Genomic DNA, 115,343 nt, shown 5'->3' with positions numbered 1-115,343 from the left:
GAGGCCGTACAGGTCGTCGGCTACGCCGGAGAAGGCCTCCACCCGGGTCCCGTTCAGCCGGAAGACGTGGTCGGTACCGACGAAGCGAATACCGAGGAGTGTGTGGTCCGCATCCTGCACACTCCACGCGGTGCCCCTTTGCGTCGAGCCTGTGCGGGCGACCTCCACACAGCGGCGGTGCTGAAGACTCATCCATCAGGGCACCATCGGATGATCGCGGTGCTCGATGTCACCGACTCCACCAATCCCGGCCGCACCGATCCCGTCAGGTCGCGGCACTTCGGGACGTGACTAGGCCGTGTTTCAGGTAGCGGGTGAGTCTTGGGCGGATAGCTCTACGGCCAGTTCCATACAGCGCAGGCGGGCTGGGGAGAAGTCGTAGGGCATCTTGCCGATGGCTTCGAACGCGCTCATGGAGTTCGCCTCCCGCCTGCCAGCGCCGAGGTCGGCCTCGTCCTCGCCGTCATCGGCGGTAGCAGGGTGCAGAGCGTCCCAGGCGTCGAAGAGGGCATCGTCGTCCTTGTCCAAGCCGGACTCCTCGATGACGGCATGCAGGGCGCTTTTCGAAGGCGTGCCGCTCGACGGCCACGTGAGCCACCCGTGGATCATCGACGGCGACGCTGTCATCGAGTGCCTCCTCGACGTCGTCGATGCGGTCGGAATCCTCCCGCAGAGTGGGGTGCGTGGCCAGGACGATGAAGCGGGTGGCCTGGACGGCCGCGCCGAGCGGGCCGAAGATCCGCTCCGTGACCAGCAGAGTGTCCAGGTCCGCCTGACGCAGGGAGCTTTCGGGCAGGCTCTTGAGGCGTTCGGTGACGAAGTCGGTGAGCAGGCCCATCCGGCTGCCTTCGGTGCGCATCCGCTGCACGGCGGTTCGTTGCCGCCGCAGTTCCGCCTCCTGCTCGGCGAGGGTTTCCTCCAACCGCTCCAGGATGCCCGCGATACCGTCTCTGCCGTCCGCACCGGCGGAAGCCATGCCGGTGGTGAAGGCATCACGGATGTCGTCCAGGCGATCCCGGCGTCGGCCATCTTGCGAATCCACAGCAGGCGGATCATGTCCTCGTACCCGTAGCGGCGGCGATCATTACCGCCCCGCTCAGGCTCGGGGAGCAGGCCGATCTCGTGGTAATGGCGAATCGCCCGTGGCGTGGTGCCGGCAAAGGCAGATCCCGCCACGGAACTCCGGTCCGAACTCGCCACCGCACCCCGTCTACCAGCCGCCGACAGCCAGGCCACTCGCGACTTACACCCACCGCAGGCAGCAACGGCTCCAGCACCGACCACTGCGCATCAGAGAGATCGCCTCGCCCCACATCTTGATCAGCATCGTTCAGGGCGCGCACAGGAATCCGAACCTGGAACACGGACTAGCGGCCGGCTCCGAAGGTCGCGTGCACGGTCGCGCCGATCTGCTGCTGGCTCGGGTCGGCGTCGGTGCCGAAGAGTCGCTCATCGACCTTACTGACGCTCCTCATCGCCGCATCCATGATGCGGCGCCCTTCTTCGGTGAGCTCGATCGCGGAGGCGGCACCCGCCCGAGCGGTGTTGTCGCGTACGAGGCCGGCGGCCGCGAGTGATTTCACTGCCGCATGGACGCTCTGGACGGTGATCCCAGACATGCGGGCCAAATCGCTGAAGGAGACTCCCGGCACGCCGGTGATATGCCCGAGCAGCCCGAAGCGGCTCACCGTCAATCCGAGGTCCGCAAGAGCCTCGGCCAGCTCGATCTCGATGCGGCGGGCCAAACTGAGCAGCACAATCGACGGACTGATCGTCGGCGCGTCCATGCACTCATCTTCGTCTGCCACCCCGCCATTTTCCCCACGGGGAGCCCCGGTCGCACCCGCTGGGTCAGTCCATGGTCGTCCCGTAAGGTGGCTCTGCTAGCCTTCAGGCTGGCTGAAGGTTGGGTGTGGGCGATGAGAGTCTGTTGCCCCTGTGTCGCCCGGTGCGCTGCCGTCGTCGACATCCGGCCCACCGCCCACGCCTCGCGGGCCGACGGGCCCGTCGGATCCCCTGACTGCTCCCATTCTGACGCTGCGAACGGATCGGAACCCTGTGACCGTGTTGGACATCATCCACTTGTGCCTCCTGGCCACTCACCTACTCGGCATGGCCGCGATCGTAGGCACGTTCTTCGTGCAGATGCGTGCGCAGGCGAACTTCGCCACCGGCGTCATGCTCGGCGGAGCTGCCGTCCAGATGGCCAGCGGTCTCGCCCTGGTCGGCGTGCTTCAGGTATCAGATGGCGGGGTCAATCACGTCAAGATCGCTGCGAAGCTCCTCATCGCGCTGGCGGTACTCATCGCCGCCGTTCTCGCCAACCGCGCACAGCGCCGCGAAGGCAAGGTCAAGCCGCTGTTCCATACCGCAGGCGGACTGGCGATTGTGAACGTGTTGGTCGCCGTTCTATGGCAGTAGGGACCGTTCCCACTCGGTCGAGGATCCAGCTGAGGCGTCGCTCTCGACATCGCGGCCGGTTCTGATGGGCACTCGATGACTCGCAGACACGCGGGCCGGTCCATCGGTCTTCCCGCCCACCTCGCCGCCTATGACGTCGATCCTGAGACCGCAGGCGATCGTGATCAGGAGGGGAGCCGGTGAGCGCTGGCTGTCACGATACCGGGTGATCCACTGCCTACGACGACGCGATCCGGAACCCGACTCCCATGCCGGACGGGACGATCCGTGGTTTGGTGACCGGCAGGGGAGGAGGCGGTGCGCGTCCCGGTTTCCTCGATCGCCGGAGGCAGCGACCAGAGCCGGTCCAGCCCGTCTACTGCGGTCAGGCCGGTCCGGCGAGCCCGATCGCGAGGCCGGTGAGCAGGGCGGCGCCTGCCAGCTGTGACTTCTTCATGGTTCGCCAGTTCCCTTAGTCGTGGTCGAGAGCATCGGGATGCAGCCAGCCTGCCAACTCCTCCAGCCCGTCGAGGGTGTGAGTGATGCCGGTGGCCAACGCCGATGCGGCGGGCAGGATCAACACGCGGTCCTCCGTCATCGCGGGAAGGTCGGCGACGGCAGGGTTCTCGAGTACGGCGTCGAAGGAGTCACGGCCGCTGCCCTTGACGTCGACGAGCAGGATGGCGTCGGGTTCCGCGGAGACGATCAGCTCCGGGTCGGCGGGTCCGGTGGCGCGTACTCCGGCGGCCTCGGCGGCCGATTCGCCGCCGCCGAGCTCGATGAGGGCGGAGGTGAAGGCGTCGGGGCCGATGACGAACGGGGTGCCTGCCTGATTGCTCAGCGCCAGCACCGAGGGTCGATCCAGGTCGGCGACCGCATCGGCGACGGCGTCGCGTCTGAGGTTCATCTCCTCGACGAGGCTCTCGGCCTGTTCCTCGGCATCGAGTGCTTCTCCGAGCAGCATCAGATTGGCGGCGATGTCGTCGAGGTCGTCCCAGTGCTCCATCGCCAACACCGGGATGCCGGTGCCCCCGAGCACGGACGCTGCGTCCTGCTCGCCCTCATGGCGAGGGGTGAGCAGGATGAGGTCGGGTTCGTATGAGAGCACCTGGTCCGGATCGGGGTCGTTGCCTGGTGCCAGCTGTTCGGGCACGGATGCGGCGTCCTCGACGTGATTGCCGAGGCTCGGCGAGCTGAGGTTCCTGGGTACGGCGACGAGTCGCTCCGGGCCGATCAGCTCCAAGGCAGCTTCGGCCACGTCCGGGGACAACGCGGCGATGCGCTGGGGTTCGGCCTCGATGGTCACGGGTTCGGCGCCCCCTTGGTCGATCACTTTCGGATAGCCCGACTGAACGGCGGTGGGATCTGTTTCCGGCGCCTCGGCCGGGGTCGTGCCGCAGCCTGCGGCCAGCAGTACCGCCACCAGCACCGCTCCTGCCAGGGAAGATACTCGTCTGGGGACGCTCATGCGTCGTCTCCTGATCTCGTGTCGATGATGTCCAGTGGGATCACCCGCAGGCAGCGGGTGTCGGGATCTCGTCGGATGACGCTGCGCACCTGGTACGCGAGTGCGATGTTCTGCTCGGTCAGCACGTGCTCCGGTGTGCCGTCGGCGAGCACGCGGCCCTCGTGGAGCAGGGCCACTCGGTCGCAGAAGCGAGCTGCCTGGTCCAGGTCGTGCAGGACGACGACCAGCGCGGTCCCCTCGGTGGAGAGGTTTCGTAACAGCTGGAGAACGTGGAGCTGATGGCGCAGATCCAGCGCGGCGACCGGCTCGTCGAGCAACAGCACCTCGGGTTGTTGAGTCAGTGCCTTGGCGATGTGGACGAGCTGTCGTTCGCCGCCGGAGAGGGTGGTGACCTCCTGGTCCGCCCACCGCTCGGCTCCTGCCGTGCGCAGTGCCTGGTCGGCGATGCCTTCGTCTTCGGCCCGCAACGGGGCGAACCGGCCCAGATGCGGATGTCGTCCCATCAGGACCACCTGCCTGGCGGTGAAATCAAAGTCGAGTCTGGTGTCCTGCGGCACGTGGGCGAGGCTTCTGGCCACGGTGCGGGGCCGTAGCGTCCGCAGCGGTTTCTCGCCTAACCGCACCGTGCCGCTGTCAGGTCGTCGTAGCCCCGCCAGCGCGGACAACAGGGTGCTCTTGCCCGCACCATTGGGGCCCACCAGGGCCAGCACCTCACCGGGGCGGACTGCCAGCTCGACGTCGGTGAGCACGGGTCGCCCGTCGATCACTACGCCGACGCCCTCGGCGACGAGTCGGGGCGGCCCGTCGGTCCGGATTCGATCCAGGTCGGTCACGGCGTGGCCTTCCGCTTGCGTCGCAGCACCAGCAGCAGGAACACCGGGGCGCCGATCAGTGCGGTCACCGTGCCGGTCTGGAGGATCACCGGGCTGAACAGCATCCGCGCGCCGAGGTCGGCCAGTACCAGGAAGGAGCCGCCGAGCAGTGCCGAGGCGGGCAGCAGCAGCCGGTGATCCGGGCCGATCGCCAGGCGGACGAGATGCGGCACGACCAGGCCGACGAAGCCGATGGCGCCCGCCACGGCCACGGAGGCTCCGGTGATCACCGCCGCGAGTGTCAGCAGGACACGCCGGGTTCGGACGACGTCCACACCGGCGGCCTGGGCCGCTCCCTCGCCGAGCAGGAGCATGTTGAGGTCACGGGTGAAGACGAGGGATGCCGCCACCCCGAGGGCCACCGGCAGCACCGCCATCCCGACGTGCTCCCAGGTGCGAGCCACCAGGTCACCGTTGAGCCAGAACACGATGCCGCGTACGTCCCGGTCGTCGGGTACGTTCGCGATCACCGCGCTGATCACTGCTCCGAGCAGCGCATTGAGCGCGATCCCGATCAGCAGCAGCGTCGCCGCAGACCGATCCCGGCGCACCGCGGCGACCATATGTACCAAGATCAGCGCGGCCAGGGCACCCGTGAAGGCAGCGGCGGGCAGGACCCAGCGACCTGCGGCCGTGGCCCCGCCCGCCAGGACCAGCACCGATCCGGCAGCGGCGCCACTGGAGACTCCCGTCACCCCCGGATCGGCGAGTGGATTGCGAAACAGGGCCTGCATGATCGTGCCCGCCACCGCCAGCGCCATCCCGACGAGCAGCGCGACCAGGACTCGCGGCAACCGGATCGTCTCGACGACGAGCTCATGTCGGCTTCCTCCGGACGACTCGGGACTGACCTGGTCGAGCAGGATGACGATGGTGTCGAGGAAGGGGATCCGGACCGGCCCGACTGACACGGCCACGATCACGACGAGGATCAACAGCATCGCGAGCGAGCCGAGGACGAGGACGGCGCGTGACGCGCGCCTGCGCGGCGGCACGAGAGAATCGGGGATCGAGGCGTTCACCAGCGGGCTCACCTAGCGGGACGAGACTCCCGCACTGATTGAAGTGAAAATCGTTGTCAATTGATTCGACAGTGAAGCCTGCCGCGACAGGGACAGTCAACTGTTCGTGAGCTGCGCCGCATTTCGGTCCTGCCTGCCCCGGATGTCGTGTGCGCGCGGTGATCATTCGGGCTCGCTGTGCAGGCCGGCTGCCTGGTCGCAGCCCTTCGGCCGTCGCGGAACACGGACTCATCGACGGGCGGAGCGTCGCAGCTTTGTTCGTCGTCACCACCGCCGGACCGACTGCCGGAACCCGTGCTGGGCATGGTGATCGTCGCGATGACGACGAGATGCGAGGCGGATCCGACAGCACCGTCGACGTGCTGATCAGGCGGCCTTGCCTGCCGTCCGCGGTGGACGCTGCCGCCATGTCACGACCACGCCCGCGAACATGCCGTTCGCTTGCCGGAGTCCGGATCGGCCACCAGGACCCCCACGTTGCCGAATCCCTTGACAATGCGACAACAAAAGGCAGAATCAGGCAACAACAAACAGGAAGCGGAGCTAACCGGGCATGTACGGAGCGGAACGTCAGCAGTTGTTGATGCAGCGGGCCCGGCGGGACGGGCGTATCGACGTGATGGCCGCGTCCGACGAACTGGCCGTGGCACCGGAGACGATCCGCCGCGACCTCGGTGCGCTGGAACGACAAGGGCTGGTTCGGCGCGTCTACGGCGGCGCGATTCCCGTCGAGCGATTGGACTTCGAGCCGGGTGTCTCTCAGCGCGATGCCACCAATGCTGCGGAGAAGGAACGCATTGCCCGCACCGCCGTCGCCCTGCTTCCGCAGCGCGGCACGCTGTTGTTCGACGCCGGAACCACCACGACCAGGCTGGCCGGTCTACTGCCCTCGGACCGAGAGCTGACCGTGGTGACCAACGCGCTGCCGGTGGCCAATCAGCTCGCCCCCCGATCGCACTGCACGCTGTTCATGCTCGGCGGGCGGATCCGGGGCACCACACTCGCAGCGGTGGAATCGTGGGCGCTGGACGTCCTGGCCGGTCTCACCATCGACGTCGGTTTCTTCGGTGCCAACGGTTTCTCGCCGCAGCGCGGCTGCACCACCCCCGACCCGGTGGAAGCCGCGGTGAAGGCGGCGATGATCCGGGCCTGCCGCAGGCGGATCCTGCTGGCCGACAGCAGCAAATACGGCGACGACCAGTTCAGCCGGTTCGCCGAGATCTCCGACATCGACGTCGTGGTCACCGACACCAGGCTCGACGAGGTGGCGGTCGCGGCACTGAACGAGGCCGAGAGCGAGGTGATCCTCGCGTGATCGTCACTGTGACGCCCAATCCGAGCCTGGACAGGACGATCCTGGTAGACGAGTTGGTGCGCGGGGCGGTGCACCGGGCCCGGCGGGTGCGACTGGATCCGGGTGGCAAGGGGGTCAATGTCGCCCGCGCCCTCGCCGCAGCCGGCCGGTCCACTCTGGCGCTGCTGCCCTCCGGCGGCGCGGAGGGCGTCCGGCTGGCCGAACTGCTCGCCCCCGAGGCGGTTCCGGTGGTCGAGGTGCCGATCCGCTCTGCCACCCGCAGCAACCTCGCCGTGGTGGATGCCGACGGCACCACCAGCAAGTTCAACGAACCCGGCCCGGAGCTGACCGAGGCCGAGATCGCCGCCCTGGAGACGAAGGCCGCCGAACTCGGGGCGCGCGCGGACTGGCTCGTTGCCTGCGGCAGCCTGCCGCCGGGCTGCCCCGCCGATCTGCACGCCCGACTCGTGCACGCCGCGCGTCGCTCGGGCGCCCGAGTGGCGGTCGACGCCTCCGGACCTCCGCTGGCAGCGGCCTGCGCGGCCGATCCGGACCTGGTCACCCCCAACCTGGCCGAGTGCGCCGAACTCGCCGGACGTCCGCTCCACCACCTCGGCGACGTCCTCGACACCGCCCGGCGACTGCGCGCATCGGGAGTGGGCACGGTGCTGGTCAGCCTCGGCGAACACGGCGCGGTACTGGTGGAGGACACCGGAAGCTGGCACGCCAGCAGCACCGCCTCCGTGGTGCGCAGCACAGTCGGCGCCGGTGATGCAACCCTGGCCGGCTTCCTGCTCGCAGGTGCGGCAGGACCCTCGGCGCTGCGCACCGCCGTCGCCTACGGCACGGCGGCGGTCGAACAGGCGGGCACCCGGATGCCCGCCCCGAAGGATCTGCGCACGGGCGACGTGCGCGTGTCGGAAGCAGATGCATCTCTGAGCCTCGACGGAGCGGCCTTATGACAGACGCACTGATCACCTCGGATCTGGTCGACCTGGAACTGGTCGACACCGAACGACGCGCCGTGGTGCGCTCGCTGGCGAGCAGGCTCGTCGCCGCAGGCAGGGTCACCGACATCGACAGGTTCCTGGCCGACGTCGAGGCGCGCGAACAGCAGATGCCCACCGGCCTGGAGGGCGGCATCGGCATCCCGCACTGCCGTTCGACGGCGGTGACCGCCCCGACGCTGGCGTTCGGCCGCAGCACCGCCGGGGTCGACTTCGGTGCCGAGGACGGCCCCGCACGGCTCGTCTTCCTGATCGCCGCGCCCGACGGTGCCGACGCCGACCACCTGAAAGTGCTCGCCGCACTGGCCCGCAGGCTGATGCGTGCGGAGTTCACCCAGACCCTCTTGACCGCCGTCGATCCCGAGGCGGTCGCGTCCTACGTGCGCGGGGAGGTCACGCCATGAGATTCGTCGCCGTCACCGCGTGCCCGACGGGCATCGCGCACACCTACATGGCCGCCGAGGCACTGGAACAGGCCGCCCAGGCCGCCGGACACCAGATCCAGGTCGAGACCCAGGGCTCCGCAGGATCCACCCCGCTGTCCATAGCGGACATCCGGGCCGCCGACGCGGTGATCTTCGCCGTCGACGTCGGCGTCCAAGACCGGGAGCGCTTCGCAGGCAAGCCCTTCGTCGAGGCGACGGTGAAACAGGCCGTCAGCGGTTCGGCAGGCTTGATCGACCGGGCGAAGACCGCGGCCGAGCAGCAGACCAGCACCGAGCCTGCGGAACCGGACCCCGTGCCACGACCCCCCGCCGAGCCCGCCGGGACGGGTTTCGGAACCCGGCTACGGCAGTGGCTGATGACCGGCGTCAGCTACGTGATCCCGTTCGTAGCCGCAGGCGGCCTGCTGATCGCGCTGAGCTTCGCGCTCGGCGGCTACGACATCACCGAGGCGCCCCCGGTCACCGAGCGGTTCGACGCAGGCAGCCTGGCAGGCTGGGCCGCGCTGGCGAACCAGATCGGCAGCATCTCCTTCGACTTCCTGGTCCCCGTCCTCGCAGGCTTCATCGCCTTCGCCATGGCCGACCGACCGGCGATCGCCCCCGGATTCGTCGGCGGAGCGATCGCGGTGGTGGTCGGGGCGGGTTTCCTCGGCGGCCTGGTCGCAGGCTTTCTCGCGGGCGCCGTCGTCGGTGCGCTCCGCCGAATCAAGGTGCCCCACGCCCTCGCGGGCGTGATGCCGGTGCTGGTACTGCCGCTGCTGGGCTCGGCGGTGGTCGGCACCCTGATGTTCGTGGTGCTCGGCGGGCCGATCGCCTCGGTCACCGTCGGCCTGACCGACTGGCTCAACAGCCTGGCCGGGGTGAACGCGGCCTTACTCGGCCTGGTCGTCGGAACGATGATCGCCTTCGACGCGGGCGGGCCGGTGAACAAGGCCGCCTACACCTTCGCCGTCGGCGGACTCAGCACCGGCAGCGAGACCGCCCTGGAGTTGATGGCGGCGGTGATGGCGGCAGGCATGGTGCCGCCGCTGGCGCTGGCGCTGGCCGTCACCGTGCGAGCCAAGCTGTTCAGCCCGTCCGAACAGGAGAGCGCCCGACCCGCCTGGCTGCTCGGAGCGTCCTTCATCACCGAGGGCGTGATCCCCTTCGCGGCGGCGGACCCACTGCGGGTGCTGCCCTCGATCATGCTCGGCTCCGCCACCACCGGAGCCCTGTCGATGGCCTTCGGTTCGACGCTGCGGGCTCCGCACGGCGGCCTGTTCGTACTCCCGCTGGTCGGCGGGCCGCTGCTCTATCTGCTGGCGATCGTCATCGGGATGGTGGTGTCGGCCGGGGCGGTGATCCTGGCGAAGCAGATTGGGCGGGCGCCTTCGGGTGCGGGTGTCGGGACTTCGGCTGTGGCGGGGTGAGGTCTGCGGCTCGTGTTGCGGCGAGGCGGTGGCTCCCGTCGTGACGAGAGCCGCCGCCTCGCCGTGACACGAGCCGCGACTCCTGGCGTGACCAGGCCCGCAGCTTTCGCAGTGGCGAACCGAGAATGGAGAAGACGATGCACCGTCAACGTGTCCGGGTGGCAGCTGCCGCCGGTCTGCACGCCAGACCTGCCGCACTACTGGCCAAGACTGCTGCCGCACAAGGAGTCCCGACCTCCATCGCGAAGGTGGTCGACGGCGTGGCGGGGGAGCCGGTCGATGCCGCAAGCATCATCGGGCTGATGACCCTGGGCGCGCACCAGGGAGACGAGGTCGAGATCGCGGCGATCGAGCAGACAGCGGTCGATGCGCTGGTGTCTCTGGTGGGTCGCGATCTCGACGGGGAAGCGGTGGCCGGGTGAGCGGACGGGTGTACTCGGTGGTCGCTGCGGGTAGATTTCTGGCGAGGAAACCCGCTCGGTTAGTGGACTTCTGGTAGATCTTGTGCGAGACCGTGTGGTTGGATTCAGGTCCTGAGAACAGCGCTAGGACTCCGGCGTCGATGGCTGGGCCAGGGTTAGTGTGATGATGAGGTAATGATCAGCCCTGCCGATATCGACGTAGCTGACCTACTGCGCAGGTGGCGTGGTTCTGCGGAAGGCTGCGCGGACCAACTGCCAACAGAGGCGTCTGGGCTGCCCGGGCCGCTGGCGGAATGGTACACCCTGACGTCTCTTTTTCCGGAAGTACGTTCGGCCGGGGTCAGGATTTACGAGCCGACGATCTGTTCGAGGACAACGTGGCCAGACTGTCGCCGATGGCCGATCGCCGCGTTCGGCTTCTCGACGCCGACGAGTCACGGAACTTCAGTGAAGAATTAGTCAGCATCGAGACGGCGTGATCGCAGGGCGCTGCGGAGCGGCCGCGACCGTGGCGGGCTGGTCTCGCCCAGGGCGGAGTGGAGACCTACTCGATCGACTGCGGGCACGAGGAGATGACGAACGTGGAACTAGTTCTGAGCATCGGAAGGATCGTCTCGGGCGTGTTCACACGGTACGGTTCAGAGCGGTAATCAGCGCTGGAGTCTTCTGTTGTGAAAGTCTGGCCGGAGGAATTATCGACGTGCCCAGGAAGGAGTCCGACGACGCCAAGGTGAGACTGGGCAGTCGCTTCCACCGGCTCTTCGGTGCCACGCTCGTGTCGGCCATCGGCACCGGCATGCACGCCGCCGTGTTGCCCCTGCTGGCCCTGCAGATCAGCAGCAGCCCGATGGCGTTGAGCCTCGTCGTCGTGGCCGCCGAGATTCCCTGGGTGCTGGTCTCGCTGCACGCCGGTGTCGTGGTGGACCGGCTGGACCGCAGGCGGGTGATGGTGTGGGCGGATCTGGGCCGGTTCGCCGTCCTGGTCGCTCTCGCGGTGCTCATCCTGACTGCGCAGGTGAACCTGGTGTGGCTGGTGCTCGCGGCGTTCCTGCTGGGCATCGGCCAGGTCTTCTTCGACGTCGCCGCCCAGTCGGCCATTCCCGATTTCGTGTCGCGGGACCCGCGGAACCTGGCAACGGCGAACGGGCGGATTGCCGCGGCGGAGAGCAACGGTGAGGACTTCGTGGGCCCCCCGCTCGGCGCCGCCCTGTTCGGTGTGTGGAACTTCCTGCCGTTCGCGGGCAACGCTCTCTCGTTCGCCGCCAGCGGCCTCGTGATCCTCTCGATCAGGACGGATGGCACGCCGAAGGCGACGTCCGACGCTCCGCGCAAGAGCGTGCGGAGCGAAATCGTCGAGGGCATTCGGTGGCTGTTCGGGAACCGGATCCTGCGGGCACTGGCCACGGTGTCCTGCCTTGGCAACGTCGTCGCCACCGCTCAGTTCGCGATGCTCGCGCTGCTGGCCAAGGAGGTCCTCGAACTTCCGGATTTCGGGTTCGGTCTGTTACTGATGGCCACTGCGGTGGGCGCAACGGTCGGGGGACTGGCGGCCGCGGCCGCCAGGAAGCGGTTCGGCTCCGGCACGGTGCTGCTCACCGGAAAAACCGGAGTCGGCGCGGCCGTTCTGGTTCTGGGACTCGTCGACAATGCGTGGGTTGCGGCCGCGATGATGATGGTGACCGGTGCGTTGATGACTGCAGAGAAAGTCGTCGTGAGCACATTGCGCCAGCAGATCGTGCCTCCTGAACTCTTGGGGAAGGTGCTCTCGTCGAGCAGACTGGTGGTAATGACCGGCGGGCCGGTCGGTGCGCTACTCGGCGGCGTTCTCGCCAGCGTGTTCACCGTCCAGGTCTCGTATGCCGCCGGTGGGGTCTTTCTCATCCTGGTGGCGCTGGTCTTCTCTCCCGTGCTGAACAATCGCGCCCTGGTAAGCGCTCCGGACGAGGCGGCCGAGTGAGCGCGAGAATACGCGGCCGCGCGGACGATGCCGCTCCGCACCACGGCTCGAGATATGTCGTCATCAAACGAGGGACGAGGTGCTCTGATCAGCTGCGGAATCAAGCCGTCGCACGACGGTGCGGTCGCGGTCATCGAGGACGGCTGCCTCCGATTCCGGGTCGAACCGCCGGGTAACAGAGCTTCGCGCGGGCACGGGACGGCTAGGGTGGCGAAGAATGTCTCCGCAGTTGGCCTACGGGTTTCCCGAGTTCAACTCGTTCACCGAAGCCGGTGAGACGACCGGTAGACAAGTTCATCGACTAGGACCCGGCGGTGGGGTGACTTCCCGGTGGAAGCTGGCGCGTGGACCGAGGCGACCCAATGGGCCGTTCCGCTGCGCGGCCGGGTGGTCCTCAATCTTCTGCGGGCGGTGAGTCACGGCGTGAATCTCGGCGAGCGGAGCGGGTCCATCGTTGCGCGTGTGTTGCGATGTATTCTCGGAACTCCTCGGGTCCTACGATGGTGAACTCGATGTCGGTGAGGATCAGGACGAGGGCGAGCCATTCGTAAGAGTCGACATGGGCGGTGTAACGGCAGCGGCCGTTTGCGAGAGGTTCGAGCACACCGTCGATGCGATGCAGGCGCACGGATGCGTCCTGAGCACTCGTCTGGAGAGTAAGCGTGATGGTGTGCATCGGAGTTCTACGGAAGTGCTCGTGGGTGTATCCGAGGAGGTCGTCGGAGGGCACCGGCCTCGGGATGAATCCGGTGCCGGGGACCGGGCTGTCGGTCATCCGGTCCAGCCGAAACGTGCGCCAGTCGGCACGCCCCCGATCCCAGGCGAACAGATACCATCGTTGCTGCATCCGGAGGAGTCGAGTCGGTTCGACCTGACGCTCGGCGCTGCCTTTTCTACTCTCGTATGTGAAGGTGAGCCTGCGGTGTCCGGAGATCGCTTCCGCGATCGTCGTCAGCAGCGTGGATGCTGGCAGTGGATGCGCGGCGGCAGCGAACTCCACGGCGACCAGCAGTTCGTCGGTGGTGCGCCGCAACTTGGGCGGCAGGATGCGGCGGAGCTTCTCCTCGGCTCGCTGTGCGGCTTCGGCGGCGAAGCCGATCCCGACGTCCCCGGCCACTGCCAGCTTCAACCCCAGGACCGTTGCGATCGCTTCGTCGTCTTCGAGCATGAGGGGTGGCAGTGCCCGGCCGGCGACGAGCCGGTAATTGCCACCGGGACCGCGCGTGCTCGTCACGGGATAGCCCAGCTCCCGCAGGTACTCGATGTCGCGGCGCAGGGTGCGGGGCGTGCACTCGAGTGCAGCCGCAAGGTCGGTGGCAGTCCAGCGTCGGCCGCTCTGCAACAGCGAGAGCAGTCGGAGCATCCGCTCTCGGGGCGAGCCCATCGCACTACCTCTCGTGTGCCGCGAGTTGTGGTCATTATATGACCGCATCTGATCGTAGCGTGAGCAGGTGGCCGAAGGCATGGGCAAGGTTGAGGACAGAGCTGAGTGGATCACCGTCGAGGGCGCGCGAACGAACAACCTGCGTGAAGTCTCGGTGCGCGTGCCGAAGCATCGAATCACTGTGTTCACCGGGGTCTCGGGGTCGGGGAAGTCGTCGCTGGCGTTCGGCACGATCGCCGCCGAGGCGCAGCGTCTGGTCGCCGACTCGTACCCGTTGTTCGTGCGAAATCGCCTACCGCAGCGTGGACATGCCGATGCCGATCGACTTGACGGGCTGATGCACACCACGGTGGTGGATCAACGCCGGTTCACTGGCAACGCCCGTTCCACGGTCGGCACGGCGAGTGACGTTGCTCCGCTGCTGCGCATGCTGTTCTCCCGGATCGGCATCCCGAACGCGGGGTACTCGCCCGCGTACTCGTTCAACGACCCGAGCGGGATGTGTCCGCGCTGCGAAGGCCTCGGCACGGTCGACGATATCGACCTCGACGCACTACTCGACAGGTCGCGGAGTCTGAATGAGGGAGCGATCCGCTTTCCGACCTTCGCGCCTGGAACCTACCGGTGGAAGCGTATGGTTCATTCCGCGCTCGTCGACCCCGACCAGGCACTCTCGGAAATCTCCGCAGACGATCTGCACCTCCTGCTGTACGCCGAGAATCTGCCGCTGACCGATCCTGGTCCCGAGTACCCCAAGTCGGGCCTGTTCGACGGAGTGATTCCCAGGCTGCGCAACGCCTACCTCCGCAAGACCCCGTCTCGTCTCACCGACGACGAACAAGAAGGGCTTGCGCGGGTGGTCATGCGCGCAACCTGCCCCGAGTGCGGTGGAGCACGCCTGAACGCCGCCGCCCGAGCAAGTCTGATCGAAGATCGCTCCATCGCGGACTGGTCGGACCTGCCTGTCAGTGAGCTTCGCCAGGTGGTCGCGGCCCTCCGCGACGTGCGTGTCGAGCCTGTCCTCGTCGCGATCCGCGAACGCCTGGAGGCGTTGGATGCGGTAGGCCTCGGATATCTCAGCCTCGGTCGCTTGTCGACGACGCTCTCTGGCGGCGAGGCACAACGGATAAAGATCGTCCGCCATCTCGGGAGCGCGCTCAGCGACGTCTGCTTCGTCTTCGACGAGCCCAGCGTCGGCCTGCACCCGCACGACGTGCACCGGCTCCTGACGCTGCTCGTGCAGTTGCGGGACGCACACAACACCGTCCTCGTCGTCGAGCATCACCCGGACGTGATCGCTGCCGCCGATCACGTCATCGACCTGGGACCCGGCGCTGGAACCGCCGGAGGCTGTGTGCAGTTCGAGGGTGCACCCAGCATGCTCGGCGCGACGGACACCGCAACGGGTCGGATACTGCGCGGCCGGGTCCGCATCAATCGCCGCCCTCGTGAAGCCTCGCAGACGGTCACCGTGGCGAATGCCACGGGACACAACCTGCGGGATGTCACCGTGGACGTGCCGCTGGGGGTTCTCACCGCCGTGTCCGGGGTCGCCGGTTCAGGGAAGAGCACCCTGGCCGCTGCCGAGTTGCCGCGTCAGCATCCCGAGTTCACCGTCATAGGCCAAGAACCGCTGCGCGGCGGCATCAGATCTACTCCGGCGACGGTGCTCGGCGTCGCCGAACCGCTCCGACAGGCGTTCGCCGCCGCGAACGGGACGTCACCCTCGTGGTTCAGCGCGAACGCGCGTGGGGCCTGCCCGGCGTGCAAGGGAAAAGGCGTCGTCGTCACCGACCTGGCCTTCCTCGACGATGTCCGCAGCACCTGCGAGGCATGCAACGGCACCCGCTTCAACCCGACCGCCCTCGCCGCAACGCTGGACGGACACACGATCGCCGATGTCCTCACCATGAAGGCCGCCCAGGCCGCCGAACTACTCGCGGCCGAGGTCGACGTCGTCCCGCGGCTGCGCTGGCTCGAGGAGGTCGGCCTCGGCTACCTCGCGATCGGGCAGGGGGCCGACACCCTCTCCGGAGGCGAACGCCAACGCCTTCTCCTCGCCAGGCACCTCGCCGACACGACCGATCCTGCTCGGCTTCGCATCGTGCTCGACGAACCCACCGCAGGCCTCCACGGCTCCGACACCGACAGGCTGCTGGCCCTGCTCGACCGCCTCATCGATGGCGGGGCGACCGTCGTCGTGATCGAACACAACCAGCGTGTCATCGCCCACGCAGACCACGTCATCGACATCGGCCCAGGTGCAGGCGACCAAGGCGGCACCATCGTCTACCAAGGAACACCCGCAGGACTGCTCACACACCGACCGTCGCTGACCGGGGAACACCTGCAACGAGTCAGCGGCGAATGCCCCGGCGGGCGCAGCTGACCGGCGCGATCACTGCGGACCGCGTGCCTTGGACACGTCGTCGTCGTGGGACGAGGCGGTGGTGCACTCCTCTTCCCCCGCCGTACCACGTCGAAGCTCGGCAGGACGAGTCGTCTCCGGCAGCGGACGGGCTTCACGTTCCTGCCGCGGTCGGCGATCACCTTCCTGCTGATCTCGCTGCCAGTAGCAGGACGCCTGCCACGCGGCTCCGTTTCGCCACGGTGGGGTGACCTCGAGCCAGGGCTTCTCGGCAGCAGACGTCTGGTCAGCCCCCAGCCCTCGTCGACTCCGGGTGGCCTGCGTCACTCCAGCCGGGCGCGCTCGATCTTGGCGGCGGTCCAGCGGTCGATGACCGGCGGAAGCTCAGCCATGAGGTAGCCGTAGAAGTCGCGCATCTCGACGAGTCGACGGCCTGCCACACTGTCTTCACCGGCCGTGTCGATGCCTTCCTGCGCTGCGTCCTGCATGACCTTGAGCGTCGTGTTCTTGCTGGACATCAGAGTCGTCCATGCATCGCCGCGGAACCGGAAGTGCTCTCGACGGCTGCCGGGGGCCGGAACCCGCTCGATGAGTCCGACGGTGGCGAGGTTCTTGACGGCGGTGGACACCGTGCCCGGACTGATCTTGAGTCGCTCGGCCAGCTCGCCTGCGGTGACCGTCTCCTGCTCGGCGAACAGCAACGCGCTCATGACCCGTGCCGTCATCCGCTGCATGCCCCCCTCGGTGAGCGTCAACGCGAGCCGCTCGGCGGCGTCCATCAGATCGGTCATCACTCTTCCCTTCTGCGTCCGGCACATCCTATCTGTTCGGAATCTTCGAAAAAGTGCGAAGATTGGGTAGTGTCTCCGTATGACTGTGATCGAGGTGGACGGACTCACCTTCAGCTACCCCGGCGCCGCCGAACCAGCGGTGCGGGGCATGGACTTCGCCGTCGACGGCGGTGAGATCTTCGGGTTCCTCGGGCCCAGCGGCGCGGGAAAGTCGACGACCCAGAAGATCCTGATCGGCCTGTTGACCGGACACGGCGGCTCGGTCTCGGTGTGGGGCCGAGAACCCGCTGCCTGGGGACAGGACTACTACCAGCGCGTCGGCGTCTCCTTCGAACTGCCCAACCACTACCAGAAGCTCACCGCGCGGGAGAACCTGACCTTCTTCGCCTCGCTCTACGGCAGAGCCACTCGTGATCCGATGGAACTGCTCGACGCGGTGGGTCTGGCGGCAGAGGCGGACGCCAGGGTCTCGACGTTCTCCAAGGGCATGCAGATGCGCCTCGTGCTCGTGCGGGCCCTCCTGCACGATGCCGACCTGCTGTTCCTTGACGAACCGACGTCGGGACTCGACCCGGTCAACGCGCGCAGGGTCCGGGACATCGTCCTCGGCGAGAAGGCTCGCGGAAAGACGATCTTTCTGACCACGCACGACATGACGACCGCTGACCAGCTCTGCGACCGGGTCGCCTTCGTCGTGGACGGCAAGATCGTGGCTCTCGACTCGCCCAAGGAACTCAAGGTCCAGCGCAGCGTGCGCCAGGTGAGGGTGGAGTATCGCGACGAGGCGCAGATCCTGATCGGTCGGGACTTCCCCCTCGACTCGCTGGCCGATGATCACGAGTTCCACAGCCTGCTCCGTACCGAGCGGATCGAGACCATCCACAGCGGCGAAGCCACTCTCGACGACGTCTTCGTCGAGACCACCGGTCGGAGCCTGAAGTGAGCCGCCTGGGGACGGCACTGCGCCTGGAGATCACCCTCCAGCGCCGTTACAGGTTCCTGCACGCCGCCGTGTTCTCCGGCGTGCTCTGGCTGGCACTCCTACTGCCGATGCCCGCAGACCTGCGGTCGGCGGCGGAGCCGTACGTGATCTTCGGCGACCTGCTGATCGTCGGATTCTTCTTCGTCGCCGGGGCCGTCTTCTTCGAGAAGGGGGAGCGGACGCTGGATGCCGTGGTGACCACGCCGCTGCGGTTTCACGAGTACCTCGCGTCCAAGGTGATCCTGCTGACCGGACTCTCCGTCCTGTTAGCCGTGTTCCTCGCGACGGTGACCCATGGCGTGGGATATCACCTGCCCCTGCTGACCCTCGGTGCGGCTCTGGGCACCGTGCTGATGCTGCTGCTCGGCTTCATCACCGTCCTGCCGTTCCAGTCGGTCAGCGACTGGTTCATGCCCGCAGTCGTCCCGATCGCGGTCTTCAACCTGCCGGTCCTCGGCTACTCCGGTCTCTGGGAGACGCCGTGGCTTCACCTGGTGCCGACGTACGGCCCGCTGCTCTTCCTCGGGGCAGCCTTCGATCAGACGGCACTGACCGGCTGGCAGATCGGCTACGGCGTGGCTTACCCACTGATCTTCGCCACCGGCATGTGGCTGTTGGCTCGACGCCTGTTCGACAGGTACCTCGTCGCCAAGACAGGAGGCGCGTGACATGACACGGGCATTCGCGGCCTTCGGCCGAAACGACTTCCGCAGTTCGCGGCGCGACGCACTGCTGATCGGAATGGTGTTCGCACCGTTGGTGTGGATCGCCACCGTCCGTTTCGGCACTCCGCCGGTGACCCGGATGCTGGCGGAGAACAACCAGTTCGACCTGACGCCGTACTACCCGCTGATCCTCGTCGGCTTCCTGCTGCTCACGAGCCCGATCGTGGTCGGCGGCGTCACGGCGCTGCTGGTGCTCGACGAGCGGGACGCGGGCACGCTCACCGCGATACGGGTCGCACCCGTCTCCATGGGTGACTACATCGCCTACCGATCGGTGACCGCCGTCGGGATCACCCTGGTCTACGTGCTCGGCACGGTGTCGGCCAGCGGCATCTTCTCGTTCTCGCTGCTGCCGACCCTCATCCCGATCGGTGTGCTCACCGGTCTGTCGGCACTGGTGATCGCCCTCGCGATCCTGTCGACGGCCAGGAACAAGGTCGAAGGACTCGCCGCCATGCGGGCACTGGGCATCGTGGTCGCCGGGCTCCCGCTGCTGCCGCCCTTCCTCGACTCCTCCTGGAGCATTCTGTTCGGGGTGGTGCCCACCTACTGGCCTGCTCAGGCGTTCCTCGCCGCAGGGGACGGTGCGTCCTGGTGGCCTTATCTCGCAGGCGGCGTCCTCTACCACGCCGTGGTGCTCTGGCCCTTGTATCGACGGTTCACCCGCACAGCCTGGTGAGCCGGGCCCTGACGAGTCGGGTCCAGCGGCGGGCGTCGGGTCACGCCAGTCGGGCTTCAAGGAGGTGAAGGGAACGGGATGCTCGGGCGGCGACGTGGTCGCTGTGCGTGATCAGGACGACGGCCAACCCGAGACGGGCGCGGAGATCATCGAGGACGTCCAGTACCCGCGTCTCGGTCTCCTCGTCGAGCGAGGCGGTCACCTCGTCGCAGATCAGTACATCGGGCCTGCATACGAGCGCCCTGATCAGGTTGACGCGTTGGCGCTGACCTCCGCTGAGCTGCCGGGGCGTGCGTTCGACGATGTCGGGTGCCAGACCTACGGCAGCCAGCAGCGCTGATTCCTCCGTTGGGGACAGTCCGTTACGGAGGGCGGCGGCCCGCGCCCGTTCCAGCGTTCGGGAGACTCGTTCCCACGGCGCCAGCGCCGCCTGGGAATCCTGTTCGACGTAGGACACCGCGATCCGAGCGAGATTTCGGCGGGATCCGACGGGCCAGGGGACGGGCTGCCCGTGGAGAGTCAGTGCACCGGAGCGAGGGAGTTGAACACCTGCCAAGCACCGCGCGAGGCTGCTCTTTCCCGCTCCCGACTCGCCCCGAACGGCGATGCACTCGCCGGGGCCCACGGCGAGGGAGCCGTCGACGAGGACGTCACGAGGGCCGTAGGAGATGGTCACGCCGGTCGCGGCGAGGACGGGAGCGGCATCGCGACGTCCTGGAGCGCGCGCCGGGTACGTTCGGTGTCGCCGTGGTGCCGAGACGATGCGACCGTCGGCGACGTGGTGAATCCGATGCGCGAGTCCGGCCAGGAAGTCCTGGTCGTGGCTGACGACGCCGATCGACATCGGGTCGACCGCCTGGCTGATCACAGTTGCGAGTTCGCGCGCAGCCGCCGCGCTGACGTTGCTGGTGGGCTCGTCGAGCAGGAGAAGACTCGGCCGAGGGAGCAGCGCAGCGGCCAGCGCGACCCGTTGCGCCTGCCCGCCGGAGAGCTCGGCCGGATAGGCGCGGAGCAGCCGTGGCGGCAGCCGCACCGAGTCGAGGATTCGGGCGATCTCCTCGGCGCGGTGCGTCCGGGACAGTGTCCGGTTGCTGCGGCGCAGCATCTGGTCTAGGTGCCAGTGCACTCGGTGAGCCGGGTTGAGCGAGCCTGCCGCATCCTGTGGGAGGTAGGTGACATCGGCGCCGCGCAGCCGCCGTCGACCTTCGGGACTGAACGGATCCTCTCCGCATACCTCGACGACGCCTGCGGTCTGCCGCAGTCCGGGCCCGAGTCGGCCGATCATGGTGTGCAGCAGCGTCGTCTTCCCCGCTCCTGACGCCCCGCCCAAGCCGACGATCTCCGCACGATCGATCGTCAGGGACACGGAGTCGACGATGGGGCGTTCACCCGCATGGACGCTGAGTCCGTCGAGCGTCACGATGTTCATGCGACCGCCGCTTCACTGATGTCGGCGCCCGTACGGGCGGAGAGGCGATCGGTGAGGAGAGTGAAGCCGAGTGCCAGCGCGATGATCAGAGCGGCGGGCACGAGGACGGGCAGCGGATTGACCCCCACGCCCACGGCGTTCTCTCGAACCATGCGGCCCCAGTTCGCTGCGGGTGCGCCCGCGGTGAGCCCGAGGAAACCTGCCGTCGCCGCAAGCTGGACGGCCGCGACGAATCGAACTCCGGCATCGGCCCATACGGCCTCGGTGATTCCCGGCAGGACGTCGTAGCGGAGGCGTCGGAAGACGCTGTCACCTCTTGCCCAGGCGGTCCTGGCGAAAGCGGTGCCGCAGACCTGACGAGTCGCCTCGCGGATGACGCGGACGGAGAAGGGCGTGGTGACGGTCGCGATCGCGGCCACCACCAGAAGATCGTTGCCGGGAGCACCTGAAGCGAGCAGCACGAGGATGAACAGGGGCGGTAGCGCGGAGAGCCCGTCGAGAATCCGCAGGGGCACGGCTCCCCAACGCCGGGTGGTCATTCCCGTCGCCGCGCCGAGCAGGATGCCGACGAAGCTCACGGCGACGGTGGCGGTGAGCGCCTGAATGATCACTGTCTGTCCGCCCGCCGCCACCCGAGCGAGCGTGTCGCGGCCGAGGAAGTCGGTCCCCAACGGGTGGGCGACCGATGCCGAAGCGAACGGGGACTCCTGTACGGCGGTAGTGGAGCCGAACGGAAGGAACGGTCCGACGAGACCGAACAACAGCACCGCGAACAGCAAGACAGCGATGCCACGGCGGATGATCTTCATCGGGTCGCACCTCGGGAGGCCCGCCCGCCGAGCAGGCGAGCGGCCAGATCGCCCAGCAGCAGGATCATCAGCGTGCAGGTACTCAGCGCCAGACTCAGCCCCGCGACGACGGGCACGTCGCGGGTGCCCACCGCCTGCGTGAGTTCGAATCCGATGCCGGGGTAGTTGAACAGTGTCTCGACGACTATCCCGCCGCCGAGCAGCCCGGCCGCCATGATCGCGAGTGCCTGCACTCCGGGGCCGAGTGCATTGGGCAGGACATGAGCGAGTGCCAGGTGTAGGCCGCGTGCGCCGTTAAGCCGGGCATTCTCGATGTAGGGACTGCGTACGACGCTGATCACGCTGGATCGGACGAGCCGTGTGGTGCCGCCGAGACCGCCGAGCACCAACGCCGCAGTGGGCAGGACGAGCAGTTCGGCGTGTTGCCAGGCGGAGTCGCCGAGCGGGACGAGCGACACGGCGGGGAACAGACCCAGCATCGTGGCGAACACGGTGAGGAGCAGGGTGGCGAGCAGGAAGTCGGGCGTGGCGATCAAACCCATCGTGGCCGAGCTGAGAACGCGATCAAGCGGGCCGCCCGCCCGCATACCGGAGAGGAGTCCGATCGTCACCGACACGGCGGCGATCACCACTATGGCGATGACCACGAGCACGAGCGTGTTCAGCAGTCTCGGGACGAGGATCTCGTCCACCGGTCTGCCGGAGACCATGGAGACGCCGAGATCACCGCGCAGGGCGCCGCCGACCCAGTCCAGGTAACGCTCAGGAGCCGGCCGGTCGAGGCCGAGCGCCTCGCGCACGGCAGCACGCTCGGCCTCGGTCGCGTCGCTTCCCGACAGCACGCCGACGGCGTCGCCGGGAAGGACCTCGGTCGCCCAGAACACGACGACCGAGAGGATTCCCAGCGTGACGACCGCGATGCAGAGCCGGGAGCCGATGAATCCCGGCATACCTCGGGCGTGACTCATTCTGCCAGGCGGGCATTCGTCAAGTCGGGGAACTGTTGATCTCGGACCCCGCTCACCGCGTCCACGGCGGCGTCGATACCGGGGACGAAGACCGGCCCGATCTGGTTCCCGTTCTCCCACAGCAGCTGTTGTGCCTGATGCGACGCGTCCAGTCGCTCGTCCTCCGTCAGGCCGCCGCGCGCGGTGACCACCAGGGCGTCGGCCTCGGGGAGCACCCCGGGGGTGTGGTTCGGCTCGAACAGCGCAGGCGGGTTGTACCCGGCGGCGAAGGGAAGGGCGGTGTAGGCCTCGTAATCGGCGAAGAGCTGTCCTGCTGGAAGCTCGGCGAGGGTGGCGTCGACCCCGATCGCCTGGAGATTCTCGACGATCAGCGTCGCGGTCTCGACCATTCCGGGCAGCTCGGGGCCGACGGTCAATTCGACGCTCATACCACTCTGGCCTGCCTGTTCCAGCAGGTCCCGTGCCGTGTCCGGATCGTAGGCACGCTGTTCGAGCGCCGAGTGGTAGGTCGGGAAGCCGAGCGCCGGAATGTCATTACCGAGGTACGCCCGACCGTAGTAGACGTTGTCGATGATCGACTGTCGGTCGACGGCGAGCTTGAACGCCTGCCGCACCCGGACGTCGGCGAACGGCTCGAAGCTCGGGTTCATTACGAACCGCAGGCAGGAGGCGTAGGGCAGCTCGCCGTTCGTCACGACGACGCCGTCGGCGCCATCGAGGTTCTGCGCGAGCGCGGGAGTGATGCCGCTGATGAAGTCGGCCTGTCCCCCGGTGAGCGCGGCGACCCTGGCGTTGTCGTCGGCGATGGACAGCAGTTGGATCTCGTCCAGCGTCGGTTCGTCGCCGATGGCCGCGCCGAAGTAGTCGGGATTGCGGGTCAGCAGAGTCTCCTGCCCTGCCTGGAATGCCGAGATGACGAACGGGCCGCAGGAGACAGTGGTGTTCGTGAACTCCGTCGTGCCCGCCTTGATCGCCAACATGCTCTGGCACAGCAGTAGACGACCATCCGCGATGGGGCGCAGCGTGGGCAGCGTCAGGGTGTGCTCGTCATCGATCACGGCGTTGTCGAGGTCGAAGTCACGGCCGACGATCTGGGTGAACGGCAGCCCTTGGAGCAGCGCGGGAGCCCGGAGTGAATAGAGGATGTCCTCGGCGGTCAGCGGCGAGCCGTCGGTGAAGGCGATGCCCGGGCGCACGTGCAGCGTGTAGGTCGTCAGATCATCGCTGACGTCGATGGACTCGAGCGCGCCGTACCGCACACCGTCGGGCTGGCTGACGTCGATCATGCCGAGCGCGGCGTGGACGAGCCGGGCACGGACGAAATCCAGCGCGGTGGGCCCGACCAGGTAGTTCAGCGTCTCGCCCGCGCCGCCGCCTGCGAACGCGGCGCGTAAGCGACCGATGTTCTGCGCGGGGGTGGCGGCAGTGCCGCACCCAGTGAGACCTGCGGCGACGACGGCGGCCGTGAAGGCGCCCAAACCGAGGAAGCGACGACGATCGAGTTCAACCACGAGAGGTGCCCTTACCTGTTCGGCGCGCGGCACGACGGGCTCGGGAAGAGCCCGACCGCGCGTACTATACGCCGTAGACTAGGTGTAGGCGAAAATGATTGTCAATTGAGGGGTGAGCCACATGCCTGCTGTCGGCCTGGACCGCGAGTCAGTCGTCGGGGCGGCGCTCGACATCGCGGCCGAGGGTGGCTTCGCCGCGATGTCCATGCGCGTGCTGGCGGAGCGACTCTCGGTGACGCCCATGGCGATCTACCGCTATGTCGAGAACCGAGAAAGCCTCAACCGGATCGTGGCCGACGAGGCAGGGAAGCTCATCCGGCCACGCCTCGATCCCGCTGCGCCCTGGCATCGCAACGCGCGTGAATGGGCTCGCGCGCAGCGGAGCGGACTACGCCGATTTCCCGGTCTGGCCGCCTGGTTGACGGCGAACGGGCCTGCCGGTGAGCAGGCCTACCGGCTGCTCGACGACCTGGCGAGAAGCATGCTGAAGGCCGGATTCGACGACGAGGCGACGGCCCGTGCCTGCGCCATGATCATGAGCTGGGTCTTCTCCCGCGTCAGCGTCGAAGACGCGGCAGACGCCCGCGCGCGGCAGGCCGTCCCGAGCAGAGCACGGGCGTTCGTGTCCGGACTGTCCTCCCTCGACACCGCGCGGTATCCGGCGGCCTCGCGGATCGGCAGCCGCTTCTTCACCCTCAGCATGGACACCATCTTCGAAAGCGGCCTGGACGCCGTGCTTGCAGGCTGTCTGCGCCGCGCGGAGGAGGCAGCCGAGACACCGGAGAACGGATCAGCACCGGCTGAACACAGGTGACCTTCCACGCTCCAGCTTTCACGACTGCTCTGGCGGAGGCCGTGAGCGACGTGGTGTGCTTCAGCGGGGAGCGTTGATCTCAAAGGAGAGATGATGCCGACCAGACCCGATCCCAGGAGACGAACCGACGAGCAACTCGCTCACCAGAGCTCGTCCGACGGTGAGCAACGCAGGCGTTCCGATCGCACGTCATCCGGGTTCACTGCCGATCTACGGGGTTCGATGCTCGATCTCGGCATCGCCCTGCTCATCACCGCATCGGTGTTCGTGTTCCTCTACCTCCGAGTACGCGCAGGTCAGTCGGACACCGTGTCCGTGATCTCCTACATGGCCGATGCCGACCGGTACTGGGTCTACTTCCTGAGCCAGGCCTTCGGCTGGTCCGCGTTGCTCTGGGCGTATCTCGCGGTCGTCCTCGGACTCTTGATATCGGGCTCCAAGCCCGGTTGGCTGCGGTGGCAGCCCGCCAAGCTCGAACGTCTCCATCGCACCACCAGCCTCAGCGTGCTCAGTCTGATGGCCGCTCATGCGCTGCTGTACGCCGCTCAGGTCGTCCGCGACAATGCGCCCGACGCATGGGGAGACCGGGTCTGGGCCGCCTTCGTCCGCGCCTTCGTGCCGGGCGGACACGACGGCAGCACCGGCTGGATCGCGATGCCGATCGGACAGGCGGCGTTCTACCTCGCGATCCCGCTCGGTCTGGCGTACTACTTCCGCAGGCGGATCGGGGCCAAGGCCTGGCGGATTCTGCATCGGTTCATCATCGTCGTCTACGCACTCAGCGTATGGCACACGCTGCTCTACAGCACCAACGTCTGGTACGAGGGCTGGCCGCGCACGGTGCTGTGGTTACTTCAGGTGCCGATCGCCGTGCTTCTTCTCTGGCGGCTGCTCGAGCCCGCGCGCCGCGGGGAGCGGCTCGACATGTCGGCGAGGAAGACAGGCCTGCTGCCCGCTTGGCTCCGGTTGGCAGGGCGGATCTCGGTGGCCGCTATCGCCGTTCTGCTGATCGTGGTGGCCGCGACCGGCCTGGACGGCGGTCGACTACGGCCGGAGCACGGGGGAGAGGTGCACGATCACAGCGATCCGCACGAACACGAACACGAGGACGAGGGATGAGGGGCGCTCGACGGATCAGCTGATGTGACGGTTTCCGCGCTGCGGGGATGACGGTGCCACCTGCCCCGTCATTCCCGTTCCACACTGACAGGCCGTCACAGTTCGGACAGCCGGCCGGCTCCCGACGGGCATCGCTGCGATGCACAGATCGGGCTCAACAGTGCTTCGCATCGACAAGCCCCTGTTCTGCTCAGAATCGGACTTCGGCCGGGCGCGGGTCGGGGTGCTGGGACGTTCGCTCCCGGCGACGGTCTTTTCTGGGCTTCGACACTGGTCGCTCGGTGGTCCGAACAAGGGTCGAATCGTGGGTGCGTCGAGGCGGTGGCTCGAGTAGGTCCTCGCGATCGAGGGCGGGCAGGGAGACGGTGGGGCGGCGCTCCCCGCAGGTTCTCCTGGGATGGCTGCGGCATCGTGTCGTAGGCCGCCCCGCCGTCGTCGGTGACTGATGCCGTTCGCCCAGGTGCGTGCGCCCGTTCGTCACGTTGGTTCGGCGGGGCGTGGAGATCCCTCGTTCAGGCCTGTCGGGCTCGGTCGATCGCGTACATCGCGAGATCGGAGGGTCCGACCGGCATCGTTCGCAAGCCTCGTGCGGTCGTCTCCGAGCGGAGGGTCGCCTCGTTCAGCACCCACCAGTCGTAGTCGACCTGATGCTCGGCCTGGAGCACTTCATCGTGATAGACGCGGTAAGTCATCCGCCAGGTGACACTGTCCGGCCCCGCGACCTCTGCTCGACCTCGACCTTCGTAACGACGTCGGCCGATGTGGACCGAGCTGGGCGCGGTCTCCGGCACGGGCTCGGGTGTGGACGGCGGTTGGAGATTCAGCACCATGCGACCGCCGGGAGCGAGCCGTTCGGCCAGGAGGTCCCACAGTCTGCCTCGGTCGGTCGGTGTGAAGTGGCCGATCACGTTGATCGCGACTACTGCCGAGAGGGAGTCCGGCAGCGCCGCCGCCAGCGGCGTGTGATCGATCACGGTCACCTTGTCTCGCAGTCTCGGCGAGGCTGCGACGGTGGCCAACAGGATGCTGCGCAGAGTGCGTGCAGGCTCCGATGCCCAGATCTCCGCGTCGGACAGGACCGCGTCGATCATGGGGAGGGCGCGCCCGCTGCCTGAGCCGATGTCGAGCACCGGCCCGGCGGTGTCGTCGACCCCGACCAGCGCGTCCTGGAGAGCAGGCGCAAGTGCATGCCAGTGTGGGGCGATCAGGAGATCGAGGAACTCGCCGGAGATCTCGTACTCGTCGCCTGCAGGTCGCTGCTCATTCTGCATGGACGTCCGTCCCTTCCCTGCTGTCGAGGTGCGGCGGCTGCATATGATGTGAAAATGATTATCATAGCCGTGCCAATGCCAGGTGGGCGGATGCTCGCGACGGCGACTGTTCGGCCGATCCCGTCTGCGGGGCGGGCCGCCTGACCCGCGATCCTCTTCGCCTTGGCTCGGTAGCAGCAAGCAGGTCACTGCCGAAGGTGGCCCGCTCACCAGAGCGTTCAGTGCCCCGCGATCACACGGTGCGCCCACCGGTGGGCAGGGTCGCCTGCCGTCCTGATCCGGCGACGGGGCCGTCATGTCTGGACGCCGAGGCGGCGTGCGGCGACCCGCCTTCGGCGCAGTGCGGCGATCCGCTCGCGATGGAGAAGGCCCCGGTGTGCACCTGCCTGTCAGATGGAGGTCCGCCCCTCGGGCCGGGTGACGGCCAGCATTCCGTCGATCAGCTCGGTGATCGCGACAGGGACGTCGTAGGAGGCCGACAGTCGATCCCATTCCGGCAGCATTGCCCGCAAGGTCGGAACGTCGACGAGGTCTGTCTCGCCGACGGAGGCACGCCAGTCGTCGGGCAGCTCGGGGTCGGTCTTTCGGCGGCGGGCATGGAACCGATGGGTCAGCTCGCCGATGATGTAGTGCCAGATCGAGCGGAACATGTGCAGGGCGCGCTCCGGCGTGGCGCCCCAGTCGCGGGCACTCGCGAGGAATTCATCCGAGATCCAGAGCGCCGGGACGCCGACGCCCTCGCCATGGGACAGGACCTCCATCACCCAGGGGACCTCGGCGAGGGCGCCGTGCAGATGGCAGGCGACGGCGACCATGCGATCACGGGGGTCTGCAGGCAGCTTCGGGCGGGGAATCTCGCCTGCCTGCACGCTGAGCACCGCCGTGAGCAGCTCGCTTCTGCTGCTGACGTGATGGTAGAGCGCCATCGGGGCGCGGCCGACCTCGCGGGCGAGCCGTCGCATGGTGAGTGCGTCCAGGCCTTCGGCCTCCAACACCGAGCGGGCGGCGGTCACGATCGTCGCGCGGTTGATCCGGGCGGGCCTGCCCACTCGGCGCGCCTGCCTCGGCGGTTCTGTCATGTCGCCATTGTCTTGGCGCGCCTGACCCCGGCCCCGTGCGCCCTCCTGAAGGGCTGACGTTATATTTACGTACATGTACGGAAACATAGTCGAGGAGCCATGGGTTCGGATTCGAGGCTGGTGAACCGGATGCTCGTGGTGGTGTTCACCGCGCAGTTCCTGGTCGCGCTGGACATCTCACTGGTCAACATCGCCCTGCCGTCCATCCAGGAAGGCTTGGGTTTCACGGAGTCGAATCTTCACTGGGTCGTGAACGCCTACCTGCTGACGTTCTCGGGATTTCTCCTGTTAGGAGGCCGACTCGGCGACGTGTTCGGGCGGCGGCGTGTGCTTCTCGGCGCCGTGGTCCTGTTCGGTGCGGCCAGTCTGTGGGCAGGCCTGGCGACACATGCCTGGGAACTGGGCGCGGCCCGTGCCATCCAAGGGCTCGCCGCAGCGGCCATCTCCCCGGTGGCGCTCGCGCTGATCACGGTGAATCTCTCCGGTGGTCCCGTGCGCGCTCGTGCGCTCGCACTCTGGGGGGCAGGTGGTGCCTTAGGCGGGGCGGCAGGCGTTCTGCTCAGCGGGCTGCTCACCGAGTTCATGGGCTGGCGATGGGTGATGCTGATCAACCTGCCGATCGTGGCGGTCCTGCTGTTCGCCGTACTGAGCGGCGTTCGAGAGAGCCGCGCCGAGCATCGGCCGAGGCTCGACGTGACGGGTGCCGTGCTCGTCACCACAGGGATGTCACTGCTCATCCTCGGGGTGCTGCGTGGCGAGGGCGGCGGCTGGACCGCACCGGACACGGCACTGCTCTTCGTCTTCGCAGTGGCGATCCTCGCCGTCTTCGTACTGGTCGAGCACAGGGCACCGGAGCCCCTGATGCCGTTGACCCTCTTCACGAGACGCGCAGTACTGGGAGCCAATCTGTTCGGCTTCCTGCTCTCCGCCGGACAGCTCGCAGGCTTCTTCTTCGTCTCGCTCTATCTGCAACGGGTTCTCGACTATTCGCCTGCGCTCGCAGGAGCGGCGTTTCTGCCCTTCTGCGCGGGCACGGTCGTCGGCCTGCGTATCGCCATGCGGAACCTGGAGCGACTCGGCCCTCGAACGTTGCTCCTCATCGGCGGTCTGACCGGCGCGGCCGGACTGGCCTGGTTCGCGGGCTTGAGCCCGGAGGCAGAGTTCTTCACCCAGCTGCTGGGACCGTCGATGGTCTGCAGTGTGGGGATCGGCGTCTCCTTCGTGGCCATGGGTGCCGCCGCCACGTCCGGCGTGCCCGCGCGAGATGCGGGGACCGCATCGGCAGTACTGAACAGCTCCCGGCAGCTGGGCGGCTCGGTGGGCCTGGCGGTGCTCGTCACCGCCGCCGCTCACGTCACGTCCTCCCACGATGGCGACATGGTGGCGGCGTTGGCGGCCGGGTACTCGACGGCATTGGCGCTGGCGGCGGTGGCGCTGGCAGCGGGGGCACTCCTCGCCGTGATCGTCCTTCCCCGTTCCTCTTCCGAACCGAGCGACGTCCAACGGGGCGATGAAGACGGCACCGACACGCCCGACGCAGGCATGGCGGACGACCGAGGCTCGCAGGCCGACACCCGGCCTGTGAAGACCCGGGCCGAATCGTGCTGAGCACGGGCCGGTTGTGCGTGGCCGACCTGACGACCGCCATCCTCAGTGGACGGTGGCGGAGCGCGAACGGCGACACGATCGACGAAATGATCAGGAAATGCCTCCTTCCCTCGGTCGAAGGGATGCGGATGTCAGCGGCCGAGCTGATCACGGACGTGACGCGCGGCGGGTGGGGCGATGACAGGACGCTCTTCCTCCGCAGACACGGGCCGGGCACTGGAAGAACGCAGATGATCGCCGCGCCGGGGCGCCTCGGCTGCCCGTGTCGCCGGGGCTGTCGTCCGATCTCCGGACCGCCGACCGGACCAGCGTCCGAGCCCGGGAGAGCGGCTGCGTGGACGAGAACCCCCTGCCAAGACCGACACCAGGAGCCGGAGACAAGCCGATGACGCTGTTGAGAACGATCCGCGGCGCATTGGCGACCGCGATGATGCTTCAGGCACTGGCCGCGGTGCTTGCGGTGATTCCGCTCATCATGGTGTCCGAGATCGGCAGGGCACTGCTCGGACAGCGTTCGGACACGGACGTATGGCCCTTGGCGGTCATCGGGGTCGCCGCGACCGGCACAGCCCTGGTACTCGCCTCCGCCGCCAACCTCGTGAGTCACCTCGCGGACAATCGACTGCAGCACACACTCCGCACCGGGATGGCCGAGCGGTTGAGTCGGGTTCCGCTCGGTCGCCTCGCGGCCCGAGGATCCTCCCGGCTCGGCAAGGTTCTGCACGATGACGTGCACAGCCTGCATCACCTGGTCGCGCACGCGCTGCTCGACGTCGTATCCGTGGTGGTCACCCCACTGACGGCTATGGCGTATCTCCTGTTGATCGACTGGCGCATGGCACTGATCAGCATGATCCCGTTGGTGCTTGGCATCGTCCTCTTCGCACGAGCGATGGGCGGCTCCGCAGACCAGTTCGCCGAGTACGGCCGCGCGCAGCAGGAGATCAACTCTGGCGTGTCGGAGTTCGTCGACGGCATCGCAGTGGTGAAGACCTTCGGCGAGCACCGTCGTGCACATCGACGCTTCCTCGCTGCGGCCGACGCCTTCCACGACTTCTTCAGCACCTGGGCAGGCCGCACCACGACGATCACGACCGCGTCGCAGCTGGTCGTCTCCGCTCCGGCGGTGCTCATCCTGGTGATGTCCACGGGAACCGTGATGGTCATCGCAGGCTGGATGCCCGCCGCAGCCATCGTGTCCTTCGCCCTGTTGGCGCCGCCCCTCGCGGCGCCCATGGCGACGATCGGAACGCGCCTGCAGAACCTGCGGGGCGGGATGGCGGCGGCACAGGCGGTGAACGAGGTACTGACGGAGCCCCTGCTCTCGCAGCCCGCGCAGCCTCGGCAACCCGAAGGAATCGGGGTGCGAATCGAGGATGTCGGCTTCTCTTATGACGCGGACTCCGACGAGGTGCTGCGCGGAGTGAACCTTGAACTGCGCCCCGGCACCGTCACCGCGCTCGTCGGCCCGTCGGGGGCAGGCAAGTCGACGCTGGCCATGCTGGTGGCACGGTTCTTCGACGTCACCAAGGGCTCCATCACCTTGGGCGGCACGGACGTCCGGGCGTTGGACAGCACGACGTTGTATCGCAACGTCGGCTTCGTCTTCCAGGACGTGGCACTGCTGCGTATGTCGGTGCTGGAGAACATCCGACTGGGCCGACCGGAGGCGACCGAGGACGAGGTGCGGGCGGCGGCGGAGGCCGCGCGGATTCACGAGCGGATACTCGCCGCGCCACGCGGATACGACTCGGTGATCGGCACAGAGCTTCGTCTCTCCGGTGGCGAGGCTCAACGTCTGTCCATCGCGCGAGCGCTGCTTGCCGACACTCCGTTGCTCATCCTGGACGAGGCGACCGCATTGGCCGACCCGCACGCGGAGGCCCAGATCCAGGATGCCTTGTCCGCGCTCACCGCGCGTCGGACCCTGCTGGTGATCGCGCATCGACTCGCCACGATCACCCAGGCGGACCAGATCCTCGTGCTCGACGGAGGTCGTGTGGTCGAACGTGGCAGCCACGAAGAGCTGCTCTCCACCCGAGGCCGGTACGCGCGAATGTGGCAGGCACAGCTCGCCCCCGCCTCGGCGGCACCAGAAGAGGAGCTCTCGGCGTGATTCGTCAACTGTTCGCGGTGCTCGGGCCCGCGCACGCTGCGGCCTTGCGCAGGCTGCTGGCACTACTGGTCGTCGCCGCGCTGTTGCAGGGCATCGCCTTTGCGACCCTGGTGCCGGTGCTGCGCGCGCTGCTAGGGCCTTCGCCGGAGTCGGCCTTGCTGCCGCTCACCGGCATGGTCGTGGCGGCAGCCGCCGCCGTCGTCGCCCAGTTCAGCGCTCAGAAACGAGGATTCCGCGTCGGTTCGGACATTGCCAGGCGCCTGCACCACCGACTGGGTGATGCAATCGCCCGACTTCCGCTGGGCTGGTTCAACCCCGCGAGGGTCGGCGAGTTGACTCGGACGAGCAATCAGCATGTGATGGGTGTGATGACGGTGCCCGCGCACCTGTTGCGCCCACTGTGCAACGGAGTGCTCAGTCCGATGGCGGCGATCGCCGCGATGTACCTCTTCGACTGGCGGCTCGCGCTGGTGATGACGCTCTTCGCGCCGATCCTGGCCCTGGTGGCGAAATGGGCCTCGGACGTCGTGCAGCGAGCCGACGCCGCCAGAGGCGGGGCGATGGTCGATTCGGCCAACCGCGTGCTGGAGTTCACCAGGAATCAACCGGTCCTGCGTGCTTTCGGACAGGAAGGCCGCGGCACCCGGATGCTCGACGAGGCTCTGCGCACGCAACGTGACATCGATCGCTCGATGATCTGGCGCAGCCTTCCGGGCCTCACCGGATTCGGCTTCATGGTGCGCGCGAGCTTCGCGGTCGTGCTCGTGCTCGGGGTGACGTTCGTCATGGGGAGCACACTTGACGTGCCGACCATGCTGGCCGTGGCCGTACTCGTCGCGCGGTTCATCGAGCCGATGATGGTGGCCGCTGACCTCTCCGCAGCACTACGGCTCTCGTCCAATGCCCTGAACGAGGTGGACCGGGTGATCCGAGAACCGACGCTGCCCGAGCCCGCGACACCGAGGCTGCCCGCGTGCACGGATGTCGAGTTCGACGGCGTCGGTTTCGGCTACGACGGCTCGCCGGTGCTGACCGATGTGTCTTTCCGGATGCCTGCTCGGGGACTCACCGCGCTGGTCGGCCCCTCCGGCTCGGGGAAGACCACGGTCGCGAGGCTGCTCGCACGCTTCTGGGACGTCGACGCGGGCGCAGTCCGGATCGGAGGGATCCCCGTCACCGACATCGGTACGGAAGCCCTCACTCCGCTCGTCTCCACGGTGTTCCAGGACGTCTACCTGTTCGAGGGCACCGTGCGGGACAACGTCCTCATCGGGCGGTTGGACGCGGGTGAGGACGAACTGCGTGCCGCCGCCACCCTTGCGGGTCTCGACGAGCTGATCGCCGAGCTCCCCGAGGGCTGGGAGACCACGGTGGGGGAGGGAGGAGCCCGGCTCTCCGGGGGACAGCGGCAGCGGATCTCGATTGCCCGCGCGCTGCTGAAGAACTCCCCGATCGTGATCCTCGACGAGGCCACCGCCTCACTGGACCCGGAGAACGACGCGATCATCCAGGCTGCGGTGTCGAAGCTGGCACAGGACAGGGCTCTGCTCGTGATCGCACACCGTCTGAACACGGTGACCAGGGCGGACCAGATCCTGATGTTGGATGAAGGGCGGATCGTCCAGCAGGGCAGGCATGAGGAGCTCGTCGAGGTGCCGGGCCCCTATCAGGAGTTCTGGCGGAGCAGGAGCAGGGCAAGAGGGTGGCGTCTCACCTCGGGGAGATGAATGTCGCGATCCAGTCCTTCGATCGACAGAGAGGGGCAGGCGGGGATCCCGGCGGTCGGCGGGCTTCACGAGCGATGCCTGGTGGGAAGGTGCACAGTGCTCGCACTGTGCACTTGCCGATGTTTCTCCAGCGCCGCGCCGCGCGCCTTCCGGGCCGAGGTCGTGCGCCGGATCTTCGCCGAGTACCTCCGACGGGAAGGGGGACCGGGCGATCGCGGCAGCGTTGAACCGCGATCGCATTGCCTGTCCTTTGGCGCGTAAGCCGGAGCGGAACCGGCATCGGCTCGCCGACGGCCAGCAGGCGAGCACGGTGCGCGTGATTCTCGACAATCCTCGGTACACCGGGTTTGCTGTGTTCGGTCGGTGGACGCGACACGAGACACTGCTCGATCCCGAGGACGTCGCGGCACGCCATGGTCGACTCGCTCGGCGATGTGGGAGAGGCACTGTCGGGCGCCGACCCGGTGAAACTCGGGCGGCTCTCTGCGGAACTCCGCCTTGATCTCCGTTACACACAAAAGGGGGCGGACTGTGATTGCCGGGCCCGCAGCCTTGGCGCGGCCCCTGATTTCGATTTATCAGTGTTTCTTCCCCGCGAAACCCCGAGGGCCGGTTCGACATTTTCTAAGAATTCTTTATAGGTCATCACTTATTCTTGTGGCCAGGGATGCCATCTTGACCGAGCGGTCCGGCAACCTGAAGCGGTCTCGGACTCCCGAGGACGTGATTGATTGTTTGCGAGAACAACTTCCCGGCCTGCCGAAGCGGGATGCCTCCGGTGCCTGTCTCGAGCTGTCGCGAGGATGCCCGAGAGCTACGGTTTGTGCGGCTAGCGAGTCGGGAGGGTTGGCGGGACTATTCGGAGCGGGGATCGCTGGCCTTGGGAAACGCCTCCGCCACCGGCACGCAGTCGCATGTCTCCCCGGCATCGGCTGGTCAACCAGGCGACGCAGCGGATTCCTGTTCGAGAAACGTGAATTGAGCATCTCGCCGACTTTGCGTGGCTATGCTGTGGACGGCCGCCCGGGCGGCAGACGAGGGGTTAGGGGGACGCCATGGTGACACTTCCGACCGATGCGAGAAGTCGGGGAGCCATCATCTCCCTGGTCGGCGAGTGCCTCGACAAACCGGGCGCCGAGCGACCCGTCACCATCATGCTCGGCCCTCCGGGCAGCGGCTCCAGCGAGATGCATGCGTCGCTCGTCGAGAAGTACGGAGAGGAGCATCCGTTCGCATACCTCAACCTCGGACGTCAGAAGTCGCTTCTGCCCCGCCACGTGCTCGGCGCGCTCGCTTTCCGCCTGGAGAGCCACAACCCCGCTTACAGTCGCGTCACACTGCCGAGGCTCCGCCTCGGGCTGTTGGCCTCCGACAACGACTACTCGGAGTTGAGCCGAAAGCAGAGCGAATCAGCGATCAAGCAGTCGCTCAAGCAGTTCGAGCGGAAGGCGGAGGAGCGGTATGACGGCAACTACCTGGCCGCCTTCGCGAAGGTGGCGGATCACTCCTTGGGTGCCCCGGAGGGTGCGTCGGAACTGGTGGTCGAGCTCCTCAAGCGGCTGAGCCGCAGCACACGGTCGTACCTTCGTGGCTTCAGCGGCCCGGTGCGCTGGTACGGGGAACACCGGCTGACGCAGGACAGCAACGGCTGGCGGGCCCTGGCAGAACTCAGCAACTGGCGGCACAGCGGCGACACGGAGGAACAGAGGAAGCTGGACCAAATGCTGTTCTCGGCCTTTCTCGCGGATCTGCGGGAGCGTGCGGACAGCCCCTTCCGCCCGCACTCGTTCCTGCTGCTGCTGGAGGACGCGGATACCGCCGGCGGCCGTCACTTCCTCGATCTGCTGATCCGCACACGGCATGAGGACGCGCTTCGCGGAGGGGGCCGGGCCGACCCCCTGACGGTGGTCGTCTCGGCGCACCGCTGGCTGCCCCGCTGGGGCCCTTCCACCGGCGACCAGTGGCCCTGGCGCAGACCACTCGAACCCGACTACGTCTCACTCGACGACTGGGGGGAACGACGCCGTCCGTGGCTGGAGTCGGAGGACTCCTGGTGGTACCCGGTCCGGCTGCGCGATCTCAGCCCTGACGAGGTGCGGGTGCGCATGGAACTCGCCGCCCCCTCAAGTCCGGCATTGGCGCGGTGTCTGCACCTCGCTCCGTTCGTGCACCGGCTGACCGGTGGCATGCCTCGCGCCGTCCAGGACGTGCTGACGGTGATCACCCAGCAGGGCATGCCCGGCAACGACGGTCCGGAGCAGGACGTCTGGCTGCGCGCCCTCCCCGACCGCACGCTGCGGGCCACCGAACACCCTGACGACCGGACCGGCGACGGAGCCTCCGTTCCGGACGCCGAGACCGGCCCGAGGCTCGTCGACAGCGCGCTGCGCCAGCTGCTCCGTGGCTTCGCACCGGACGATGTCGACCTGCTGGTCAGGTGCGCCGCGGCCCGGGACCTGTCGAGCGCCATCCGGCTGCACAGCAAGTTCGCCAGGCTCTTCAACGAGCTGCGCGCCCGCTGGCTGCTCGCGCCGTGGACGGGTGACGGCGGTGAGGCACCCGACGAAGCCCCTTCGCTGCATCCCTGGCTGCGGCGTCTCCTGCTGTGGCGTCTGGCCGAGCGGGCGGACGACTGGACCACGGTGCACGAGGAGCTCGCCGAGCACTTCCGGGAGACGGGCAACCCAACCCACGAGATGTACCACCGGTTGGCCGCCGGGCAGTTGGAAAAGGTGACCGGTCACCTGGCCGGGCGGTTCGGCGAACAGCACGCCACCGCGTGGGTCGCCTCGTTCAACGTGATCACCACCGCACCCAACCGGTTCGCCCCGGGAGACGGCCCGCGTACCCTGTTCGCCGGACTGCTGGCCGCAGTCCCCGCCGATTCCGAGGTCACCGTCACCGCGCTGGTCCGTGGCCTGGTGGCGGCGCGCTGGGTGTGGTGCGATCCGCTGGCCGATCCGCGCAGGCGACTCAAGGAGACACTGGCCGACGGTTTCGGTCAGCTCACCCGGCTCAGCGGCCGCGACGTCGTCGTGCTGCTGGACGAAGCCGAGCGCTACCGCTACTGGCGCACCTCCCCCGCCACGTCCCCCTGATGGAGAAGTGAACCCCCCGCAGAAGAGCGCCGACCTCACCGATGGCATGGGAAAGGACGCGAACGATGCGCATCAAGGCACGCCTGGACGTGCTCCGCAAACGCTTCATCCTGCTCGTCGTGGGTTCCGTGTTGGCGGTCGTCGGCATAGTGGGGACGTGGCTGCTCTTTGAGATGAGCCAGTCCTGCGGACCGTCCGGGCTGAAGAGGCTCGGGGATGCCGGCGAGTGCGTCGGCGTCACGGACGGCGGGGTCGGTTTCGGCGATGAGTACGAGGAGTATGAGAGGGTCTTCGACCTCATCAAGGTGGCGAACGACGAGGTGATCGATGAGGCGCACGAGCGCAACACGACGTACTACAGCATCGCCTACATGACGTCCTTCACCCTGACGGACGCGGACTCCAACACCAGGAAAGCGGTGCTCGATGAGCTCCAGGGCGCGTATGACGCGCTGAGACGGCACAACAGCGAACGGGCGCCGAAGATCCGCCTGCTCATCGCGAACACTGGAAGCACCGCGCAGCATTGGGAGCACACGGTGGCGGAACTGGCGAAGCGCCAGCGCACCGAGGACAGACTGGTGGCGGTGGCGGGGCTCGGCCCCAGTGAGGAGCAGAACATCGCGGCGGTCGAGAAACTCTCGGAGGAGCGACTGGCCATCGTGGCGAGCACGATGACCGCCGACTTCGAGCCGCCCATCGAGAACTTCGTCCGTGTCGCCCCGACCAACGCCGACCAGGCACTGGCCGCAGTCAACCACCTCAAACTCCAGGGGCACACCGAAATGATGATCATCCGGGACATCAGAGGGAGCAATCACTATGCACAAACCCTCGCTGATGCTTTCGAAGAGTCCGTCGGCGAAGCTGGCCAAGACCTGATCATTTCGTACGGGTCCGACAATGAGAGGTGGGAGAACGAGATTCACCAGGTACCCGGTCAGGTGTGCACCGACGCTCGGGAGGAACTCGCCCTCCTGTTCGCCGGCCGCTCGGAAGAGCTGGTACGCATGGTGCAGCGGCTTGGCGCCGAGCCGGTCTGCGACGACAAGTCGATCACTGTCATGACGGGCGACGACCTCAGCAACCTCACCGCCGAGGAGTTGACGGGCGTGGCGGCGATGAAGAACATCCAGGTGCTCTACACCGGTCTGGCCCACCCCGGCGCCGTGAAAGAGGTCAACCAGGCCGTGAATCGGGAGTCGCTCGAGCGCTTCGAACCGGGTGGGGCCTACAGCAAACGCTTCGGGAACCCGACCGACGACGGTCGGGCGATGATGGGCCACGACGCGGTGCTGGTGATCACCCACGCCATGGTCGCGGCGCTGGGCGACAGCGAGACCACGGCGGAACTCGACATCACGGGCGAGGACGTCGGCCGAATGCTCTTCCACATGAAGGGCGGTAACACCGTCAAGGGAGCGAGTGGCTGTCTCTCCTTCGACGACGAAGGCAACCCGATCAACAAGTCGATTCCGATCCTGACGATTGCGGAGGAGGAGCAGAAGGGTGTCGTGACGGTCCTCGCCATGTCCGCACCTGACGGGACACTGAGAGAGACACCCGGAAGTCGCTCCTGTGGAGGCTGAGGCGCCAGGGCGAATCAGAGGATGGGCGGACCCTTGGTGGCGCGACGTTCATCCATCGCCCGGTAGCTTTCGACTGCCCCCGTCAGCGGGAGGGCCGGGTCGAAGATCCCGCCGGGGGTAGATGCCTCGGTCCCAGATGAGCCGGATCGGCTCGGGCAGGTGGTGCCGCACGGGCGCCGGCCGCCGAGGGTGTGGATGCCTGCGGAGAACAACTGGTCTCCGGGGATGGAGACTCCGTGGTTCGCGCCCACGTAGCCGAGGTGGCCGCCCCCGCGGGTGGAGCCGATGGCCTGGAGGAACGACTCTTGGGTGCCGAACGCCTTGACCACCGCGTGCGCACCGAGCCTGCCGGTCGGCGAAAGGACCCGGTCGGGGAGCGCGAGACCTGCTTCTGTGCGGGCGTGCGCGGGGCGCGGGGCCTGAGTGTGTCGGCGCCAGCGGAGCGCAGCGAGGTCAGCCGCCGGATGCTCACCCAGATCGAGCTGGAGTAGGCCAGCCCGAGCGTCGTGTGGAGCACCGTGCGGGCAGTTGGGCGCATCTGCTGAGCGCGATCGACTTCCCCACCAGCTCGATCGCGCTGTGGAAGACGCATCTGGTCTGGGCGACGCTGTCACGACGCGATCGCCAAGAACAGGCGCGTGCGGTCGCCCACAGGGGCCGATTCGGGGCCGGCTGTGGGCATGGCGTGATGGACTTCGTCGACTGCACGGTGACGTCCGCTTGGGCGCCTCTGCACTCTCTGTCGTTGCCCCCGGCGCATGTCGATCGTTCAGGTTGGTGAGCGTCGCCGTGTCGTGCCTCTCCATCAGACGACGCCATCGCTGGAAACCTGGTGTCCATCGCGGATAACCAGATGTATATTAAACTTTCGTCTAATTCGGCCGTGAACGGGAACCCGATACCCGCGGCGTCGGTCGGCGTCCACCGCTGCGGCGGGCATGCTCGAGGACGCTCGTCCCTGATCTCGGGTCGAGACCGCTGCACTTTCGGGCAAAAATCTCCTGATCGGACGGGCGTGGTTGCGGGCTGAAGCGGTTCTCTCGCAAGATGTGATCATGCGGCGTTCAACGGTAGATCCGGGAGATATGGTTCTCGACCATAGCCTCGGGAGTCCTGTGGTGTATCCGGTGCCGGATGTTGCGACGGTATTGCCGGCTCCGGAAGCGGTGTTCACTGCGTGTGAAGATTGATGTTTTTCTGGTCGGTCTGACGGTACACTCAACAAGGTTCGGCTGGCGATAGATTTCGTCGAATTCGCTTATCCGGATTTTTGAGAACTTCCTCGGCTACTTCTGGAAACGTTTATCGTCGTCTGTTTCTGGATGTGTCGGGTCAATCGACTGTTTCAGGCTCGAGCTTGGTTCCGGCGCTCCGCAGATTTATGGGCAAGTCTTGGTGTGCGAGGAATCGATCTTGAACCAGTGACATCGAGACGGCGCCCGGGTCTGTCCTCTTCCTGCTGACAATGTTGTCATGCTGCCGCCCCGGCGAGGTGCACCAGCTGGTTCGTCTCGCCATGTCCCGAACACTCGGCGTGATCGCACTGGCGCCCGCATGTTCGTCGATCGCGACGGCCGCCGCCGTAGAGGTCTTGTCAGCTCACACCCGACGATGAGCGCACTCGTTCTGCGGTTGTGTTTCGGGTTTGTGTCGCTGATCGCGCTGGACGCGCAGGCCCGGGGAGATCCTGATCCCGCTCGGCACTGTCCGGACACCCGATCCGGTCCCGGCATCGCGTCTGGCCGCCAGTGTGCGCCGGCCTGGACGTCTCCATCTGACCGAGAGGACAGCATGACCAACGAAATCCTGTCCGCGACTGCGGCGACCGGTGCCGAGGTGGACGTCGTGGTGACCGCGTGTGTGCGTCCGGCGCCGGGTGCGAAACCACGAAGACTCGACTTCGTGGCGGCCGATCACAGCCGTGAGAACATCGATCCGGTGCGCAATCCGGCTACCGAGGACGGTGCGGAATGGAACACCCGCCGCTCGAATGCCTGACCGCCTTCCACGAGATATCAGACCGACGTCCACGAGGACGAACCCGATTGGGCAGCCCAATGTCGATGAGATCGATGCGCCGGGCGGACGCAGTCGCCGTCCTGGACGAGTCCTTCAGAGCCTTCTTGGGCGGCTACGACCGCGCCGTTGTCGTGTCCGGACCGATGATGTCCGGGAAGAGCAGGCTGTTGCGCGATTTCGCGGACAAGGTTTCGGCGGGCATCGGAACCGTCTTCACCGCGACCGGCTCGCTCAGTGAGCACGATGTCTCGATGGGGATCGTGGAGCAGCTCCTGCGCCGAGCGGGGCAGCGCACCGGACCGGGGACCGGCCTAGACCAGCTGCGCTCCGACCAGTCCGTCGACAATGGTCGCGCCCTACTCGCCGACGTCGTCGGGGGCAGCCCGGCGGTGCTCGTGGTGGACGAGGTCCACCACGCTGACGCGGCGTCGGTGGACGCACTGCTCTACGTGTTGCGTCGTATCGTCGGGACACCGGTACTCGTTCTGCTGAGCACCGTGGATCCGGCTGTCGCACCCGCCGCCGCCCTGATCGCGGAGCTGAGCAGCCTGGTGCCGGTGCGTGCGGCGCGACTGCGCATGCTTGACGTCGATGACGTCGCGGCCCTGCTCGAGGTGCCGCTCGACGACCGCCGTGCCGAGGAGTGCCACGCGCTCTGCGGTGGGAACCCCCTGCTCGCCGAGGCCCTGGTCGTCGACGGCTACGAGACAGGCGTGTTGGCTCCGGGGGAGACCTTCAAGGTGGCGGTCTCAACCTGTCTGTATCGGGGCGGTCGGACGGTGCTGGAGGTGGCCCGCTGTCTCGCACTGCTGGACACCACGTCCTCCCGTCACCTGCTCTACGAGCTGGCCGATGCCCCTTCTGCGGACGTCAACCAGGCCGTCACCGATCTGACCGTCGCCGGCTTGCTCGACGACGACGGCGGATTTCGCCATCCCGCAGCTCAGGAGGTCGCACTGGCCACCCTCACTCCTGCCGAGCGCGGCCATGCCCACCGCAGGATCGCCTCGTTGCTGCACCACTGCGGCGCGGACGTACCACTGGCCGCCACGCACCTGGTCGCCGCATTGGACGCCGACCCCGGCGACTTCGGTTCCGAGTTGCCGTGGGCGGCGGAGTTGCTTGTCGAAGCCGCCGACTTCGCGCTGCGCGGCGATCGTCCCGCCGACACCGTGCGGTATGCGAAAGCCGCGCGCAGCCTTACCACCGCCGAGACTGTCCGTGTCCGGGCCCTGGGTCTGCTCGTCGCCGCTCGATGGCGGCGGAATCCCTCCGCCGCCGCCAGCCACCTCGGCGACCTCCGCGCCGCTCGGCGTGCCGGGCATCTCACGGGAGACGGGTTCGAACTGCTGCTCAGCACACTGGCCTGGAACGGGCACTTCGCCGAGGCAGCGGACGTCATCCGGTCGATTGGCGACGACACGTCCACCGCCGTGGCCGAGCCTGCGTTGCGGTGGCTGCACTTCGTCAGTCCCGGCTCGTTCACTGAGCCGACGAGCGCCGCAGGCGACCCGGGCGGCGGGGACCTGTTCCAGCGTGCCGTCGAGGCGCTCGGTGTGGCGTTGTCGGGCGGTGAACCCGCGCGCGTAGCCGCCGACGCGGACTACGTGCTGCAGAACGGTGAACTGAGCGGGATCGCCGTCGAGCCCCTGATGTCCATTCTGCTGGCGTTGGTCTACGTCGATCGGCTCGACGATGCCGAGCAGTGGTGTCTACGGCTCGACAGCCAGTTCGCCGCCCGCAGCTTGGACACGCTGCGCGCGGTCCTGCTCAGCGTCGCCGCCGAGGTGGCCTATCGGCGCGGCGATATGCCGCTGGCTCGCAGTCGGGCCGCGTCGGCCCTGAACCTCATCAGCGTCAAGAGCTGGTGTGTCGCCGTAGGCTATCCGGTTGGCACCCACGTGCTTGCCAGCACCGCGCTCGGGTATCTGGACGAGGCGGCGGAGCTGCTGCGCCGCCCCGTCCCCGCTAATCTGGAGGACACCGCGTTCGCACTGCCGTACCTGTATGCCCGGGGGCAGCACGCTCTCGCCACGAACCGTCCCTACGCGGCTCTGGAGGATTTCCGCACCTGCGGCCGGTTGATGACCTCGTGGGACTTCGACATACCGACGTTCGTCTCCTGGCGCATCGGCGTGGGGCAGGCATACCTCGCGCTGGGCAGGCCCAGGGAGGCGAAGGGGATGTTCGACAAGCAGCTCCTTCGGGCCCGAGGTCGGGCCCGGGCTGTACATGCCGTCTCGCTGCGACTCCTCGCGGAGACGGGGTTGATCAGTGATCGCAGGCAGTTCCTCGAGGAGTCGGTGAAACTGCTGCAGAACAGCGGGCACCTGCTGGAATTGATCAACTCCTTGGCAGAATTGAGCAACGAGTACTACGCCAGGGGCGACTCCGAGCGCTCCCGCTTGACCGGCCGCCGAGCCATCGAGGTCTCCAGCGGCTGCGATGCCCTCGGAGTGGCCAAGAACCTGTTGCTCAGCGGCGAGCGCTTCGACCTCACCAACCTGGTCGACGACGACGAGCAGCGCTATCCCCAGCTCACCGACGCGGAGAGTCGTGTCGCCGGACTTGCCGCCCAGGGGCTGACCAATCGCGAGATCGGCCGCAAGCTGTTCCTCTCCATGAGCGCGGTCGAGCAACGGCTTACCAGGGTGTTCCGCAAGCTCGGGGTGAGCAGGCGGGCAGACCTGATCGGTCTCACCCTCGCGCGCAGCGCCGCACCGGGCTTGCTCGAGTCGTCGACGAGTAAAGCCGGGAGTCCCTCGGGCTGACAACGATCTGCGTCGGCAGGCGACACAGCCGGGTTGTCATCCAGACAACCCGGCAAGGGGTGTGGGGGCGGACCACCGCGACAGGCGCGTGCCCGCCCGGGTGTCCACCAGGCCCCGGGTGATCCGGCTCCAGACGGCGGGCGCGGCCGGCTTCCCACCGCGGCCCGAGGACATCCCCGCACCGGCGTCGTGGCCCGCACCGAACCGCCGCCACCACTGCTGGAGGATCCCGCCGGGTGACCGGCACGCCATACCGACAACGGCGACCGGCATCTAAAGAGCCTGTTCCGCATCCCCACCTTCGGAGTTGCGCGGGGCCTGCGCGGCGATCTGCGGCGTCGTCGTGAAGTCACCAGAGCTCCGCTGTGGTTCTCCTCCTCCGCCTGGTAGCTCAGCCACGCTGATCCCGCCGACGACGGGGGGATCGAAGACAGGCTCTTCGGCCTGCCTGTCGGTGGCGCGGATCCGGTGCAGCGCCTGCTGTGCGTCGGCTGCCTGCCGGAGTCTCGTTCGTCGGCCGGCTACCTCGTGACGCCGATTCGGCGGCGAACAAGGAAGAAGTGCGTGCGCGAGGCGACGCTTCAGGGATTGACTGCCCACCATCATCCCGGTGTTCGGCGGGTACGGGAAGAGGGGATATGGCGGCAGGCCCGAGCTAGGGGGGTCACCTCCGGTGCGAGGGCGTCGCAGACACCATTCCGAGGTGGTGGGGGCGGGCGGCAGGGGTGGTGGGAACGGGGGTGCGCGACGTTTCCTCGATGCGGCACCCGTGATCGCGGGACCGGTCACGAGGAAGGCGACCGTGATGGACCCACTATCGGAAGCAGTCATTGCGGGAGCCCCCGCAGCAGACCTGTCCCGGCTGGCGCCGCCGGAACGCTTCGTCGCCGCTCATCTGCGCGCCGAGGACGTCGGAATGTTCGGCGGCGTCGTCGACAAGGACGTCCGCAAATCGCTGCGGGTCGGCGAGGTCGCGATGCCCGAGCTGGCGCCGGACGAAGTGCTGATCGCTGTGATGGCCAGTGCCGTCAACTACAACACCGTGTGGTCGGCGATGTTCGAGCCATTGCCCACCTTCCAGTTCCTCCGCCGCTTCGCCCGCAACGGTGGCTGGGCCGCCCGTCATGACTTGCCCTATCAGGTGGTCGGTTCGGACGGTGCGGGTGTCGTGGTCCGGGTCGGCAGTGGCGTCCGGCGCTGGAAGATCGGTGATCACGTGGTGGTGAGCCCCGTCTACGTCGACGACCAGGAACCGGCCACCCATGCGGACGGGATGCTGGGCTCCGAACAGCTGGCCTGGGGCTTCGAGACCAACTTCGGCGGCCTCGCGCACTACAGCGTGGTCCGGACCAGCCAACTCGTTCCCAAACCCGCGCACCTGACCTGGGAGGAGGCGGCCTGCAACCCACTGTGCGCAGGCACCGCCTACCGGATGCTGGTCGGCGAGCGCGGCGCCAGGATGAAACAGGGTGACGTCGTATTGGTGTGGGGGGCCGCCGGAGGTCTCGGCACCTACGCCGTCCAGTTCGTGCGCAACGGCGGCGGGATCGCGATCGGCGTGGTCGGCTCGGCGGAGAAGGCTGAGGCAGTCCGCAGACTCGGTTGCGACGTGGTGATCGACCGTCGGGAGATCGGCATCGACGACCACGTGGCCGACGACCCGGCCAGGGTTCTCGAGGTCGGGAAGCGGCTGGGTCGAATCATCCGCCGTGAGACCGGCCGGGATCCGGACATCGTCTTCGAACATGTCGGCCGGGCCACCTTCGGCATCTCGGTGTTCGTGGTTCGTCGGGGCGGCACCGTCGTCACCTGTGGCTCCAGCACCGGCTACCGCCACGAGTTCGACAATCGCTACCTGTGGATGAAACTGAAGCGGGTGATCGGCAGCCATGCGGCCAACCTCCACGAGCAGTGGGAGACCAACCGGCTGATCGCGTCGGGGCGGATCGCCCCCGCGTTGAGCGATGTGTATGACCTCGACGATGTCGGCGAGGCGGTTCGCACCGTGCAGACCAATCAGCACATCGGCAAGATCGGGGTGCTGTGCCTCGCACCCCGAGCGGGGCTCGGAGTCACCGATCACGAGCTGCGAACGCGGATCGGTGCCGACCGGGTCGCTCCGCTGGCCCGAGCGACCGTAGCGGCCGGGTGAGGCGGCGATGACTGCTTCCGTCGGCCCCGTCGGCGTTCCAGTCGGTGTGCTCGGCACCGGTTCGTACCTGCCGGAGCGGGTCGTCGACAACACGGAGATCGCGAACCGAGTACCCGACACCACCGCCGAGTGGATCACCGAGCGCACCCGGATCGAAGGCCGCCGTTACGCGGCCTCGGACCAGGCGACCTCGGACCTCGGCGCCGAGGCGGCTCGCCGCGCGCTGGAGCGGGCAGGGGTCACCGCCGCCGATGTCGACTACCTGATCGTCTCCACGTCCACCGGCGACTCGCCGCAGCCGCTGACCTCGTGCGTGATCCAGCAGGTCATCGGTGCGACTCACGCGGCCTGCTTCGACATCAACGTGGTGTGCGCGGGTTTCGTGTACGGGATGGCACTCGCCCGTGCCCTGGTCACGCTCAATCCCCAGGCGCTCGTGCTGGTGGTCGCCGCCGACGTCTACTCCAGGATCCTCGACTTCGACGACCGCAGCACGGCGGTGTTGCTCGGTGACGGTGCGGGCGCGGCAGTGCTCGGCGCGGTCCCGGCGCCCTACGGGATGCTCGAGGTCGGACTCGCCAGTCGTGGCGAGCGCGGGGACCTGATCCGGGTGGACGCGGGGGGCAGCAGACGACCCACCACCGCGCAGACGGTGGCCGATGGCGGGCACTACTTCCGGATGAACGGCCGGGGTGTCCGAGACTTCGTCATGGACGCGGTACCACCCGCCCTGGACGACCTGCTGTTGCGGGCGGGGCTGCACCTCGGCGACGTCGACCATTTCGTGCCGCACCAGGCCAACGGCGTGCTGCTCGCCCAACTCGTCGAGAAGGCCGGTCTCCAGCACGCCCGTACCCACTACACACTGGAGCGCTACGGCAACGTCGGCAGCGCATCGGTGCCGGTGGTGCTGGATGACGCCAACGCCTCGGGCGCTCTCGCCGACGGCGATCTGATCGTGCTCGCCGCATTCGGCGGCGGCATGTCGTTGGGCACCTGCCTGCTGCGCTGGCGGACCGGATGACGGCCCGGGAGATACGTCGGGTCGGGGTGGTCGGCGGCGGGCTGATGGGCGGCGGCTTCGCAGAACTCTGCGCGCTGCGTGGCTTCGACGTCCACGTGGTCGCCTCCGGTCCGGCCTCGGCTGCCCGGGACCATGCCCGGCTGCTCCGTTCCCTGGAGAAGTCGGTCACCAAGCAGAAGATCACGGCCGAACAGGCGGCGGCGGCCGAGGCGAAGGTGTCGTTCGGCGCCGATCTCGGCGAACTCGCCGACCGTGATCTCGTGCTGGAGGCGGTTCGCGAGGACGAGACAGTCAAGACCGCCGTGTTCCAGACGCTCGACAAGGTCGTCCGGGCGGAGACCGCCGTGCTCGCCTCGACCACCTCGGCGATCCCCCTGATCCGGCTGGCCAAGGTCACGGAGCGGCCGGGGCGCGTGATCGGCGTGCACTTCTTCAACCCGGTCCCGGTGCTGCCCCTGGTCGAGATCGTGCCGGCGTTGCTCACCGACGACAGCACGGTGGAGGACTCGGTGGAGTTCGTGACCACCGGGCTGGCCAAGGAGGTCGTCCGATCTCCCGATCGTGCCGGGTTCGTGGTCAACGCACTGCTGGTGCCGTATCTGCTGTCCGCCATCCGAATGGTCGAGTCCGGCTTCGCCAGCGCTGAGGACGTCGACCGGGGCATGACCCTCGGCTGCGCACACCCGATGGGCCCGCTGCGGCTGATGGACATGATCGGTCTCGACGTAGTCGCCGCCGTCGGCGACGCGCTCTACGCGGAGTACCACGAACCGCTCTACGCGCCGCCGCCGCTGTTGACCAGGATGGTCGACGGCGGGCTGCTCGGGCGCAAAACGGGACGCGGGTTCTACGACTACAGCTAGATTCCCGCCGTGTAGTCCACAACGGATCTCCCGGTCCCGGGCGTCCACCCCGCGTGAATGTGCGGGGGATGCCCGGCCGGGCGACCCGGGGCCTGCCTGGACCGGATCGACGAACACCGGACCGACCTGCGTCCCCGCGGCCTGCGCTAGGCGCTGCGGCTGCGACGACCCGGGGCCTGGCAGCGACCCGGGGAAGGCGATGCCCAACGCCCGGGCCCGGTGCTCGGCGGCGCCGGCGGTGCTCGGTGTTTGATGCCCGGTGCTCGCCCGCCGTACCACCGTCTCGCCGTACCACCGTCTCGCCGTACCACCGTCTCGCCGGTCACTCCGGCAGCGCCGCACTCCGGCAGCGCCGTGCGGCGGGCGGGCCGCGGAGGGCGCGGGCGGGCCGCGCCTGCCGACCCGGCCGAGCAGACCGAGCCCTGGTGATGCCTTGTGCTACCCGGCCGTCCGGTATCGAGGTTCGGGTAGCGCCGAAGTCGGCGCCCAAGCCGCTGCGGACAGCCTGCTTGCGGTCCCCGTTCCTCCGGGAGTCATTGCGGCCTGCGGAACCCGGTCGTCGCGATCACACCGCTGATTCCCGCGATCACCAGGCTGATCGCGGTGGCGAGCAGGGCGGACCCGCCACCGGGCAGGCCCAGCGCCACCGCGCGGGTTGCGTCCACCGCGTAGGTCAGCGGGTTGACCGTCGCCACCGCGCCGAGCCAGGCGGGCATGTCCGCGATCGGGACGTAGGCGCTGGAGGCGAACATCAGCGGGAACATGGTCAGCACGCTGACGCTCTGCATCACCTCGGCGTTGCGCATCCAGGTGCCCAGTGCGAGGAACACCCAGGTGATCCCCCAACCGACGACCAGTGCCAGGCTCAGCGAGATCAGCACGCCGGGGAACCCGGTCGCCGGGTAGTAGCCGAACAGCGCACTGGCCAGAGTGTGGATCACGACCAGCTGGAAGCCGGTGCGGACCAGGTCGGAGATGCTCCGAGCGACGAGGATCGAGCTCGGGCGGATCGGCAGCGAGCGCAGCCGGTTGAGCACCCCGTTCTTCATGTCGTCCACCAGACCGACCCCGGACTGGATCGAGGACTGCAAGGCGGTGTTCACCAGGATTGCAGGCATCAGGAACTCGATGTAGTCGACCCCGGCCGGGAAGCTCGCGCCGCTCGCCAGGCTGCCGAAGACCTGGGTGAACAGGACCAGGATGACCACCGGCTGGACCAGGTTCAGCATGACGAGGCGCCAGTCGGTGAGGGTCGCGTGCAGCGATCTGCCGGTGAGCACCGAGATCTGCGTGAACGCGGAACTGCCGCGCCATCGCGGCGGCGCCTGCTGGAACGAGGAGATACTGATCGGAACTCCCAGGGTCAGACGAGGTTCTCGTCGGGTGCGGATCGGATGCGGGTCGCGCGGCCCCTTGCATCCGGGCACGGGTGCGTCACCCCGGCGGGCGGGCCCGCCTCGGATCGGATTCGGGGCCCGATCGCGTCGGGGGCGGTCCGGTGTCGGTCGGCCCGAACCCGTCCTGCCCGGTTACGGGCTAGACCCGCACCGGCAGAGGGGTCTTCGCGACGGCCAGATAGACGTCGTCCAGGGTCGGCTCACCCAGCGCGAGTTCGGAGGCCTCGATGCCGACCTCGTCCAGCGCCCGGACCACGATGGCCACCTCCCGGTTGGCGATGATCGGCATGGTCAGCGTCCGCGCCTCGGCGTTCACCCTGGGGTCCAGCCCGGCCCGTTCGAGGCCCGTGGTCGCCGCTCCGAGATCGTCGGCGGCCGAGATGGTCACCGTCACGGTGCGCTGCCCGACCCCGGCCTTCAGCTCGGCCGGGGTGCCTGCGGCCACCACCTTGCCGTCGGCGAGCACGGTGATCGTGTCGGCCAGATGATCGGCCTCGTCGAGGTACTGGGTGGTGAGCAGCACCGTCGCGCCATCCTCGACCAGGCCCTGCAACAAGGTCCACAGGTTGCGGCGGCTTACTGGATCGAGTCCGGTGGTCGGTTCGTCCAGGAAGATCACCTCGGGCCTGCCCACGATGCAGGAGGCGAGATCGAGGCGCCTGCGCATGCCGCCGGAATAATGGCGTGCGGGCCGCAGCGCGGCATCGGTCAGGCCGAACAGCTCCAGCAGTTCGTCCGCGCGGTCTTTCGCCTTCCTGCGCCCGGCGCCGAGCAGCCTGGCCACCATCACCAGGTTCGACCGGCCGCTGAGTTGCTCGTCGACCGAGGCGAACTGGCCGGTGAGACCGATCCTGGTGCGGATCTCGTGGACGTTCTCGGTCACGTCGAAGCCCGCCACGCGCGCGCTGCCCGAACTCGGCGGCAGCATCGTGGTCAGCACGTTGACCAGGGTCGTCTTCCCCGCGCCGTTGTGGCCGAGTAGACCGAGCACCTTGCCTCGGTCGAGGCTCAGACTCACCGAGTCCAGCGCGGCGACCGCGCCGAAGGTCTTGCCGACTCCACGGGCTTCGATCATCGGTTCGGTCATGACCGGGTCATACCGCCAGGAGTTCCGCGCGGATGTCCGCCAGCACCTCGGTCTTATGCTGGAGCAGGTAGAAGTGCCCGCCTTCGAACACCCGCACGGTGCACTCGGCGTGGGTGTGCTCGCTCCACCGTCGCGCCTCGTCGATCGTCGCCTTGACGTCGTCGTCGCCGATCAGGACGCTGATCGGGCTGCTCAGCGGCGGCCCGGGTCGATAGCGATAAGTTTCGGCGGCCTTGTAGTCGCTGCGGATCGACGGCATGGACATCCGCATGATCTCCTCGTTGCCCAGCGCCCGGTCGTCGGTGCCGCTGAGCGATTGCAGTTCGGCGATCAGCGCATCGTCGTCGCGCTGGTGGACCCGCTCGTCGCGATGGGTGCCGGGTGCCCGACGGCCGGAGACGAACAGCCGCGACGGCGGTACGCCGCCTGCCGCCTCGATGCGCCTGGCGATCTCGAAGGCGAGGATGGCGCCCATGCTGTGGCCGAACAACACGACCGGCCGGTCGAGTTCGGGCTCCAGCGCGGCGAAGGTCTGGTCTGCCAGTTCGTGGAGATCCTCGATGTGGGGTTCGTGCCTGCGGTCCTGCCTGCCGGGGTACTGCACGGCCAGCACATCCGCGACGGGTGCGAGGTCCCGCGCCATCGGCAGGTAGAAGCTTGCGGAGCCGCCCGCATGCGGCAGACAGATCAGGCGGGGTGCCTTGGGTGACGAGGCTTCGAACCGGCGGACCCAGAGGGTGGTGCCGCCTGGTGGCACCCTCGGGTTCTCTCGTTGCACATCGGCGACTCCTGGTGCCATGCGACCGTCCTCCACCTGAGCGCGAGCGGGAAGCTTCTCGGCGAACGGTGCCAGTTCCTTGTTGAGGAAAGTGCCAATCACCCGTGGCTACCGTCGTTCCCATCGCCCGTAGCCGGAGGAAGGGTCCCGTGGTGAACGGAATTTCCACTGGTGCCCGCGGGTCTGCGGCTTTCGGGGCACTCGGTGCTGTGCCGGGGGTGATCGGCTGGACCCCGGCGTTCGACTGGATCGCAGTGGTCGATCGGATCCTCGGCGCGAGCTGTCCGCAGCACCACCCGGTGGAGCGGACTTTCCCCGACGCCAGGCGGAACCGACCGGCCGAGTCGGGCACCGACGATGTCGACCACGCCCACGACTCCGCCACGATCCCGGGCAGCACCGCGCGGTCGCAGCTCGATCGCGCCGTGGCAGGCCCACCCGAGCACCTGGGTCGAGGCTCGCGGAGCAGCACCGTACTGCGGAGCGGGTGCTCTCGGTCGAGTACCGGTTCGCCACGGTGGCGCGTTCGGCCCGGCGAGTACTCCCCGCAGGAGCTCCCGGATCGGCATCTCGAGGCACGAACGGGAGCAGGGGCCACAGCCGTCCCCGCCAGGCAGCAGGGCTGACAGCCGGATCGCGCGGCTCAGCCATGGGTCGCGCCACGCGTGGATGGTGGTTCGACGTGATGACCAGGGCAGGTTCCGAGCCGATCGCGATCGTGGGTATCTCCTGCCGCTTCCCGCAGGCCCCCGATCCCTCGGCCTTCTGGCGGTTGCTGACCGACGGCATCGATGCGATCCGGGACGCCCCTGTCGATCGGTACCCGGCAGGCACTGCGGCCGGGTACCTCGACGAGGTCGATCGATTCGACCCCGCCTTCTTCGGGCTCTCGCCGAGCGAGGCCGCCATGATGGATCCGCAGCAGCGGCTCGTGCTGGAACTGAGCTGGGAAGCCCTGGAGAACGCGGGCATCCTGCCCGGGACGCTCGCGGGCGGACCGGCCGGGGTGTTCGTCGGCGCGATGGCCGAGGACTACCGCGCGCTGGCGGGGCTGGACGGTTCGTCCGGCCGGTACGTGCTGACCGGGCTCTACCGCAGCATGATCGCCAATCGCATCTCCTACTTCCTGCGGCTGCACGGTCCGAGCCTGACCGTGGACACCGGACAGTCCTCCTCGTTGGTCGCGGTGCACCTCGCCTGTGAGAGCCTGCGCGCCGGGGAATCCGGCCTCGCCCTCGCAGGCGGGGTGCAGCTCAATCTCGTGCCGGACGGCACCGCGCACCTTGCCGCGCTCGGAGTGCTCTCCCCGGACGGACGTTGTCACACCTTCGACCACCGGGCGAACGGGATCGTGCGCGGCGAGGGCGGCGGGTTCGTCGTGCTCAAACGGCTGGCCGATGCCGTGTCCGACGGTGACACAGTGCACGGGGTCATCCTCGGCAGTGCGACCAACAACGACGGCGGTGGTGCGAACCTCACCGCACCGAGCGAGACGGCGCAGCGCGACCTGCTGCGGACCGCCTGCCGCAGCGCCGGGGTCGAACCCGCCGAGGTGCAGTACGTGGAGCTGCACGGCACCGGCACCCGGGTCGGCGATCCGATCGAGGCCGCCGCGCTCGGGGCCGCACTCGGCGCGGAACGGTCCCCGGCGACACCATTGCTGGTCGGCTCGGTGAAGACCAACATCGGACACCTGGAGGGCGCCTCGGGCATCGCGGGCCTGCTGAAGACCGTGCTCGCGTTGCGCCACGAGGAATTGCCGCCCTCGCTGAACTTCGAACGGCCCAATCCGGCGATCTCGCTGCCGGAACTGGGGTTGCGCGTGCAGACCGCGCGTACCGGCTGGCCCGGGCCGGACCACCCGCCGGTGGCCGGGGTGTCCTCCTTCGGGATCGGCGGCACCAACTGCCATGTGGTGCTTGCCGGCTACGCCGAGGCATCGGTGACCGGGGAGCCCGGGGCCGGGTCCGGCGCGCCGGGCGCGGGTCTGGCAACACCGACCTGGCTGCTCTCCGCGCGGAGCCGACGGGCGCTGCGCGGACAGGCCGAACGGCTCGCCGCGTTCGCCGAGGAACAGGCGGACCTGCCGGTGGAGGCGATCGGCGCGGCGCTGCGGGATACCCGCACCACCTTCGAGCACCGCGCGGTGGTGCAGGCGGCCACCCGCGCGGACCTGATCGAGGCGACCCGTGCGCTGGCGCTCGGGGAGCCGGACCCGAGGCTGACCGCAGGCGTGACCGACGCCGAGGGCGAGGTCGTCTTCGTGTTCCCCGGCCAGGGTGCGCAGTGGGCGGACATGGCGGTGGAGCTGCTCGACACCGTGCCGGTGTTCGCCGAGCACGTCGAGGCCTGCTCCCTGGCACTGGCCCGACATACCGGATGGTCGGTGCTCGATGTGCTGCGCGGTGTCGAGGGCGCCCCGGACCTGGGGCGGACCGCCGTGGTGCAGCCGGTGCTGTTCGCGATGTCGGTGTCACTGGCACAGACCTGGCGGGCCGCCGGGATCGAGCCCGCCGCGGTGATCGGTCATTCGCAGGGCGAGGTCGCGGCCGCCCATGTCGCGGGGGCATTGTCCCTGGACGATGCCGCGAAGATCGCCGCCCTGCGGGTCGGCATCACCACCGACCTTCTCGCCGACTCCGGTGGCGGGATGCTCATTCTCGGGACGAGCGCGCAGGACTACCGCGAGCGGTTCGCTGAACTGGCGCCGGGGGTGTCGATCGCCGCGTTGAACGGCCCGGAATCCATCGTGCTCGCCGGGCCCCAATCGACGCTGGACGCATTCGCCGAGCTCGTGGCCGCGCAGGGCGTGCGGTGCCGGGGCGTGCGAGCGGCCGAGTTCGCCTCGCACTCACCCGCCGTGGAACCTGCGGAACAGGCCCTGCGCGCCGCCTTCGCCGGTATCGAGCCCCGCCGGTGCCCGGTGCGCATCCTCTCCACGGTGACCGGCGACTGGGTCGACGGTGCCGACCTGGACGCGGACTACTGGTACCGCAACCTGCGAAGCACCGTCCGGTTCGAGCCGGGCGTCCGGGCACTCGCCGCGTCGGGGCACGACTTCTTCATCGAGGTGAGCCCGCACCCGATCCTCGTTCCCGCCATCGAGGACACTCTCGCCGGGGAGACCCGGCTCAGGGTCGTGATCGGGACGCTGCGTCGCGACGAGCCCGCCGTGCTGAACCTGTTGTCCGGGGCGGCGCAGCTGCACGTCCGAGGGCTCTCCCCGGACTGGAACGGTCTGCTGCCGTCGGCCGGTGCCGAGCGGGTGGAACTGCCCACCTACGCCTTCCAACGCCGTCGTCACTGGCTGGACGGCTCCGCGCCAGAGGGTGATCCGGAGCAGGCCGCGCGCAGTGCGTCAGAGTGGGAAGCCCTCATCGTCCGCAGGCTCGGCGGCATCATCGGCGACGGTGCGGCGGTGGATCCGCGCGCCACCTTCAAGGATCTCGGCTGCGATTCGATGTCCCTCGTCGAACTACGCGCCCAGGTCGGCGCGACGATCGGACGGCCGATCCCGGTGTCCGTGCTCTTCAGCTACCCGACACCCGCAGCGCTCGCCGGCCACCTCGCGGCCGAGCAGCCCGACGATGTCGACCTCGGTGCCACCGAGGCTGCCGGGGTTCCTGATCTCGCGGAACCGCTGGCGATCGTGTCGATGGCCTGCCGATTCCCCGGCGGGGTCGTCTCGCCGGAGCAGTTGTGGGACGTCGTGGCCGCAGGCGGCGACGTGGTGTCGGACTGGCCCCAGGACCGAGGTTGGGATCTGGCAGGCAGCTACGACCCGCAGCCCGGCCTGCCAGGCAGGTCCTACGCAAAGGAGGGCGGGTTCCTTACGGGCGCGGGCGGGTTCGACGCAGACTTCTTCGGGGTGTCCCCGCGTGAGGCGCTGGCGATGGACCCGCAGCAGCGGTTGCTGCTCGAGGTGTCCTGGGAGGCCGTGGAGCGGGCCGGGCTGGCTGCGAATTCCCTGCAGGGCAGCGACACCGGGGTGTTCGTCGGCACCACGACGCAGGAGTACGGCGCCCGCCTGCATGAGGCTGCGGACGATTCCGGCGGCTACACCCTGACCGGCACCGCGGCGAGCGTCGCCTCCGGCCGGATCGCCTACACGCTCGGCCTGCTGGGGCCCTCCATGACCGTGGACACCGCATGTTCGTCCTCGCTGGTGGCCCTGCACCTGGCCGCGCGGGCGCTGCGCCAGGGCGAGTGCTCGATGGCGTTGGTCGGTGGGGCGACGGTGATGGCCACGCCGGGGGTCTTCGTGGAGTTCAGCAGACAGCGGGGACTGGCACCGGACGGGCGTTGCAAGGCCTTCGCGGAGTCCGCCGACGGCACCGGCTGGTCCGAGGGCGTCGGTGTGCTGCTGGTGGAGCGGCTCTCAGACGCCCGGCGCAACGGGCATCCGGTGTTGGCGGTGGTGCGGGGTTCTGCGGTGAACTCCGATGGCGCCTCGAACGGCCTCACCGCGCCGAATGGCGTCGCGCAGCAGCGGGTGATTCGGCGTGCGTTGGCGGATGCGGGTCTTGTCGCGTCGGAGGTGGACGCGGTGGAGGCGCACGGGACCGGGACCACCTTGGGTGATCCGATCGAGGCGCAGGCGTTGTTGGCGACTTATGGTCGGGATCGCCCGGCGGATCGGCCGTTGTGGTTGGGGTCGTTGAAGTCGAATATCGGTCATTCCCAGGCTGCGGCCGGGGTCGGCGGCGTCATCAAGATGGTGCAGGCGTTGCGCCATGGGGTGTTGCCGAAGACCTTGCATGTGGATGTGCCGTCGTCGCATGTGGACTGGGATGCGGGTGCGGTGCGGTTGTTGACGGAGCAGGTCGAGTGGCCTGCGGTGGACCGGCCTCGGCGGGTCGGGGTGTCCTCCTTCGGGATCTCCGGCACCAACGCGCACGTGATCGTCGAGGAGGCGCCGGAACCCGCCGAGGTGGTGGCAGGCCCCGATGCCGAACCCGGGGTGGTGCCGTGGTTGCTGTCGGCCCGTTCGCCTGCGGCGTTATCGGACCTGGCGGGCCGGTTGGCCGAGCAGGTCGGTGCGGATTCGGATCTGTCGCCGGTGGACACCGCCTTCACGTTGGCGGTGGCCCGCGATGCGATGGAGCACCGCGCTGTGGTGATCGGGGCGGAGCCCGCCGAACTGCTGGCCGGATTGGGAATGGTGCCCGAGAACTTCGATCGCGCCGGTTCCGTCGGTCGGGTGGTTCTGGTGTTTCCGGGTCAGGGTTCGCAGTGGGTGGGGATGGGTCGGGAGTTGTTGGGGTGTTCTCCGGTGTTCGCTGCGCGGTTCGCGGAGTGCGGGGAGGCGTTGGCCCCGTGGGTTGACTGGTCTCTTGTCGCTGCATTGGATGATGAGGGGTTGTTGGCGCGGGTTGATGTTGTTCAGCCGGTGTTGTTTGCGGTGTTGGTGTCGTTGGCTGCGGTGTGGGAGTCCTTTGGTGTTCGGCCGGATGCGGTGGTGGGTCATTCCCAGGGTGAGATCGCCGCGGCGGTGGTGGCGGGTGGCTTGTCGTTGTCTGATGGCGCGCGGGTGGTGTGTGCTCGTTCCCGGTTGATCGCCCAGACCCTGGCGGGGGGCGGCGGGATGCTGTCGGTGGCCCTGCCCGAAGACGAGGTCCGCTCCCGCCTCACGACGTTCGACGCCGGTGCCGACGCCGATGCCGATGCCGGTGCCGGTGGTGTGTCGGTGGCGGCGGTGAACGGCCCGTCGTCGGTGGTGGTCTCCGGCGAGCCCGTCGCCTTGGCCGGCTTCGCCGAGGGGTGTGAGTCCGAGGGTGTTCGGGTGCGGTGGGTTGCGGTGGATTATGCGTCGCATTCCGAGCAGGTGGAGCGGCTCGAAGCGGACTTGCTGGCGGTGTTGGCGGAGGTCACGCCGCGCAGCAGCGAGGTGGGTTTCTTCTCCACGGTGACCGGTGACTGGATCGAGACCAGTGAGTTGGATGCCGGGTATTGGTATCGGAATCTTCGTCAGACGGTGCATTTCCACTCTGCGATCACTGCGTTGGCGGAGCAGGGCTACACCGGATTCGTGGAGTCCTCACCGCATCCGGTGCTCACGATGTCCATCCAGGACACCCTGGACGGTCCGGGCTTCCTGGACGAAGACGGGCTGTTGGTGACTGGGACGCTGCGGCGGGACGACGGTGGGCTGCGCCGGTTGTACGACAGCGTGGGCCAGGTCTGGATGCGTGGTTATCCGGTGGACTGGGCCTCGGCCTTCGGCGACCACTCCCGGCGGGTGCCGCTGCCCACCTACCCGTTCCAGCACACCCGCTACTGGTTGGAAACGCGGCAGGCCGCGCGCCGCGACGAGGCCGTGGACGACTGGCGCTACCGCATCGCCTGGGCGGACCTCGCCTCGGACGCCCACGCACGACTTTCCGGCACCTGGCTCGCGGTGACCACCGGCGGGCACGAGCCGGATCTGTACACCGAGCTGGCCGGTCGGGGCGCGGTCATCCGCACCGTCGCCCTCGGCGAAGAAGGCGAGCTCGCCGAATCCCTGCGGGCCGCCGCCGACGAACCACCCGTGGGCGTACTGCTGCTGCTCGGTTCGGACGACGCCGGGCCGACCCTCGTCCCGGCCGGACTCGACGCGATCACCCGACTGCTCCGGGCCCTCGCCGAGGCCGAGATCTCCGCGCCGCTGTGGTGCGTCACCCGTGGCGCCGTCTCGACCGGCGACACCGACCGGCTGGCCAGCCCGGACCAGGCGACCGCCTGGGGCCTGGGCCTGGTCGCCGCGCTGGAGCACCCGCGACGCTGGGGCGGACTGATCGACCTCCCGGCGCAGGACGGCGACTGGGCGGGGGCACTCGCCGCAGCCCTCACCCGCATGGACGGCGAGGACCAGCTCGCGATTCGCCCGGACGGCGTCTACGGCAGGCGGCTGGTCCGCGCGCCGTTGCCCGCACACGCCGGGCAATCCTTCCGGCCAGCCGGCACGGTCCTCGTCACCGGCGGCACCGGCACCCTCGGCGCGCACATCGCACGGTGGCTTGCTCGCGCCGGTGCCGATCACCTCGTGCTCGTCGGCCGCCGAGGCGCCGCCACCGACGGTGTTCCCGAACTCGTGGCCGAACTGGAGGAGGCGGGTACCGAGGTGACCGTCGCGGCCTGCGACATCACCGATCGCGCCGCAGTGGCCGACCTCGCGGCCCGGCTGGCCGCCGCCGGGCACCCGGTGCGCAGCATCGTGCACGCGGCCGGGATCGGTGTCCTGGAACCGCTCTCCTCCCTAGGCGTCGAGTCGATGGCCGAGGTGCTCGCCGCGAAGGTCGGCGGGCTGCGCACCCTCGACGAGGTGTTCGACCTCGCGGCCATGGACAAGGTGCTGCTGTTCTCCTCGATCTCCTCGGCCTGGGGCGTGGCCGACCACGGCGCCTATGCCGCCGCGAACGCCTACCTCGATGCCTTCGCCCGACAGCGGTGGGCCGACGGCGCGCCGATCCGGTCGATCGCCTGGGGACCCTGGGGCGGCGGCGGGATGATCCCCGAATCCTTGCAGGACGTCCTGCGCAGACGCGGGGTGCCGGTGCTCGACCCGGCCACCGCTGTCCGAGGCCTGGAGCGGGCTGCGGGCGAGGACACCCCGTTCCTCGCCATCGCCGAGGTGGACTGGCCGCGCTTCCTGCCGGTCTTCTCCTCCACCCGAACCAGCACCTTGTTCACCGCCATCGCCGAAGAGCAGGAGAACACCGGCCCGGCGGTCCCGCCACAGGGCAGCAGGATCCGAGCGGAACTCGCAGGCCGATCCGGCGCCGAACGCAAGCGGGCCCTGCTCGAACTCGTGCAGAAGCACACGGCGGCCGTGCTCGGGCACACCGGGCGCGAATCGGTTGCCGGACAGCGCGCGTTCACCGAACTCGGCTTCGACTCGCTCACCGCGGTGGAACTGCGCAACCGGCTGACCGGGGCGACCGGCCTGCGCCTGCCCGCCACCCTGGTCTACGACTACCCGTCCCCGACGGAACTCGCGCACCACCTGGAGATCGGCCTGTTCGACGACGGTGGCGCGGCGGTGGCCCCGGTGGGGGCGGCCACGGTCGCCGATCCGGCGGAACCGATCGCGATCGTCGCGATGAGCTGTCGGCTGCCCGGCGGCTTGTCCAGTCCCGAGGAACTGTTCGAGTTCGTCGCCGCAGGCGGCGACGCGATCGGCACCTTCCCGCTCGACCGTGGCTGGGACCTCGCCGCACTCTTCAACGAGGATCCGCAGGCCCGAGGGCGCAGCTACGTCCGCGAGGGCGGGTTCCTCCAGGACGTCGCCGGATTCGACGCCGGGTTCTTCGGAATCTCGCCCCGCGAGGCGCTGTCCATGGACCCGCAGCAGCGGCTGCTGTTGGAGACCTCCTGGGAGGCCCTGGAGCGGGGCGGGCTCGACCCGCGTTCGCTGCGTGGCAGCCAGACCGGCGTGTTCGTCGGGCTCGGCGAGCAGTACTACGGATCGGTCCTGCGGCGGGACGAGAGCGCGGACGAGAGCTACGCGGTCACCGGCGAGGCAGGCAGCGTCGCCTCCGGCCGGATCGCTTATGTCCTCGGGCTGGAAGGCCCCGCGCTCACCATCGACACCGCCTGCTCCTCCTCCCTGGTCGCCATGCATCTGGCGGTCCGGGCGCTGCGTGCCGGGGAGTGCGGACTGGCGCTCGCGGGCGCGGCCATGGTGATGTCCACCCCAGCGCAGTTCAGCGGTTTCAGCTCGCAGCGGGGTCTGGCGCCGGATGGCCGGTGCAAGTCCTTCGCGGAGGCGGCCGACGGATTCGCGTTGTCCGAAGGTGCCGGGATGCTCGTCCTCGAGAGGCTGTCGGACGCCCGGCGCAACGGGCACGAGGTGCTGGCGGTGGTGCGCGGTTCCGCAGTGAATCAGGACGGTGCCTCGAACGGTCTGACGGCGCCGAACGGCCCGTCGCAGCAGCGGGTGATCCGGCAGGCGTTGACGAATTCCGGTCTCGAGGCGTCCGAGGTCGATGTGGTGGAGGCGCACGGGACCGGGACCACCTTGGGTGATCCGATCGAGGCGCAGGCGTTGTTGGCGACCTATGGTCGGGATCGTCCGGCGGAGCGGCCGTTGTGGTTGGGCTCGGTGAAGTCGAACATCGGCCACACCCAGACCGTGGCGGGGCTGGCGGGCGTGATCAAGATCGTCGAGTCGATGCGACGCGGGATACTGCCGAAGACCCTGCACGTGGACGCGCCGACCTCCCACGTGGACTGGGATTCGGGTGCGGTCCGACTGCTGACGGAGCAGGTGGAATGGCCGGATACCGGCGAGCCTCGACGGGCGGGCGTCTCCGCGTTCGGGATCAGCGGCACCAACGCACACGTCGTGCTGGAACAAGCACCGGACCAGCCGGAGACCGCCCCGCCGCCGGAGACTCTTCCGGTGGCGCCCTGGGTGCTGTCGGCGCGGTCGGCCCAAGCGCTGCGGGCGCAGGCCGCCCGGCTGGCCGAGCACGCCGGTTCGCGCCCCGAACTGTCCGCGATGGATCTGGGCTGTTCGCTGGTGGCCGCGCGATCGGCCCTCGAGATCCGCGCGGTGCTGGCAGGCGATCGGGACGAACTGCTCGCCGGGCTCCACACGATCGATACCGGCGTGGTGAGCGGTCCTGCTGGTCGGGTGGCCTTGGTGTTTCCGGGTCAGGGTTCGCAGTGGGTGGGGATGGGTCGGGAGTTGTCGGAGTGTTCTCCGGTGTTTGCTGCGCGGTTCGCGGAGTGTGGGGAGGCGTTGGCGCCGTGGGTTGAGTGGTCTCTTGTCGCTGCTTTGGATGATGAGGGGTTGTTGGCGCGGGTTGATGTTGTTCAGCCGGTGTTGTTTGCGGTGTTGGTGTCGTTGGCGGCGGTGTGGGAGTCGTTTGGTGTTCGGCCGGATGCGGTGGTGGGTCATTCGCAGGGTGAGATCGCCGCGGCGGTGGTGGCGGGTGGCTTGTCGTTGTCTGATGGCGCGCGGGTGGTGTGTGCTCGTTCCCGGTTGATCGCCCAGACCCTGGCGGGGGGCGGCGGGATGCTGTCGGTGGCCCTGCCCGAAGACGAGGTCCGCTCCCGCCTCACGACGTTCGACGCCGGTGCCGGTGCCGGTGTGGTGTCGGTGGCGGCGGTGAACGGTCCGTCCTCGGTGGTGGTCTCCGGGGAGTCCGAGGCGTTGGCCGGGTTCGCGGCGCTGTGTGAGTCCGACGGGGTTCGGGTGCGGTGGATCGCGGTGGACTACGCCTCGCATTCCGAGCAGGTCGAGCGGCTCGAGGCCGATCTGCTGGCGGTGTTGGCGGAGGTGACGCCGCGCAGCAGCGAGGTGGGGTTCTTCTCCACGGTGACCGGTGACTGGATCGACACCGCCGAACTCGACGCCGCGTACTGGTATCGGAATCTTCGTCAGACGGTGCATTTCCACTCCGCGATCACCTCGTTGGCGGAGCAGGGCTACACCGGATTCGTGGAGTCCTCACCGCATCCGGTGCTCACGATGTCCATCCAGGACACCCTGGACGCCCTGGAGGTCGACGGCGCCCTGGTGACCGGGACGCTGCGCAGGGACGACGGTGGGCTGCGCCGCTTGTACGACAGCGTGGGCCAGGCCTGGGCGCTGGGGTATCCGGTGGACTGGACCCCGGCGTTCGGCGACCACTCCCGGCCGGTGCCGCTGCCCACCTACCCGTTCCAACACACCCACTACTGGCCCGACGTGCCGGTGCCGGACGGCGCCGTCGACTCCTGGCGCTACCGGCTGGAATGGACCTCGATCGACCCGCCGGAAAACCCGGACTCAGGCGGAACCTGGTTGCTGGTCGCCCCCGACGCCTGCCGCTCGCTCGCCGAGGCCTGCGCGCGGGGAATGGAGAGCAGCGGCCAGAAGGTCGTGTCGGTGGAGGTGGACCACGACGACCGGTCCCGGCTTGCCGAACGCCTTCGCGCGGCCACCGACGACCACGACCTGCGCGGCGTGCTGTCCCTGCTGGCCACCGACGGCAGACCGGAACCCGACGCGCCTGCCCTGCGCCGAGGATTGACCGGGACCTTCCGACTCGTCCAAGCCCTGCTCGACATCGGGGTGGAAGCCCCGCTGTGGACGGTGACCACCGCCGCAACCGCCGCAGCAGGCGAACCGGTTGACCACCCGGATCAAGCTGCGGCCTGGGGTTTCGGCATCGTCGCAGGCCTGGACCTGCCCGATCACTGGGGCGGTCTGATCGACCTGCCTGCCGCACCCGGTGAACAGGACATCGAGTTGCTGTGCGCGGCCCTGTCCGGTGCAGGCGACGAGGACCAGCTCGCGGTGCGTTCCGGAGGACTCCACGGCAGGAGACTGGTCCGGGCGAACCAGCCCGAACTCCCCGGCACCCCGTGGACCCCGCGCGGCACCGCGCTGATCACCGGCGGCACCGGTGCGCTCGGTGCGCATGCCGCCCGTTGGCTTGCCGCGAACGGCGCCGAGCACCTGGTGCTCACCAGCCGCAGCGGCAGCGCCGCTCCGGGAGCCTCGGAGTTGACGGCCGAGCTGACCGCCCTCGGCGCCGAGGTCACCATCGCAGCCTGTGACGTCGCAGACCGGGACGCGGTGGCGGACCTGCTGCGCTCGCTGCCCGAACCGCCCGCCGCGATCGTGCACGCCGCCGGGATCGTCGCCCCCGAGACCCCGCTCACCGATCTCGAGCTCACCGACTTCACCGCGATGTTCGGCGCCAAGGTCGCCGGAGCACGGCATCTCGACGAACTGACCAGCGGGCTCGACCTGGACGCCTTCGTGTTGTTCTCCTCCGGCGCAGGGGTGTGGGGCAATGCCAGGCAGCCCGGCTACGCTGCGGCCAACGCCTACCTGGACGCGCTCGCCCATCGGCGGCAGGCGCTCGGACTCCCCGCCACCGCCATCTCCTGGGGTGCCTGGGCGGGCGGCGGCATGGTGGATGCCCAGGAGGCCGTCCGGCTGCGCCAACGCGGCGTCCCCGCGATGGCGCCGGAGCTGGCCGTCACCGCGATGGAGCAGGCCGTCCGGTCGGGGGTGCCACACGTGGTGGTCGCCGACATCGACTGGACGCGGTTCGCGCCCACGTACACGCTGGTCAGGGCCCGCCCCCTCCTCGGTGATCTACCCGAGGTGCGTGCGCTCACCGAGGCCGAACCGGCCGTCGCGGTGGCGGCCGAGGACGACCGCACGGACTTCGCCAGGACGCTGGCCGGGCTCAGCCCCGCCGAGCAGCGGCGCTCGCTGATCGACCTCGTCAACTCCCAGGCCGCCAGGGTGCTCGGCCATTCGGGGACGCTCGCCGGAACGGGCCGACAGACCTTCCGAGAGCTGGGGTTCGACTCGGTGACCGCAGTCGACTTCCGCAACCGGCTCGGCACCGTGGTCGGGCTGCGGCTGCCCGCCACCCTCGTCTTCGATTTCCCCACCCCCGCCGCTCTCGCCGAGCAGCTGCTCGGAACCCTGGTGGTGCCCGACCACCGGCCCGACGATCGGGACCCGTTGGCCGAACTGGAGCGATTCGAGCTCGGATTGACCAGGACGCCGCCCACCGGGGCCGAGCGTGCCGAGCTCGCCACTCGCCTGGAAGCGCTGCTGCGCAGGTGGGGAGCTCCCGCCGTCGCCGATCACAGCGGCGAGGAGCCCGAGGACCTGTTGGACACCGCGACCGACGACGAGATGTTCGAGCTCATCGACAACGAACTCGGCCTCGCCTGACTCAAGCGGACCGGGCGGAAGGGGCCTCGATGAGGCGGACAGCCGACCACCTATTCGGGGGAGACCCCGCCTGCCCGCGAACTTCCGGTGTCGATCCTCGGACTGACAGCGCCGAGACGACCGTTACGCCCCGACCGACGGACACCACCGAGGGCGGCAGCGCTCACCCGCTGCAGCCTGCCCGCAGCCGAACCCACTGAGGAGACAGGACGACATGCAGCTGGTCATGACCCTATTGGTACGCGACGAGGTCGACGTGGTCGCGGCGACGATCGAGCACCACTTCGATGCGGGTGTCGATCTGATCGTGGCCACCGACAACGGTTCCGTGGACGGCACGGTGGAGGTGCTGGAGGCGTATCGCGACCTCGGGATGCTCGAACTGCACCACGAACCGACCCAGGACTATGAACAGGGCCGCTGGGTGACCAGGATGGCCCGCCGGGCCGCCGAGGCCCACGGCGCCGACTGGGTGATCAACTGCGATGCCGACGAGTTCTTCTGGCCGGACGGCGCCGCCACGGTGGAACGCGGTGCGCTGGCCTCGGCCTTCGCCGAGGTGGAACCACAGGCAGGCCTGCTGCCGGTGCGGCCGGACAACCTCGTCGCCGATCCGGATGCCACCGGTCCGTGGCTCGACCGGCTCATCCTGCGGGACACCACCTCACTGGCCGATCTCGGGCACGGGGACCCGGCCAAGGTCTGCCACCGGGGTGATCCCGAGGTGACGGTGGACCAGGGCAACCACGGGGCCTCCGGGCCGAACCTGGGGCCGAAGGCGCAACACCGGCCGCTGTCGCTGTTGCATGTTCCCGACCGGGGTTACGAGCAGTACTGCCGCAAGATCATCAATGGTGGCTCGTCCTACAACACGAACCAGCGGCTGAGCCCCTATGCGGGTTTCCACTGGCGGCAGGACTACGCAGCCTTCCAGGCCGGGCGGCTGGCCGAGATCTACGCCGGGCGGCAGCGCGACCGGGCCACCGTGGACGCCGACCTGGCGACGGGGCTGTTGGTCTCGGACACTCGCCTGCGTGACCGGCTCACCGCGCTGATGGACACCGCCTTGATCCCACAGGCCCTCGATGCGGTACTGCGTGGTGACTCGATCGCCGCAATAGCGGACTGACGCACCTCCCGACCGGAATCGTCGGGTAGTCCCGTGCCGGGTGGTGTTTTCCGGCTCGTGCGCACGCGATCACGGAACTGCGGAAGATCTTCGGATGATGTCACTCGATCCGATGGCGGCATCGAATTCGCGAACGGGTCCGCCAGCGCTGCTCGGCGACGGCGGCGTGCTCCAGCGGGGTCGGCAGGCCGCCCGCGTCGGAGCAGACTGGCGGACCTGCGGTTTCGGTCCCAGCCCGGCCATCGGACGAGACGCCCGATGGCGGACGGGGACGGGTGATGTCGATCACCCGCCAGGCGTCGACCCACCCCGGGTCAACCGCACTGTCCACCTGGGCCGGGCTTTCTCGGCTGCCCGTGCCCCGCAAGATTGACAATTCTGCTAATCGGTCTCTGGCAGATTTCCGATCAGTTCTCACGCTCGGCTGCGCACCGGCGTGCCCGGCGATCGTTCCTTTCCTGCGGTAATCCGATGTCGCCCCCTGCGTCAAGGAGTTGGTGGTAGATGGTGGACGACGGCAAGCTTCGCGACTACCTGAAAAAGGTGACCGCGGATCTGCGGCAGACTCGTCAGCGCCTGCGGCAGGTCGAAGCCGATCGCCACGAGCCCATCGCCGTCGTCTCCATGGCCTGTCGATTCCCCGGCGGGGTGGATTCGCCCGAACAGCTCTGGGAGGTCGCGGCAACCGGCCGGGACGTGATGTCCGACTGGCCCGCCGACCGTGGCTGGGAGGCAGCCGGATACTACGACCCGGACCCCGAGCGGAGCGGCAAATCCTACGTGCGCGAGGGCGGTTTCCTTGCAGGCGCGGCCGGATTCGACGCGGCTTTCTTCGGTGTGTCCCCACGCGAGGCACTGGCCATGGATCCACAGCAGCGGCTGTTGCTGGAGGTCTCATGGGAGGCGGTCGAACGCGCGGGCCTGGCACCCGAGTCATTGCGCGGCAGCGGAACCGGGGTCTTCGTCGGATCGAGCAACCAGGGTTACGGCGCGGGCGTCGACGGTGCCGCCGACGGCGTCGAAGGGCATCTGCTGACCGGTTCCTCGAGTGCGGTGCTCTCCGGCCGGATCGCCTACACCTTCGGGTTCGAGGGACCTGCGGTCACCATCGACACGATGTGCTCCTCCTCGCTGGTGGCGACCCACCTCGCCATCCGCGCACTGCGCCAGCAGGAGTGTTCGATGGCGCTGGTCGGCGGTGCGACGGTCATGGCCTCCCCTCGCAACTTCGTGGAGTTCAGCAGACAGCGAGGGCTCGCGCCCGACGGGCGTTGCAAGCCGTTCGCCGAAGCAGCCGACGGCACGGCATGGTCCGAGGGCATCGGCGTGCTCCTGCTGGAGCGCCTGTCCGACGCGCAGCGCAACGGCCATCGAGTGCTCGCCGTCCTGCGCGGGTCGGCGACCAATCAGGACGGTGCGTCCAACGGTCTCACCGCGCCGAGCGGGCCCGCCCAACAGCGGGTGATCCGCGAGGCACTGCGCGACGCGGGGCTCTCACCCGCCGAGGTCGACGCCGTGGAGGCACACGGCACCGGCACCGAGCTCGGCGACCCGATTGAGGCACAGGCACTGCTTGCCACCTATGGGCAGCACCGCGAGGGCGGACGGCCGCTGCTGCTCGGCTCGGTGAAGTCGAACATCGGGCACTCGCAGGCGGCCTCCGGTGTCGCCGGGATCATCAAGACCGTTCTCTCGCTGCAACACGCGACCGTGCCCGCAACCCTGCACGTGGACACCCCGACCTCGCACGTGGACTGGACGGCTGGACAGGTCGAGCTGGTCACCGAGAACGCAACCTGGCCTGCCACGGATGCGCCCCGGCGTGCGGGCGTGTCCTCCTTCGGCGGCAGCGGGACGAACGCGCACGTGATCGTCGAGGAGGCGCCGGTACCCGAGACGGCCCCCGACGGCCTCGCAACCGAGCCGGGGATGCTGCCGTGGCTGCTGTCGGCTCGGTCGGCCGCCGCGCTGTCTGCACAGGCGGAGCGGCTGCTCGAGCATGTCCGCGCCCGGCCGGAGCTGTCCCCGGGGGACACCGCGTTCGCCATGGCGACGGCACGCGACGCCATGGAACACCGCGCGGTGCTGGTGGGCGACCGCCGGGAGGAACTGATCGCGGCCGCAGGCGTCCTCGCAGACAACGGCTCCGACGCAGCCCTGGTGACCGGCGTGGCCGGTCCTGCTGGTCGGGTGGCCTTGGTGTTTCCGGGTCAGGGTTCGCAGTGGGTGGGGATGGGTCGGGAGTTGCTGGGGTCTTCACCGGTGTTTGCTGCGCGGTTCGCGGAGTGTGGGGAGGCGTTGGGGGAGTGGGTCGACTGGTCTCTTGTCGCTGCTGTGGATGATGAGGGGTTGTTGGCGCGGGTTGATGTTGTTCAGCCGGTGTTGTTTGCGGTGTTGGTGTCGTTGGCGGCGGTGTGGGAGTCGTTTGGTGTTCGGCCGGATGCGGTGGTGGGTCATTCGCAGGGTGAGATTGCTGCGGCGGTGGTGGCGGGTGGCTTGTCGTTGTCTGATGGCGCGCGGGTGGTGTGTGCTCGTTCCCGGTTGATCGCCCAGACGTTGGCCGGGCGTGGCGGGATGCTGTCGGTGGCCCTGCCCGAGGACGAGGTCAGGTCCCGTCTCGCGGGTTTCGGTGCCGGTTCGGTGTCGGTCGCGGCGGTGAACGGCCCGTCCTCGGTGGTGGTCTCCGGCGAACCCGAGGCCTTGGCCGGCTTCGCCGGGTCGTGTGAGTCCGAGGGTGTTCGGGTGCGGCGGATCGCGGTGGACTACGCCTCGCATTCCGAGCAGGTCGAGCGGCTCGAAGCCGATCTGCTGGCGGTGCTCGCGCAGATCACGCCGCGCAGCAGTGAGACGGGGTTCTTCTCCACGGTGACCGGCGACTGGATCGACACCAGTGAGTTGGACGCCGACTATTGGTACCGGAACCTCCGCCACACGGTGCATTTCCACTCTGCGATCACTGCGTTGGCGGAGCAGGGCTACACCGGATTCGTGGAATCCTCACCGCATCCGGTGCTGACGATGTCCATCCTGGACACTCTGGACGCCCTGGAGGTCGACGGGGTCCTGGTGACGGGGACGCTGCGGCGGGACGACGGTGGGCTGCGCCGCTTGTACGACAGCGTGGGCCAGGCCTGGGCACTGGGGTATCCGGTGGACTGGACCCCCGCCTTCGGCGACGAACCCCGGCGCGCGCCCCTGCCCACCTATGCCTTCCAACACAGCCACTACTGGCTCGACGCCACCCCGGCCGCGCCCGGAGCGGTAGCCGAGCCCGCCGACGCCGGGTTCTGGCAGGCGGTGGACGCCAACGATCTCGCCTCGCTCGCCGATGAACTCGAGGTGACCCCCGCCGCCCTCGCCGAGGTCCTCCCCGCCCTCTCCGCCCGACGCGCCAGGCAGCGGCAGGACAGCAGCCTGGACCGCTGGCGTTACGGCATCAGCTGGCGGCCCCGCCCGGCCGCCCCGCGCCGCGCGCTCACCGGCAGTTGGCTCCTGGTGAGTTCCGAAGCCGACGCCGACCGGGCACACACCCTCCGCGACGGCCTCACCGGCGCAGGCGTGCAGGTCCGCGAACTCGTGCTGGGTCCCGACGAGGACCTCGGCCGAGCCGCCCTGGCGACCCGGCTGCACGAACTGCTCGACACCGACCCGGTGACAGACGTGTTCTCCTTGCTCGCCGCCGACCACCGTCCCGACCCCGGTCACACCGGACTCACCATCGGGATGACCGCCACCGTCGGCCTGTTCCAGGCACTGTCCGATGTCGGCGGTACCGCGAGACTCTGGCTGGCCACTCGGGAGTCGATGGCCACCGGCCGGGGTGAGAAGGTGGACAACCCCGCCGACGCCGCGTTCTGGGGCCTGGGCCGGGTGATCGCGCTGGAACACCCGGATCGCTGGGGCGGGCTGGTGGACCTGCCTGCCGACCTGGACACCGCCACCGTTGCGCACCTGACCGGCGTCCTCGCCGACCCCGGCACCGAAGACCAGCTCGCGGTGCGCGGCACCGGGGTCCTGCTCCGGCGGCTGGTACGCCTGCCGATCGGCGACCGCACACCGCACCGCCGCTGGACTCCGCGCGGCACCGCGCTGATCACCGGCGGCACCGGCGGTCTCGGCGCGCACACCGCTCGCTGGCTTGCCTGCGGCGGCGCCGAGCACCTGGTGCTCACCAACCGCCGAGGCAGTGCCGCCCCGGGAGCCGACGAACTGGCGGCCGAACTGACCGCCCTCGGCGCCAGAGTCACCATCGTCGCCTGCGACGTCACCGACCTGGACGCGCTGACCGAGCTGGTCGAGGGCCTGGCGCGCGACGGCGACGACATCCGCACGGTCGTGCACACCGCGGGCATCGGTCTACTGGTGCCGCTTGCCGACACCTCGATCGAGGACTTCGCCGAGGGCGTGCGGGCCAAGATGGCAGGCGCGCGGAACCTCGACGCGCTGTTCGCCGAGGACACCCTGGACGCGTTCGTGCTCTGCTCCTCGGTCGCGGGCGTCTGGGGCAGCGGCGACCACGGCGCCTACGCGGCCTCCAACGCCTACGTCGACGCGCTCGCCGAGAACCGCCGGGCTCGCGGCCTCGCAGGCACCTCGATCGCCTGGGGCATCTGGAGTCCGGACGGCGGCGGCATGGCCGTCGACAAGATGCAGGAACAACTGCGTTTTCGCGGGATCACCTTCATGGACCCCGCAATCGCGGTGGCGGGCATGCAGCAGGCGCTCGACCGGGACGAGGCGTTCATCGCGATCGCCGATGTCGACTGGGACCGGTTCGTGCCGGTCTTCACCGCCACGCGCGACCGCCCCCTGCTCGCCGAGATCCCCGAGGTGCGCGAGATCCTGGCGGCGGATGCGGCGTCGACGGCCGAGGAGGGCACCGCAGACGGCGGATTCGCGCGGCGGCTGCGCAATCTCGAACGAGCCGAACAGGACTGGCTGCTGCTGGACCTGGTGCGAAGCCAGGTCGCGGCGGTGCTCGGCCACGACGGCCCGGAGATGGTGGACACCGGACGTGCCTTCCGGGAACTCGGCTTCGACTCGCTGCTCTCCGTCGAACTACGCAACCGGCTCAACGCGGCCACCGGCCTGCGGCTGCGCTCCACCATCGTCTTCGACCACCCGACGGCCACCGTGCTGGCCGAGAACCTGCGCACCGCCCTGCTCGGCGACCGCGCCGACGAACCCGTCCTGGCACCGGTGTCGACGCGCACCGAGGTGGACGACGACCCGATCGCCATCGTGTCGATGGCCTGCCGGTTCCCCGGTGATGTCAGCACCCCGGAACAGCTGTGGGACCTGGTCGCCGCCGGTGTCGACGCGATCTCGACGTTTCCCGAGGATCGGGGTTGGAACGTCGAGCAGCTGTACGACCCGGACCCCGACCGGCCGGGCACCAGCTACGTGCGCAGCGGTGGGTTCGTCACCGGGGCGGCGGACTTCGACCCCGGGTTCTTCGGCATCTCCCCGCGTGAGGCCCTCGCGATGGATCCGCAGCAGCGGATGGTGATGGAGGTCGCCTGGGAGGCGTTGGAGCGGGCCGGGATCGACCCGCACACCTTGCGCGGCAGCAGCACGGGGGTGTTCCTCGGCGCCGCCTATCAGGGCTACGGCAACGACACCCCGGAACTGCCCGACGGCGCCGAGGGCCACCTGGTGACCGGCACCGCGACCAGCGTGTTGTCCGGCCGGGTCTCCTACACCTTCGGCCTGGAGGGGCCGGCGATCACCATCGACACCGGCTGTTCCTCCGCGCTGGTCTCGCTGCACCTGGCCGCCGATGCGGTGCGCCGAGGCGAGTGCACGATGGCGCTGGCCGGTGGCGTCGCGGTCATGTACGGCCCGGACGGGTTCATCGGGTTCAGCAGGCAGCGCGGTCTGTCCCTGGACGGCCGGTGCAAGGCCTTCGGCGCGGGCGCCGACGGCATGGCGCTCGCCGAGGGCGCCGGTCTGGTGCTCGTCGAGCGGCTCTCCGACGCCCGCCGCAACGGACATCGGGTACTCGGCCTGCTGCGCGGTTCGGCGATCAACCAGGACGGCGCCTCGAACGGGTTGAGCGCACCGAGCGGCCTGGCGCAGCAGCGGGTCATCCGCCAGGCCTTGGCCAATGCAGGCCTAGAGCCGTCCGATGTGGATGTCGTGGAGGCGCACGGCACCGGCACCAGGCTGGGCGACCCGATCGAGGCGCAGGCCCTGCTGGCGACGTATGGACAGGGCAGGCCTGCCGATCGGCCGTTGTGGCTCGGGTCGGTGAAGTCGAACATCGGTCATACCCAGGCGGCCTCCGGGCTGGCCGGTCTGATCAAGATGCTGATGGCGCTGCGGAACGAGCAGCTGCCCCGCACCCTGCACGCCGACCAGCCCACCACTCATGTGGACTGGACGGCCGGTGACGTCCGGCTGTTGACCGAACAACAGCCGTGGCAGCGCGACGGCCGACCCCGCCGCGCCGGGATCTCCTCCTTCGGGGTCAGCGGTACCAACGCGCACGTCGTCATCGAGGAGCTGCCGACCGAGGAGGATCACCCGAGGACGGTCGTGCCTGCGGCTGTGACCACGCCGCCGCAGGCGGACCTGACCGTGCCGTGGCCGGTGTCCGCCCGGACGGCCCCCGCACTGCGCGCCCAGGCCGCGGCCCTGCTGGACCGGTTCGCAGGCACCGAGACCTCCGCCGTGGACATCGGCTTCTCGCTCACGACCTCGCGGGCCGCGCTGGACCGTCGCGCCGTCGTGGTCGCCGAGGGCGGGCAGGCGCTGCGGGACGGGCTGGGTGTGCTCGCCGACGGCGGCTCCACACCCGGTCTCGTGACCGGCATCGCGAACGTGGACGGGCGGATCACCTTCCTGTTCCCCGGCCAGGGATCGCAGTGGACCGGCATGGCGGTGGAGCTGCTGGAGTCCTCCGAGGTGTTCGCCGCCCGCTTCGCCGAATGCACGGAGGCGTTCGCCGAGCACACCGACTGGCCCGCCCGCGAGGCCCTGTCCGACGAGGCCCTGCTGGAGCGGGTCGACGTCGTCCAGCCGCTGCTGTACGCCGTACTGGTGTCACTCGCCGAGGTGTGGCGGGCGTACGGCATCGAACCGCAGGCCGTCGCCGGGCACAGCCAGGGCGAGATCGCCGCCGCCGTCGTGGCAGGCGGCCTGAGCCTCGCCGACGGCGCGCGGATCGTCTGCCTCCGCTCTCGACTGATCGCCGAGGTGCTCGCAGGCGACGGCGGCATGGTGTCGCTGGCCCTGTCGGTGGACGAGGCACGCACCAGGATCGACCGGTTCGAGGAGCGGATCTCCATCGCGGCGGTCAACGGGCCGTCGGCGGTCGTCGTCTCCGGTCAGCCTTCGGCGCTCGCGGAGCTGCTTGCCGAATGCGAGGCACAGGAGGTGCGTGCCCGCCGAATCCCGGTCGACTACGCCTCGCACTCGGCGCAGGTGGAGCGGATCGAGGAACAACTGGTCGAGGCGCTGGCCTGCCTCAGCCCGCAGTCCGGGACCGTGCCGTTCTTCTCCACGGTCACCGGCGACTGGCTCGACACCGCCGACCTGGACGCCCACTACTGGTACCGCAACCTGCGCGCCACGGTCCGGTTCGACACCGCGATCGGCGCGCTCGCCCGACAGGGCTTCACCGGATTCGTCGAGATCAGCCCGCACCCCGTGCTCACCATGGCCGTGCAGGACGGCCTGGACCGGGCAGGCGCGCTCACGCCCACCGCCGTCGTCGGCACGCTGCGGCGCGGCGAGGGCGGAATCGGCAGGCTGCTGACCTCGCTGGCCGAGGCCTGGGTCCGAGGTCTGCCGGTGGACTGGGCCCCGGTCTTCGCCTCCTTCGATCCGCACACCGTCGAACTTCCCACCTACGCCTTCCAGCGGGAGCGCTACTGGCTCGCCTCCGAGACCCCGGCCCGGCGGAGCCGTTCCACCGCGTCCGCCGAGGGCGGCCGCCGCTACCAGGTCGACTGGCAGCCGGTCGAGGCAGGCACCGACCTCGCAGCCACCGACCTCACCGGCGCCTGGCTGCTTGCGGTGCCCGCAGGCGACCACGCCCACGAGCAGCTCGCCGATGCACTGCGCGGGCGGGGGGCCGATCTACGGGTGCTGGTGGTCGACGGCAGCGGGGACCGCGCCGCCGTGGCGACCCGACTGCGCGAGGCGGACACCGAACGCAGGCTCACCGGAGTGCTCTCCCTGCTCGGCGCCGCCGAAGAACCGGCGGGCCCGGACTCGGCGACGCCGGTCGGACTTCTCGCCACTCTCACTCTTCTCCAGGCACTGGGAGACTCCGGTGTTCCGGCCGCATTGTGGACCGTGACCAGGGGAGCCGTCAGCACCGAACCGGCCGAGCCGCTGACCGCGCCGCTGCAGGCCCTCGGCTGGGGACTGGGACGGATCGCAGGCCAGGAACACCCCGAGCGCTGGGGCGGCATGATCGACCTGCCCGTCGAGTGGGACGACCACGCGGCAGGCCTGATCTGCGCCGCGCTGTCCGGTGTGGACGGTGAGGACCAGCTTGCGGTGCGCGGGCGTGGACTGCTCGCCCGGCGCCTGGTGCGCGCCGAGCCCGACGCGGGGACCTCCGAGTGGACCCCGAGCGGCACCGTGCTGGTGACCGGTGGCACCGGCTCGTTCGGCGCCCGGACCGCCAGGTGGCTGGCCGCCGCAGGCGCCGAGCACCTGCTGCTCGTCAGCCGCCGTGGACCGGCTGCGGCGGGAGCCGGGGAACTGGCCGCCGAGCTGCGCGAGCTCGGTGCCGAGGTGACCGTCGCGGCCTGCGACGTCGCCGACCGAGAGGCGCTGTCCGCGTTGCTGGACTCGCTTCCTGGCGAACTCACCGCCGTGGTGCACACCGCAGGCGTGGTGGACGACGGCGTGCTGGCCACGCTCACCCCGGAGCGAGTCGCAGGCGTGCTGAGGTCCAAGCTCGACGCCGCGCGCAACCTGCACGAGCTGACCCGACATCACGAGTTGGACGCCTTCGTGCTCTTCTCCTCGTTGGCGGGCACCCTCGGCGGACCGGGGCAGGGCAGCTACGCCGCCGCCAACGCCTACCTCGACGCGCTGGCCGAGCATCGGCGCGGGCTCGGCCTGCCCGCGACCTCCCTCGCCTGGGGCGCCCTGGCGGGCGGCGGACTGGTGGACGAGGCGGCGGCGGCCCGCTTCCGGCGCAGCGGGATGGGCCTGCTGGAACCCGAACCCGCCCTCGCCGAACTGGGTCGGGCGGTGGCCGACGGCACGGCATTCCTCGCGGTGGCCGAGATCGACTGGGAGCGCTACGGCCCGAGTCTGACGGCCTCGCGCCCGAACCCGGCGCTACGCGGTCTGCCTGCGGCGGTGCCATCGGTGGTGACCGAGGAGCCGGGGCTCGTCGGCGAACTCCGCGCGCTGCCTGCCTCGGAACGCTCCGCCTGGCTGCTCGACTCGGTCCGAGAGCTCGCCGCCACCGCGTTGGGCTATCCCGACGCGGCGGCGATCGACGCCGACCGCGCGTTCCGTGATCTCGGCTTCGACTCGCTCACCTCGGTCGATCTGCGCAACCGGATCGCCGAGAGCACCGGGCTGCGGCTGCCGGTGACCCTGGTCTTCGATCACCCCACGGCAACCGCACTGGCGCGGTATCTGGCAGCGGAACTGCTCGGCGCGGTTGCCGATGCGCCGGTGCCCGCCGCCACCACAAGCGGACCCGCCGTAGACGACCCGATCGCGATCGTGGGCATCGGCTGTCGCTTCCCCGGCGGCGTCGAATCCGCCGAGGACCTCTGGCGGCTGGTCGCCGAAGGACGGGACGTGATCTCCCCGCTGCCTGCCGACCGAGGCTGGGCGCTGGACGAGAGTTACCACCCGGACCCCGACCACCAGGGCACCTTCTACACCACGGGCGGCGGATTCCTGCACGAGGCCGGTGAGTTCGACGCCCAGTTCTTCGGCGTCTCGCCGCGTGAGGCCCTCGCGATCGACCCGCAGCAGCGGCTGCTGCTGGAGACGTCCTGGGAGGCCTTCGAAACCGCCGGGATCGATCCCGGCGGCGCCAGGGGCGAGCGGATCGGCGTGTTCGTCGGCTCGAACTACCACGACTACGCCTCCCGCAGCGGACAGACCCCGGACGGACTGGAGGGATACCTGGCCACCGGCAGCGCGGGCAGCGTCGCCTCCGGCCGGATCTCCTACCTGTTCGGCTTCGAGGGGCCTGCGCTCACCGTGGACACCGCCTGCTCCTCCTCGCTGGTCGCACTGCACCTGGCCGCCGACGCGGTGCGCCGAGGCGAGTGCACGATGGCGCTGGCAGGCGGGGTCACCGTGATCTCCACCCTGGACACCTTCGTGGAGTTCAGCAGACAGCGGGCGCTCGCCCCCGACGGCCGCTGCAAGGCGTTCGGCGCAGGCGCCGATGGTGCGGGCTGGGCCGAGGGCGCCGGAATGCTGCTCGTCGAACGGCTCTCCGATGCCCACCGCAACGGACACCGGGTGCTCGCGGTGGTGCGCGGTTCGGCGGTCAACCAGGATGGCGCCTCGAACGGGCTGACCGCTCCGAGCGGGCCCGCGCAGCAGCGGGTGATCCGGCAGGCCTTGGCCAATGCCGGTCTGGAGCCGTCCGATGTGGATGTGGTGGAGGCGCACGGCACCGGCACCTCGCTCGGCGATCCGATCGAGGCAGGGGCCCTGCTCGCCACCTACGGTCGGGACCGGCCTGCCGATCGGCCGCTGTGGCTCGGGTCGGTGAAGTCGAACATCGGTCACACCCAGGCCGCCTCCGGGCTGGCCGGGTTGATCAAGATGGTGATGGCGCTGCGGCACGAAGAGCTGCCGCGCACCCTGCACGCCGAGGAGCCCTCGCCGCACATCGACTGGAGTTCCGGGTCGCTGCGACTGCTCACTGAACCGGTGCCGTGGGTCGAGGGCGTCCGCCCGAGGCGGGCAGCGGTGTCCTCCTTCGGGATCAGCGGCACCAACGTGCACGTGGTGCTGGACCGGGACGGTGTGGCCGAGACCGCCGAACCGGAGGCGATGGGCACCGCACTCGCGGGCATCGCACCGGCCTGGCCGCTGTCGGCGCGCTCGGCTGCGGCGCTGCGTGGGCAGGCGGGCCGACTGCTGCACGTCGTCGAGCAGCAACCCACTCTCGATCCCTCGGATGTGGCCTGGTCGCTGGCCACCACCCGTGCCGAGTTCGACTACCGCGCGGTGATCCCCGGCGGGGATCTGACCGCGCTGCGTGCCCTTGCCGAGGGCGAGACCGCCCCCGGGCTGATCACGGGCGCGGCAGTCAGTCGGAAGCTCGCCTTCCTGTGCACCGGTCAGGGCGCCCAACGGGCCGGGATGGGCCGGGACCTGCATGCCGTCTCCCCGGTGTTCGCCGCCGCGTTCGACGAGGTGTGCGCCCATGCCGACGGCGAACTGGCCCGCCCGCTCAAGCAGGTGGTGTTCGCCGAGGCGGGCAGCGAGGACGCCGAACTGCTGGACCGCACCGAGTACACCCAGATCGGATTGTTCGCCGTCGAGGTCGCGCTGTTCCGGCTGTTCGAGGCCTGTGGAGTCGAACCGGACTACCTTCTCGGCCACTCGATCGGCGAGATCACCGCCGCCCATCTCTCCGGCGTGCTCACGCTGCCAGACGCGTGCAGGCTCGTGCTGGCCAGGGGGCGGCTCATGCAGGCACTGCCGCCCGGTGGGGCGATGGTGTCGGTGCTCGCCGCCGAGGCCGAGGTCCGCGCACTGCTCGCCGGACACGAGCACGAGGTCGGTATCGCGGCGGTCAACGGCCCGCGCTCGGTGGTGGTGTCCGGTGCCGCCTATGCGGTGGACCGGATCGGCGCGCAACTCGCCGAACGCGGCCACAAGACCAAGCGGCTGCGGGTCTCGCACGCGTTCCACTCCCCGCTGATGGACGCGATGCTGGCGGAGTTCGCCGAGATCGCTGCCGGGCTCGACTACTCGGCGCCCCGCATCGCCGTGGTGTCCAATCTGACCGGCGCGCTCGCCGACGGGCCGGACCTGTGCACCCCGGAGTACTGGGTGCGCCACGTCCGCGAGGCCGTCCGCTTCGGCGACGGCGTCCGGACCCTGACCGGACTCGGGGTCACCGCGTTCGCGGAACTCGGCCCGGACGGCGTGCTGATCGCGCTCGTCCAGGACGATCCGGACGCGATCAGCCCGGACACGGTCGCGGTGTCCGCACTGCGCGGCGACCGTGCCGATCGGGACGCGGTGACCACGGCGCTGGCCGAACTGCACGTTCGCGGCGTCGCACTCGACCGCGAGGCAGGTTTCGGCAGGCCCGGTGCGCTCCGCGTCGATCTGCCGACCTACGCGTTCCAGCGCGAGCGGTACTGGCTGGAGATCACCCGGCGGGCAGGCGGCGAGGCCGGTCTCGCGCCGACCGGTCACCCGCTGCTGGGCAGCGTGGTGGAACTGGCCGCCGACGGCACCATGCTGTACGCGGGCCGGATCTCCCCGCAGGCCCAGCCCTGGCTCGCCGAGCACGTGGTGTCCGGCACGATCCTCTTCCCTGGCACCGCGTTCCTCGAACTCGCGCTCGCTGCAGGAGAACCGGTGGGGACCGGTGTGATCGAGGAGCTGACCCTGCAGGCGCCGTTGGTGCTGGCGGCCGACGGTGCGGTGCGGCTCCAGCTGGTCCTCGCTCCCGCCGACGAGTCCGGCCGCCGGGCGATCACCGTGCACACCCGGCCCGACACCGGCCCCGGTGGCTGGGTCCAGCACGCCGCCGGTGTCCTCGGTGCCACTGCCGGGGCCCGAGGGCCTGCATCGCCGGCCGGGGCGGACTGGCCACCGGCCGGTGCGCAGTCGCTGGACATCTCGGACCTGTATCAGCAGTGCGCGGCCAACGGCTTCGACTACGGCCCGGTGTTCCAGGGCCTGCGCGCAGCCTGGCGGCTGGGCGAGGAAGTACTGGCCGAGGTCGCGTTGCCCGCAGGTCAGGAGGCCGCTGCGGGGAGCTTCGGTGTGCACCCCGCGCTGCTCGACGCCGCGCTGCACACGATCGCCTTCGAGGACTCCGATTCCGGCGGGCGGCTGCCCTTCTCCTGGAGCGGCATCACCCTGCACGCCACCGGGGCGACCGCGCTGCGGATCAGACTGTCGCCGACGGGGGAGGACTCCGTCGCGCTGGTCGCAGCCGACCCCGCAGGTCGCCCGGTGATCTCGGTGGCCGGGCTGCGTCTGCGACCACTGCCCGCCGAACAGCTGCTGGCCGCACGGCCTGCCGGGGCGGATGCCCTGTACCGCCTGGACTGGCCGGTGCTCCCGGTCGCCGAATCGGTGCCCGGCAGGTGGGGTCTGTTGGAACCTGCCGGTGACGGGTTGACCGGTTTCCACGGTTCGGACCAGTTCGCCGACCTCGCCTCCGTCGTCTCCGCCGCCGCTCGGCCGGATGTCGTGTTCGCCGACTTCTCCATCGCCCCGCCGCCGGGGACGACCGTGCCGGACGCGGTCCGCGCGATCACGAACCGGGCGCTGCGGCTGGTGCAGGACTGGCTCGCCGAGGACAGCCTCACGGACACCACCCTGGTGGTGCTCACCAGGGGAGCCTGCGCGGCCGCAGGCGCGGTCGCGGACCCGGTCGGTGCCTCGGTACACGGCCTGCTGCGGACCGCACAGTCCGAGCACCCGGACCGGTTCGTGCTGCTCGACCTCGAACCGGACGAGTACCCGATCCGGGTGGTCGCCGACGCGCTCGCGAGCGGGGAACCCCAGCTGGCGATCCGAGGCACCCAGGTGCATGTACCCCGGTTGGTCCCCGCGGGCGCCGTCGATCCGGCGGGCGCCGCCGATTCCGCAGCGCACCGGCGGGAGTGGCCGCGACACGGCACCACGCTGATCACCGGTGCGACCGGCACCCTCGGCCGTGTGCTGGCCCGGCACCTCGTCACCGAGCGCGGGGTTCGGCACCTGCTGCTCGCAGGCAGGCGCGGCCCGGGGGCGCCCGGCGCCACCAAGTTCGTGGCCGAGCTCGCCGATCTCGGTTGCGAGGTTCGGCTGGTGGCCTGCGATGCGGCGGACCGTGCGGCACTCTCCTCGGTGCTGGCCTCGGTACCCGAGGAGCACCCGCTCGCCGCTGTGGTGCACGTGGCGGGGGCACTCGACGACGGAGTGCTGACCGCCCTCACGCCGGCCCGGATGGACACCGTGCTGCGACCGAAGGTCGATGCGGTGGTCAACCTGCACGAGCTCACCGTGGATCTCGACCTCGAGGCCTTCGTGCTGTACTCGTCCCTGGCAGGCACCCTCGGCGGCACCGGGCAGGGAAATTACGCCTCGGCGAACGCCTTCCTGGACGCCTTCGCCGGGCAGCGGCACGCACTCGGCCTGCCCGCCCAGTCCCTGGTGTGGGGCTTGTGGGCCGAGGCGAGCGGGATGACCGGGAAACTCGATCCGGCCGATCTCGCCAGGATGGCCCGAGGCGGCCTCGCGCCGCTGGTCACGGCGGAGGCGTTCGAGCTGTTCGATCTCGCCACCGCGCGGGACGAGCCGGTGCTCGTGCCGTCCCGTCTGGTGACCGGCGCCCTGGCCGATGGGCCGGTACCGCCGATGCTGCGGGCACTCGCCCCGCCCCGGCTGCGCCGGGCCGGGCCGGCACCGGAGACCGAACTGGCCGAACGGCTGGCCCCGCTGACCGCCGAGGAACGGTATGAGCTGCTGGCCGATCTGGTGCAGGTGGAGGCGGCGCAGGTCCTCGGCATCGCCGACCCGGAGACCATCGACACCGACCGGGGCTTCCTCGATCTCGGCTTCGACTCGCTGACCGCCGTCGAGCTGCGCAACAGGCTCACCTCGGCCACCGGGCTCCGGCTGCCCGCGACCCTGCTGTTCGACTACCCCACGCCTGCCGCCCTCGCCGGTCACCTGCGGGCGGAGACCGCCCAGGAGGCGGGCGACGGCCTCGCCGATGCCCTCGGCGGGGTGGCGGCCATCGAACGAGCGCTACCCGGGATCGCCGGCAGCGAGCCGGAGCGGGTCGCTCTCACCGACAGGTTGCGTCGGCTGTTGTCCGCACTGGACGAGATGTCCCCAGGAACGGACCAGGTCGATCCGAAGATCGACGCCGCAAGCGACGACGAGATCTTCGATCTGATCGACAACGAACTGGGAATCTCCTGATTCACCTGGCTCGATCGCGCCGCGAAAGGGACGACCTCAATGAGCGACGGCAAGCTTCGGGATTATCTCAAGCGGGTCACGACCGACCTGCAGCGAACGCGGCAGCGGCTGCGCGAGCTCGATGACCGCGAGCGTGAGCCCATTGCGATCGTCGCGATGAGCTGTCGTTATCCCGGCGGCGTCACCTCTCCGGAGGACCTGTGGCGGCTGGTCGAATCCGGCGGGGAGGCCATCACCGAATTCCCCGCCGACCGGGGCTGGGACACCGAGCGGATTTACCATCCCGATCCGGATTCGGCTGGTACCACCTACGCCAGGGCGGGCGGTTTCCTGCACGACGCCGCCGATTTCGACCCCGATTTCTTCGGGCTGAATCCACGGGAGGCGCTGGCCACCGATCCGCAACAGCGCCTGCTTCTGGAGGCCACCTGGGAGGCGTTCGAGCGGGCAGGCATCCCGCCCGCAGATCTGCGCGGCAGCCGGACCGGCGTGTTCACCGGCATCATGTACAACGACTACGGCGCCCGGTTCACCAGCGCACCTGCCGGGCTGGAGGGCTACCTCGGCAACGGCAGCGCGCCGAGCATCGCGTCCGGGCGAGTGGCCTACACGTTCGGTCTCGAAGGCCCTGCGGTCACCATCGACACGGCGTGCTCCTCGTCGCTGGTCGCCATGCACTGGGCGATGCAGGCCCTGCGTCGAGGCGAGTGCACGCTGGCGTTGGCGGGCGGGGTCACGGTGATGTCGACGCCGAACACCTTCGTGGAGTTCAGCCGACAGCGCGGTCTGGCCGCCGACGGCCGGTGCAAACCGTTCTCGGCGTCGGCAGACGGCACCGGCTGGGCAGAGGGCATCGGTCTGGTGTTGTTGGAGCGACTCTCCGACGCCCGGCGCAACGGGCACGAGGTGCTCGCGGTGCTCCGGGGCTCGGCGATCAATCAGGACGGCGCCAGCAGCAGGCTCACCGCGCCCAACGGTCCCGCCCAGCAGCGGGTGATCCGGCAGGCGCTGGCCGATGCCGGCCTCGCGGCGTCCGATGTGGATGCCGTGGAGGCGCACGGCACGGGTACCACGCTGGGTGATCCGATCGAGGCGCAGGCGCTGCTGGCCACCTACGGTCAGGACCGTCCAGCGGACCGGCCGCTGTGGCTCGGCGCGCTGAAGTCCAACATCGGGCACACCCAGGCCGCTGCCGGCGTCGGCGGGGTGATCAAGATGGTGCAGTCCCTGCGCCACGGCCTGCTGCCCAAGAGCCTGCACGCGGACCAGCCCACCACCTCGGTGGATTGGACGGCGGGCGCGGTGCGCCTGCTCGCCGAACCGGTGGACTGGCCTGTTTCGGACCGGCCGCGCAGGGCAGGGATCTCCTCGTTCGGCGTCAGCGGCACGAATGCGCACGTCATCGTCGAGCAGGCCCCAAAACCGGACCCTGCCGAGCCGGACCCGGTCGAATCGGATCAGGCCGAGCCGGGTCAGGCCGCGTCGGATCAGGTCGAGGCCGCCCGGCCCGAGATCGTGCCCTGGCTTCTCTCCGGACGCACCGGGCAGGCGTTGCACGAGCAGGCCGAGCGGCTGCTCGCGCTGCTGGAGCAGCGTCCCGATCTGCCCACGGTGGATGTCGGACAGGCGCTGGCCACCACCCGCACCCACTTCGACGACCGCGCGGTGGTGCTGGGCACCGATCGTGCGGAGCTGCTCGGCGGGCTGCGCGCGCTCGCGGACGGAACCGGTTCGGCGCAGCTGGTGCGCGGCCCGGCAGGCACCGGCAGGCTCGCGTTCCTGTTCTCCGGTCAGGGCTCCCAGCGCCCGGGGATGGGCCTGGAGCTGTACCGGTCGTACCCGGTGTTCGCCCGGGCCTTCGACGAGGTGTGCACGCATCTCGACCCCGAGCTGCCGCAGCCGTTGCGCGAGGTGGTCTTCGCGTCGCAGAACAGCCCCGAGGCCGCTCTTCTCGACCGCACCGTCTTCACTCAGGCCGCGCTGTTCGCGGTGGAGGTGGCCGCCTACCGGCTGGTCGAGTCCTGGGGCGTGCGCCCCCGCTACCTGGTCGGTCACTCCATCGGCGAGCTGGTCGCGGCGCATCTGGCCGGGGCGTTCTCGCTGCCGGACGCCTGCAGGCTGGTGGGCGCGCGCGGCAGACTGATGCAGGCCCTGCCCACGGGCGGGGCGATGGTGGCAATCGCGGCCACCGAGGACGAGGTGACCCCGCTGCTGACCGAGCAGACGGGAATCGCCGCGATCAACGGGCCTGCCTCCGTGGTGGTCTCTGGTGCGGAGGAGGCGGTCGCCGCCCTGGCGGCGGAGTTCGTCGAGCGCGGCCGCAAGACCAGGCGGCTGGCCGTGTCGCACGCGTTCCACTCGCCGCTGATGGACGAGATGCTCGGCGAGTTCGAGCAGGTCGCGCGGACCGTGACCTACCGGCGGCCCCGGCTGGCCGTGGTGTCCAACGTGACCGGCGTGCAGGCCAAGATCAAGGAACTGACCTCGCCCGACTACTGGGTGCGGCACGTGCGCGCGGCCGTCCGCTTCCGCGACGGCATCGCCTTCCTCCGAGGGAAGAGCGTCACCCGTTTCCTGGAGATCGGGCCCGGCGGCACGCTCACCGCGATGGTGCAGGACTGCCTCGACGGTGCCGAGGACATCGTGGCGACCCCGCTGCTGCGTGGCGACCGACCGGAACCTCGGGCGGTCACCGAGGCGCTGGCCCGCCTGCACTGCCACGGCGCCGAGATCGGCTGGCCGCTGGTGTTCGACGGCACCGCGTCGCCGCGCGTGGACCTGCCCACCTATCCGTTCCAGCGCAGGCGCTTCTGGCTCGATGCTCCGGTCGTCGCCGAGAACCCCGAGGCCATGGGCCTGGCCGCCGCAGCGCATCCGCTGCTCGCCGGGGCGATCGCGCTCGCCGACTCGGACGGGAGTCTGCTCACCGGGCAGCTGTCCGTGCGCAGCCACCCCTGGCTGACCGAGCACCGCGTCGCCGGGGCGGTCGTGTTGCCGGGGACCGCGTTGGTCGAGCTCGCCCTGCACGCGGGGGACCGGGCGGGCTGCCCCCGGGTGGAGGAACTGACCCTCCAGGCGCCGCTGACGCTGCCCGAGGAGGGCGCGGTGCGGCTCCAGGTCGTGGTGGGCGCACCGGACGGCTCGGCCGCCCGTTCCCTGCGCATCTACTCGCGACCCTCGTCCGAGGCCGAGGATGAACCGTGGACACTGCACGCGCACGGCCTGCTGGGCAGCGCGGCGGAACCGGCGGATTTCCCGGCTGCCGAGTGGCCGCCTGCGGGTGCGGCCGAGGTGGACCTCGATCCGGAGTCCTTCTACGACCGGCTGGCCGAGGTCGGTCTGGAGTACGGACCGGTGTTTCGCGGCCTGCGCGCGGTGTGGACCTCCGGTGACGACGTCTTCGTCGAGGTCGCGCTGCCCGAGGGGGCGACCGGCGAGTTCGCGCTGCACCCGGCGCTGCTCGACGCCGCCTTGCACGCGGCAGGCCATACCGGGGTGGGCGGCGGCGGTGCCGTACTGCCGTTCTCCTGGACGGGGGTGACGCTGCACGCCACGGGCGCAACCGTGCTGCGGGTACGGCTGCGGCGGAGCGGCGAGGAATCGATCTCGCTGGCCGTGGCCGACGGCACCGGTGAACCGGTTGCCGAGGTCGACTCCCTCTCGCTGCGCCCGCAGGCGGCCGAGCAGCTCGCGCCTGCGCCCGGGGTGGTCCGCAACTCCCTGTTCCGGTGCGGCTGGACCCCGCTGCCCACCAAGGCGGTCGCCTCCGCCGAGCGGTGGGCGCTGCTCGTCGATTCCCCGGTGCGGTCCGCACTCTCCGACCACGTGGCGGCGCTGGAGGTGCTGGCGCCCGATGCGGCGGCCGAGGGGCAGGCGCCCGACGGTCCGGCTCCCGAGGTGCTCGTCTTGGACCTGGCCGCAGCGGTGCCCTCCGAGGGGGATCTCGCCGCGACGGCACACGCACGTACCCTGCGGGCGCTGACCGCCGTGCAGGACTGGCTCGGGCAGGAGCGGTTCGTCGACACCCGACTGGTGGTCCTCGGTCGCGGCGCGGTGGACTGCGGCGGCGCACCGCTTGATCCGGCCTCGGCTGCGGCCTGGGGGCTGGTGCGCTCGGCGCAGTCGGAGCATCCCGGTCGGATCGTGCTGATCGACATCGACGAGGACGAGAGCTCGGTGCGTGTCCTGCCCGCCCTGCTCACCTCGGGCGAGCCGGAGCTGGCGGTCCGATCGGGCGCGATCTTCGTGCCTCGGCTGGTGCGGGCCGTCAAGGACGAGCGGCCTGCCCCGGCCGCGGAGTTCGGCCCCGAGGGCACCGTGCTGGTGACCGGCGCGACCGGTGCACTGGGCGGTCTGCTCGCCCGCCACCTGGTTCGCGTCCACGGCGTTCGCAGACTGCTCCTGCTGAGCCGCCGGGGCGCGCAGGCCCCGGGGGCCGTCGAACTGTGTGCGGAACTCGCGGAGCTGGGTGCGCATGCCGAGTTGGTGGCCGCCGATGCGGCGGACCGCGCGGCGCTGGCCGCAGCACTCGACACGATCCCTTCGGAGCACCCGTTGCGCGGGGTGGTGCACGTGGCGGGGGTGTTGGACGACGGCGTCGTCGGCTCCCAGACCGCGCCGAGAGTGGCAGCGGTGCTGCGCGCGAAGGTGGACGCCGCAGTCAACCTGCACGAACTGACCTCAGGCCGGGACCTGTCCGCCTTCGTGTTGTTCTCCTCGGCCGCCGGGGTCTTCGGCGGGCCGGGTCAGTCCGGTTACGCGGCCGCGAACTCCTTCCTCGATGCCTTCGCCGGGTTCCGAGCAGCCGCCGGTCTTCCCACCCTCGCACTGGCCTGGGGCATGTGGGCCGAGACCAGTGCGATGACGGCGAACCTCGGGGAGACCGATCTGCATCGCGCCGCCAGAGGCGGCGTGCTCCCGCTGTCCACCGAGGACGGTCTGACGCTGTTCGACGCGGCCTGCGCCGGATCAGGGGGCGCGCTGGTGCCCGTCCGGCTGGACCTGGCGACGCTGCGCGGCCACGGCGAGGCGGTCCCCACCGTGTTGCGCGACCGGGTGCAGGCCACCCGGCGGCGGATCGTCGCAGCCGGTGCCGCAGCGGGCGCCGCACCGCTTGCCGCGCGATTGGCGGGTCTGACCGAGGCCGAACGGGACCGGGTGCTGACCGACCTGGTCCGGGCGAAGATCGCGGAGGTGCTCGGGCACGATTCGGCCGCCTCGGTCGAGGTGTCCCGCGCCTTCCGTGATCTCGGGTTCGACTCGCTCACCTCGATCGAACTGCGCAACCGGCTGACCTCGGAAACCGGTGTCCGACTGCCCGCGACGCTGGTGTTCGACCACCCGACCCCGGCCGCGCTGGTGGAACTGCTCCACACCGAACTCGCGGGTCTGCGCCCGGTCGACACCGCCCCTGCGGTCCTCGCCGCACCGGACGAACCGATTGCGATCGTGGCGATGAGCTGCCGCTACCCGGGTGGGGTCGCCTCGCCGGAAGACCTGTGGCGGTTGGTGGCCGAGGGACGCGACGGGATCACCGGATTCCCGGTGAACCGGGGATGGGACCTGGACCGGCTCTACAACGCCGATCCGGACGTCGCGGGCACCAGCTACGCCCGCGAGGGCGGTTTCCTCCACGATGCGGACCGGTTCGACGCGGCGTTCTTCGGGCTCAGTCCCCGGGAGGCGCTGACGGTCGATCCGCAGCAGCGACTGCTGCTGGAGGCCTCGTGGGAGCTGTTTGAACGCGCCGGAATCGACCCGGAGAGCCTGCGCGGCACCGCGACCGGCGTGTTCGCGGGCATGATGCACCACGACTACGCAGCCCGGCTGCACGAGGTCCCGGAGGAGTTCGAGGGTTACCTCGGCAGCGGCAGCGCGGGCAGCATCGCCTCCGGTCGGGTCGCCTATCTGTTCGGGCTGGAGGGTCCGGCGGTGACGATCGACACGGCGTGTTCGTCGTCGCTGGTGGCGATGCATCTGGCGGCGCAGTCGCTGCGCTCCGGCGAGTGCTCGATGGCGCTGGCAGGCGGCGTGACGGTGATGTCCTCGCCGATGCCCTTCGTGGAGTTCAGCAGGCAGCGCGGGCTGGCCGCCGACGGCCGGTGCAAGCCGTTCGCCGAGGCGGCGGACGGCACCGGCTGGTCGGAGGGCGTCGGTCTGGTGCTGCTGGAGCGGCTCTCGGACGCCAAGGCCAAGGGACACCGCGTGCTCGCCGTGCTGCGCGGCTCCTCGGTGAACCAGGACGGCGCGTCGAACGGACTGACGGCGCCGAACGGTCCGGCGCAGCAGCGGGTGATTCGGCGTGCGTTGGCGGATGCGGGTCTTGTCGCGTCGGAGGTGGACGCGGTGGAGGCGCACGGGACGGGCACGACCTTGGGTGACCCGATCGAGGCGCAGGCGTTGTTGGCCACCTACGGTCGGGATCGTCTGCCGGATCGGCCGTTGTGGCTTGGTTCGTTGAAGTCGAACATCGGTCATTCCCAGGCTGCGGCCGGGGTCGGCGGCGTCATCAAGATGGTGCAGGCGATGCGCCACGGTGTGCTGCCCAAGACCTTGCATGTGGATGCGCCGTCCTCGCATGTGGACTGGGATGCGGGTGCGGTGCGGTTGTTGACCGAGCAGGTCCAGTGGCCTGCGGTGGACCGGCCCCGGCGGGTCGGGGTGTCCTCCTTCGGAATCTCCGGCACCAACGCGCACATCGTCCTGGAACAGGCACCGGAGGAACCGTCCGCCGGGGCGGCGTCCCCGGGGCTGCCGGTGCCTGCGGCGTCGCTGCCGGTGGTGCCGTGGGTGGTCTCGGCGCGGTCGCCGGAGGCGCTGCGGGCCCAGGCCGCGCGGCTGCTGTCCTTTGCGGACGGAACTCCCGAGCTCGACCCGGCGGCCACCGCGTACTCGCTGGGTGTCTCCCGCTCGCTGCATTCCCATCGTGCGGTGGTGCTGGGTGCCGACCGGGCAGAGTTGCTCGCCGGTCTGGGTGTGCTCGCCGCAGGCGGTGCGGACCGGCGGGTGATCACCGGTACCGCAGGCGCAGGCTCCGGTCTGCTGGCGGTGCTGTTCTCGGGTCAGGGTGCGCAGCGGGTGGGGATGGGTCGTGAGTTGTACGGCGCGTTTCCGGTGTTCGCGGAGTCTTTTGATGCGGTGTGTGCCGGGTTCGATGGTGTGTTGCCGGGTGGGTTGGCGGAGGTGGTGTTCGGGGCGCCCGACTCCGAGTCTGAGTCTGAGTCCGGTTCTGGTTCTGGGTCGGGTTCTGAGTTGGATCGGACGGTGTTTGCGCAGGCGGGTTTGTTCGCGTTTGAGGTGGCGCTGTTTCGGCTGGTGGAGTCCTGGGGTGTTCGTCCGGATGCGGTGACGGGGCATTCGCTGGGTGAGATCACTGCTGCGCACCTTGCCGGGGTGTTCTCGTTGTCGGATGCCTGTCGGCTGGTCGCCGCCAGGGGTCGGTTGATGCAGGCGTTGCCCGAGGGCGGGGCGATGGTGGCTGTCGCGGCGTCCGAGGACGAGGTTCGGCCCCTGTTGTCGGATGTGGTGGGCATCGCGGCGGTCAACGGCCCGGGCTCGGTGGTGGTGTCCGGTGTCGAGGACGCGGTGTCGACGGTGGCGGCGCACTTCTCCGGTCTGGGTCGCAAGGTTCGCAGGCTTGCGGTGTCGCACGCCTTCCACTCGCATCTGATGGATCCGATGCTCGCCGAGTTCGCGGAGGTGGCGGAGTCGGTGGTGTACCGGGCTGCCGGGCTGCCCGTGGTGTCTCTGGTCTCGGGAGAGGTGGCGGGGGAGGAGATTTCGACCGCCGAGTACTGGGTTCGGCATGTGCGGGAGCCGGTCCGGTTCGCCGACGGCGTCGCCGCCTTACGCCGTACCGGCGTGACCCGGTTCCTGGAGCTGGGCCCACAGGCCGTGCTCACTCCCTCGGTCGGGGAGATCGTCGCCGAATCGGCGGCGGTGGCCGCCTCGCGCCGGGATCGGCCCGAGGTCGAGACCCTGCTGGCCGCCCTGGCCACCCTGCACACCACCGGCATTCCGTTGGACTGGGACGCATTGCTGCCCGGTGCCCACCGGATCGACCTGCCCACCTATGCGTTCCAACACCAGCGCTACTGGCTGGACGCGACCTCGGACGGCGGCGACCCGGCCTCGCTGGGACTGGAGAGAACCGACCACCCGCTGCTCGGCGCCGCGATCTGGCTGGCAGACTCCGACCGCCTGGTACTCACCGGGCGGCTGTCCACCCGCACCCACCCATGGCTGGCCGACCACGTCGTCTCCGGGGTCCCGGTGCTCCCCGGCTCGGCCCTGGTCGAACTGGCGATCCGGGCCGGTGACCAGGCGGGCTGCCCGCAGCTGCGCGAACTCACCCTGCACGCCCCGCTCGTGCTGCCCGATGCCGAGGTCGTGCAGTTGCAGGTGGTGCTCGGCGCGGCAGGCGAGAACGGCGACCGCGAGCTACAGATCTATGCCCGTCCCGGTGCGGACGAGCAGCCCTGGACCAGCCACGCCACGGGTGTACTGGCGCCGGAGGGCCCGACCGAGGAGTTCACCCTCGCCCCGTGGCCGCCTGCCGGCGCCGAACAGATCGACCTGACCGGCGGCTATGCGGAGCTGGCCGAGGCAGGACTGGACTACGGCCCGGCATTCCGAGGCCTACGCGCTGCCTGGCGACACGGCGAGGACGTGTACGCCGAGGTCGCACTGGACACCGAGATCGTTGCCGACACAGGCCGGTTCGGGTTGCACCCCGCCTTGCTGGACGCGGCCCTGCACGCCGCAGGCCATACCCCGCTCGCCGCCGCGACCGACCGCGCGCTGCTTCCGTTCGCCTGGTCCGGGGTCACCCTGCACGCCGCGCACGCGGCCGCCCTGCGGGTACGACTGCGGCCCCGGGGTACTGATTCCCTGTCGCTCGTGCTCGCCGACGAGGACGGTCACCCGGTCGCCACCGTGCGGGATCTCGTGCTGCGCCCGATCTCCTCGGAGCCGGGCAGTTCGACCTCGGCGATTGCGCGCACCGCCCTCTTCCACCTCGACTGGACGCCGTTAGAGCTCCCGACGGGTATCGGACGGACCCACCGGGCCGTGCTCGGCGGCGAGCCGGCACTCGCCGAGGCACTGCGGGCCGAGACCTGTGCCGACCTCGCCTCGGCCGCCGAGATCGCACCCGAGGTGCTGCTCGCGCCGAGCCCGGCCGACTGCCTCGGTGCGCTCGCCCTCGTCCAGGACTGGCTTGCCGAGGAACGCCTCGCCGACTCCCGCCTGGTCATCATGACCGCCGACGCGACCGGCGACACACCGGAGCCGGACGCGGCGGCGATCTGGGGCCTGGTGCGCTCGGCCCAGACCGAGCACCCCGGACGCTTCGTGCTGCTCGACACCGACGACCGCATCGCCGCCGCCACGGTGCTGGACGCCCTGCTCGCCACCGGTGAACCGCAACTTGCCGTGCGGCAGGGCCGGGTCAGCGCCCCGCGCGTCCGGCGAGCACCGGCACAGACCGGCACACCGGAGTTCGGGTCCGGCACCGTGTTGGTAACCGGGGGGACCGGTGCGCTCGGCTCGCTGGTCGCACGACATCTCGTCCTCGCCCACGGGGTGCGCGACCTGGTCCTGGTCGGCAGACGCGGACCGGCCGCCCCCGGCGCCGAGGACCTCCGCGCCGAACTCGCCACGTCGGGCGCCCGAGTGGCGGTCGTGGCCTGCGACGTCTCGGACCGCACTGCGCTCGCCGCGCTGCTTACGGACCTGCCTGCGGACCGGCCGCTGACCGGCGTCGTACACGCCGCCGGAGTCCTGGACGACGCCACCATCACCACGCTCACCGCCGAGGGCCTCGATCACGTGTTGCGTGGCAAAGCCCTGGCCGCACGGCACCTGCACGAGTTGACCGAAGGGCTCGACCTCTCCGCATTCGTCCTGTTCTCCTCGGCCGCCGGGATGCTGGGCACGCCCGGCCAGGCCAACTATGCCGCCGCCAACGCCTACCTGGACGCGCTCGCCCTACAGCGACGTGCGCAGGGCCTGCCCGCTCAGTCCCTCGCCTGGGGACTCTGGGCGGAGACCGGGGAGCTGACCGGCGGACTCGTCGAGCGGGACCGCAGCCGCCTGACCCGTGGCGGGGTCCGCGCGCTGTCGGCCGCCGAGGGACTCGCGCTCTTCGACGCCGCGCTCGGCCGGGATGAACCGGTGCTGCTACCGGTCCGGCTCGACATCGCGGCGCTGACCGCGTCCGGCGCACCGCCACATCCGCTGCTGCGCGATCTCGTCCGATCCAGGCGGCGGCACGCGGTCCGCGCCGCAGGTTCGGGGCCTGCGGCCGAACTGGCCGGGCTGCCTGCGGCCGAACGACGGGACGCCCTGCTCGAACTCGTCCGCGCCCAGGCCGCCGCCGTGCTCGGACACGCCTCGTCGGTGGCCGTCGTGCCCGACGAGTCCTTCGCAGACCTCGGATTCGACTCCTTGACCGCCGTCGAGCTGCGCAATGCGCTGACCGGAGTCACCGGACTGGCGCTCCCCGCGACCCTGGTGTTCGACTATCCGTCGCCGCAGGCCCTTGCGGAGTTCTTGGACGTCGGACTGACCGGTGTGGCAACCGCCGCCGCGCCCGTCGCGGCCTCCGTGCGGGCGAACGACGACCCGATCGCCATCGTGGCGATGAGCTGCCGCTACCCGGGTGGTGTGCAGTCCCCGGAGGACCTGTGGCGGCTGGTCGTCGAGGGCGGCGACGGCATCACCGGGTTCCCCGAGGATCGGGGCTGGGACCTCGATCGCCTCGTCGACCCCGAGCGGACCCGACCCGGCACGAGCTACGTGCGTGACGGCGGGTTCCTGCACGATGCGGCCGGTTTCGACGCCGGCTTCTTCGGTATCTCGCCGCGCGAGGCGCTGGCGATGGACCCGCAGCAGCGGCTGCTGCTCGAGTCCTGTTGGGAGGTCCTCGAACGCGCGGGCATCGAGCCCGCGAGTCTGCGCGGCAGCGCGACCGGCGTGTTCACCGGCGTCATGTACCACGACTACGGCGCACAGGTCGCCGCCGCAGCTCAGGACACTGACGGACATGTCGGCACCGGCGCGGCGGGCAGCGTCGTATCGGGTCGGGTCGCCTACGCCCTCGGGCTCGAGGGTGCGGCCGTGTCCATCGACACCGCCTGTTCCTCCTCGCTGGTCGCGATGCACCTGGCCGCCCAGGCGCTGCGCTCCGGGGAGTGCGATCTCGCGATGGCCGGTGGCGTGACCGTGATGTCCACGCCGACCGCGTTCGTGGAGTTCAGCAGGCAGCGCGGGCTGGCACCGGACGGCCGGTGCAAGCCGTTCGCCGAGGCCGCGGACGGCACCGGTTGGTCTGAGGGCGTCGGGATGGTGCTGCTGGAACGGATGTCGGACGCCCGACGCAACGGACATCGGGTGCTGGCGGTGGTGCGGGGTTCGGCCGTGAACCAGGACGGCGCGTCGAACGGGTTGACCGCGCCGAACGGTCCCTCGCAACAGCGGGTGATCCGCCGGGCGCTGGCCGACGCCGGACTGACACCCTCCGATGTGGACGTTGTCGAGGCGCACGGCACCGGGACCACGCTGGGAGATCCGATCGAGGCGCAGGCCCTGCTGGCGACCTACGGTCAGGACCGCCCCGCCGACCGGCCGCTGTGGCTCGGTTCGCTGAAGTCGAACATCGGACACACCCAGGCTGCCGCAGGTGTCGGCGGCGTGATCAAGATGGTGCAGGCGATGCAGCACGGTGTGCTGCCGAGGACCTTGCACGTCGACGAGCCGTCCTCGCAGGTGGACTGGGACTCGGGCTCGGTCCGGCTGCTCACCGAGCAGGTGGTGTGGCCGGACGGCGACGGGCCTCGGCGGGCCGGGGTGTCCTCGTTCGGCTTCAGCGGCACGAACGCGCACGTGGTCATCGAGGAGGGCCCGCTCACGCCGCACCCGGAACGCTCCGAGTCGACCGAGCTGCCCGTCCTGCCCTGGGTGCTCTCGGCTCGATCGCCGGCGGCCTTGGCCGCGCAGGCTGCCCGACTGTCCTCCTTCGTGACCGACCGGCCTGAACTCGGCCTTGCCGATCTCGGCTACTCACTCGGCGCCAGCCGCACGGCCCATTCCCATCGTGCGGCGGTACTGGGCGCCGATCGGGCGGAGCTGTTGGCGGGTCTGGACGTCCTCGCGACGGGCGGACTGGATCGGCGGGTGGTCACGGGCATCGCCACGCCGGGCCGGCTGGCCGTGCTGTTCTCGGGTCAGGGTGCGCAGCGGGTGGGGATGGGTCGGGAGTTGTACGGCGCGTTTCCGGTGTTCGCGGAGTCGTTTGATGCGGTGTGTGCCGGGTTCGATGGTCTGTTGCCGGGCAGGTTGGCGGCGGTGGTGTTCGCCGACGGTGCGTCCGGGTCCGGGGCCGAATTGGATCGGACGGTATATGCGCAGGCTGGGTTGTTCGCGTTCGAGGTGGCGTTGTTTCGGCTGGTGGAGTCCTGGGGTGTTCGTCCGGATGCGGTGACGGGGCATTCGCTGGGTGAGATCACTGCTGCGCACCTTGCCGGGGTGTTCTCGCTGGAGGATGCGTGTCGGCTGGTCGCCGGCAGGGGCGGGTTGATGCAGGCGTTGCCCGAGGGTGGGGCGATGGTGGCTGTGGCGGCGTCCGAGGACGAGGTGCGGTTGCGGCTGACCGAGGGCACGGCCCTCGCGGCGGTCAACGGTCCGGAAGCCGTGGTGGTCTCCGGAGTCGAGGACGAGGTCTCCGCCGTGGAGCGGCACTTCTCCGGTCTCGGTCGCCGGACGCGCAGGCTGGCGGTCTCGCACGCCTTCCACTCGCACCTGATGGATCCGATGCTCGCCGAGTTCGCCGAGGTCGCGGAGTCGGTGGCGTACCGGGCTGCCCGGCTGCCCGTGGTGTCGCTGGTCTCGGGAGAGGTGGCGGGGGAGGAGATCTCGACCGCCGAGTACTGGGTTCGGCATGTGCGGGAGCCGGTCCGGTTCGCCGACGGCGTCGCCGCCTTACGCCGTACCGGCGTGACCCGGTTCCTGGAGCTGGGCCCACAGGCCGTGCTCACGCCGATGGTCACCGCTGCTGAGACGGCGGGGACGGCGACGGCCGGGCTGGCAACGGCGGCGACGGCGACGACGGCGGTGGCGGCATTGCGCCGAGACCGCCCCGAGCCGGAAGCCCTGATGTCCGCCGTGGCCACCTTGCACCTCGCAGGTGCCGTCCCGGACTGGGCGGCGCTCTTCCCCGGTGCCCGGCAGGTGGACCTGCCCACCTACGCCTTCCAACACCAGCGCTACTGGCTGGACGGGCCTGCCGCCAACGGCGACCCCGCCACCATGGGCCTGGCCGCAGCGGACCACCCGATGCTCAGCGCCTCGCTCGCCCTACCGGGCTCCGGCGGTGTCGTGCTCGCAGGCAGGCTCTCCACCCGGACACATCCCTGGCTGGCCGAGCACACCGTCGACGGCACCGCGTTGGTCCCCGGCACCGCCTTCGTGGAACTCGCCATCCGCGCCGGTGACCACATCGGCGCCCCGCATCTCACGGAACTCACCCTGCACACGCCGCTCGTCCTCGACGGGCAACGCGGGGTCCGGATTCAGCTGGCCGTCGACGCACCGGATGCCGACGGACAGCACTCGGTGACGGTGTTCTCGCTGCCCGACGGCGCCGAGGACTGGACTGCCCACGCCACCGGAGCGCTCCGTGCCACCCGCGAACCCGAGGCCGAGACCTGGGCACAGTGGCCGCCCGCCGGAGCAGAACCGGTCGAACCGGCCGACCTCTACGAACGGTTCGACGATGCGGGCCTCGGTTACGGCCCCGCCTTCCGAGGCCTGCACTCGGTATGGCGACACGGGGACGCCGTCTACGCCGAAGCCGCCCTGCCCGACACCGTGGCGGGCGAGGCCGCAGGCTACGGAATCCACCCCGCGCTGCTGGACGCCGCGCTGCACGCGATCGGCTTCACCGGCGTCGGAACGGACAGCGGGACCGCGCTACTGCCGTTCGTCTGGAAGGGCGTCTCGCTACACGCGGCAGGCGCGCGGGCCGTGCGGCTGCGGCTGCGGAACCTCGGCGGCGACTCCGTCGAGCTGCTGATCGCCGACGGCGCGGGCCGGGTCGTCGTCTCGGTGGCGGAACTCCTGCTCCGGCCGAGGCACACCACGGGGCAGACCGCGCCGAGCAACCCCCTGTTCCACCTGGAGTGGACCTTGCTCAGCGCGGGCGCCGACGTCGCGTCCGAGGAGTCCGCCGACGCGGACTTCGTGGTCGCCGACGCCGCCCACGCCGCCCTCACCCGCATCCAGGACTGGCTGGGCGAAGAACGCTCGGCGGACCGCAGGCTGGTGCTGTCCACCCGCGACGCGGTCGGCTGCGCCGGAACCGTGCCGGATCCGGTGCCCGCCGCCGTCTGGGGACTGGTGCGCTCGGCTCAATCCGAGCACCCCGGCCGGATCGTGCTGATCGACAGCGACGGGTCGACCGCCTCGGAGGCGGCGGTGGTCGCCGCCCTGAACTCCGGTGAACCACAGATCGCCCTCCGTGGCGGAGCCGCCTACGTCCCTCGACTGGTCCGCGCGGCCCCCGTCGCCGACGCCGTCCCCGCAGGCGCCTTCGGTGCGGACGGGACGGTGCTGATCACCGGCGGTACCGGTGCGCTGGGTATCGAGATCGCGCGACACCTGGTGACCGCGTACGGGGTCCGCGACCTGTTGCTGCTCAGCCGCCGGGGCACCGGCGCGGAGGCGCTGGTCGCCGAACTCGCGGAACTGGGCGCCAGGACTGAGATCGCGGCCTGTGATGTGGCGGACCGAGCGGCACTGGCCGATGTGCTGGCGCGGATCCCCGCCGACCGGCCGTTGCGGGCCGTGGTGCACGCGGCGGGGGTGCTCGAGGACGGCACCCTCCTCTCGCAGACCGTCGCGGGCCTCGACCGGGTCCTTCGGCCGAAGATCGTCGCCGCTCGGCACCTGCACGAATTGACCGCCGAACTCGGCCTCACCGCCTTCGTGCTCTTCTCCTCGCTGGCAGGCGTGGTCGGCACCCCGGGACAGGCCAACTATGCGGCGGCGAACGCCGCACTCGACGCGCTGGCCGAGCAACGCCGCGCCGCCGGACTGCCCGCGCTGTCGCTGGACTGGGGGCTGTGGGCGGGATCAGGTGACCTCACCAGGGACCTGTCTGGCACCGACCGATCCCGGCTCGCCAGAGGCGGCGTCCGGGAACTGCCGGTCGCCGAAGGACTGGCACTGTTCGACGCCGCGCTCGCTGCGGGCGAACCGGTGACCATCCCGGCGAAGCTCGACCTGGCGGCACTGCGCAGCCGGAACGCAGGCGGTCAGGCCCTTCCCGCGCTCTGGCAGGTGCTGGTGCCGCCCACCCGGCGTGCCGCTGCGGAGTCGTCCGACGGTGGTCTGCGCGACCGGCTGACAGCGGTGCCGCGCGAGGAGCGGCAGGCCGCGTTGGTCGCCGTGGTGTGCGACCGGGTCGCGGTCGTGCTCGGGCACGCCTCGACTGCCTCGATCCGACCCGAGCAGGCCTTCACCGAGCTCGGGTTCGATTCCCTCACTGCGGTGGAACTGCGCAACCAGCTCATCGAGAACACCGGATTACGGTTGCCCGCCACCCTGGTCTACGACTACCCGACGCCCAGCGCACTGGCCGCCTACCTCGATGCCGAGCTCTTCGGCGCGCTCGAGCAGGTGACGGGCCCCGACCAGCCCACGCCTGCGCACGACGAGCCGATCGCGATCGTGGCGATGGGCTGCCGCTACCCGGGCGGGGCAGACACGCCGGACGACCTCTGGCGAATGGTTGCCGCCGGGACCGACGGCATCAGCGGGTTCCCCGCCGACCGAGGCTGGGACCTGGACGCCCTGTACGACCCGGAGCCGGGCAAGGCGGGCACCTGCTACGCCCGAGAGGGCGGCTTCCTGACCGATCCGGCCGGTTTCGACGCGAACTTCTTCGGCATCTCCCCGCGCGAGGCGCTGGCGATGGATCCGCAGCAGCGGCTCCTGTTGGAGACGAGTTGGGAGACCTTCGAACGCGCCGGGATCGATCCGCATTCGGTGCGCGGCAGCTCCATCGGGGTGTTTGCCGGACAGATGTACCACGACTACGGTGGCCGGTTGGCCGCCGCCGACGACGACTCGCAGGGTCACGAGGGCACCGGTGGGGCCGGGAGCGTGCTCTCGGGTCGGGTCGCCTATCTGTTCGGGCTGGAGGGCCCGGCGGTGACGATCGACACGGCGTGTTCGTCGTCGCTGGTGGCGATGCATCTGGCGGCGCAGTCGCTGCGCTCCGGCGAGTGCTCGATGGCGCTGGCAGGCGGCGTGACGGTGATGGCGACGCCCGGTGCCTTCGTGACGTTCAGCAGGCAGCGGGGGCTGGCACCCGACGGCCGCTGCAAGCCCTTCGCCGAGGCCGCCGACGGTACCGGTTGGTCCGAAGGCGTGGGCATGGTGTTGCTGGAGCGGTTGTCGGACGCCCGGCGCAACGGACATCAGGTGTTGGCCCTGGTGCGCGGCTCCGCAGTGAACCAGGACGGCGCGTCGAACGGGTTGACCGCGCCGAACGGTCCCGCCCAGCAGCGCGTCATCCGCGCGGCGCTCGCCGCCGCCGACCTCGCACCGACCGAGGTGGACGTCGTGGAGGCGCATGGCACCGGCACCAGGCTGGGTGATCCGATCGAGGCGCAGGCCTTGTTGGCGACTTATGGTCGGGGCCGGTCCGTCGAGCGGCCGTTGTGGTTGGGTTCGGTGAAGTCGAATCTCGGGCACACGCAGGCTGCGGCGGGCATTGCCGGTGTGATCAAGATGGTGCAGGCGATGCGGCACGGGGTGTTGCCGAAGACGCTGCACGTGGACGCCCCCTCCTCGCATGTGGACTGGGATTCGGGTGCGGTCCGGCTGCTGACCGAATCGGTGCCGTGGGAGAGCGACGACCGGCCTCGGCGAGCCGGGGTGTCCTCCTTCGGCATCAGCGGCACCAACGCACACGTGTTGTTGGAGCAGGGCCCGGACACAGCCGGGGCGGCGGAGCCGTCAACGGTGCCCGTGGTGCCGTGGGCGGTCTCGGCGCGCTCCTCGGCGGCATTGTCGGCGCAGGCGGCCCGCCTGCTGTCCTTCGCGGAGCGCCATCCCGAGCTCGACCTGGCGGACGTCGGCTATTCGTTGGGTGTCTCGCGCGCGGAGTTGGAGCATCGTGCGGTGGTGGTGGCTGCCGATCGGGTGGGTGTGGTGGCGGGTCTGCGTGCGGTGGTGGCTGGGGAGAGGCATCCGTCGGTGTCGTCGGGTGTGGCTGGGCGGGGAAGTGGCTTGGCCGTTCTGTTCTCGGGTCAGGGTGCGCAGTGGGTGGGGATGGGTCGTGGGTTGTATGGCGCGTTTCCGGTTTTTGCGGGTTCTTTTGATGCGGTGTGTGCCGCTTTTGATGGGTTGTTGCCGGGTGTGTTGAGTGAGGTGGTGTTCGAGGGCTCGGATTCCGATTCCGATTCTGGTGCTGGTTCTGTGTTGGATCGGACGGTGTTTGCGCAGGCTGGATTGTTTGCGTTTGAGGTGGCGCTGTTCCGTTTGGTGGAGTCGTGGGGTGTTCGTCCGGATGTGGTGACGGGGCATTCGCTGGGTGAGATCACTGCTGCGTATGTCGCGGGGGTGTTCTCGCTGGAGGATGCGTGTCGTCTGGTGGCGGCGCGGGGTCGGTTGATGCAGGCGTTGCCCGCTGGTGGGGTGATGGTGGCCATCGGGGCGGCGGAGGACGAGGTTCGTCCGGTGCTGTCGGGTGTGGTGGATGTCGCGGCGGTGAATGGTCCTCGGTCGGTGGTGGTGTCGGGTGCCGAGGATGCGGTCGCGGTGGTGGAGCGGCATTTCGCGGGTCTGGGTTGTCGGACTCGTCGTTTGGTGGTGTCGCATGCGTTTCACTCGCCGTTGATGGAGCCGATGTCGGCTGATTTCGCGGCGGTGGTGGAGTCGGTGGATTATCGGCCTGCGGCGCTTCCCCTGGTGTCATTGGTGTCGGGTGAGATGGCGGAGGAGGAGGTCTCGACCCCCGAGTATTGGGTGCGGCATGTTCGGGAGTGTGTTCGCTTCGCCGACGGCATCCAGACGGTGCACCGAACCGGAGTCACCCGATTCCTCGAACTGGGCCCACAGGCAGTGCTCACCTCGATGATCGGCGAGATCGTCGAGGACGCCACGGCCGTGCCCGCCCAACGCAAGGACCGGCCCGAGGCCGAAACGCTGCTGGCCGCCGTGGCCGCCCTGCACACCACCGGCACCCCGCTGGACTGGGCCGCACTGCTCCCCGGCGCCCGACAGATCGACCTGCCCACCTACGCCTTCCAACACGAGCGGTTCTGGCCGGAGTCGGGACTGGACGCAGCCGATGTCACCGCTGCGGGTCTGGCCTCGACGGAGCATCCATTGCTGGGTGCCGTGGTCACCATGGCAGGCACCGACGGTCTGGTGTTCACCGGGCGGATCTCGACCCGGACGCACCCCTGGCTGGCCGATCATGTCGTGCACGGTGCGGTGATCCTGCCGGGCACCGCCTTGGTCGAGCTCGCCGTCCATGCCGGGGATCACGTCGGCGCCCCGCACCTGGCGGAGCTCACGTTGCACACCCCGCTCACTCTCACCCGACACGACACCCGACTACAGGTCGTCGTCGGCGAACCAGCGGAGCAGGGCCGCCCGATCACCGTCTTCTCCTGCACCGAGGGACAGGACTGGATTCAGCACGCCGCCGGCATCCTGACCGCGCAGCAACAGGTTCCCGCGACGGTGGACCCGGTCTGGCCGCCGACGGGGTCCGAGCCGATCGACGTCACCGGGCTCTACGACCGGCTTTCCGGCGCGGGGCTGGCCTACGGCCCTGCCTTCCAGGGCCTCACCGCCGCGTGGCGCCGGGGCGAGGACGTGTTCGCCGAGGTCCGGCTTTCCGAGGATCAACGAGCCCAGGCCCGTCGGTACGGCCTGCATCCCGCGCTGCTCGATGCGGCCCTGCACGCGGTCTCGCTGACCGGGCTCGGCGCGGAGGGCGGGCAACCACTCGTGCCGTTCTCGCTCTCGCGTGCCGCGCTGCACGCCGCAGGCGCCACCACCCTGCGCGTCCGAGTGCGGCCCCGCTCCGCCGACACCGCCGCCCTGAGCGTCGAGGACCCGGCCGGGAACCCGGTGTTCTCGGCGGATTCGCTGGTGCTGCGGCCGTTCACTGCCGCGCCTGCCAGACCCGGTGCGAACTCGCTGTACCGGCTGTCCTGGATCGAACATCCGGTGGCCGAGACGGCCTCGGCGGCGCGGTGGTCGGTGGTCGGCGACGCAGACCTCACCGAGGCGCTGCGCAACAGTGTCGCCGGTCTCGACACCCCTGCCGACCTCGCCGCGCTCATAGATCGACTCGACACCGAACCCGCACCGGACGTCGTCGTGCTCGCGTACCGCGCCGCATCCTGGGACGGCGAGGCCGCCGCCGCCCGAATCCGCGCCAGCACCGCCAACACGCTGCACGTGTTGCAGACCTGGCTGGCCGACGACCGCTTGGCCGACTCGCGATTGATCCTGCTCACCAGCGGGGCGGTCGACACCGACAGCACGCCGGACCACGGTGACCCGCAGGACTGCATCGACCTCTGCGGCGCGGCTGCCTGGGGCTTGGCCCGCTCGGCCCAGTCGGAGAACCCCGGCCGCTTCGTGCTGATCGACACCGACGATCTCACCGCATCCGCCGATGTGCTCGCGGCCGCCGTCGCCTCCGGGGAACCGCAGGTGGCGGTGCGGGCGGGCCGCGTTCTGATCCCGAGGCTGACCCAGGCCGCACCTGATCCGGAACCCGTTGCGCGTTTCGGACCGGAGGGAACCGTGGTCGTCACCGGGGCCACCGGTGCGCTGGGTGCGCTGGTCAGCAGACATCTGGTCCGGGCCAACGGCGTCCGGCATCTGCTGCTGCTCAGCCGCCGAGGCATCGAGGCACCGGGTGCCGTCGAGCTGCTGGACGAGCTGACCGCGCTCGGCGCACAGGCAAGGATCGTCGCCTGCGATGCGGCGGACCGGGCGGCCCTTGCCGCGACGCTGCGGGAGATTCCGGCGGAACACCCGGTGCGGGGCGTGGTGCACGCGGCCGGGGTGGTGAACGACGGCGTGCTGCATTCGCTCGATGCCGACCGGATCGACCGGGTGATGCGGCCCAAGATCGACGCCGCGATCAACCTGCACGAGCTGACCGAGTCGGCGGAGTTGTCCGCCTTCGTGCTGTTCTCCTCCTTTGCCGGGCTGGTCGGCACCCCGGGGCAGGGCAACTACGCGGCGGCGAACGCCTGTCTGGACGCCCTCGCCCAGCATCGGCGCGGCGTCGGCCGGACCGCGCATTCGCTTGCCTGGGGGCTCTGGGACCAGGAGAGCGAGTTGGCGGGCGTCGCGTCTTCGGCGAGGTTGGGTCGGGGCGGGGTGTCGGCGTTGTCCGCGGAGGAGGGGCTTGCGCTGTTCGACGCCTCGGTCTCCGGTCGGGACTGCCTGCTCGTACCGGTCAAGCTCGTCCCGACCGCCCTGCGTGCGCAAGGCTCCTCGCTGCCCGGCATCCTGCGCGGTCTGGTGCCGGCAGGCCGCCGCACCGCAGCGCTCACCGGCGCAGCGGACGCGGGCGGCCTGCGCCAACGGCTTGCCGGGCTGTCCGCCGCCGATCGGCGGCGTGCCCTGCTCGCACTGGTGCGCGCGCAGGTGGCCTCGGTACTCGGCCACGGTTCAGCGGAATCGGTGCCCGCCGACCGGACCTTCGCGGAACTGGGCTTCGACTCGCTGATCGCCCTCGAGCTGCGCAACGGCCTCGCCGAGGCGACGGGGCTGCGACTGCCCGCGACCCTGATCTTCGATCACCCGACCCCGGAACGGCTGGCCGAACTGGTGGACGGCGAGCTGTTCGTCGGCGCGGCACCTCTCGACGACCTCGCCCCGACCGGTCGCAGCCAACCCGATGGCGACGACGAGCCGATCGCCATCGTCGCCATGGCCTGCCGCTATCCGGGCGGGGTCGACTCGCCGGAACAGCTCTGGCAGCTGCTTGCCGAGGGGCGCGACGGCATCGCCGAGTTCCCCGCCGACCGAGGCTGGGACCTCGACGCGCTCTACGATCCCGACCCCGGCACACCCGGCAAGTGCTACACCCGCAGCGGTGGCTTCCTGGACGACGTCGGCGGCTTCGACGAGGGCTTCTTCGGCATCTCCCCGCGCGAGGCGCTGGCGATGGATCCGCAACAGCGGTTGCTGCTGGAGACCTCCTGGGAGGCGATCGAGCGGGCGGGCATCGATCCGGCCGCACTGCGCGGCAGCCCGACCGGGGTGTTCGCAGGCGTCATGTACCAGGACTACGGGGCCCTGCTCTCCGGCGGCGGGGACGATGCGGAAGGGCATGTCAGCGTCGGCGCGGCCGGGAGCATCGTCTCCGGCCGGGTGGCCTACGCACTCGGGCTGGAGGGGCCTGCCGTCTCGATCGACACCGCCTGCTCCTCCTCACTGGTGGCGCTGCACTGGGCCCGCCAGGCACTTCGGCAGGGCGAGTGCTCGCTGGCCCTGGTCGGCGGGGTCACCGTGATGGCCACCCCCACCGTGTTCGTGGAGTTCAGCAGGCAGCGCGGCCTCGCTGCGGACGGCCGGTGCAAACCCTTCGCCGATGCCGCCGACGGTACGAGTTGGTCCGAGGGCGTCGGTGTGCTGTTGGTGGAGCGGTTGTCCGATGCACGGCGCAACGGGCACCCGGTGCTCGCCGTGCTGCGGGGCTCGGCGGTGAACTCCGACGGCGCGTCGAACGGATTGACCGCACCGAACGGCCCCTCACAGCAGCGGGTGATCCGCCGCGCGGTGGCCGACGCGGGGCTGGCGCCGTCCGATGTGGACGCAGTGGATGCGCACGGCACCGGGACCACCCTCGGCGACCCGATCGAGGCGCAGGCGCTGCTCGCCACCTACGGCAGGGATCGATCCGTCGAGCAGCCGCTGTGGCTGGGCTCGGTCAAGTCGAATCTGGGGCACACCCAGGCGGCGGCCGGAGTGGCCAGCGTGATCAAGATGGTGCAGGCGATGCGGCACGGCGTGCTGCCCAGGACACTGCACGTCGATGCGCCCTCGTCCCATGTGGACTGGGAGGCCGGTGCGGTTCGGCTGCTCACTGAGCCGGTGCCGTGGGCGGTCGGGGACCGTCCGCGACGGGCCGGGATCTCCTCCTTCGGCATCAGCGGCACCAACGCACATGTGATCATCGAGGAGGGGCCTGCCGACCTGCTTCCCGAACCGGCGGGCCAGGCCCCCGCCCTGGTGCCGTGGGTGCTCTCGGCGCGCTCGGCAGCCGCCCTGAGTGCCTACGCCGAACGGCTGCTGTCCTTCTCGGCGGAGAACCCCGAGGCCGATGTGGCTGCGGTGGGGCACGAGCTGGCCACCACCCGGTCGACCTTCGAGTACCGCGCCGTCGTTGCTAGCACCGGTCGGGAGCAACTGCTGACGGGGCTGCGCGCCCTGGCCACAGGCGAGGCCGAATCGCGCGCCGCGCACCGCCCCGGCGCGGTGGCCTTCGTCTTCCCCGGCCAGGGATCACAGTGGATCGGAATGGGCCGGGAACTGCTGGAGTCGTCCCCGGCGTTCGCCGCCAGGTTCGCCGAGTGCGCCGAAGAACTGGACCGCTGGGTGGACTGGTCGGTCTACGACGCGCTCGGTGATCAGGACCTGTTGGACCGGGTGGACGTGGTGCAGCCGGTGCTGTTCGCCATGCTGGTCTCCCTGGCCGCGGTCTGGGAGTCCTTCGGCCTGACACCGGATGCGGTGGTCGGCCACTCACAGGGCGAGATCGCCGCCGCCGTGGTCGCGGGCGCCCTGTCCTTGACCGATGGTGCCCGGGTGGTGTGCCTGCGATCCCGGTTGATCGCGGAGACCCTGGCCGGGCACGGCGGCATGTACTCGGTGGGCCTGCCTGCGGCCGAGGTCCGTGCTCGACTCGTCGAGTTCGGCGGCGGGGTGTCGGTGGCCGCGGTGAACGGTCCCCGCGCCGTGGTGGTGTCCGGCGACCCCGAGGCACTGGCCGCGTTCGCCGCGGAGTGCGAGGCGGACGGCATCCGGGCGAAGCGGATCCCGGTGGACTACGCCTCGCACTCGGCGCAGGTCGAGCGGATCGAGGCGGACCTGCTCACGGCCCTGGCCGACGTCGCGCCGCGCGGCAGCGGCATCGGGTTCTACTCCACCGTGACGGGCGGCCGGATCGACACCGCCGAGCTCGACGCCGGGTACTGGTATCGGAATCTGCGGGAGACCGTCCGCTTCGAATCCGCGATCGCCGCGCTGGCAGCCGAGGGATACACCGCCTTCGTGGAGGCCTCGCCACATCCGGTGCTGACCATGCCCGTGCACGACACGCTGGACACCGTCGAGGTCGAGGCACTGGTCGTCGGCACACTCCGCCGGGACGAGGGCGGACTCGCGCAGCTGTACGAGAGCCTCGCCCAGGCCTGGATCTACGGCAGGCGGATCGACTGGTCGGCCGCGTTCGCCGGGCACCGGTCTCGGCACGTCGAACTGCCCACCTATCCCTTCCGACACAGCCGCTACTGGCCCGAGGTGTCCCTCGGAACGGCAGGCGCAGGCGACCCAGGGTCGCTGGGCCTCGCCGACGCCGACCATCCGGTGCTGGGAGCGGCGGTGGACCTCGCCGAAGCCGACGGGGTGGTGTTGACCGGACGGCTGTCGGTGCCCGGCCAGCCCTGGCTGGCCGATCATACCGTCGACGGCGTCACCGTGGTGCCCGAGGCGCTGTGGACAGAACTGGCGCTACAGGCCGGGGGCCGGGTCGGTTTCGGCCACCTCGCCCAGCTCGACGTGCTGCTGCCGCTGCCGCTGTCTCACGACGCTGCCTTGCAGGTGCAGGTCGCCGTCGCCGCACCGGACGAGTCGGGGCACCGCCCGCTGACCGTCCACGCACGTCCGCACGAGGACGACGGGACCGGGCGGTGGACCCGTTACGCAGCAGGCCTGCTTGCCGAGGAATTCGCCGACCCCGGCACCGACCTTGGCAACTGGCCGCCGGACGCGGTCGAAGCCGACCCCGATGAGCTGCATCAGCGGATCGCCGACGGGGGCACTGCGCTCGGATCGCGGTTCGGCACCGTGCGTGCCCTCTGGCGCCGAGACACCGACCTGTTCGCCGAGATCGACCTTCCCGAGGAGGAGGACCCGGTCGCCGCCCGGTTCGGGCTGCATCCCGGTCTGCTCACCACCGCGCTGCTCATCGCCGACGACCAGAGCCGAGGCCTGGTCCCCACCGGCTGGACCGGGGTCCGGCTGTACTCGCCCGGCGCAGGCCGCATCCGGGTGCACCTCGGCGTGGCAGGCGAGGACCAGGTGTCGGTCACGGTTGCCGATCAGGACGGGAACCCGGTGCTGTCCGCGACGGCGGTCCGACTGCGTCCGCTCGACCGGAGCAGGCTCGGCGGTGACCGGACCGGGGCCGGGCCGCTCCTGGGACTGGCCTGGCAGCCGCTCCGGCTCACCGCCGCGCCCGAGAACGGCGCGGACCGGCCGTGGGCACTGCTGGACACCGGCGTCCCGGTGAGTGCGACCGCCCTGTCGGCCCGCCCGGTCGGTTCGCTCGCCGACCTGGGCGAGGTTCCTGCCGAGGTCGTGATCGCGCCGCTGGCGGGCGGCGACCCGCATACCGCAGTGCACGCGGCACTACGGCTGGTGCAGGACTGGCTGGCCGAGGACCGGTACGCCGACGCGCTGCTGGTCGTGCTCACCCGGCACGCGGTCAGCTGCGCGGGCGTGACGCCGGACCCCGGTGCGGCCGCGATCTGGGGGCTGCTGCGCACGGCGCAGTCGGAGAACCCCGGTCGCCTCCTGCTGGTCGACCTCGGGGACGACGGGACCGAGGCAGACGTCCTGCCCGGGGTGCTTGCCGCCGCCGAGCCACAGGTGGCGATCCGAGGCGGTGCGACCTTCGTGCCGAGGGCGGTCGAGCTGCCCGAATCGTCCGACGGTGGGGCAGTCGCCTTCGATCCCGCCTCCACCGTGCTCGTCACCGGTGGCACCGGAGTCCTCGGCGGGCTCGTCGCCCGACACCTGGTGCAGGTGCACGGGGTTCGACGCCTGGTGCTGAGCAGTCGCCGGGGTACCCGGGCACCCGGAGCCGATGAACTGGTGGCCGAACTCGCCGCGCTCGGCGCGCAGGCCGAGGTGGTGGCCTGCGACGCCGCCGACCGGGAGGAACTGGCCGCCCTGCTCGCCGAGATCCCCGACGAGTGGCCGTTGCGTGGTGTCGTTCACCTCGCCGGGGTGCTCGAGGACGGCGTGATCGGCTCGTTGACCACGGAATCCGTGGATCGCGTGCTGCGGCCCAAGGTGGACGCCGCGCGTCACCTCGACGAGCTCACCCGAGGGCTGGATCTCTCCGCGTTCGTGCTGTTCTCCTCGCTTGCGGGCACCCTCGGCACCCCGGGGCAGGGCAATTACGCGGCGGCCAACGCCTACCTGGACGCGCTGGCGCTGCGCCGACGCGCCGAGGGTCTGCCCGCATTGTCGATGGCCTGGGGTCTGTGGGCCGAGACGAGCGAGCTGACCGGCGGTCTGGACCACGCCGACCGTGCTCGGCTCGGCCGAGGCGGCGTGGTGGCCATGTCCTCGGAGACCGGGCTCGCCCTGTTCGACGCGGCGCTGGCCACCGGAGAGACGGTCACCCTGCCCGCCCAGTTCGACCGGGTCGCCCTGCGTGGGCAGGGCGATGCCGTTCCGGCCGTGCTCAGCGGGCTGCTTCCCGCCCGCCGGCGGTCCTCGACAGCCGCCAGGGCGGGTGCCGGGCTGCGCGACCGGCTCGCCGGAATGCTGCCCGCCCAGCGGAGACTGGAACTGCTGGAACTGGTCCGATCACAGGTCGCGCGGACCCTCGGGCACGCGGGCCCACAGGAGGTCGATCCGGCTCGCGCGTTCAAGGACTACGGATTCGACTCGCTGATGGCCCTGGACGTGCGCAACAGGCTGGCCGCTGCCACCGAGCTGCGCCTGCCCGGCTCCCTGCTGTTCGACCACCCGACCGCAGCGGATATGGCGGAATTCCTCCAGGCGCAGCTCGCCGATGCCGACGAGCAGCCCGGCGCCTCGATGAATGCCGAGCTGGACCGGTTGGACGCGGCGATCTCCGATCTCACCTCCGACGATGCGGCGCAGGCTGCGGTGAGCAGCCGACTGCGGGCCATGTTGTCCCGATTGGACGAGCTCAAGGCCGACCACGCGGGCGACTCGGTGACCGACCGGATCGGCGCAGCCAGCGACGACGAGATGTTCGACTTCATCGACAAGCAGTTCGGCACCTCGTGATCCGGCCCGACTACCCGGTTTCCTTTGGTATTTCGATTGTTCTTTCGGCACTGCTGCGTAGGCAAGGTGTAGAGCGTGAATGAGGACAAGCTCCGCGAGTACCTGAAGCGAGTCACCGTCGATCTGCACGAGACGCGCGAACGGCTCCGCGAGCGCGAGGCGGCGGACCACGAGCCGATCGCCATCGTGTCCATGAGCTGCCGGTACCCCGGCGGCATCCGCTCCCCCGAGGATCTGTGGGAGCTGCTGTCCGCAGGCGAGGACGCCGTCACCGGGTTTCCGGAGGACCGGGGCTGGGACCTCGAGGCGCTGTACAACCCGGACCCGGACGCGCCCGGCACCAGCTACACCAGGAAAGGGGCGTTCCTGCACGACGCGGGCTGGTTCGACGCCTCGCTGTTCGGCATCTCCCCGCGCGAGGCACTCGGGATGGACCCGCAGCAGCGGTTGCTGCTCGAGGCGACCTGGGAGCTGTTCGAGCGCGCCGGTATCGCGCCCACCTCGGTGAAGGGCGCCGCAGGCGGGGTGTTCGTCGGTGCCGGGCTCTCCGGGTACGCCACCGGGCTGCGCAGCGTTCCCGAGGACGTCGAGGGGCACCTGCTCACCGGCATCTCCGCCAGCGTCGCCTCGGGCCGGTTGTCCTATGTGTACGGGCTGGAGGGTCCTGCGGTCACCATCGACACCGCCTGCTCCTCCTCGCTGGTGGCCCTGCACTTGGCCGCGCAGGCCCTGCGCAGACGGGAGTGCGAGTTCGCGATCGCGGGCGGGGTGGCGGTCCTGGCCAATGCGGGCTCGTTCGTCCAGTTCAGCAGGCAGCGCGGCCTCGCGGTCGACGGCCGATGCAAGGCGTTCTCCGATGACGCCGACGGCACCGGCTGGGGTGAGGGCGTCGGCCTGCTGATGGTGGAGCGGCTCTCCGACGCCCGCGCCAACGGGCACGAGGTGCTCGCCGTGCTCCGAGGCTCGGCGTTGAACCAGGACGGCGCGTCGAACGGGCTGACCGCGCCGAACGGTCCCTCCCAGGAACGGGTCATCCGCCAGGCACTGATCGATGCCCGGCTGGCCGCCGCCGATGTGGACGCGGTGGAGGCACACGGGACCGGGACGACGCTGGGCGACCCGATCGAGGCACAGGCGCTGCTGGCCACCTACGGCAAGGACCGGCGCGCCGACCAGCCGCTCTGGCTCGGCACCCTGAAATCGAACATCGGGCACACCCAGGCCGCAGCCGGGGTCACCGGCGTCATCAAAGCCGTGCTGGCGATGAAGCACTCCACACTGCCCAAGACCCTGCACGTGACCGAACCGACCTCACACGTGGACTGGTCCACCGGGAACGTCGAGCTGCTGCGCGAGGCGCAGGCCTGGCCCGCGACCGAACGCCCGCGCCGGATCGGCATCTCCGCCTTCGGGGTCAGCGGCACCAACGCGCACGTCATCTTGGAACAGGCCCCGGCGGCTGTCGCGGACGCCGAGAAGGCAGCGGATTCCCGGCAGGCCGTGGGTTCCCGACAGGCAGCGGATTCCGAGACGGCGACGGCTGCCGAGAAGCCGGAGCCGTCGACCGAGCCCGCTGCGCTCGTCCCGCTTCGTGTCTCGGCGCGCTCCTCGGCGGCGCTGTCCGCGCAGGCGGCCCGCCTGCTGTCCTTCGTCGAGCAGAGCCCCGGACTGGCCCTCACGGACCTCGGTTACTCCCTCGGTGTCTCGCGCGCGGAGTTGGAGCATCGTGCGGTGGTGGTGGCTGCCGATCGGGTGGGTGTGGTGGCGGGTCTGCGTGCGGTGGTGGCTGGGGAGAGGCATCCGTCGGTGTCGTCGGGTGTGGCTGGGCGGGGAAGTGGCTTGGCCGTTCTGTTCTCGGGTCAGGGTGCGCAGTGGGTGGGGATGGGTCGTGGGTTGTATGGCGCGTTTCCGGTTTTTGCGGATTCTTTTGATGCGGTGTGTGCCGCTTTTGATGGGTTGTTGCCGGGTGTGTTGAGTGAGGTGGTGTTCGAGGGCTCGGATTCCGATTCCGATTCTGGTGCTGGTTCTGTGTTGGATCGGACGGTGTTTGCGCAGGCTGGATTGTTTGCGTTTGAGGTGGCGCTGTTCCGTTTGGTGGAGTCGTGGGGTGTTCGTCCGGATGTGGTGACGGGGCATTCGCTGGGTGAGATCACTGCTGCGTATGTCGCGGGGGTGTTCTCGCTGGAGGATGCGTGTCGTCTGGTGGCGGCGCGGGGTCGGTTGATGCAGGCGTTGCCCGCTGGTGGGGTGATGGTGGCCATCGGGGCGGCGGAGGACGAGGTTCGTCCGGTGCTGTCGGGTGTGGTGGATGTCGCGGCGGTGAATGGTCCTCGGTCGGTGGTGGTGTCGGGTGCCGAGGATGCGGTCGCGGTGGTGGAGCGGCATTTCGCCGGTCTGGGTTGTCGGACTCGTCGTTTGGTGGTGTCGCATGCGTTTCACTCGGCGTTGATGGAGCCGATGTCGGCTGATTTCGCGGCGGTGGCGGAGTCGGTGGATTATCGGCCTGCGGCGCTTCCCCTGGTGTCATTGGTGTCGGGTGAGATGGCCGGGGAGGAGGTCTCGACCGCTGGTTATTGGGTGCGGCATGTGCGGGACTGTGTTCGGTTCGCCGATGGCATCGAGACGGTGCACCGCACCGGGGTGACGCGGTTCCTGGAGTTGGGTCCACAGGCAGTGCTCACCTCGATGATCGGCGAGATCGTCGAGGACGCCACGGCCGTGCCCGCCCAACGCAAGGACCGGCCCGAGGCCGAAACGCTGCTGGCCGCCGTGGCCGCCCTGCACACCACCGGCACCCCGTTGGACTGGGCCGCACTGCTGCCTGGCGCCCGACGGATCGACCTGCCCACCTACGCCTTCGAGCGGGAACGATACTGGCTCGCCGGTTCCGAGCCCGCCGCCGCCGCTGCCGAGGACCCGTTCTGGGACCTGGTGGCCGACCGGGAGCTCGCCCGCGCCCTCGGGGTGGCCGATGACGCGCCGCTCGACCAGGTGTTGCCCGCCCTCGCGCAGTGGCACCGCGAACGCGAATCGCTGTCCACCGTGGACTCCTGGTGCTACCGGATCTCCTGGGCGCCGCTCGTCGTCGAGGACCTACGCCCCGCCGGTCGCTGGCTGCTGATCGTCCCACCGGGGCACACCGGAGCCGACTGGTCGACCGCGCTTGCCGACGGTCTCGCCGCCATCGGCGCTGAACCCGTGGTGCTCGAACAGCCGGGAGCGACAGCAGACCGGGAGACCGTCGCCGCAGCCCTGCGGGCGCACACCGGGCAGAGCTTCGCCGGGGTGGTCTCGCTGCTGGCGCTGGACGAGAGGCAGCACCCGGATCATCCGGGACTGACCGTCGGTCTTGCGGCCACCACCACCCTCGTGCAGGCACTCGGGGACACCGGCGTGACGGCGCCGCTGTGGCTGCTCACCGACGGCGCGACCTCCGTGGGTGAGCAGGACCCGGTGCGACACCCGGTGCAGGCCGCGCTGTGGGGCCTCGGCGGCGTGATCGCGCAGGAGCACCCGGACCGCTGGGGCGGGCTGATCGACCTGCCCTCGGCGACCGACGAGCGCGGCATCCGCCGGGTGCTCACCGCCCTGGCTCAGGGCGAGGAGAACCAGATAGCGGTCCGAGGCACCGGACTGCTCGCCCGTCGTCTGGTTCGGGCGCCGAGGCTCACGGCTGGTCCGGACGGCTGGCGAGGCGGTGGCACGGTGCTCATCGTCGGCGGTACCGGTGCGCTCGGCGCGCACGCGGCCCGCTGGTTCGCCCGCAACGGCGCGGAACACATCCTGCTCGCGAGTCGCCGAGGTCCGGACACTCCCGGCGCCGCCGAACTCGTGGCGGAACTGACCGATCTCGGAGTCCGCGCCGACGCCCTCGCCGGTGATGCGGCCTCGACGGAACAACTGCGCGCGGTGCTCGCGGCGGTACCCCAGGACGCCCCGCTCAGCGCCGTCGTGCACGCCGCAGGCGTACTCGACGACGGCGTGCTGGCCGGACTGAGCACCGACCGCCTCGCCGCCGTGATGGAGGCCAAGGTCCAGGCTGCGATGAACCTGCACGAGGTGACCTCGGGTACGGATCTCTCGGCGTTCGTGCTGTTCACCTCACTCGCCGGCGCGGTGGGTGCTGCGGGGCAGGGCGGCTACGCGGCGGCCAACGCGGCACTGGACGCCTTCGCGCAGTGGCGCACCGGACAGGGCCTGCCTGCCACCGCGATCGCCTGGGGCAGCTGGGCGGGGACTGGAATGGCCGCCGACGAACTGGCGGCCCAGCGCACCCGGCGCGGCGGGGTGCTGCCGATGTCGCCGGACCTCGCGGTCACCGCGTTGGGCCGGGCGGTCTGGCATCCCGGCGCCGATGTGGTCGTCGCCGATATCGACTGGAGTCGCTACACCCCGGTGCTCTCCCGCACCCGCCCCAGCCCGCTGCTGCGCGAGCTGCCCGAAGCCGCAGGCGTCGTCGCCCCGGCCTCGTCGGCAGCGGATCTCGGGCTCCACGAGGTGCTGGCCGGCCGAACGCAGGCCGAACAGCACGCGGCGCTGCTTGAACTGGTCCGGGCACAGACGGCCGGGATACTCGGCTACTCCGGTTCGGCAGCGATCGACGCGGACCGGGCCTTCCGTGATCTCGGCTTCGACTCGCTGACCGCCGTCGAGCTGCGCAACCTGCTCGGCGCCGCGAGCGGCCTGCCGCTGTCCGCCACCCTCGTCTTCGACTATCCGACCCCCGCCCTGCTGGCTGGCCACCTGGCCGAGCAGATCGTGGGAACAGGCGGATCGGCAGCAGCGCCGTCCTCGGCCCACGCCGAGACCGGCGAGCCGATCGCGATCGTCTCGATGAGCTGTCGTTTCCCAGGCGGGGTGCACAACCCCGACGAGCTGTGGGAGCTGCTCGCCACCGGAACCGACGCGATCGCCGGCTTCCCGCGCGACCGAGGCTGGTATGTCGATTCGCTCTACCACCCTGATCCGGACCACCCCGGTACCAGCTACGTCGCCGAAGGCGGCTTCCTCGATGACGCCGCCGGGTTCGACGCCGGCTTCTTCGGGATCTCGCCGCGCGAGGCACTGGCGATGGACCCACAGCAGCGACTGCTGCTGGAAGGCTCCTGGGAGCTGTTCGAACGCGCAGGCATCGATCCGATCGACGTGCGCGGCAGCCGGGCAGGTGCCTTCGTCGGCACCAACGGGCAGGACTACCAGCTGGCGCTGATGGGCGCCGTCGACGCAGGCGAGGGGCACTCCGGCACCGGCAACGCGGCCAGCGTCGTCTCCGGCCGGGTCGCCTACGCCTTCGGGCTGGAGGGCCCGGCGGTCACGGTGGACACCGCGTGCTCCTCCTCGCTGGTGGCGATGCACCTGGCGGCGCAGTCGCTGCGCTCGGGGGAATGCGATCTCGCACTCGCGGGCGGGGCCACGGTGATGGCCACCCCGGGTGCCTTCGTGGCGTTCAGCCGACAGCGCGGACTGGCCGCCGACGGCCGCTGCAAGGCGTTCGCCGAGGCGGCGGACGGTACCGGCTGGTCAGAGGGCCTCGGTTTGGTGCTGCTGGAACGGCTGTCCGACGCGCGGCGCAACGGGCATCCGGTGTTGGCGGTGCTGCGGGGTTCTGCGGTGAACTCCGACGGCGCCTCGAACGGCCTGACGTCGCCGAACGGTCCCTCCCAGCAGCGGGTGATCCGGCAGGCCCTGGCGAACTCCGGTCTCGACGCCTCGGAGGTGGACGCCGTCGAGGCACACGGGACCGGGACGAGCCTAGGCGATCCGATCGAGGCGCAGGCGCTGTTGGCGACCTACGGGCGGGATCGGCCGGACGGACAGCCGTTGTGGTTGGGCTCGGTGAAGTCGAATCTCGGGCACACGCAGGCTGCGGCGGGCATTGCCGGTGTGATCAAGATGGTGCAGGCGATGCGGCACGGGGTGTTGCCGAAGACGCTGCACGTGGACGCGCCGTCCCCGCACGTCGACTGGTCCTCCGACGCGATCGCGCTGCTGACGGAGCAGACCCCGTGGCCTGTGACCGACCGGCCGAGGCGGGCCGGGGTGTCCTCGTTCGGGGTCAGCGGCACCAATGCGCACCTACTGCTCGAGGAGGTACCTGCGGAGCCGGGAGCCGAGCCGGTGCGGATGCCGGTGTCGGTGACGCCCTGGGCGGTCTCGGCGCGATCCCCGGAGGCGCTGCGGGCGCAGGCCGCGCGACTGCGGTCCTTTGTGGAGGATGCTCCGGAGATCGATCCTGTCGACGTGGGCTGTGCACTGGCGACCACGCGATCGGTGCATGCGCATCGCGCGGTGGTGATCGGCGGCGACCGCGAGGAACTGATCGCAGGCCTGGGGGCGCTTGCGGACGGCCGTGTCGATCCACGGGTCGTGACCGGCATCGCCGCCGGGCCCGGCCGCTTGGCCGTGCTGTTCTCCGGTCAGGGTGCGCAGCGGGTGGGGATGGGCCGGGAGTTGTACGGCGCGTTTCCGGTGTTCGCGGAGTCTTTTGATGCGGTGTGTGCGGGTTTTGACGGGTTGTTGCCAGGTGTGTTGAGCGAGGTGGTGTTCGAGGATTCCGATTCCGGCTCTGGTTCTGTTTTGGATCGGACGGTGTTTGCGCAGGCTGGTTTGTTTGCGTTTGAGGTGGCGCTGTTCCGTTTGGTGGAGTCGTGGGGTGTTCGTCCGGATGTGGTGACGGGGCATTCGTTGGGGGAGATCACTGCTGCGTATGTCGCGGGGGTGTTTTCGCTGGAGGATGCGTGTCGGCTGGTGGGGGCGCGTGGTCGGTTGATGCAGGCGTTGCCCGAGGGTGGGGCGATGGTGGCGGTGGCGGCGTCGGAGGACGAGGTGCGGCCGCTGTTGTCGGATGTGGTGGGTATTGCGGCCGTGAACGGTCCGGGGTCGGTGGTGGTGTCCGGTGCCGAGGTCGCGGTGTCGGCGGTGGCGGCGCATTTCGCCAGCTTGGGTCGCAAGACTCGCAGGCTGGTGGTGTCGCATGCGTTCCATTCGCATCTGATGGATCCGATGTTGGTGGAGTTCGCCGGGGTGGCGGAGGGTGTTCGGTTCGAGTCGGCGCGGCTTCCGGTGGTGTCGTTGGTCTCGGGTGAGGTGGCGGCCGAGGAGATCTCGACCGCTGGTTATTGGGTTCGGCATGTGCGGGAGTGCGTTCGGTTCGCCGACGGTATCGAGGCTTTGCACCGTACCGGGGTGACACGTTTTCTGGAGTTGGGTCCGCAAGCCGTGCTCACATCGATGGTCGCTGAGATCGTCGGTGATGCCACGGTGGTGTCTGCGCTGCGCAAGGACCGGCCGGAGGCCGAGACCCTGGTCGGGGCGATGGCCGCCCTGCACACCACCGGCACCCCGCTGGACTGGGCCGCACTGCTGCCCGGTGCCCGGCGGATCGACCTGCCCACCTACGCCTTCCACCGCCAGCGCTACTGGCCAGAACCCGCCGCCCACTCGACAACCGAATACGACACCCGAACCGACGGTGCCTTCTGGGCCGCCGTCGAGGAACAGGACCTCGACGCGCTGGCAGGCACCCTGCGGGTGGACCAGGCGCCGCTGCGGGACGTGCTGCCCGCCATGAACGCCTGGCGTCGCAGGCTCGCCGCACAGTCTGAGTTGGAATCCTGGCGCTACCGGGTGAACTGGCAGCCGCTGCTGGACCTCGGCCCCGACACCCCCGAAGGCGAGTGGCTGCTCGTGGCGGGAAGCGCTGCCGAGGACACCGACGCCATCGCCGAGGCACTGCGCGTGGGCGGTGCCACCGTCACCCCGCTGTGTCTCTCGGACGACGACCTCGCCGAGGCACTCACCCGCGACACCGCGCAGCAGATCATCCTGGCCGACCCCGGGGTGGATGAACTGCTCACCGTGCTGCATCTCCTGGACACCGAGGACTCCCGGGCGCAACTGTGGGTGCTGACCCACGGCGCCGTCACCACCGGGCGCTCCGATCCGCTCTCCGACCCAGAACGGGCCCAACTCTGGGGCCTGGGCCGGGTTGCGGCGCTCGAACAACCCACCCGCTGGGGCGGGCTGATCGACCTGCCTGCGAACCTCGACCGGCGCGGCCTCGCCCGGTTGTGCCGAGTGCTCGCGGACGGCACCGAGGACCAGGTCGCCATCCGAGGATCCGCCGTGCTGGGCCGCAGGCTCGTGCCCGCACCGCTGGCCGGGCCTGCAACCGGTTGGTCGCCGCGCGGAACAGTGCTCGTCACCGGCGGCACCGGCGGGCTCGGAGCGCACATCGCCCGTTGGCTGGCCCGCTCCGGAGCCGACCACCTGGTGCTCACCAGCAGGCGCGGGCCTGCCGCGCCGGGCGCCGCCGCCCTCACCGAGGAGCTGACCGGACTCGGTACCCGTGCCGAGGTCCTCGCCTGCGATGTCACCGACCGCGAGGCGCTCGCCGCCCTGACCGCCCGGCTGGCGGCCGAGGGCACCCCGGTGCGTGCAGTGGTGCATGCGGCCGGGCAGACCGGACTCCGGTCGCTGGCCGAGACCTCCGTTGCCGATCTCGCCGAGATGATCCACGCCAAGGTCACCGGGGCACGCCACCTCCATGAGGTGCTCGCGGACACCGAACTCGATGCGTTCGTGCTGTTCTCCTCGATCGCGGCGATCTGGGGCAGCGGAGGCCAGGCGGCCTACGCCGCAGGAAACGCCTATCTCGACGCGCTTGCCGAGCATCGCCGGTCCCTCGGCCTCGCGGCCACCTCGATCGCCTGGGGACCGTGGTCCGGCGACGGGATGGCCGCCGCTGACGGAGCCGAGGAGGCCCTGCGCCGCCGAGGCCTGCGCCCGATGGACCCCGACGCCGCCGTCACCGCACTCCACAGCTCGGTGGAGCACCAGCTGACCACCACCGTGGTGGCCGATGTGGACTGGTCCGCCTTCGCACCGGGCTTCACCGCCCTACGAGCCAGCCCGCTGCTGGCAGGCGTCCCCGCCGCAGTCGAGGCCGTCGCGGACGGCGCATCGGGTGGTGGAACCGGCGACCGGTTGCGGCAACGGCTGGCGGGCCTGCCTGCCGCCGACCGGGACAGGGCGATCGACGAACTGGTCCGCGAACAGGTGGCCCTGGTGCTCGGCCACCGCGACGCGGCCGCGATCGCCCCGGAACGCGCCTTCTCGGACCTCGGATTCGACTCGCTGACCGCCGTGGAACTGCGCAACCGACTGACCGAGGCCACCGGGCTCGCGCTGCCGACCACCCTGGCCTTCGACCACCCGAACTCCGCCGCACTCGCCCGCCTGGTCCGAACGGAGTTGCTCGGCGAGGACGGCCCGACGCCTGCCGGACCGGTCATCGACACCGCTGGCGACGAGGACCCGATCGTCATCGTCGCGATGAGCTGTCGGTTCCCCGGCGGGGTCCGCTCCCCGGAAGACCTGTGGCAGCTGGTGGTCGACGGCACCGACGCGATCTCGCGGTTCCCCGAGAACCGAGGCTGGGACCTCGCAGGCCTCGGCGGAAGCGCGGCCGAGCGGCAGGGCGGCTTCGTCTACGACGCCGACACCTTCGACCCCGGCTTCTTCGGGATCTCGCCGCGCGAGGCGCTGGCCATGGACCCGCAGCAGCGGCTGCTGCTGGAATCCTGCTGGGAACTGTTCGAACGCGCCGGAATCGACCCCACCGCCCTGCGCGGCAGCGCGACCGGGGTGTTCATCGGCGCCGGTTCCTCCGG

Annotated in this window: 48 protein-coding genes and 1 pseudogene (2 of these 49 running past the window's edge); 31 read left to right on the top strand and 18 right to left on the bottom strand. The window is 69.9% G+C overall.

The window, feature by feature from the left end; all coding sequences use genetic code 11:
* On the bottom strand, positions 1-192 hold the 5' portion of the coding sequence (locus UA74_RS16760) for a hypothetical protein (RefSeq protein ID WP_318533255.1). 147 nt of this gene lie to the left of the window's left edge; only the first 192 of its 339 coding nucleotides appear in the window; the start codon lies at positions 190-192; its stop codon lies beyond the left edge, outside the window.
* Between the two features lie 111 nt (positions 193-303).
* Positions 304-528 (bottom strand): hypothetical protein, encoded by a 225-nt coding sequence (locus tag UA74_RS33670; RefSeq protein WP_232237293.1) that lies wholly within the window; start codon positions 526-528, stop codon positions 304-306.
* Here UA74_RS33670 and UA74_RS33665 point away from each other — a divergent pair.
* Positions 521-1,072 carry a hypothetical protein gene (locus UA74_RS33665; protein ID WP_232237292.1) on the top strand — a complete coding sequence of 184 codons (552 nt, stop codon included), beginning with the start codon at positions 521-523 and terminating at the stop codon, positions 1,070-1,072. The two genes, UA74_RS33670 and UA74_RS33665, sit on opposite strands and share 8 nt — an antisense overlap.
* Here UA74_RS33665 and UA74_RS34290 read toward each other — a convergent pair.
* Positions 1,072-1,176 (bottom strand): annotated as a pseudogene (locus UA74_RS34290) (MerR family transcriptional regulator); the annotation flags it as partial. The gene UA74_RS33665 and the pseudogene UA74_RS34290 overlap by 1 nt on opposite strands.
* 191 nt (positions 1,177-1,367) lie before the next feature.
* The gene (locus UA74_RS16745) at positions 1,368-1,808 is read right to left on the bottom strand and encodes a MarR family winged helix-turn-helix transcriptional regulator (RefSeq protein WP_232237291.1); all 441 of its coding nucleotides are present in this window, start codon (positions 1,806-1,808) and stop codon (positions 1,368-1,370) included.
* A 256-nt stretch (positions 1,809-2,064) separates the two neighbouring features.
* Here UA74_RS16745 and UA74_RS16740 point away from each other — a divergent pair, with 256 nt between their 5' ends.
* Complete coding sequence (locus UA74_RS16740; RefSeq protein WP_157434256.1) at positions 2,065-2,421, top strand: hypothetical protein; 357 nt, start codon at positions 2,065-2,067, stop codon at positions 2,419-2,421.
* Between the two features lie 451 nt (positions 2,422-2,872).
* Here UA74_RS16740 and UA74_RS16735 read toward each other — a convergent pair whose 3' ends face one another.
* The 3 genes from UA74_RS16735 to UA74_RS16725 are packed head-to-tail and all read right to left on the bottom strand — an operon-like array spanning position 2,873 to position 5,774.
* The gene (locus UA74_RS16735; protein WP_075741113.1) at positions 2,873-3,868 is read right to left on the bottom strand and encodes an ABC transporter substrate-binding protein; all 996 of its coding nucleotides are present in this window, start codon (positions 3,866-3,868) and stop codon (positions 2,873-2,875) included.
* Complete coding sequence (locus tag UA74_RS16730; protein ID WP_083683273.1) at positions 3,865-4,701, bottom strand: heme ABC transporter ATP-binding protein; 837 nt, start codon at positions 4,699-4,701, stop codon at positions 3,865-3,867. Before UA74_RS16730 ends, UA74_RS16735 begins: the two co-directional genes overlap by 4 nt.
* Positions 4,698-5,774, bottom strand: a complete 1,077-nt coding sequence (locus tag UA74_RS16725) for a FecCD family ABC transporter permease (protein ID WP_232237290.1) — start codon at positions 5,772-5,774, stop codon at positions 4,698-4,700. The genes UA74_RS16730 and UA74_RS16725 overlap by 4 nt, the downstream gene beginning before the upstream one ends.
* Positions 5,775-6,315: 541 nt before the next feature.
* Here UA74_RS16725 and UA74_RS16720 point away from each other — a divergent pair.
* The 6 genes from UA74_RS16720 to UA74_RS16695 all read left to right on the top strand — a co-directional run bounded on the left by UA74_RS16720 (position 6,316) and on the right by UA74_RS16695 (position 12,297).
* A complete protein-coding gene (locus tag UA74_RS16720; protein ID WP_075741112.1) occupies positions 6,316-7,077 on the top strand; it encodes a DeoR/GlpR family DNA-binding transcription regulator in 762 nt (253 codons plus the stop codon).
* Positions 7,074-8,018, top strand: coding sequence for a 1-phosphofructokinase (gene pfkB, locus UA74_RS16715; RefSeq protein WP_075741111.1), 945 nt, complete (start codon positions 7,074-7,076; stop codon positions 8,016-8,018). Before UA74_RS16720 ends, pfkB begins: the two co-directional genes overlap by 4 nt.
* Positions 8,015-8,467: a PTS sugar transporter subunit IIA gene (locus UA74_RS16710; RefSeq protein ID WP_075741110.1), complete on the top strand. Its 453-nt coding sequence runs from the start codon at positions 8,015-8,017 to the stop codon at positions 8,465-8,467. The genes pfkB and UA74_RS16710 overlap by 4 nt, the downstream gene beginning before the upstream one ends.
* The gene (locus tag UA74_RS16705) at positions 8,464-9,918 is read left to right on the top strand and encodes a PTS fructose transporter subunit IIC (RefSeq protein ID WP_075764850.1); all 1,455 of its coding nucleotides are present in this window, start codon (positions 8,464-8,466) and stop codon (positions 9,916-9,918) included. Before UA74_RS16710 ends, UA74_RS16705 begins: the two co-directional genes overlap by 4 nt.
* Before the next feature lie 137 nt (positions 9,919-10,055).
* Entirely contained in the window at positions 10,056-10,340 is a 285-nt protein-coding gene (locus UA74_RS16700; protein ID WP_075743903.1) for an HPr family phosphocarrier protein, read from the top strand.
* 475 nt (positions 10,341-10,815) lie between these two features.
* The gene (locus UA74_RS16695) at positions 10,816-12,297 is read left to right on the top strand and encodes an MFS transporter (RefSeq protein ID WP_318533254.1); all 1,482 of its coding nucleotides are present in this window, start codon (positions 10,816-10,818) and stop codon (positions 12,295-12,297) included.
* 394 nt (positions 12,298-12,691) lie between these two features.
* Here the strand turns inward: UA74_RS16695 and UA74_RS16690 are convergent, their stop codons facing one another.
* Positions 12,692-13,681, bottom strand: a complete 990-nt coding sequence (locus UA74_RS16690; RefSeq protein ID WP_075741107.1) for a helix-turn-helix transcriptional regulator — start codon at positions 13,679-13,681, stop codon at positions 12,692-12,694.
* A 79-nt stretch (positions 13,682-13,760) separates the two neighbouring features.
* Here UA74_RS16690 and UA74_RS16685 point away from each other — a divergent pair, with 79 nt between their 5' ends.
* Positions 13,761-16,070: an excinuclease ABC subunit UvrA gene (locus UA74_RS16685; RefSeq protein WP_075741106.1), complete on the top strand. Its 2,310-nt coding sequence runs from the start codon at positions 13,761-13,763 to the stop codon at positions 16,068-16,070.
* Between the two features lie 302 nt (positions 16,071-16,372).
* Here UA74_RS16685 and UA74_RS16680 read toward each other — a convergent pair whose 3' ends face one another.
* Entirely contained in the window at positions 16,373-16,840 is a 468-nt protein-coding gene (locus UA74_RS16680) for a GbsR/MarR family transcriptional regulator (RefSeq protein ID WP_075741105.1), read from the bottom strand.
* Between the two features lie 79 nt (positions 16,841-16,919).
* On the opposite strand from UA74_RS16680, the gene UA74_RS16675 reads away from it, so the two are divergent.
* The 3 genes from UA74_RS16675 to UA74_RS16665 are packed head-to-tail and all read left to right on the top strand — an operon-like array spanning position 16,920 to position 19,226.
* On the top strand, positions 16,920-17,783 hold the full coding sequence (locus tag UA74_RS16675; RefSeq protein WP_075741104.1) for an ABC transporter ATP-binding protein: 864 nt from the start codon (positions 16,920-16,922) through the stop codon (positions 17,781-17,783).
* A complete protein-coding gene (locus tag UA74_RS16670) occupies positions 17,780-18,490 on the top strand; it encodes a fluoroquinolone export ABC transporter permease subunit (RefSeq protein WP_075764848.1) in 711 nt (236 codons plus the stop codon). The genes UA74_RS16675 and UA74_RS16670 overlap by 4 nt, the downstream gene beginning before the upstream one ends.
* A gap of 1 nt (position 18,491) precedes the next feature.
* Complete coding sequence (locus UA74_RS16665; protein ID WP_075741102.1) at positions 18,492-19,226, top strand: ABC transporter permease; 735 nt, start codon at positions 18,492-18,494, stop codon at positions 19,224-19,226.
* A 40-nt stretch (positions 19,227-19,266) separates the two neighbouring features.
* On the opposite strand, the gene UA74_RS16660 is transcribed toward UA74_RS16665, so the two are convergent.
* From UA74_RS16660 to UA74_RS16645, 4 genes are read right to left on the bottom strand one after another with little or no spacing between them, the layout of a single operon-like run.
* A complete protein-coding gene (locus tag UA74_RS16660; RefSeq protein WP_075764846.1) occupies positions 19,267-20,655 on the bottom strand; it encodes an ABC transporter ATP-binding protein in 1,389 nt (462 codons plus the stop codon).
* Positions 20,652-21,464, bottom strand: coding sequence for an ABC transporter permease (locus UA74_RS16655; RefSeq protein ID WP_083683270.1), 813 nt, complete (start codon positions 21,462-21,464; stop codon positions 20,652-20,654). The genes UA74_RS16660 and UA74_RS16655 overlap by 4 nt, the downstream gene beginning before the upstream one ends.
* Positions 21,461-22,432, bottom strand: a complete 972-nt coding sequence (locus tag UA74_RS16650) for an ABC transporter permease (protein WP_198042743.1) — start codon at positions 22,430-22,432, stop codon at positions 21,461-21,463. Before UA74_RS16650 ends, UA74_RS16655 begins: the two co-directional genes overlap by 4 nt.
* Entirely contained in the window at positions 22,429-23,943 is a 1,515-nt protein-coding gene (locus UA74_RS16645; protein WP_075741098.1) for an ABC transporter substrate-binding protein, read from the bottom strand. The genes UA74_RS16650 and UA74_RS16645 overlap by 4 nt, the downstream gene beginning before the upstream one ends.
* A 121-nt stretch (positions 23,944-24,064) precedes the next feature.
* Between UA74_RS16645 and UA74_RS16640 the strand changes: the two genes are divergently transcribed.
* Positions 24,065-24,757, top strand: a complete 693-nt coding sequence (locus tag UA74_RS16640) for a TetR/AcrR family transcriptional regulator (RefSeq protein WP_075764843.1) — start codon at positions 24,065-24,067, stop codon at positions 24,755-24,757.
* 90 nt (positions 24,758-24,847) lie between these two features.
* A complete protein-coding gene (locus UA74_RS16635; protein WP_083683269.1) occupies positions 24,848-25,876 on the top strand; it encodes a ferric reductase-like transmembrane domain-containing protein in 1,029 nt (342 codons plus the stop codon).
* Between the two features lie 512 nt (positions 25,877-26,388).
* On the opposite strand, the gene UA74_RS16630 is transcribed toward UA74_RS16635, so the two are convergent.
* Positions 26,389-27,147, bottom strand: coding sequence for a class I SAM-dependent methyltransferase (locus UA74_RS16630; RefSeq protein ID WP_075764841.1), 759 nt, complete (start codon positions 27,145-27,147; stop codon positions 26,389-26,391).
* A gap of 389 nt (positions 27,148-27,536) precedes the next feature.
* On the bottom strand, positions 27,537-28,226 hold the full coding sequence (locus tag UA74_RS16625; RefSeq protein WP_075764839.1) for a TetR/AcrR family transcriptional regulator: 690 nt from the start codon (positions 28,224-28,226) through the stop codon (positions 27,537-27,539).
* A 99-nt stretch (positions 28,227-28,325) separates the two neighbouring features.
* Between UA74_RS16625 and UA74_RS16620 the strand changes: the two genes are divergently transcribed.
* The 12 genes from UA74_RS16620 to UA74_RS16565 all read left to right on the top strand — a co-directional run bounded on the left by UA74_RS16620 (position 28,326) and on the right by UA74_RS16565 (position 47,193).
* On the top strand, positions 28,326-29,834 hold the full coding sequence (locus UA74_RS16620; RefSeq protein ID WP_075764837.1) for an MFS transporter: 1,509 nt from the start codon (positions 28,326-28,328) through the stop codon (positions 29,832-29,834).
* Between the two features lie 385 nt (positions 29,835-30,219).
* Positions 30,220-31,950 carry an ABC transporter ATP-binding protein gene (locus UA74_RS16615; protein WP_075764835.1) on the top strand — a complete coding sequence of 577 codons (1,731 nt, stop codon included), beginning with the start codon at positions 30,220-30,222 and terminating at the stop codon, positions 31,948-31,950.
* Positions 31,947-33,677, top strand: a complete 1,731-nt coding sequence (locus UA74_RS16610; protein WP_075764833.1) for an ABC transporter ATP-binding protein — start codon at positions 31,947-31,949, stop codon at positions 33,675-33,677. The genes UA74_RS16615 and UA74_RS16610 overlap by 4 nt, the downstream gene beginning before the upstream one ends.
* Positions 33,586-34,179, top strand: a complete 594-nt coding sequence (locus UA74_RS31995; protein WP_232237288.1) for a recombinase family protein — start codon at positions 33,586-33,588, stop codon at positions 34,177-34,179. Before UA74_RS16610 ends, UA74_RS31995 begins: the two co-directional genes overlap by 92 nt.
* Before the next feature lie 553 nt (positions 34,180-34,732).
* Positions 34,733-36,775 carry a hypothetical protein gene (locus UA74_RS16605; RefSeq protein WP_075741092.1) on the top strand — a complete coding sequence of 681 codons (2,043 nt, stop codon included), beginning with the start codon at positions 34,733-34,735 and terminating at the stop codon, positions 36,773-36,775.
* 65 nt (positions 36,776-36,840) lie between these two features.
* Entirely contained in the window at positions 36,841-38,364 is a 1,524-nt protein-coding gene (locus tag UA74_RS16600) for a type 1 periplasmic-binding domain-containing protein (RefSeq protein WP_075741091.1), read from the top strand.
* A 236-nt stretch (positions 38,365-38,600) separates the two neighbouring features.
* Positions 38,601-38,855, top strand: a complete 255-nt coding sequence (locus UA74_RS31990; RefSeq protein WP_157434254.1) for a hypothetical protein — start codon at positions 38,601-38,603, stop codon at positions 38,853-38,855.
* A 1,300-nt stretch (positions 38,856-40,155) separates the two neighbouring features.
* Complete coding sequence (locus UA74_RS31985) at positions 40,156-40,362, top strand: hypothetical protein (RefSeq protein WP_075764830.1); 207 nt, start codon at positions 40,156-40,158, stop codon at positions 40,360-40,362.
* Between the two features lie 65 nt (positions 40,363-40,427).
* On the top strand, positions 40,428-43,154 hold the full coding sequence (locus tag UA74_RS16580) for a LuxR C-terminal-related transcriptional regulator (RefSeq protein WP_198042742.1): 2,727 nt from the start codon (positions 40,428-40,430) through the stop codon (positions 43,152-43,154).
* 805 nt (positions 43,155-43,959) lie between these two features.
* Positions 43,960-45,306: a crotonyl-CoA carboxylase/reductase gene (gene ccrA / locus UA74_RS16575; protein WP_075743902.1), complete on the top strand. Its 1,347-nt coding sequence runs from the start codon at positions 43,960-43,962 to the stop codon at positions 45,304-45,306.
* A gap of 7 nt (positions 45,307-45,313) precedes the next feature.
* The gene (locus UA74_RS16570) at positions 45,314-46,330 is read left to right on the top strand and encodes a 3-oxoacyl-ACP synthase III family protein (protein WP_075764826.1); all 1,017 of its coding nucleotides are present in this window, start codon (positions 45,314-45,316) and stop codon (positions 46,328-46,330) included.
* Positions 46,327-47,193: a 3-hydroxybutyryl-CoA dehydrogenase gene (locus UA74_RS16565; protein ID WP_075764824.1), complete on the top strand. Its 867-nt coding sequence runs from the start codon at positions 46,327-46,329 to the stop codon at positions 47,191-47,193. Before UA74_RS16570 ends, UA74_RS16565 begins: the two co-directional genes overlap by 4 nt.
* Before the next feature lie 533 nt (positions 47,194-47,726).
* On the opposite strand, the gene UA74_RS16560 is transcribed toward UA74_RS16565, so the two are convergent.
* The 3 genes from UA74_RS16560 to UA74_RS16550 form a co-directional block, all read right to left on the bottom strand.
* Complete coding sequence (locus UA74_RS16560) at positions 47,727-48,620, bottom strand: ABC transporter permease (protein ID WP_232237287.1); 894 nt, start codon at positions 48,618-48,620, stop codon at positions 47,727-47,729.
* 109 nt (positions 48,621-48,729) lie between these two features.
* Positions 48,730-49,677 (bottom strand): ATP-binding cassette domain-containing protein, encoded by a 948-nt coding sequence (locus UA74_RS16555; RefSeq protein WP_075741084.1) that lies wholly within the window; start codon positions 49,675-49,677, stop codon positions 48,730-48,732.
* 7 nt (positions 49,678-49,684) lie between these two features.
* A complete protein-coding gene (locus tag UA74_RS16550; RefSeq protein WP_232237286.1) occupies positions 49,685-50,557 on the bottom strand; it encodes a thioesterase II family protein in 873 nt (290 codons plus the stop codon).
* A 583-nt stretch (positions 50,558-51,140) separates the two neighbouring features.
* On the opposite strand from UA74_RS16550, the gene UA74_RS32955 reads away from it, so the two are divergent.
* The 5 genes from UA74_RS32955 to UA74_RS33655 all read left to right on the top strand — a co-directional run.
* Positions 51,141-63,125, top strand: coding sequence for a type I polyketide synthase (locus UA74_RS32955; RefSeq protein WP_083683266.1), 11,985 nt, complete (start codon positions 51,141-51,143; stop codon positions 63,123-63,125).
* Between the two features lie 226 nt (positions 63,126-63,351).
* Positions 63,352-64,254 carry a glycosyltransferase family 2 protein gene (locus UA74_RS16535; protein WP_198042741.1) on the top strand — a complete coding sequence of 301 codons (903 nt, stop codon included), beginning with the start codon at positions 63,352-63,354 and terminating at the stop codon, positions 64,252-64,254.
* A gap of 507 nt (positions 64,255-64,761) precedes the next feature.
* Complete coding sequence (locus tag UA74_RS16530) at positions 64,762-79,359, top strand: type I polyketide synthase (protein WP_449688615.1); 14,598 nt, start codon at positions 64,762-64,764, stop codon at positions 79,357-79,359.
* 39 nt (positions 79,360-79,398) lie between these two features.
* On the top strand, positions 79,399-105,672 hold the full coding sequence (locus tag UA74_RS16500) for a type I polyketide synthase (protein ID WP_157442263.1): 26,274 nt from the start codon (positions 79,399-79,401) through the stop codon (positions 105,670-105,672).
* A 75-nt stretch (positions 105,673-105,747) separates the two neighbouring features.
* Positions 105,748-115,343, top strand: partial view of a type I polyketide synthase gene (locus tag UA74_RS33655; RefSeq protein WP_075741079.1) — the 5' portion only. 4,402 nt of this gene lie beyond the right edge of the window; the window shows 9,596 of its 13,998 coding nt (coding positions 1-9,596); its start codon is at positions 105,748-105,750; its stop codon lies off the right edge, out of view.

The sequence above is a fragment of the Actinoalloteichus fjordicus genome, assembly GCF_001941625.1.
Taxonomy (GTDB): Bacteria; Actinomycetota; Actinomycetes; order Mycobacteriales; family Pseudonocardiaceae; genus Actinoalloteichus_A; species Actinoalloteichus_A fjordicus.
Note: the sequence above shows the minus strand (reverse complement) of the source record. Positions and strands in the feature narration are given on the sequence as shown.

Coding starts and splice junctions, on each gene's coding strand:
- UA74_RS31995 (WP_232237288.1), top strand. CDS start 33,586: ATGAGGAGCTCGTCGAGGTGCCGGGCCCCTATCAGGAGTTCTGGCGGA.
- UA74_RS16650 (WP_198042743.1), bottom strand. CDS start 22,432: ATGAGTCACGCCCGAGGTATGCCGGGATTCATCGGCTCCCGGCTCTGC.
- UA74_RS16535 (WP_198042741.1), top strand. CDS start 63,352: ATGACCCTATTGGTACGCGACGAGGTCGACGTGGTCGCGGCGACGATC.
- UA74_RS16710 (WP_075741110.1), top strand. CDS start 8,015: ATGACAGACGCACTGATCACCTCGGATCTGGTCGACCTGGAACTGGTC.
- ccrA (WP_075743902.1), top strand. CDS start 43,960: ATGGACCCACTATCGGAAGCAGTCATTGCGGGAGCCCCCGCAGCAGAC.
- UA74_RS32955 (WP_083683266.1), top strand. CDS start 51,141: ATGACCAGGGCAGGTTCCGAGCCGATCGCGATCGTGGGTATCTCCTGC.
- UA74_RS16605 (WP_075741092.1), top strand. CDS start 34,733: ATGGTGACACTTCCGACCGATGCGAGAAGTCGGGGAGCCATCATCTCC.
- UA74_RS16675 (WP_075741104.1), top strand. CDS start 16,920: ATGACTGTGATCGAGGTGGACGGACTCACCTTCAGCTACCCCGGCGCC.
- UA74_RS16600 (WP_075741091.1), top strand. CDS start 36,841: ATGCGCATCAAGGCACGCCTGGACGTGCTCCGCAAACGCTTCATCCTG.
- UA74_RS31985 (WP_075764830.1), top strand. CDS start 40,156: ATGACCAACGAAATCCTGTCCGCGACTGCGGCGACCGGTGCCGAGGTG.
- UA74_RS16565 (WP_075764824.1), top strand. CDS start 46,327: ATGACGGCCCGGGAGATACGTCGGGTCGGGGTGGTCGGCGGCGGGCTG.
- UA74_RS16665 (WP_075741102.1), top strand. CDS start 18,492: ATGACACGGGCATTCGCGGCCTTCGGCCGAAACGACTTCCGCAGTTCG.
- UA74_RS16570 (WP_075764826.1), top strand. CDS start 45,314: ATGACTGCTTCCGTCGGCCCCGTCGGCGTTCCAGTCGGTGTGCTCGGC.
- UA74_RS16680 (WP_075741105.1), bottom strand. CDS start 16,840: ATGACCGATCTGATGGACGCCGCCGAGCGGCTCGCGTTGACGCTCACC.
- UA74_RS16660 (WP_075764846.1), bottom strand. CDS start 20,655: ATGAACATCGTGACGCTCGACGGACTCAGCGTCCATGCGGGTGAACGC.
- UA74_RS16655 (WP_083683270.1), bottom strand. CDS start 21,464: ATGAAGATCATCCGCCGTGGCATCGCTGTCTTGCTGTTCGCGGTGCTG.
- UA74_RS16700 (WP_075743903.1), top strand. CDS start 10,056: ATGCACCGTCAACGTGTCCGGGTGGCAGCTGCCGCCGGTCTGCACGCC.
- UA74_RS16640 (WP_075764843.1), top strand. CDS start 24,065: ATGCCTGCTGTCGGCCTGGACCGCGAGTCAGTCGTCGGGGCGGCGCTC.
- UA74_RS16685 (WP_075741106.1), top strand. CDS start 13,761: ATGGGCAAGGTTGAGGACAGAGCTGAGTGGATCACCGTCGAGGGCGCG.
- UA74_RS16580 (WP_198042742.1), top strand. CDS start 40,428: ATGAGATCGATGCGCCGGGCGGACGCAGTCGCCGTCCTGGACGAGTCC.
- UA74_RS16500 (WP_157442263.1), top strand. CDS start 79,399: ATGAGCGACGGCAAGCTTCGGGATTATCTCAAGCGGGTCACGACCGAC.
- UA74_RS16615 (WP_075764835.1), top strand. CDS start 30,220: ATGACGCTGTTGAGAACGATCCGCGGCGCATTGGCGACCGCGATGATG.
- UA74_RS16705 (WP_075764850.1), top strand. CDS start 8,464: ATGAGATTCGTCGCCGTCACCGCGTGCCCGACGGGCATCGCGCACACC.
- UA74_RS16720 (WP_075741112.1), top strand. CDS start 6,316: ATGTACGGAGCGGAACGTCAGCAGTTGTTGATGCAGCGGGCCCGGCGG.
- UA74_RS16555 (WP_075741084.1), bottom strand. CDS start 49,677: ATGACCGAACCGATGATCGAAGCCCGTGGAGTCGGCAAGACCTTCGGC.
- UA74_RS16630 (WP_075764841.1), bottom strand. CDS start 27,147: ATGCAGAATGAGCAGCGACCTGCAGGCGACGAGTACGAGATCTCCGGC.
- UA74_RS16625 (WP_075764839.1), bottom strand. CDS start 28,226: ATGACAGAACCGCCGAGGCAGGCGCGCCGAGTGGGCAGGCCCGCCCGG.
- UA74_RS16690 (WP_075741107.1), bottom strand. CDS start 13,681: ATGGGCTCGCCCCGAGAGCGGATGCTCCGACTGCTCTCGCTGTTGCAG.
- UA74_RS16735 (WP_075741113.1), bottom strand. CDS start 3,868: ATGAGCGTCCCCAGACGAGTATCTTCCCTGGCAGGAGCGGTGCTGGTG.
- UA74_RS16635 (WP_083683269.1), top strand. CDS start 24,848: ATGATGCCGACCAGACCCGATCCCAGGAGACGAACCGACGAGCAACTC.
- UA74_RS16620 (WP_075764837.1), top strand. CDS start 28,326: ATGGGTTCGGATTCGAGGCTGGTGAACCGGATGCTCGTGGTGGTGTTC.